This is a genomic window from Streptomyces sp. NPDC056734, assembly GCF_042790455.1.
Taxonomy (GTDB): domain Bacteria; phylum Actinomycetota; class Actinomycetes; order Streptomycetales; family Streptomycetaceae; genus Streptomyces.
Window position 1 is genome coordinate 140613 of record NZ_JBHTZD010000008.1, and the last position, 114938, is coordinate 255550.

Consider the following 114938-nt stretch of genomic DNA (forward strand, 5'->3'; position numbering starts at 1 on the left):
GCCCAAGGCCGGTCGGCCCAAGGCCGGTCGGCCCAAGGCCGGTCGGCCCAAGGCCGGTCGGCCCAAGGCCGGGTAACCGAAAGCCGGTCGCCCGAGGCCGGCCACCGGTCTCCGGACACCGGACGCCGGTGGCCGGGTGGCCGCAGGCCGGGTGGCCCAAGACCGGTGACCGGGTAGCCAGGTGACCGGAAGCCAGTCGCCGGTCTCCGGACACCGAAGGCCGGTGGCCGCCCGGCCAGGTGACCGGAAGCCGAATGACCGGAAGCCGGGCCACCGAAGGCCAGATGGCCCAAGACCGGTCTCCAATCTCCGATCGCCGGTCGCCCGACACCGAAGACCGGTGACCGCCCGGCCAGCTGACCGGAAGCCGAATGACCCGAGGCCGGGCCGCCGAAGGCCGCATGGCCCAAGACCGGTCTCCAATCTCCGATCGCCGGTCGCCCGACACCGAAGTCCAGTGACCGCCCGGCCGGATGGCCGGAAGCCGGATGACCCGAGGCCGGGCCACCAAGGGCCGCATAGCCCAAGGCCAGTCTCCAATCTCCGATCGCCGGTCGCCAAAGACCGGTGACCGCCCGGCCAGGTGACCGGAAGCCGGATGACCGAAGGCCGTGAGGCCCAAGGCCGGATGACCCAAGACCGGTGGCCGGGTGACCAGGTGACCGAAAGCCGGTCGCCGGATGACCCAAGGCCGGTCTCCGGACACCGAAGGCCGGTCGCCGGTCTCCAGACACCGAAGGCCGGTGGCCAGCGGGCCGGAAGCCGGTGCCGGGTGCCCGCGGTATGGCCGGAGGCCGGTCGCCGCGAGGCCAGGTAGCCGGAAGCCGGACCCGGTGCCCACGGTGTGGCCGGAGGCCGGTGGCGGCTACTCGACGCGGCGCAAGGCGTCCGCCGGGCGCAGTCGGGACGCCCGCCAGCCGCCGAAGGCGCCCGCGATCAGGCCGCCGGCCACCGCGAGGCCCACGGCCATGACGATGGTCGTCATGGACACCGGGGCCGTCAGGGCCACATCGACGGTCTGGGACGCCGTCTGACTGCTCATCATCCGGCCGCCTCCGCCGCCCTGCCCGCCGGAGTTGGCGGCGGCACTGCCCATCTCCGCCTGGAGCGTCGGGCTGATCGCGGTCACCACATAGGCACCGGCCAGCCCGATCGCGATCCCGAGCACACCGCCGACCAGACCGTTGACCATGGCCTCGCCGACGACCTGCCCGGTCACCCGTCCCGACTTCCAGCCCAGCGCCTTGAGCGTGCCGAACTCACGGACCCGGCGCGACACCGCGGACGAGGTCAGCAGCCCGGCCACCAGGAAGGCGGCGATCAGCACCGCGATGGACAGCCACTTGCCGACGCTGGTCGCCAGGTCGGCCGCCGTGGACAGCGACCCGGACACCGTGTCCGCCAGATCCGCGGAGGTCGTCACCGTGGTGTCCGGGATGTTGTTCTGGATCTCGGACTTCACCGTGGAGATCTGCTGGGAGTCGGTCGCCTTGACATAGATCGTGGTGATCTTGTCCGCGGAGTCGCTCAGCGTCTGCGCCTGCTTCAGCGGGACGTAGAGGTCGGCGGTGGCGTCCCCGCTGTCGGCGGTGGCGATGCCGACCACCTCGTACTTGACGCTCTTGATGGTGACGTCCGAGCCGACCTTGAGGTCGTTCTCCTGGGCGTACGCGGAGTCGGCGACCAGCACCTTGGCGTCGGTCTCGGTGGCCTCGAAGGTACGGCCGCTGGTGATCTTCGAGGTGGTCAGCGGGCCCAGGTCGAGCTGGGCGACATCGGTGCCGTAGACGGAGTAGCTGTTGACGTCGAACTCGGCGCCGCCGCCCTGGACCCGGCCGCCACCGCCCCCGCCGCCCCCGCCACCGCCGGGAGCGGTCGGCGCGGTCTCCTCCTCGACCTGGCCCTGGGTGAACTCCCCGTTGACCTTCATGACCTGAAGGCTGAGCCCGCCGACCGCGTCGGCGACCCCGTTCTGCTTACCGACCTCGGCCACGGTCGAGCTGGCCAGGGTCTCGAAGCCCTGCACCATCACGCGGTCGCTGCTCTGCTCCTCGCCGGAGCCGTCCTCCTGTGCGTCGAACTGGAAACGCTGACCACCGCCACCGCCGCCGGCGGCGTCATCGGTGGGCGGTTCTGCGGCCTTGGTGACCGTCATGTCGGTGCCGATCCCGAAGAGGGACGCGAGCACCTTGTCCTGGGCCTGCCCCATGCCGGAAGACACGGAGTTGACCACGATGACCAGCGCAATACCCAGCGCCAGTCCGGAGGCGACGACAAGGGCCGCCTTCCTGCGGCGGCGCAGCTCGCGCCTCAGATAGGTGAAGAACATGCGCCGAAAGGTAGGGAGGGGACGTGATGGCGGAATAAGGCTGGGATAAGAGGAACATGAGAAGCCCGTACTGCGCGCGCAAAGCCTGGTCGCAAAGCGGACCGAACACGCGTATGCCGCCCCCCGGTGGGGAGCGGCATACGCGGAGCGGTCGGGCTGGTCCGGCGTCAGATGGCCGAACCCTCCTGCCACTGCGCCCAGTCCATGTTCCAGCCGTTCAGACCGTTGTCCGGGGCGATGGTCGTGTCCCCGGTGTTCTGGACGATCACCACATCACCGATGATCGAGTTGTCGTAGAACCAGGCACCGGCCGTGCCCGGGTCGTCGGCGCCCTTGGTGTCCGACAGACCGATGCAGCCATGGCTGGTGTTGACGCTGCCGAAGATCGACTTGTCGCCCCAGTAGTTGCCGTGGATGAAGGTGCCGGAGGTCGACAGGCGCATGGCGTGCGGGACGTCCTTGATGTCGTACTCGCCCTTGCCGTCGTCGTCGGTGAAACCGACCGTCGCGCCGTTCATCCGGGTCTCCACGAACTTCTCGGAGATCACCATCTGGCCTTCGTAGGTCTTGGTCTCGGGGGCGCCGGCGGAGATCGGGATGGTCTTGATCGTCTTGCCGTCCTGCGTGACCTTCATCTGCTTGGTCTCGGCGTCGACGGTGGTCACCTGATTGCGGCCGATGGTGAAGGTCACCGTCTTCTGCTGGACGCCGAAGACCCCGGAGGCACCCTCGACACCGTCGAGCGCCAGATCCAGCGTGACGGTGGAGCCCTCCTGCCAGTACTGGTCGGGCCGGCAGTCCATGCGGTTGGCGTTGAACCAGTGGCAGACGACCTCCTGGCCGCTGCTGCTGGAGACGGTGACGCCCTGCTGGACCTCGGCCTTGTTGGTGATCGCCTTGTCGAAGTTGATCGAGACCGGCATCCCGACCCCGACCGTGGAGCCGTCCTCCGGCGTGAACGTGCCGATGAAGCTGTTGTCCGGGGAGACCGTGGTGAAGGACGCGTTCTCATGGGCCGCGCGGCCCTCGGAGTCCGCGGCGGTGACCTGGACCTTGTAGGAGGTGGACCGCTCCAGCTGGGCGGTGGGCGCCCAGCTCGTCTTGTCGGCGGATATCTCGCCCGCGACCGCCGTGCCCTCGGTGGTCGTCATCGTCACCGCGGTGAGCGTGCCCTTGCTGACCGTGACCGCCGCGGAATTGTTGATGGAGGCGTTCGCCGAGCCGTCCTCGGGTGTGATCTTGATCTGGGCCTCGGAGGTCTTCTGCGCCGCCGCCTCGTCGACCTTGGCCTGTGAGCTGTCGCCGCCCCCCTCACTGGCGGCGGCGCTGTCATCGCCACCACCCGAACACGCAGAGAGCACCAGCACACCGCCGAGCAGAGCGGACGCGACCGTCAGGCCCCTGCGCCGCTTGCTGTTCGTCATCACACGCATCTCCATCGTCGCCGATTCCCCAGAACCCCGAGAGTCCCCGTCAAGACCTTCCAACGCTACGACCGGTTCGTCCCGTTCCACATGCCTCGGATGTGTGGGGCACACCACGTCCACAGGACGCGGGTGGCGCAGACCGGCCCGTGCGCTCGCTGAGACGACGAAACCCCGGGCGGCGGTTCCGCCCGGGGCCATGAAGTCCGCGGGATTTCCCGCGGGGTTCGTGTGAAGTGCGTTTCAGCCGTGGGCCCCCGCCCGGACCGGCGCCGCGTAGTCGTCCTCGCCTACTCCGTACTCGGCATCGTCCTCGTCCCCCTCCCAGTCCGGGGAGTCCGGGTCGTAGTCGATCTGCTCGCTGCTCCAGGACGCCTGGTGCAGTTCGACCCCGGGCACCTCGCCCACCAGGTCGAACGGGTCCACGAGATAGGCGAGGGCCTCGGCTGTGTCCTCGCTCACAGTGGCCTCGGCGTGCGCCCGCTCCGCCTCGGGCAGCTCCCGGTCGCCCGCGACCCGGGCCAGCGCGGCGCCGGTCACCGCACCCGGGTCCTCGACCTCCAGCACGAGGTCCACCCGAAGCCGTACAAAACGTGATGTCTCTGGTGTGCTCATGGTCGGAGCGTAAGGCCAGGCGCTCCCGTGACTTTCCCGTGACCCGCACCTTTCACTAACATCGCCCCACACGGCCAATTCGCCAGCGCTACAAGGGGATCGATATTCCGTGTCATCCGCCCGCCGTCCGCTGCTGACCGCCACCGCCGCGGGAGCCCTGCTGGGGGCCCTGTGGTTCGTCCCCTCCGCGAACGCGACGGGCGACGATCCAGCCAGAGACCCCACGCCCTCGGCGTCCCCCACGACCCAGGCCAGGATCGCCACGATCACCTCCGACGCCGCCGCTACGGGCACCGGTCCATCGAGCGGCACCCTCGAACTGGCCAGCACCGGAAGCTTCGACAGCATGCCGTACGTCGCCGGCGGCACGCTGTTCCTGACGCTCGGCGCCGGATTCGTCGTGTACTCGGTACGGCGGGAGCGGCTGGGGCCCTGAAACTCCCGAATGGTCAGACCGTCAAACAATCCGATTTGACGGTCCCTTGACCAATTGTTCATAGTCCGCTCATGAAGAGATCATCGAGGGCGCGGCTGAGCGCCACGGCCGCCGTGGGCGCACTGTCGCTGGCCCTCATCACAGGCTGTTCGGACGAGGGCTCCGCGGACTCCGAGGGAGCCGCGGGATCAGGGGACTCCGGTTCCTCCGCCGCCGCCCCGGCCAAGGCGCTGAGCGCGACGGAGCTGGAGAAGCTGCTGCTCGCGGAGGGCGAGCTGAAGGGCTTCCGGGTCGATCCGGGCGACGACTCCATTCCGGACTCCAAGACCGAGGTGTCGGCCGACCAGGCCGAGTGCGACCCGCTCGTGTGGTCGACCTCGGCCCTTCCGCCCGGCGAGACGGACGCGGGCGCCAACAACCTGGTGGGCGAGGACCCCACGGGCGGCGCCTCCCCGACCGGGCCGCTCACCGAGGAGGGCGTGGACATGCTCATGGAGATGAACATGACCTTCGTGGGCCTGTCCTCCTACGAGGGTGACGGCGCCGAGCAGGCCATGAAGGCAGTGAACGACGGTGTGCGGGCGTGCTCCGGCGGCTTCGCCATGACGGGCGAGGGCGAAACGTCGCAGATCACCGAGGTCAGCGCCTACGAGGGCGCCGACCAGGGCGACGAGTCGGCGGCGTTCACCATGAAGATCGACATGGACGGCCAGGGCACGGCCGCCTTCAACACCGAGGTCGTCCGCACGGGCAGCACGATCGCCACGTTCTACACGGTCGACTTCGGCTCGATCGGCACGGGCGAGGCCACGGACATCCCGGCCGCCCTCGTCGAGGCGCAGATCGCCAAGCTGAAGTAGTCCCGCACGTAGTCTCCTGCGCTGGTCCCGCACATAGGTCCCGCGCCGGTCCCGCACGTAGGTCCCGCGCCGGTCCCGCACGCGCCGAAGGGGCGCTACCGGAGCGGTCCGGTGACCGTCTCCGCCGCCGCGACCAGCCGTCCGTCCCGCACGAAGGCGTCGGCCGCCGCGAGGTCGGGGGCGAGGAAACGGTCCGGGCCGGGCCCCTGGACCCCGGCGGCGCGTACGGCGGTGAGGATCGCCCGGGTCGCCGGGGCGGGCGTCAGGCCCGCGCGCAGCTCGACGGCCCGGGTGGCGGCGTACAGCTCGACGGCGAGGACGCGGGTGAGGTTGTCGATGGCCGTGCGCAGCTTGCGGGCGGCCGACCAGCCCATGGAGACATGGTCCTCCTGCATCGCGGAGGACGGGATGGAGTCCGCCGACGCCGGTACGGCCAGCCGCTTCAGCTCGCTGACCAGCGCGGCCTGTGTGTACTGGGCGATCATCAGCCCGGAGTCCACGCCCGGGTCGTCGGCGAGGAAGGGCGGCAGCCCGTGGCTGCGGTTCTTGTCCAGCAGCCGGTCGGTGCGGCGCTCGGCGATGGAGGCGAGGTCGGCGACGGCGATGGCGAGGAAGTCGAGGACATAGCCGACCGGGGCGCCGTGGAAGTTCCCGTTGGACTCCACCCGGCCATCGGGCAGCACGACGGGATTGTCGACGGCGGAGGCCAGTTCGCGGTCGGCGACCAGCCGGGCGTGCGCGATCGTGTCCCGTCCGGCGCCGGCGACCTGTGGGGCGCAGCGCACCGAGTAGGCGTCCTGGACGCGGGGCGCGTCGTCCTGGTGATGCCCGGTCAGCCCCGACCCCTTGAGCACGGCCAGCATGTTGGCGGCGCTGGCGCCCTGGCCGGGGTGCGGGCGGATCGCGTGCAGCTCGGGGGCGAGCACCTTGTCGGTGCCGAGCAGCGCCTCCAGGGACAGGGCGGCGGTGATGTCGGCGGACAGGTAGAGGCGGTCGAGGTCGGCGAGGGCCATCAGCAGCATGCCGAGCATGCCGTCGGTGCCGTTGAGCAGGGCGAGGCCCTCCTTCTCGCGCAGTTCGACGGGGGCGAGGGCGTGCGCGGCGAGGAGTTCGGCGGCCGGTGCCACGGTCCCGTCCGGGCCTTCGGCGTCCCCCTCCCCCATCAGGGTCAGGGCGCAGTGCGAGAGCGGGGCGAGGTCGCCGGAGCAGCCGAGCGAGCCGTACTCGTGGACGACCGGGGTGATCCCGGCGTTGAGCAGGTCCGCCATGGCCTGCGCGACCTCGGGGCGCACGCCGGTGTGTCCCGAGCAGAGGGTCTTGAGCCGCAGGAACATCAGCGCCCGTACGACGTCCCGCTCCACCCTCGGTCCCATGCCCGCGGCGTGCGAGCGGACGATGTTGCGCTGTAGCCGGGTGCGCAGGTCCTGGCCGATGTGCCGGGTGGCCAGGGCGCCGAACCCGGTGGAGACCCCGTAGACGGGATCGGGCTTGGCCGTCAGCGTGTCCACGATCTCGCGGGCCGCCCGCAGAGCGGCGACGGCCTCGTCGGAGAGCGTGATCCGGGCGCCGCCGCGCGCCACGGCGAGCACGTCGGACGCGGTCGTACCCGTCGTCCCCACCACCACAGTGTGCATATCCATATTCAGGAGCGTACGCAGTGAATTCGAAGATGTCACCAGTGGGGCCCGGGTTCACCCCTTACCGCTTGTGCCTCCTCACCGCCGCGGCTCGTGCCGGCCCCGGAAGCGGCGGCGTTCGGCGGTGGGCCGCATCGAGGGCTCGTCGGCGAGGCGTACGACGGGGTCGTCCGGGCCCTCGCGCCCCGCGACCACCGGTTTCGCCGCCCGTACGGCCTTGGCCCGGTACTGGGCGGCGTCCGCGAGCCGGAACAGGCGCCGGGCGGAGCGGACCGGGCCGATGGCGTCCTGCGTGGAGGCGACCCCGCAGGCCACGCCCTCGCCCAGGTCCAGCTCGGCGGCCCGGCGGCACAGCTCTCCGGCGACCTTCACCACGTCGTCGGCCGGGGGGCCGACCGCCAGCAGACAGAACTCGTCCCCGCCGAGGCGCGCGACGAGGGCGCCGGGGAGCATCGCGCCGCACAGCGAGAGGACGGTGCCGAAGCGTTCCAGGAGCCGGTCGCCGACGGCGTGCCCGTGGGTGTCGTTGACGCGCTTGAGCCCGTTGAGGTCGCAGACCACGAGGCTGACGACCGCGCCGTCCCGGCGGTGCCGGTCCACGGCCTCGTCCAGCCTGCTGTCGACCAGGCGGCGGTTGGCGAGGCCGGTGAGGGCGTCGGTGAAGGCCAGGCGGCGGGCCTCCTCCAGCCGCTCGGTCTGGGCGAGGCCGGCGGCCACGACGGAGGCGAGGACGGTGGCGAACTCGGCGTCCGCCCGCGCGAACACCGGGGCGCCGGTGGGGCGGGCGACGTACAGCTCGCCCCAGGCCCGGCCGTGCAGCACGACCGGCGCGACGACGCAGCAGCCCCGGCCGCGGCGCCTGAGCGCGGCGACGCGCTGATGGAGGTAGCCGGGGCGGCCGGTCCAGGGGCCGTCGGCGGTCTCCACCCAGGCGTTGGGGCCACCGCCGCCGGCCCAGCGCTCGTGCAGGAACTCGGTGATCTCCGGGAACTGATGCACGGGGTACGCCTCGTCGTCCGGGAACTCGTCCTCGTCGGCGGCGAGGTCTCCGACGTTGACCAGGACCCGGAGGCGGCCGCGCTCCCGCTCCCAGGTCGACAGCGCGGCGAAACTCCCGTCCAGCGCGCGGCACGCCCCCAGGGCGGCGGCCCGCCACGACTCCCCTGGCGTCCCCGCCGCGGCCATTCCCTGAGCCAGGGCTACGACTGCGGCCAGCCGTGTGTCCTCTGCCATTCATCCAGGTTAGGGAGGAAAGGGGGGAATGGGGAGGTTGAGTGTGTACGGAGGGTTATGGGGTTGGGTGGGGGGGGTGGGGGGTGGCAAGGGTGAGTGGGCGAGTGCGGGTCGTGTGTGGCTGATCGCGCAGTTCCCCGCGCCCCTTAGGGCAGGGCGGTTGGCGCCCGTTTCCCCCATAGCCGCGGGCAGTCGTGCCGCAGGGCGGCACGGGTGGGCTGGGGGTCCCCCCTCTGGGGGAGGCACCCGCCAACGCGGTAAGTGTCACGCCCCGACGCCAGCCCAGACGCGGCGCACCCTCACTCCCCCGGCCACACCGGCGCCCGCTTCTCCGCGAACGCCGCCACCCCCTCCGCCCGGTCCCCGGAGAACGCCACCGACCGCCACGCCGCGTCCTCCACCTCCAGCCCTGCCCGCAGATCCAGCCCCTGCCCCACCCGAAGCGCCCGCTTCGCCGCCCGCAGCCCCACGGGCGAGTTCGCGGCGATCCGGGACGCCAGCCCCAGCGCCTCCTCCCGGTCCCGCCCGTCCTCCACGAGCACATCCACCAGCCCCAGCTCCCGAGCCGCCGCCCCCTCCACCCGCCGCCCCGTGAAGATCAGCTCGGCGGCCCGCGCCGCCCCCACCCGCCGGGGCAGCAACTGCGTCCCGCCACCCCCCGGAATCACCCCGACCGACACCTCCGGCAGCCCCACCACCGCCGTACCGTCCGCCACGATCACGTCGCACGACAGCGCCAGCTCATAGCCGCCCCCGAGGGCGAACCCGTGCACCGCCGCCACCGTCGGCATCGGCAGCTCCAGCACCCCGGTGTACGCCGCGCGCGCCACCGGCCGCTGCCGCACCAGCTCGGCGTCACTGAAGGAGTTCCGTTCCTTCAGGTCCGCGCCGACACAGAACGCCCGCTCATGGGTCGAGGTCAGCACCACGGCCCGTACGTCCCGGTCCGCCGCCAGCGCCGCGCACGCCCCGGCGATGGACCGGGCCAGCTGCGTCGACACGGCGTTCATCGCCTTCGGCCGGTCCAGCACCAGCTCCGCGACCCGCCCCTCCTCGTGCCGCCGCACCAGCACGAACTCCCCGAACCGCTCCTCGCCGCCCATGACACCCTCCCGGTTAACGTGGGTTAACAACAGTCACCCGATCATCGCAGCCCGGCCGCACGGACAAAAGACCCGTTCGGTTCCCGCCCGACGCTCCGGCACCCCGTTCGAGTGACATCGCGCCCAACCCCGGCCCCTTCACCCACATGAGCGCATAACGTGCGCACGGCCACGGCGGACCGGGGGGTCGCGCGGCACACACCGGGGAGGGGACCCATGACCGACAGGACGACGGACGACCACGCGCACCCGAGTGGGAACGCGCGTGCGCGCGCGAGCGCCGGTTCCGGCGCGAGCATCAGCACCGGCCCGCCCCGCCGCCGCCTGCCCCTGCTGGCCAGCGGGCGGCACCGCAGGCCCCGCCCCCGCAAGGTCCTGCTCGCCGTCGCCGGGCTCGCTCTCGCGTTCGGCGCGCTGAGCCTCGTACCGCCCGGCACGGATTCGGTGACCGCCGGGCCCCGGACGGCCCAGGCGGAGCCGGGCACCGGGCCCGAGCACCCCCCGGCCGACCCCGACCGCTCCACGCACGCCGCGTCGACCCTCCCCACCAGCGCCACCCCCGAGCCCGGCCCGTCGGCGACCTCCGCCATGGAAGGACTCGCCGGTACGCCACTCCCGGACGACGCCGACACCGACGCACCCCCCACCGGCACAAAGACCCCACCGCCGGCCACCAGTAGCGCCCCCGTCCCCCCACAGTCCCCCGCCGAGACGAACCAGCCACCGACGCCCGCACACCCTCAGCCGACGCCCCCCACCACCCCGCCCCCCACCCAAACGACGCCCCCGCCACCACAGCCATCACCGAAACCACCCGCACAGAAGGACCCGGGCCTGTGCATCCCGCTCCTCGGCCTCTGCCTGGGCGCGGTCCTCGGCGACTGAGACACACCACCACACCGGACCGCCCATCCCACCGGGTCACCACCACGAACGAGCCACCGATGCACCGGCGTGGTCAGCCGACGAACCCCACTACCCCGCCCCCAACGAACCGACCACACCACCACAACAGCCGCCCGCACAGGAAGCCCCAGGCCCGTGCATCCCGCACCCCGGCCTGGGCGCAATCTTCGGCGACCGAGACACACGGCCAGACCTGACCGCCATCCCACCGGGTCACCACCACGAAGCCGCCACCGATGCCCCCGCACCCTCAGCCGACGACCCCCACCACCCCGCCCCCGACCGGACGCCTGGGAGGTCCCTCGGACGCGGACTACGCCCGGTCGCCCTCCCGGCGGGTCAGCAGCCAGGGTTCCACGACGCCCATGCCGCGGACCGGGCGCTGCCACATCGGCTGGAGGGCGAAGCGGTACGCGGGCGGCTCCTCGCCCTCCTTCTCCGCCGTGACCGCCCGTTCGGCGGCCTCGGCCTCGGAGACGGGGGCCTCACCGGTGCGGACCAGTTCCTCGGCGAAGGCGCTGTCGACGAGGACGGCGTCACGGGGAGCTATGGACGTCAGCCGGGAGGCGAGGTTCACGGTCGTGCCGAAGACATCGCCCATCCGGGTCGTCACCGTGCCGAAGGCGATGCCGACCCGCAGCTCCGGCATGGTGTCGTCGCCGGACATGGTCTCGATCAGGCGCAGCGCGATCTCGGCGGCCACCCCCGCGTCGTCGGCCGCGTACAGCACCTCGTCGCCCAGGGTCTTGATGAGCCGGCCGCCGCGCGCGGCCACCAGGTCGGCGGCGGTGGTCTCGAACGCCTCCACGAGTTCGCCGAGTTCCTCCTCCTCCAGACGGCGGGTGAGGCGGGTGAAGCCGACCAGGTCGGCGAAGCCGACGGCGAGCCTGCGGTCGACCATCTCCTGGTCGTCCGCCGCCTGCACCACCCGGCCCGTCGCCGCGGCGAGCTGGCGCCGCCAGACATAGACCAGGAACTCCTCCAGCTCCGGCAGCAGCAGTTCCATCAGGGGGTACGTGACCTCGGTGCGGGTCATGCCGGGCTCGGGCGGCTCGGTCAGCCCCTCCAGGAAGGAGTCGATCTGCCACTCGGCCAGCCGGGCGCTGGTCTGCCCCGTGGACCGGGCCACCTGCACCGCCATCGCCTCGCTGAGCAGGCCCGCTTCCACCAGACCGGCGAGCCGGCGCAGCGCGAGGACGTCGGCCTCGGTCAGCGCCCTGGCCTGGCCGATGTCGGCGAAGCCCATGGCCCGCCAGAAGCGGGACGCCAGCTCCATGGAGACACCGGCGCTGCGGGCCGCCTGAAAGGGGGTGTAGCGCCGCTCGGCGCCCAGGATGAGCTGCTCCAGCCGGAGCGCCAGGGGGTCGTCGCCCGGGTCGGTGCCGTCGGGCGCTCGGTCACCCCTGCCGGAGCCCGTGTCGTCGACGGTCACGCCTGCTGCCCTTCCGATCTGCCGCGGTCAGGATCGACCGGCCTCAACTTTACGGTAGCTGTGGGCCAGGTCACTCCGTTGCGAGACGTACTGAGACGTACTGAGAGGTACTGAGACGTAGGGGGCCGTACCGAGAAGCGCTGAGACCTGCTGCCATGGTGCGGGTCCCGCTCCGCCACCGGACGCCGGCGCCGGCCTCTCTGTCCGGACCACCACGGAAAATGCCCCATTCACACCATCACAAGGGTCACACCACCTCGCGGCGACCACGCGTCCACCAGGCGGCCGACAGCCATCACACCCGCCACGACCGCCACAGCCGTCACGCCTCCCTCGACCGTCGCACGGCCCGCTCCCGTCACGCCTTCCGCAGCCCCCGCGCGGCCCACACCCCTCACCGCACCCCCACCCCTCACACCGCCCGCAGATGCACGATGTCCCCCGCCCCGACCGGTTCCCGCACCCCGTCCGCCGTCGCGATCACCAGCCGTCCGTCGCCGTCGACGGCGATCGCCTCGCCGGTGATCGAGCGGTCCCCGGGCAGTTCGGCCCGTACCTCGCGGCCCAGCGTGGCGCAGCCCGCCGCGTAGGTCTCCTGGAGACCGCTGGCGAGCGGGTCGCCGTCGGCGGCGCTCCAGCGGCCGTACCAGTCCGCGAGGGCCCGCAGTACGGCCCTGAGCAGCGGGTCCCGGTCGGTGGTGACCGCCCCGGCCAGGGCCAGGGAACCGGCGGTGGGGACGGGAAGCTCGGTCTCCCGCAGGGTGACGTTGATGCCGACGCCGATGACGACGGCGCTCTCCCCGGCGCGTTCCAGGAGGATGCCGCCGGCCTTGCGCTCCTCGCCGCCGACCGTGAGCAGCAGGTCGTTGGGCCACTTGAGTGCCGTGTCGACGCCGGCCGTGCGGGCCAGGCCGGTCGCCACCGCGACCCCGGTCAGCAGCGGGAGCCAGCCCCAGCGGGCGACCGGGACGGCGGGCTCCAGCAGGACCGAGAAGAACAGGCCCGAGCGGGGCGGGGCGCTCCACTGCCGGTCGAGGCGCCCCCGCGCGGCGGTCTGCTCCTCGGCGACCAGGACGGTGCCGCTCCGCGCGCTGCCACCGGCATAGCGGGCGACCAGGTCGGAGTTGGTGGACCCGGTGCGCTGCACGACCTCCAGCTCCGACCAGAGCCCGCCCTCGCGCAGCAGGGCCCGGCGCAGGGCCGTGGCGTCGAGGGGCGGCCGGTCCAGGTCGGACCAGCGGCCGGCGGGCGGTTCGGAGGCGTCTCGGGGAGTCATATCAGCCACCCTAGGCCCGGTCCCGGGCGCCGCGACGGGGACGCCGGGACGCACACCCTCGGTGCCCGGGGGCCCACCCTCGGTGGCAGGGAGGCGCACGGCACCCGGTGTGATCCGCAAGGCACTCCGGGTGTGGGAAACGCCGCACTGCCGATCGGAAAGCCCCGCACTACTCTACGGATGAGTAACCGTCCCCCCTTTTGAGCAGGCAGGGAGCCGCATCCCGATGTCCGAGCCGGAAGAGCCACAAGGGCCGAAAGAGCCGCACGAGCCGCACGAGATCGACACGCACACCACCGCCGGGAAGATCGCGGATCTCCGGCGCCGCGTCCAGGAGGCGACGCACGCCGGTTCGGAGCGCGCGGTCGAGAAGCAGCACGCCAAGGGAAAACTGACGGCCCGTGAGCGGATCGGGCTGCTGCTGGACGAGGACTCGTTCGTCGAGCTGGACGAGTTCGCCCGCCACCGTTCGACCAATTTCGGCCTGGCGGGCAACCGCCCGTACGGGGACGGCGTGGTGACCGGCTACGGCACGGTCGACGGGCGGCCGGTGGCCGTCTTCTCCCAGGACTTCACCGTCTTCGGCGGCGCCCTCGGCGAGGTCTACGGCCAGAAGATCGTCAAGGTGATGGACTTCGCGCTGAAGACCGGCTGCCCGGTCATCGGCATCAACGACTCCGGTGGCGCCCGTATCCAGGAGGGTGTGGCCTCGCTCGGCGCGTACGGCGAGATCTTCCGCCGCAACACCCACGCCTCCGGGGTGATCCCGCAGATCAGCCTGGTCGTGGGCCCGTGCGCGGGCGGCGCGGTGTACTCGCCCGCGATCACCGACTTCACCGTCATGGTCGACCAGACCTCGCACATGTTCATCACCGGCCCGGACGTCATCAAGACCGTCACCGGCGAGGACGTCGGCTTCGAGGAGCTGGGCGGCGCCCGCACCCACAACACCGCCTCCGGCGTCGCCCACCACATGGCGGGTGACGAGAAGGACGCCATCGAGTACGTCAAGCAGCTGCTGTCGTACCTGCCGTCCAACAACCTCAGCGAGCCGCCCGCGTTCCCGGAGGAGGCGGACCTCGTCCGCACCGACGAGGACCGCGAGCTGGACACGATCGTGCCGGACAGCGCGAACCAGCCGTACGACATGCACACGGTCATCGAGCATGTCCTGGACGACGCCGAGTTCTTCGAGACGCAGGCGCTGTTCGCGCCGAACATCCTCACCGGTTTCGGCCGGGTCGAGGGCCGCCCGGTGGGCATCGTCGCCAACCAGCCGATGCAGTACGCGGGCTGTCTGGACATCGCGGCGAGTGAGAAGGCGGCCCGTTTCGTCCGCACCTGCGACGCCTTCAACGTGCCCGTGATCACCTTCGTGGACGTCCCCGGCTTCCTGCCCGGGGTCGACCAGGAGCACTTCGGCATCATCCGGCGCGGCGCCAAGCTGATCTACGCGTACGCCGAGGCGACGGTCCCGCTGATCACGGTGATCACCCGCAAGGCGTTCGGCGGCGCCTACGACGTGATGGGCTCCAAGCACCTGGGCGCGGACCTGAACCTCGCCTGGCCGACCGCCCAGATCGCCGTGATGGGCGCCCAGGGCGCGGTCAACATCCTGCACCGGCGCACCATCGCCGAGGCGGCGGACCCGGAGGAGGCCCGGGCCCGTCTGATGCGGGAGTACGAGGACGCCCTCCTCAACCCGTACATCGCGGCCGAGCGCGGCTACATCGACGCGGTCGTCATGCCGTCCGACACCCGCGCCCATATCGTCCGCGGTCTGCGTCAGCTGCGCACCAAGCGGGAATCCCTGCCTCCGAAGAAGCACGGCAACATTCCCCTCTAGCCCCAGGAGCCCGCCATGATGTCGATCAAGGTCATACGGGGCAACCCCACCCCGGAGGAACTGGCCGCCGCCCTGGCGGTGGTCAGAGCGAGGGCGATAGCGGCCCAGTCCCAGCAACCCCGTCTCCCGGCCCCCCGGGACACCTGGTCCGACCCCTCCCGGGTAGCCACCCGCCAGGTCCCCCACCCGGGCCCCACCTCCTGGCCCCGCACCTACTGGCCAACCTGACCCCCGCCCTTCAAGAGGCGCGAACGGCATCGGGCCTGCTTTTTTGGGGGCGCGGGGAACTGCGCGAGCAACCACAACACACCCGCACCCGCCAAACCACAGCACCCCCACCCCCTCGGGCGAGGCACACAAACAGCCCCGCACCCATCTGAGTACGCATACTCAGGCGCCCCAACCCACCCCAGCCCCACGCTAGTGGCATGCTGTGGTCCGACCCCGAGAACAAGCCGCCGAAGGAACTCCGCGAAACCCAGGAGATGCTCCGGCGGCTCAGCCTTCTCATCGCCCTCGGCATGGTCCTGGCGATGATCGTGATCGGCCTCGGCTGAGCGCGGGGACCCGCGGGCGGACGACGTAATCTGACCGCATGACCGACCACCCCCGCCGCCGCCTGATCCTCGCCTCCCAGTCCCCCGCCCGGCTCGGCCTGCTGCGGCAAGCCGGGCTCGCGCCGCAGGTGATCGTCAGCGGCGTCGACGAGGACGCCGTCACCGCCCCCACCCCCGCCGAACTGGCGCTCGCCCTCGCCGAGGCCAAGGCGTCCGTGGTGGCCGCCCGCCCGGACGCCAAGGGCGCGCTGGTGATCGGCTGCGACTCGGTGCTGGACCTGGACGGCGAGGCACTCGGCAAGCCCGCCGACGCCGAGGAGGCCACCGCCCGCTGGAAGGCGATGCGCGGCCGGGCCGGCACGCTCCAGACCGGCCACTGCGTCTACGACACCGTCAGCGGCCGGTACGCCTCCGGCACCGCCGCCACGGTGGTCCGCTTCGGCGAGCCCACGGACGCCGAGATCGCGGCGTACGTGGCCTCCGGCGAGCCCCTCCATGTCGCCGGGGCGTTCACGCTGGACGGCCGCTCGGCGCCCTTCATCGACGGCATCGACGGCGACCACGGCAATGTGATCGGCATCAGCCTGCCCCTGGTCCGCCGGCTGCTGGCCGAACTGGGCGTCGGGATCACGGAGCTGTGGGCACCGCCGCAGAGCTGACCGGGACACCGCCCCGCCGCCCGTCGTACGTCGTACACCGCCCCCGGACGTTCGATTCGGGGCGCGGAGACCACCTACGGGTAAACCGAGGGACAAGGCTTCTACGGAGCGCAAAGAATCATTGGGCCATTAGTAGGGATTCCACAAAGAAACCGAGTGGCCCGCAGCACGTGATGACAGAGACCTTGACCACAGAGGGGGGCTAGGGTTTTACGGAGGGTCCCTGCGTACCACGGTGCGACAAGGGCTTTCGCGGGTGGAGCGAGCCTCGTATCACGCTCCGTGTGGGCAAGCTCACCATTGGGGACGGGTCGAACTGTCGTGTCGGCTGTCCCTAAACTCGGCTTGTTTCAAGGAGGGAGCCTCAATCGTGCGCAAGGTGCTCATCGCCAATCGTGGCGAAATCGCTGTCCGCGTGGCCCGGGCCTGCCGGGACGCAGGGATCGCGAGCGTGGCCGTCTACGCGGACCCGGACCGGGACGCGCTCCATGTCCGCGCCGCCGACGAGGCGTTCGCCCTGGGTGGTGACACCCCCGCCACCAGCTACCTCGACATCGACAAGGTCCTGGCCGCCGCCCGCGAATCCGGCGCCGACGCCATCCACCCGGGCTACGGCTTCCTGTCGGAGAACGCGGAGTTCGCCCAGGCCGTCCTCGACGCCGGCCTCACCTGGATCGGCCCCCCGCCCCAGGCCATCCGCGACCTCGGCGACAAGGTCGCCGCCCGGCACATCGCCCAGCGGGCCGGGGCGCCCCTGGTCGCCGGCACCCCGGACCCGGTGAGCGGCGCGGACGAGGTCGTCGCGTTCGCCCGGGAGCACGGTCTGCCCATCGCCATCAAGGCCGCTTTCGGCGGCGGCGGACGCGGCCTGAAGGTCGCGCGCACCCTCGAAGAGGTCCCCGAGCTGTACGACTCGGCCGTCCGCGAGGCCGTCGCCGCCTTCGGGCGCGGTGAGTGCTTCGTCGAGCGCTACCTCGACAAGCCCCGCCACGTCGAGACCCAGTGCCTGGCCGACACGCACGGCAATGTCGTGGTGGTCTCCACCCGTGACTGCTCCCTCCAGCGCCGCCATCAGAAGCTGGTCGAGGAAGCCCCGGCGCCGTTCCTGTCCGACGCCCAGACCGCCGACCTGTACGCGGCGTCGAAGGCGATCCTGAAGGAGGCCGGTTACGTCGGCGCGGGCACCGTCGAGTTCCTCGTCGGCACCGACGGCACCATCTCCTTCCTGGAGGTCAACACCCGCCTCCAGGTCGAGCACCCCGTGACCGAGGAGGTCGCCGGGATCGACCTGGTCCGCGAGATGTTCCGGATCGCCGACGGCGAGGCCCTCGGCTACGACGACCCGGCGCTGCGCGGCCATTCCTTCGAGTTCCGCATCAACGGCGAGGACCCCGGCCGCGGCTTCCTGCCCGCGCCGGGCACGGTCACCCGCTTCGACGCCCCCACCGGCCCCGGCGTCCGCCTGGACGCGGGCGTGGAGTCCGGCAGCGTCATCGGCCCCGCCTGGGACTCCCTGCTCGCCAAGCTGGTCGTCACGGGCGCCACCCGCGCCCAGGCCCTCCAGCGGGCCGCCCGCGCGCTCGCCGAGTTCCAGGTCGAGGGCATGGCCACGGCCATCCCCTTCCACCGCGCGGTCGTCACCGACCCGGCCTTCGCCCCCGAGCTGACCGGCTCCGAGGAGCCCTTCACGGTCCACACCCGCTGGATCGAGACCGAGTTCGTCAACGAGATCAAGCCCTTCAGCGCCCCCGCGGACGCCGAGGGCGACGAGGACACCGGCCGCGAGACCGTCGTCGTGGAGGTCGGCGGCAAGCGCCTGGAGGTGTCCCTCCCGGCGTCCCTGGGCATGTCCCTGGCCCGTACGGGACTGGCGGCCGGGGCCAAGCCGAAGCGGCGGGCGGCCCGTAAGTCCGGGCCCGTCGCCTCCGGCGACACCCTCGCCTCCCCGATGCAGGGCACCATCGTGAAGGTGGCCGTCGAGGAGGGCCAGGAAGTCAAGGAGGGCGACCTCGTGGTCGTCCTCGAAGCGATGAAGATGGAACAGCCCCTCAACGCCCACCGGTCGGGCACCATCAAGGGCCTGTCCGCCGAGGTCGGCGCCTCTCTCACCTCCGGCGCCACCATCTGCGAGATCAAGGACTGACGCCGGGAGTCATCCGGTGCGGGTGCGCGGAGGGGTCGGCCGGGTGGCCGACCCCTTCAGCGTCGCCGCAGGTCCGCGACGCGGGCCCGCTCCGTCCCCGGGGACTGTTCCCCCAGGACCGTGGCGGCGCCGCGCAGCGCGGTGCTGCCGGGGACACCCCGGCGGGGGCCGGGCAGGGGGACGTCCCGCACCTCCCGGCGGGCCGGGCGGGCCGGGGCGGAGTCACCCCCCGCGTTTCCCGACGGGCTGCCCGAGGTGCCGGCGACGGCGATCTGGACGCCCTGGTCGGCCAGAGCCTGCAATTCGGTGGCCGCACGGTCGTCGTGGGCCGGGGGCTCGTCGGTGACCAGCCGGGTGATGATGTCCGTGGGGACGGTCTGGAACATGGTGTCGGTGCCGAGCTTGGTGTGGTCGGCGAGGACCACGACCTCGGAGGCGGCCTGCACCAGGGCCCGGTCGACGGAGGCGGAGAGCATGTTGGACGTGGACAGCCCGCGTTCGGCGGTCAGCCCGCTGCCGGAGAGGAAGGCGCGGGACACCCGCAGGCCCTGGAGGGACTGTTCGGCCCCGGAGCCGACGAGGGCGTAGTTGGAGCCGCGGAGGGTTCCGCCGGTCATCACGACCTCGACCCGGTTGGCGTGGGCGAGGGCCTGGGCGACCAGCAGGGAGTTGGTGACGACGGTCAGTCCGGGCACCCGGGCGAGCCGGCGGGCCAGCTCCTGGGTGGTGGTGCCGGCCCCGACCACGATGGCCTCGCCCTCCTGGACGAAACTGGCGGCGAGATCGGCGATGGCCGTCTTCTCGGCGGTCGCGAGATGTGACTTCTGCGGAAAGCCGGATTCCCGCGTGAATCCGCCCGGCAGTACCGCACCGCCGTGCCGGCGGTCGAGGAGTCCTTCTGCCTCCAGTGCGCGCACGTCCCGCCGTACGGTCACTTCTGAGGTCTGGACGACGCGGGCCAGCTCCCGGAGCGACACGGCTCCGTTTGCTCGCACCATTTCGAGGATCAATTGGCGACGTTCTGCAGCGAACACGAAACTGACAGTAACCCCAACGACCATCTGCTTTCAGCAGTTTGCGCCGAATAACAGAAGTTGTTCGTACGCGAGTACTGGAAGTGGTATAGGAGCCTACGCCTGATGCCTATGCCGTGTGCACGGGCATCGCGGGCGGCAACTCGCTGTGACCAGCGGGGAGTCGGGAGCGGGTCTCAGCCCTCGCCGGTCGCTTTGCGTGTGTGCAATTGCCGGGCCACCTCGGCGATGGATCCCGAGAGGGAGGGATACACGGTGAACGCGTTCGCGATCTGTTCGACCGTCAGGTTGTTGTCGACGGCGATCGAGATGGGGTGGATCAATTCCGAGGCGCGCGGTGCGACGACCACACCGCCGACCACGATCTCGGTGCCGGGGCGGCAGAAGATCTTGACGAAGCCGTCCCGGATGCCCTGCATCTTGGCGCGCGGGTTGCGCAGCAGCGGCAGTTTGACCGCGCGGGCCTCGATGACCCCGGAGTCCACGTCGGCCTGGGTGTAGCCGACGGTGGCGATCTCCGGGTCGGTGAAGACGTTGGAGGAGACGGCCTTGAGGTTGAGCGGGGTCACCGCGTCGCCGAGGAAGTGGTACATGGCGATCCGGCCCTGCATGGCGGCGACGGAGGCGAGGGCGAAGATGCCGGTGACGTCCCCGGCGGCGTACACGCCCGGCGCGGTGGTGCGGGAGACCCTGTCGGTCCAGATGTGACCGGACTCGGTGAGCTTGACGCCCGCCTCCTCCAGGCCCATGCCCGCGGAGTTCGGGATGGCGCCGACGGCCATCAGGCAGTGGCTGCCGCTGATCACCCGGCCGTCGGCGAGGGCGACCTCGACCCGGTCGCCGACCCGCTTGGCGGAGGCGGCGCGGGAGCGGGCCATGACGTTCATGCCGCGGCGGCGGAAGACGTCCTCCAGGACGGCGGCGGCGTCCGGGTCCTCGCCGGGCAGCACCCGGTCGCGGGAGGAGACGAGGGTGACGTCGGAGCCCAGCGCCTGGTAGGCGCCCGCGAACTCGGCGCCGGTGACGCCGGAGCCGACCACGATCAGCTCTTCGGGCAGCTCGGTCAGGTCGTAGACCTGGGTCCAGTTCAGGATGCGCTCGCCGTCGGGCTGGGCGTCGGGCAGCTCGCGCGGGTGGCCGCCGGTGGCGATGAGCACGGCGTCGGCGTCGAGGCTCTCCTCGCTGCCGTCGGCCGCGCGGACCACGACCTTGCGGGAGCCGTCGAGGGCCTGCATGCCCTCCAGGCGGCCCCGGCCGCGCAGCACCCGGGCGCCCGCGCGGGTGACGGAGGCGGTGATGTCGTGCGACTGCGCGAGCGCGAGCCGCTTGACGCGCCGGTTGACCTTGCCGAGGTCCACGCCCACGACCCGGGCGGCCTGCTCGATGTGCGGGGTGTCGTCCGCGACGATGATCCCCAGCTCCTCGTAGGAGGAGTCGAAGGTGGTCATCACCTCGGCCGTGGCGATGAGCGTCTTGGACGGGACGCAGTCGGTGAGCACCGACGCCCCGCCCAGGCCGTCGCAGTCGACCACGGTCACCTCCGCGCCGAGCTGCGCGGCGGTCAGTGCCGCTTCGTATCCGCCGGGTCCGCCGCCGATAATCACGATCCGAGTCACGTACGCATTGTCCCGCACACCTCAGGGTGGTATCGCCCCGGGTGGCCCCGGACACACGGTGACGGCCGCAGTGCCGCAACGGTGACGGCCGCAGTGCCACACGGTGACGGCCGCAGTGCCGCCAAGGTGACGCCACGGCGGCGGCCGCTGTGACGGGAGGGACGGCCGATCCGGCTGTCGTACCCTCGTCGCATGTCGCTCTATGCCGCGTACGCCAGCAACCTCGAAGCGCGGCTGATGTCCCGCCGCGCCCCCCATTCGCCGCTGCGCGCCACCGGCTGGCTGAACGGCTGGCGGCTCACCTTCGGCGGCGAGCACCTCGGCTGGGAGGGCGCCATCGCGACGATCGTCGAGGACCCCCTCGCCCAGGTGTTCGTGGCGCTGTACGACGTGGCGCCGATGGACGAGGACGCCCTGGACCGCTGGGAGGGCGCGGGCCTCGACATCTACCGCCGCACCCGGGTGCGCGCCCACACCCTTGAGGGTGAGGAGTCCGCCTGGACGTACGTCCTCAACGCGTACGAGGGCGGCCTCCCCTCCGCCCGCTACCTGGGCGAACTGGCCGACGCGGCGGAATCGGCGGGAGCCCCCCACGACTATGTGATGGAACTGCGCAAGCGGCCGTGCTGAGCAGCACAGGGCACCTGAGAGCATCGCTCACCACCTCCGGCCCAGGGGCGCGGGGAACTGCGCGACCGGCCCCCACCCACCCGCGCCCGTCCACGGCCGGTCCCCCCACACACACAGCGACTTCCCAAGAAACGACAAGGCAACGATCGGCGTCCCGTGCGCTCCGTCATCTACGCGCGTAGGCCATGACCGGCTACCCTCATGCGCGTGAACGCATCTCTTCTTCCGGACGACCTCCAGGGCGACCCGTACGCCGCCGCCGACGCCGCCGCCGCGCGGCTGCGCGAACTGACCGGCGGCGAGTCCCACGACGTCGCTCTCGTGATGGGCTCCGGCTGGGCGCCGGCCGTGGACGCCCTGGGCGCCGCCGACGCCGAGTTCCCGGTCACCGAGCTGCCCGGGTTCCCGCCGCCCGCGGTCGCCGGGCACGGCGGCACGGTCCGCTCGTACGCGGTCGGTGACAAGCGCGCCCTGGTCTTCCTCGGCCGCACCCACTACTACGAGGGCCGCGGGGTGGCCTCCGTCGCGCACGGCGTACGGACCGCGGTGGCCGCCGGCTGCAAGACCGTCGTCCTGACCAACGGCTGCGGCGGACTGCGTGAGGGTATGCGTCCCGGTCAGCCGGTGCTGATCAGCGACCACATCAACCTCACCGCCACCTCCCCCATCGTCGGCGCCAACTTCGTCGACCTCACCGACCTCTACTCGCCGCGGCTGCGCGCCCTGTGCAAGGAGATCGACCCGACCCTTGAGGAGGGCGTGTACGCGCAGTTCCCCGGCCCGCACTACGAGACCCCGGCCGAGATCCGGATGGCCCGGGTGATCGGCGCGGACCTGGTCGGCATGTCGACCGTCCTGGAGGCGATCGCCGCCCGCGAGGCCGGCGCCGAGGTGCTCGGCATCTCCCTGGTGACCAATCTCGCCGCCGGGATGACCGGCGAGCCGCTGAACCACGAGGAGGTCCTCCAGGCCGGCCGGGACTCGGCGGCGCGGATGGGCTCGCTGCTGACGCAGGTCCTCGGCAGGATCTGAGCGGCGGAACGACAGCGCGACTTCGCGGGACCGTCCGTCGAAGACGAGCCGAAGACGAGCCGAAGCAGAGCAGAAGCAGAGCCGAAGAACAGCCGTAGAACAGCCGTAGAACCGCCGTAGAACAGCCGAAGAGAGGTTGACCGATCGTGCACGACGATCTCCTCGCACGTGCCGAGGCATGGCTGGCCGAGGACCCCGACCCCGAGACCCGCGCGGAACTGGCCCGGCTCATCGGGACCGGGGACCGCGCCGAGCTGGCCGACCGGTTCGCCGGCACCCTCCAGTTCGGCACCGCCGGTCTCCGCGGTGAGCTGGGCGCGGGCCCGATGCGGATGAACCGCGCGGTGGTGATCCGGGCCGCCGCCGGACTCGCCGCCCACCTGAAGCGGCAGGGGCACGCGGGCGGGCTCGTCGTCGTCGGGTACGACGCCAGATACCGGTCGGCCGACTTCGCGCGGGACACCGCCGCCGTGATGACCGGCGCGGGCCTCCGGGCCGCCGTGCTGCCCCGCCCGCTGCCCACCCCGGTGCTCGCCTTCGCCGTCCGGCACCTGGGCGCGGTCGCGGGCGTGGAGGTCACCGCCAGCCACAACCCGCCCCGCGACAACGGCTACAAGGTGTACCTGGGCGACGGCTCGCAGATCGTGCCCCCGGCGGACGCGGACATCGCCGCCGAGATCGACGCGGTCGCCGCGCTGGCCGACGTACCCCGCCCGCGGGACGGGTGGGAGGTGCTCGGGGACGCGGTGCCGGCGGCGTATCTCGCCCGTACGGACGCGGTGCTGGCGGCCGGGTCCCCGCGTACCGCCCGGACGGTCTACACGGCGATGCACGGGGTCGGTACGGAAACCCTGCTCGCGGCGTTCGCGCGGGCCGGGTTCCCCGCGCCGGTGCTGGTCGCCGAGCAGGCCGAGCCCGACCCGGCGTTCCCGACCGTGGCGTTCCCCAACCCGGAGGAGCCCGGGGCGATGGATCTGGCCTTCGCCACGGCCCGGAAGGCCGCGCCGGACCTGGTGATCGCCAACGACCCGGACGCCGACCGCTGCGCGGTGGCCGTGCCCGACGGCGACGCCGACGGCGGCTGGCGGATGCTGCGCGGCGACGAGGTGGGCGCACTGCTCGCCGCGCACCTGGTGCGGCGCGGGGCGCGCGGCACGTTCGCCGAGTCGATCGTCTCCTCCTCCCTGCTGGGCCGGATCGCCGAGAAGGCGGGACTGCCGTACGAGGAGACCCTCACCGGGTTCAAGTGGATCGCCCGCGTCGACGGTCTGCGCTACGGGTACGAGGAGGCCCTCGGCTACTGCGTGGACCCCGACGGTGTCCGCGACAAGGACGGCATCACGGCCGCGCTGCTCATCGCCGAACTGGCGTCGGAGCTGAAGGAGCGGGGGCGCGGGCTGCCCGACCTGCTGGACGACCTCGCCGTGACGCACGGGCTGCACGCCACCGATCAGCTGTCGGTGCGGGTGCGGGATCTGACGGTGATCGCCGACGCGATGCGCCGCCTGCGCGAGCGGCCGCCGACCCGGCTGGCGGGCCTGGCGATCGTCGCGGCGGAGGATCTGGCCGAGGGCACGGACCGGCTGCCGCCGACGGACGGGCTGCGCTACACCCTGGACGGCGCCCGGGTGATCGTCCGCCCGAGCGGCACCGAGCCCAAGCTGAAGTGCTACCTGGAGGTCGTGGAGCCGGTCGGCTCGCCCGCCGAACTGCCCAAGGCGCGGGCGCGGGCGGCGGAGCGGCTGGCGGAGATCAAGCGGGATCTGGCGGCGGCGGCCGGTATCTGACGGGCCGGGTCCCGGTTCCCGCGAGCGTCAGCCGGTCGTCGTCGGCTCCGGCTCCGGCTCCGGTTCCGGCTCCTCGGTGGGGGTCGGGGTCGGGGTTTCCGTGGGTGTGGGTGTGGGCTCCGGGGTCTCGGTCGGGGTGGGGGTCGGTGTCGGGGCCGGGGTTTCGACCGGCTCGACCGGATCGGCCGGATCGGCCGGGTCCTCGGTGGGCGGCTCGGGGTCCGGGGTGATCGACGGGGTGGGCTCGGGCGCCGGGGACGTCCCGGTGGGCGTCGGGCTCGGGGTCGGGGTCGGTTCGGCGGTCGTCGCGGTGGGGCTGGGCGTCGGGGCGGGGGTGCTGGGCGGCCGGGTGGGGTCGACGGGCGAGGGGGTCACCGGGCGGGGCGGCGCGGGTACGCCGTCGTCGCCTGCGTCTTCGTCGCCGCCGTCGTCGGTGTCCGCGTCGCCGCCCGTGCCTCCGCCGGGGACCGGCCGGGTGGCCGGGGTGTCGCTGCCCGCGCCGGGGCTGGCCGGGACGACGGCGGTGCCGTCGGGCACGGTGTGCACGCCGCTCAGATAGAAGTCCCGCCAGCCGAGCACGAGGTTGAGGTAATCGCGGGAGTAGTTGTAGCTGAGGATGGCCCGCTCCAGGCCGTCCGCCGTGCCCAGGTCCCGGTCACCGGCGCACAGGTAGTGACCGGCGGCGAGGGCGGCGTCGTAGATGTTGTTCGGGTCGGACGTGCCGTCGCCGTTGCCGTCGGCGCCCCAGGTCTTCCAGGTGGTCGGCAGGAACTGCATCGGCCCGACGGCCCGGTCGTACACCGCGTCCCCGTCCCACGCCCCGCCCTCGCTGTCCAGGATCAGCGCGAAGCCGTTGCCGTCGAGGGCGGGGCCGGTGATCCGGGTGAGGGTGTCGCCGTCGGCGTCCACCGCGCCGCCGCTCGCGTGTCCGGACTCGACCTTGCCGATGGCGGCGAGCAGTTCCCAGTCCAGGCCGCAGGACGGGTCCGTACGGCCGACGGAGGTCTCCGCGCGCAGGTAGGCGTCGAACACGGTGGCGGGCAAACCGGCCTCGGCGGCGGTGCGTTCCCCGGAGAGGGCGGTGAGCGTGGTTGGCGTGGTGGGCCCGGGGGGGCCGGGGGACTCGGTGGCGGCGGGTTCGTCCCCCGCCCGCTCCAGCGCCGCCACGTCCTTCAGGGGCGGGAGTTCGATGTGGTACGAGTCATCGCCCTGGGACGGTACGAGGGGCAGCTCGGCGTCCGGCGGTAAGAATCCGCCGGGCACGCTCGCGCCCTCGTCCCGCGCGGCCGGGACGGCACCGGCGTCCCCCGGCGCCTGGGAACCGGCGGTGAGCAGGGCCGCGGTGGCGGTGGCGACCGTGGCGGCACAGGCCGCGCGCAGGCCACGCCGGGTGCGCAGCCGCGCGCTCACCCGGCGCAGGGGTCCGGACAGCGGACGGGGCATGGGGTCACTCCTGACATCCGGGCGTACGTGGTGGCCACGGGGTCCGGCTCACCAGCCCCGCTCTCCCCACCCGACGCTAGGCGCCACCCCCCGGCACGGGGGCGCCTGGCCGACTCCGAGGGGAGAAGAGGAGGTGAACACCTAGGGTGCGCCCTCCTGGTGAGGCTAGGTCGGGTGGTGCGACGCGTTGGTGCGGCGCGCTGGTCCGGTGTCCTGGGCTCAGCCGAAGCGGCCGTTGACGTAGTCCGTCGTTCTGGGGTCCTGCGGGCTGTGGAACATCGCGTCGGTACCGCCGTGCTCCACGATCACGCCGGGGGTGCCCTGTTCGGCGAGGAAGAACGCGCACTGGTCGGAGACGCGGGCGGCCTGCTGCATGTTGTGGGTGACGATGACGATGGTCACCTCGGACTTCAGCTCGTGGATGGTCTCCTCGATGCGGCGCGTCGAGGTGGGGTCGAGCGCCGAGCAGGGCTCGTCCATCAGCAGCACCCGGGGCCGTACCGCCAGGGACCGGGCGATGCACAGCCGCTGCTGCTGGCCGCCGGAGAGCGCGCCGCCGGGCTGCCTGAGCCGGTCGCGGACCTCTTTCCACAGACCGGCCTTGGTCAGGCACTCCTCGACCAGCCAGTCCCGGTCCGCCCGGCCCGCCTTGACGCCGCTGAGCTTGAGACCGGCGGTGACGTTGTCGTAGATCGTCATGGCGGGGAACGGGTTGGGCTTCTGGAAGACCATGCCGATGTTCCGGCGGGCGTGGGTGATGCGGCGGCCCCGGTCGTAGATGTCGTCGCCGTCCAGCAGGACGCGGCCGGAGAGGGCCGCCGAGCCGACGAGTTCGTGCATGCGGTTGAGGATCCGCAGGAAGGTGGACTTGCCGCAGCCGGACGGGCCGATCAGCGCCGTCACCTCACGGGCGGGCATGGTCAGCGACACCTGCTCCAGGACCTTGTGGTTGCCGAACCACGCCGAGATCGCGTCGGCCTCCAGCGTGGCGGGGTCGCTCCGGGCCGTCGCCGCGCCCGCCTCGCGGGGCCGTACGGCCGCCAGTCTCCGCGTCGGGTCGAGGATCTCGTCGACGAGGGTGGTCTCGGCCGTCGCGCCGGTCCCCGTCGGGGCGGATGTGGCGCTCGTCGTGGCCGGGCCCGGCGTGGCACTCGTGCCGGTCGTGCCGGTGGTGCCAGTCGTGGCACTCGTGCCGGTCGTGCCAGTCGTGCCAGTCGTGCCAGTCGTGCCGGTCGTGTCGGACATGGGCTGGACTCCTCGTGGTTCAGAGCAGGTTGGGCAGCAGGCGGGTGGCGGCGCCGGAGACGGCGAGGCCGAACGCGGCCAGGACGGGCACCCCGGCGACCCAGGTCTGCCAGCGGCCCCAGGCGCGATGGGCGGCCATGGTGAGCAGGGCGGCGATCAGCAGCCCCTGCGACCACAGGAAGACCGGCAGCCAGGCGGCGTTCTCGGTGCCCATGGCCTGCTCGGCGTCGTCGATCCAGCCGGACGCCAGCGGGCGCGGCGGCGCGGGCTGGACGTCGCTGGTCAGTTCGGCGTCGACGCGGAGGGTGCCGGAGGGGGTGTAGGGGCCGCCCTCGGCGGTGATGAGGGTGAGCCGTCCCTCGCCCTCCTTGAGCGCGGGCGGCAGCGGGTCGCCCTCCCGGCGCAGGGCCGTCACCTCGTAGGTCGCCGTGCCCTGTCCCGTCGTCACCCGGATCTCGGTGCCGGGCGGCAGCCGGTGCAGATCGTTGAACGGGCTGCCGTATCCCCACTGGCGGCCCATGAGCACGCTGGTCCCGGGCTGTCCCGGCAGCGGGGTGTCCCGGCGGTGGCCGGGGCCCGACATCAGTACGCCGGAGGTGGTGCCCTCCGCGACGATCTCCTCCAGGCCGAGCACGGGAATGCGCAGCAGGGCCACCGGGGCGCCGGGTGCCAGCAGGTCGCCTTCGTACGTCTGCTGCCCCACGGGGGCGATGCCGAGGGCGAGCTGGCGGCGGAACTCGTCGTACGCCGTCTGCTGGTCGCGGGTGTGCTGGAGGTGGCCGACGAGCGTGAGGTTGGCGGCGAAGCCGAGCAGCAGGGCGGCGAGCAGGCACAGGGCGGCTCCGGCGAACGCGAACCCGGCGCGTTCAGCGGGCGGCGGCCCGGTGTCGGGCGCGGGCTCGGGCGGGGGCACCGGGGCCGGCGGCGCCACGGCCGGCGGGGGCGGGGACAGCACGGTCACGGGGAGCGCTCCTGTGAGGTGGTGGCGATGGGTACGGGGTCGTATGAGGCGGAGATGTACGCGGCGATACGAGCGGAGATACGGGTGCACGGGCGGCGGGGTGGGGGCCCGCCGCCCGTGCACCGGGTGCCGTCGGGCGCGATGCCCTCGGGCGCGGGGCCGTCAGGCGCGGGGCCGTCAGGCGCGCGGCCCGCCGAAGTTCAGCAGTCCGTTGCGGCGGCCGAAGCGCACCGCGAAGATGCCGGCCGCGACCAGGACGATGGCGCCGATCCCGGAGAGCAGTGCGAACTGGGAGCCGGTGGAGGCGAGTCCGCCGCCCGTGGAGCCGGTGGTGCCGCCCGTGGTGGTGTCGCCGCCGGTGGAGCCGGTCGTCGTACCGGAGGTGTCGCCGGACGGGTCGTCGGTCGGGTCACCCGACGGGTCGTCGGTCGGATCGCCTGACGGGTCGTCGGAGGGATCGTCCGACGGGTCGTCGGTGGGGTCACCGGACGGGTCGTCGGTGGGGGTAGGGGTGCCGGAGGGCTCGTCGAGGGTGAAGGGGAGCTGTCCGTTGCCGTCGCCGCACGCCGGGCTCCAGATCAGGGCGTTGTTCCCGGCGACCGCGTCCTCGGGGACCGTGAGCGTCGCCCAGGTCGCGGTGCCGTCGGCGTCGGCGGTGGCGTCGGGGAACTCCGCGTCGTTGCGGTCCAGGGTCAGGGAGAGGGTCGCGCCCGGCTCGCAGCGGCGGACGACCAGCTTGACCTCCTGGCCGCGCTCCAGCCGCGGGTTGCCCGGCAGCCGCTCGCCCTGGGCGTTCTGGAGTTCCGCCCCGACCGGCTGGACGGTCAGCCGGACCGGCTCGGACTCGGAGGCGCCCCACTCGGCGGTGCTCGTCGGGACGAAGCGGGCGGTGAGGTCGTGCTCCCCCGCCGCCAGCGCGGGCGTGGTGAACTCGGCCTTTCCGTCCATCACGGCTGCCTGGCCGAGCGAGGTCCCGCCGTCCAGGAAGGTCACACTGCCGACGGCCTCGGCCGGGGTGACGCTCGCGGTCAGCCTCACCGTCTGGCCGGGCTCGACATTGCCGGTGTCCACGGCCAGCCCGGTGGTGGTGGCCTCCGCGCCCTCGCCCTGCACCCAGGTGTCACCGGTGACGGTGATCTGCTGGGACCAGTACGGGCTGCCCGGCACGATCTCCTCGGGCGGCTTGGCCAGGTCGTAGTTGTCGACGCAGTAGACCCGCAGCTCGTAGGTGCCGTCGCCGGAGATGATGTCGGCGAGGCTCCTGGCCTCCAGGCCGGGATTGTCCGCGGCGGTGAGGGAGATCGCCGGCGTCGCGCCGGTGTACGGCCCGCCGTTGCCGACGGCCTTGAGGACCGTCTCCTCGACGCCGTCCGCCTTGACGACGTAGACGTTGAGGTAGCTGTTCCAGTTGATGTCCTCGATGGTGACCTCGGGGCAGGCGGCCGGAATCCCGAGGGTCGTGCCGATCGGCTCGGGGTCGTCCAGGTTGCCGCCGGACGCCAGGGTGAACTCGCCGATCGACGCCGCCCGGGCGGGCTGGGACTGGGACGCGACCAGGGCCACCACGCCCGCGGCGAGCACGACGCAGGCGGCCAGGATCGCGGCTGCTCTTCGGAAGGGTTGGAGCACTGACATGTGTGGAGCCCCCCGGGGGACGTTGTAGTGGCAGGGACGGGAACGGGCACAGCGCGTGGGGCCGGGCACCTGGTGGGTGCCCGGCCGTCACGCGAGGGGTCGGATGACGCGCACCGCCTACCGGTTGCCGGTGGTGGTGGTGTCACCGCAGTTGGACGGGGCGGAGTCGGCGCTCAGGTCGCCGAAGCCGTAGTTCTTGGTGGTGGCGAGGTTCAGGCAGACCTGGGAGGACGCGCCGACGAACGCGCGCACGATGGACGGGTCGGTGAGCTTCGCGGTCGGGACGACGTTGTACACGTCACGGGCGAAGGTGAAGTTCGGGTTCAGCGCGATCGCCGTACCGGTGCCCGTGGTCGGGGCCACGCCCGCGATGGAGCGCAGCCGGGACTCGCCGCGGCGGTTCGGGACGTCCGAGAAGCCCTTGCCCTGGGCGAGCCACTGGGCGACCGAGTACGGCATGATCTGCGTGCCGTTGGCGATGGCGATGCCGTCGTGCTCCTGCACGCTGTCGTCCACGCAGCCGGCCGCCTTGGCGGTGGTGATCTCCGCCTCGGTGACGCCGATGGAGGAGAGCCAGTAGGTACGGGTGCCCGAACCGGCCTGCGGCAGCAGCGCCTTCGACACAGTCTTGGTGACACCCGCGTCCACGAAGGTGCAGTTGCGGTAGATGGACTGGAGCTGCGCGGCGGTCAGGTTGGTCGGCAGGGTGCTGCCGAGGTCCGTCGCGTAGGTCACCGCGTCCTTGCCGAACGGGATGAAGGTCAGGTTCGTGCCCGCGGTGGAGGGGCCGCGCGAGGAGCGGGCGAAGTCCACACAGTCGGCCTGGGCCGTGTTGTTGACATCGAGGATGAGTCTGTCGATGCCGGCCGAGGAACCATTGGGACGGTTGATGCCCGCGCAGTGGGCGGTGGCGGCGACGGTGCCGTCCTTCGGCGTGATCGTGGTGGTGCCGGTGGCGTTCCAGGAGCCGATGAGCTTGTTGCCGCTGGTGTCGAGCACGACGTCGCCAAGGCCGTTGAGCGCGTACTGCGTGGTGTCGGAGCCGACCCCGGCCAGCGGACGGAAGGGCGGGGTGGGGTAGTCCGCGGACGCCGGGGTGGACAGGACACCGACACCGATGGCGGCGGCGCCGAGCACCGCGGCACCGACCTTGGCGCGAGACTTGACGTTCACTTCTGATCTCCCTGTTTCGGATTTCGAAGACCGGACGTTCAAGAAGGAAGACTGGACGTTCAAGAAGACTGGACGTTCAAGCTGAATCCGGATTTTCCTGCTGCCGACCCGTCGACCGGCCACCGCATACATTTCCAAGATTCCGCTGCGGCGGCCACCAATTCCCAGCGAGGGAAAGGTTACGGGGAGGCTTCCTAGGTGTCTCCTATGGACTCCGGCGATGGGCGAGACGCAGCATTACCGGACCCGAAAGCGCGGCGGATCCGCCGAGAATGAGAACGACGAGAAGAACCCAGCGGATAATCCCCAGAATCTCGCCGGGAGTGAATCCGCCCTGCGCGTCGGCCACATTCTGCTGCGGCCCCGGGGAGGGCGAGGCCGATGCACCGGCCGCGGCCGAAGCGGCGGCCGACGGGTCGTCCGTGGCGCCACCACCGGCCGCGCCGCCCGCCGCCGCGGCCGCTCCGTCGCCGCTGGCACCGGCGGAGTCCGCTCCCGTGCCACCGGCGAGGCCCGCACCCGGGTCAGCGGGGTCGTCCGGGTCCGCGGTGCCCGAGGGGTCGTCGGAGACGGCTCCGCGCTCCAGGTCGTCGGCGGCGGTCGCCGCCCGGGTGCGCAGGTCCGCGGGCAGCGGGGCATAGCCGACCGGCAGTTCCCCCGCGGACGGTCCGGGCGTCTGGCCCGGCCCCGCGGCGTACCTGATGAACTCGGCGTACGCCGCGCGGGCCGCGGCGTCCTGGTCCACGGAGGCCGCGGCGTAGGCCACCGCCGTGAGCGGGTACGCCTGGCCCTCGGCACGTGCCGGGTCCGGCGCGAGCACACCCGGGTCGGCGGCCGACGGCCGCATGGTGTCGACCGCCGCCAGCAGGGTGCTCTCGGACGGGTCGACGAAGGTGCCGTCGGCGTTGCGCAGGCTCGCCACGGGCAGCCCGTAGCGGTCCGCGGAAGCCACGTCGACGATCGCCATCACCGCGCGGTTGCCGGGCCACGGCGGGTCGTTGACCAGCCGGGCGGGACTGATCCCGTCGGCCTGCGCGTACTGGATGGTCCGGTTGTTGTTGCCGCGCCGCGCGCGTACGGCACCGTCGTGCAGATCGGCCGAGTAGGGCGCGATGTCCAGGATGGTGTACGGCAGCTCACCGCCGAATCCCTGCGCGATCCCGGTCGTCGGATCCACCTTGGGGTATTCGTTCAGGGTGGTGTTCCGGTCCAGTTCCAGCTCCTGGAAATAGGGGTTCACCTTCATTCCGCTGGGGTCCGGCTCGCCCGCGAGGAATTCACGGGCCTCCTGGTCCGCCTGGAGCCAGTTCCACACCACCCGGCTGGTGTCCGAGTTCCCGATCGGCACCACAAGACTCATCGGTGAACCGGCGACGTCCGGGAAATCCGGATTGAGTTCCATGAATTCCGGGTCGGCCGTGTAGTCGAGCGGATTGTCTTCGATGTGTTCCGGCGTGGGCATCATCGCGACGTCGTTGCGGTACGAGTGGGTGAGCATCTTGGCGACGAGCCGCGGGGTCAGTTTCATTTCCGTGGCCGCGCCGTTCGGTCCCTCGACGAAGAAGGCGAAGGCCAGAGCTGACACCGCGACGGGCGCGTGCACCACGGCCGGGCCGCCCTCCGCCGGCTGCACGGGATCGACGGTGAAGCCCAGCGTCGGCAGTTCGGCCGTCGTGTTCAGCACCTGGTTCCTGGCCTGCTCCTCACCGGCCAGGGTGAAGCCGAACGTACTGTCCGTGGACGTGCACAGCTTGGGCTGCCACGAGGTGACCGCTTCCGTCACCAGCTCGGATCCGATCGTCGGCCGCTCGGCCTGCCCCGCCGGGCAGAACTGGTCGACCTGGAGGAAGTCCAGGGGGAAGACGATCCGCTGGGCCCAGTTGGTGGCGGACAGCGGCGAGGTGACGAGCGTGCCCTGACCGGTGATCTCGGCGCCGTCCGGATGGTGGTTCCCGCGCGGCACGACCACCAGCCAGCACTTGCGCGGTGTGGGCGTGCTGCCCTCCGGCGCCGTGTTCACGCCGCAGCCCAGATAGTCGGCCTGGACGCCGTCCTGCACCTCGAACACCGCTTCGCCGGTGCCGCCCGCGAAGGTCCGGTTGGCCGGCTGCTCGTTGGTGTCCAGCGGCCCGTAGTACGTGTAGTCGTCCGCCTTCGTCGTCGGCTCCTCGCCGTTGGCCGGGCGGAACGGCACGAAGTTCGAGGCGCCGGTGTACTGGGTCTCGGCGGGGTCACCGCTCGGGCCGGTGCTGGCGACCGACCGGGTGCTGGTCCAGCCGCCGAGCGGCGCGGCCCCGCTCCCGTACACACACTGCTCCCGCGACGGCCCGTCCGCCTCGTCGCCCCAGCACTGCATGATCTGGAGGTAGTTGAACCCGAAGGAGCTGATCGACTGGGTCGGCGCCCCGCCCTCCCAGCTGACCCGCACGCCCTGCGAGCGCAGCCCCTGCGTCTGGTCCACCGTCACCTTCAGCTCGGAGAAGTCGTCGTACTCCCCCTTCGCCCCCGACTTCGTCACCGCCGAGGACGTCTCCGCCGCCACCGCCGCCGATCCCGCCGGAGGCAGCGGCAGCAACGCGACGACCACCGCCGCGATCAGCAGCCCCACCGCGACCGGCAGCCGCGGCCGGCGCCACGCCGAAAGGCCAGGCATGCCCGCCGCGCCTGCGGCGCCTGCCGAACCCGCCGTGCCTGCGGCGCCTGCCATACCGACGGTGCCTGCCGCACCCGCCACGCCCGCCACGCCCGCGGTGCCTGCCGAATCCGCCGTGCCAGCCGTGCCAGCCGTGCCAGCCATACCCGCCACGCCCGCCATGCCCGCCATGCCCGCTGCGCCCGCCGAACCCGCCATGCCTGCGGTACCTGCCATGCCGACGCTGCCCGCGGTGCCCGCCGCACCCGCCCCGCCCGCAGTGTCCATCCGTTCCGTCCCGCCCCTCATCACGACCGCCCCTTGCGCCGGGCCCGGCCCGCCATCGCACGGGCCACCGCGGGCGGTCCGACGACCACGCCGACCAGCAGTACGGCGGACAGCGCCATCAGCGCCGTACGCAGCCCCGGGGAGTCCCCCGTGCCCAGCGACACCGGCGACGCCACCACCGAACTGTCCCCGGCCGCCTGCTCGCCGCTGACCACCTCGCCGGTGTCTGGGTCGACGACCGTGCCGTCGGTGCTCCCGTCCGTGCCGCCGCTCGCGCCCGCCGTACCGCCGTCGGCGTCTCCCGTCGTACCGCCCGAGTCACCGGTGCCGGAGTCCCCGCCGGTCGCGGACGTACCGCCCGTCGCGGCGGAGCCGCCGGTCGAGGTGGCCGCACCGCCGGTGCTGGAGCCGCCGCCGGTCGTCGTGCCGCCGGACGACGTGTTCGTCGGCTCCGTGGCCCCGCCCGTCCCGGTCGCGCACTGCTCGCTGCCCTGCTTGTCACAGGCGGGCGGGTAGGGCGCGTCCTCGATCAGCGTGTTCCTGCCGCCGGCGAACGTCGGGTTGTTGCACTCGTCGATGTCGACGGCCGCGGTCTCGGCGCCCGGGATCTTGCGGGTCTGTTCCATCCCGGCTTCCACCAGGTTCTTCGGCAGCGGCGAATAGCCGAGCTGGTCCGCCTGTTGCTGGCCCTCGCACAGGAAGTAGTGGGTGAAGGCGCTCAGCGTGCGGCCCTTGGCCTCGGTGAAGCCCATCTCCTCCTCGGTCGGGATGATCATGTAGCTGTAGCTGGAGAGCGGGTAGGTCCGCCGGTCGCCGAAGGTGTAGACGCTGTCGAGGTCCTGGGTCAGATAGTCCGCCGAGCGCGGATCGTTGTTGATCTCGGCCTTGGTGAGCGCCACCGCCACACTGGACGCGGTCGGCTCGACGTAGTACCCGGACTCGTTGAGCAGCTTGGCCACCGGGAAACCGGCGTTACGCGCGTAGGAGTACTCGACGTAGGTGATCGCGCCCTCGGCCTGCGGCTGGCGGGTGTAGCCCGCGACGCCGAGCGAGGTGGACTGGGAGACGAAGCCGGAGCCGGGGATGTTCGGGAAGTACGAGGTCAGTCCGCACGGCGTGGCCTTCCCGGCCCGCCCGCAGTAGTCGTTCCACAGCGAACCGTGCTGCTTGGACATCCACTGCGTGAACTGGGCGGTCGTACCCGAGCCGTCGGAGCGGACGACCGGGACGACCTTGCGGGCCGGGAGGGTCAGGCCGGGATTGTCGGCCTTGATCTCCGGGGAGTTCCACATGGTGATCTTGCCGGTGAAGATCTTGGTGAGGACCTCGCCGGACAGCCGCAGGTTGGTGACGGTCTTCCCGCCGATCTTCAGGTTGTACATGAACGCCGTACCACCGGCCACGATCGGCATGTACGCGAACTCGCGGGACGGCGCCGGGTCGGTGTTGCCGAGGTCGGTGAGGCCGTAGGGGATCTCGGAGACCCCGAAGTCGGAGGTGCCGTCCCGGAACTGGTTGCGGCCGATGGTCGAGCCGACCGCCGAGTAGTTCACCGTCATGCCCTGCTGGCCGACGTTGCGCCGCCACTGCTCGATGGCGTTGGCGCTCCAGGTCGATCCCGAGCCGCTGATCTTGGTGTACGTCGCGGCGTGGGCGTCGGGCGGGTTCAGCGCCGGCAGCGCGCACAGCAGGGCGGTGAACAGCGCCAGCGCCTGGTACACACGCAACGCGCGTGGATGTCGGACGGTCGGGGACATCACGGGGTGCTCCTCATCGGTGCGGTGCCGCCGGGCAACGGCGGTACGGAGGGTGCCTTGGCGTGGGCGGTGGCGTGGGCGGTGGCGCGGTCGCGGGCCTGCCGGTCGAAGCGCTGGGCGTCGCGCCGGGAGGCCCGCACCCGGCGGTGCTCCTGACGGCGGGTCAGCCGGCCGGGGCCGCGCCCGCCGAAGAAGCGGGCGAGCACGAACAGGATCAGGACCAGCAGCAGCAGCACGGCCGCCGTGCCGAACCCGCGGGCGATATAGCTCGCCTCGGGCGACTTGACCAGCTCGAACGCGGCGAGCGGCAGCGACACCATCGGGTCCTTGAGCGGATTGGTGTTCAGCTCGGCGGTGTACCCGGCGGTCAGCAGCACCGGCGAGGTCTCGCCCACCCCGCGCGCGGTGCCGAGGATGACGGCCGTGGTCAGCCCGGAGCGCGAGGTGGGCAGCACCACGTGCCAGACCGTGCGCCAGCGCGAGGTGCCCAGCGCGTACGACGCCTCCCGCAGGGTGCCGGGCACCAGCCGGATCACCACGTCCGCCGCGCGGATGATGATCGGCAGCATCATCACGGAGATGGCGAGCGCGGCGGCGAGCCCGGAGCGGTCGAAGCCGAGCGCCAGGATGAAGGTCGCGTAGACGAACAGCCCGGCCACGATGGACGGCAGCGCGGTCATCGCCTCGACGATGGTCCGCACGAACCGGCTGAACCGGCCCGGGATCTCGTTCAGGAACACCGCGCACACCAGCCCGGCCGGGATGCAGATCACCAGCGCAATGCCGATCTGCCACAGCGTGCCGACGATCGCGTGCAGGATGCCGCCGACCCCGAGCGGCTCCAGCGGACCCGCGGCGGCCATCGATTCGGTGTAGAAGTTCAGATGCGGCAGCGCCTCACGGCCCTCGTAGAGCGTGTAGACGACCACGAAGGCGAGCGCGGCCAGCATCAGGACGCCCAGACTCTGTACGACGGCGGCGGCCACCCGGTCACGTACCGCGGGCCCGTCCTCGTCGAAGGAGACCAGCAGCGCGTACAGGCCGATGAAGAGCACATACGCGACGGCGATGAAGCCCAGCGCCCCGTTGAAGGGCAGCAGCCGGTCGAACAGCAGCCAGGTGACGCACAGCGCGGCGGCGCCCGCGCCGAGCAGCGCGTAGATGTCGGTGGCGCGCAGGACGGCCAGATCGCGGCGCGACTCCGCGCGCACGGGCCCGCCCCCGGCGCGGCGGGCGGGCAGCACGGTGGCGGCGGCCGGGGCCCGGCCGGCCGGCTCCTGCGGGGAACCGCCGCCCGGTGGGCTCTGTGGCGTGGTGAGGGTCATCTGGCTCGGTCTCCTCAGGAGTCGCTCGACGCGCCGGAGCGGCTGCGGGCGACGATCGACGACGCGGCGAAGTTGACGACGAGGGTCATCAGGAAGAGCGCGAGGCCGGCCGCCATCAGCGCGGACATGCCGAACTCGGTGGCCTCGCCGTAGCGCAGGGCGATCAGCGCGGACACCGAGTTGGTGCCGTTCTGGAGGATGTGCGGCTGGATCTCGAAGACCGGCGAGATGATCAGATAGACGGCGATGGTCTCGCCGAGCGCCCGGCCCAGGCCCAGCATGGTGCCGCCGATCATGCCGCCCTTGCCGAACGGCAGGACGACGCTGCGGATCATCCCCCAGCGGTGGGCGCCGAGCGCGTAGGCGCCCTCGCGCTCACCGACCGGCGCCTGCGAGAACACCTCCCGCATCACCGAGCAGATGATCGGCGCGACCATCAGGGAGACGACCATGCCCGCGATGAAGGTGGACGAGGTGTACACGGTCGCGGTGGCCAGCGGATCGTCCGGGTCGGTCCCGTCGACCTTGAAGACCGGGATCCAGCCCAGATACGTCGAGATCCACCGCGACACGGTGACCACATGCCCCTGGAAGAAGAACAGCCCCCACAGCCCGTAGACCACGGACGGCACGGCCGCCATCAGATCCACGACACTGATCAGGGTCTGCTTGATCCGGGCGGGCGCGTACTCGGAGATGTACAGCGCCGTGCCGAGCGCCAGCGGTACCGCGAAGGCGATGGCGACGAGCGCGATCAGAATGGTGCCGACCATCACGGCGGCGATACCGAAGTGGTGGCCCTCCGGCTCCCACGCCTCGGTGGTGACGAAGTCCCAGCGGGCCACCTCCAGCGCCTGCCAGGCCCGGTAGGTCAGAAACCCGCCGACGAGCAGCATGATCGCGAGCACCGTGGTGCCCGCGCCGCGCAGCACCCCCCGGAACACCCGGTCGGGCACACCGGGGTCGACGTACAGACGTCTGGGCGGTTCGTCCGCCCGCGCCACCGGTCGCTCATCCATTCGCGTCGTCACATGTGCCGACGCTCCTGAGGCGGGATGGACACCTGCGCACCTAAAAGTGAACTGGACCACTCCGAGGGGCAACTTCGGGTGTTGACGTGAACGCGGCGCATGCGGACGGCGTGCGGGGCAGCCGCGGAGCGGGCGAGGACCCGCCCCCGAAACACACGAGGGGCCGAAGCCCGCCCCCGGTGGGCGACCCCCGACCCCTCACTCCCCCGCTACTGTCTCCCGCTCCAACCCACCACCTATCTACCTACTACCTACTACCTACCTACCCGACGTCGTCCCAGGGAATGGGCCCGCTCGCGCCCAGTTCGCCGAGCAGCGCCCGGAAGCGCTCGTAGGCGGCCTGACAGGTCGAGTGCCGTTCGTAGGCGCGGGAGGACACGGCCAGCGCACCGCCCACCGGATCACGCAGCCGCCAGACCCAGCCGCTGCCCTCCGAGGTGTGATGCACCGCCCCGGGTAAATCCGCGACGTCCAGACACAGCCGCTCGAACGCCGCACGGCACTCGGCGTAGTCGCGGTAGGTCCTCGCCGTGACGGCGATCACCCGCCCGTTCGTCGCCGTGAGCCGCCAGGCATACGTTCCGTCCGCCCCGATGTCTATGTGACAGCGCGTGCCGGGCACAGCAGCGCCGCCCTTTCTTCCCGCCATCCATCCCCACCCCTGAGTTCCCCTGTTTCCCGGCTGTTCCTGACTGTTCCCGACGTCAGGAAGCTGCACGAGTAAGTGCCGGGCCGACGGTCGTGCGGCACACGCAGGCTAGTGAGGCGAGAGTGATATGCGATCGCCCTCGGTAACCGCATCCGGCATGCTTCACGCGAAAGTTGCCCCTTGTTCATGCGGGCGCCGCACAAGGCCCGTTGCCCCCGGGCCGAGCGGCGGCAGTACGCGTAGGTGGGCGCCTGGTCCGCTGAAATTCGGACCGAATTTCCCCTTAGGTTTTCCACCGATTCAATCCACCAGATATTCGACACGAATTCCACCACCAAGAAATCCACAACCCACCCCCAGCCCACCCCCAGCCCACCCCCTCACCACCCCCTCACCACCCACACGAAAACATTCCGGAATCTCCACGGAATGAGTACGCTGCCCACGTCAATTCGGCCCGCCGGGGGATTGGTGCCGGGCCGTTGTGCATTCACATTGGGGAATTCGCATGCGCATCAGCTCCACTGTCGCCGCCGTCTGCGGCGTCGTCGCCCTGTCCGCCCTCGCCGTTCCGGCCGCGCACGCGGACGAGCAGTTCGGCGACACCGAGATCACCGGCGTGACCGTCAACGGTGGTCAGCCCGTCGTCGTGGGTACGAGCGCGAGAACCGTCTCCGTCGAGGTCACCGCGACCGACCCATCCGGCCTGGAGCAGATCAACGCCACCCTGTACCGCGGCTCGGCCGAGTCCCCCGTCGCCACCGTGGCCTCGGACGCCGCCTGCGGTCCGACGGCCGCCACGACGACCACCTGCACACTGACCTTCACCCTGACCCCGGGCACCGCCCCGGCCGACGCCTCGCAGGCCGGCACCTGGCAGGTGAGCGCCTTCGCGATCGCCCCCGACAGCGACGCCGTGTTCCGGGACACCGCCGCCGCCTTCTCGGTGCTGCGTGCCAGTGAGGCGACGGTGGACGCCACGCCGGAGCCGGTCCGGTGGGGCCGCACGCTGACGGTCACGGGCGCCGTGCACCACGCCGACTGGGCGACCGGCACGCAGGCGGGCGCGGCGGCCGGGGAGCCGGTGAAGCTCCAGTTCCGCAAGGCGGGCCGCGGGGACTTCAAGACCGTGCAGACCGTCCAGACCGGGGCCGACGGCACCCTGTCCACCACGGTCCGCGCTGTCCAGGACGGCACCTACCGCTGGTCGTACGCAGGAACGGACACAGCGGCGGGGACGGTGTCGGAGGGAGACTACGTAGACGTCCGCTGACGAACCCCGAGAAACGACCACGGCACCGAGTCGCCTCGCCGGGGGACGGGCGGTTCGGTGCCATGAGCACCCTCCGGCCGGCCACAGCCAACCAGCCCACACCCCCGGTCACCACCACCCACATCACCCCACCCACATCACCCCACGGCCAGCACCACAGCGAGCAGCACCACACCCACCACCACCGGCCCGGCGATCTCATAGGCCCACCGCACGCCGACCTCACCCTGCGCGGACGCGGCCTTCTCCCGGGACTCCAGGATCTGCCGCAGCTCGGCCATGATCCGGTCACCCTCGGCCAGCCCGGAACCGTCGTCCGCGTCGGCCCCGCCATAGCCACCGAGCCCGGCACCGAACAGCCCGCCGCGCACCTTCCTGCCGCTGGCCGCCGCCTCCCGCTCGGCCCGGCGCCGGTCCTCACGCCGGGCGGCCCGCTTGCGCCCGCGCAACGACACCGGGATCGCCCACAGCTGGAACTTCGTGCCGGAGTTGGCGATGACCTCATTGGTGTACCCGGACCGCAGCGAGGCGACCTCGCCCCAGGGCAGCACGATCACGCGGAGCGGATTGCGCACCCGCAGCCGGTCCTCGCCCGCGTACACCGCGGGGCGCAGGGTGAACGCGGTGACGACCGGCACCAGGATCAGCAGCACGGCAAGAGCCAGCCACCGGGTCCGCCCCTCACCATTGACGATCGCATCGACACCGAGCCACACCGAGAGCCCGAGCACCAGAGTCCCGCCCACCAGGGCCATGGGGGAACGGTAGATACGGTCGTTGCCTGAGGTCATACGACAGATTCTGCCCCACTGCCCAACACCGCCCCCACCCACGCCCAAAAGGGGCGCGGGGAACTGCGCGCTCAACCACACACAACCCGCACCCACAGCCCCACAGCCCCACCCACCCCCTCAGGGGCGCGGGGAACTGCGCAACAAGCCACACACGACCCGCACCCACAAACCCACCCCACCCCACCCACCCCACAAGAGCCCCACACCGGGGTGTACAGCCGCTACGCGCGTAGATATGCTCGTCTGGTGACCATGCCCACCTCGGTACCCACACTCACGGACGTGGCGGCCTCGAACAGCGCACTGCGCCGCTTCCTGCACGGCCTCCCCGGCGTCGACGCGGTCGGCCTGGAGGCGCGTGCCGCCTCGCTCGGGACCCGCTCGATCAAGACGACCGCCAAGGCGTACGCCATCGACCTCGCGATCTCGATGGTCGACCTGACGACACTGGAAGGCGCCGACACTCCCGGCAAGGTCCGGTCCCTCGGCGCCAAGGCGGTCCACCCCGACCCCACCGACCGTACGGCCCCGGCCACGGCCGCCGTCTGCGTCTACCCCGACATGGCAGCCATCGCCAAGGAGGCCGTCGCCGGCTCCGGCGTCAAGGTCGCCTCCGTGGCCACCGCCTTCCCGGCCGGACGCGCCGCGCTCTCCGTGAAGCTCGCGGACGTGCGCGAGGCGGTCGCGGCCGGTGCCGACGAGATCGACATGGTCATCGACCGCGGCGCCTTCCTCGCGGGCCACTATCTGAAGGTGTACGAGGAGATCACCGCCGTGAAGGAGGCGTCCGGCGCGGCCCGCCTCAAGGTCATCTTCGAGACCGGCGAGCTGTCGACGTACGACAACATCCGCCGCGCGAGCTGGCTCGGCATGCTGGCCGGAGCGGACTTCATCAAGACCTCCACCGGCAAGGTCGCGGTCAACGCCACCCCCGCCAACACCCTGCTCATGCTGGAGGCGGTCCGCGACTTCCGCGAGCAGACCGGCGTGCAGGTGGGCGTGAAACCGGCCGGAGGCATCCGTACCACCAAGGACGCGATCAAGTTCCTGGTGCTGGTCAATGAGACGGCGGGCCCGGACTGGCTGGACAGCCACTGGTTCCGCTTCGGCGCCTCCTCGCTCCTCAACGACCTGCTGATGCAGCGCCAGAAGCTGGCCACCGGCCGCTACTCCGGCCCCGACTACGTGACGGTGGACTGATCATCATGGCTTCCGTATTCGAGTACGCACCGGCACCCGAGTCCCGGACGATCGCCGACATCGCCCCTTCCTACGGCCTGTTCATCGACGGCGAGTTCACGGACGCGGCGGACGGCAAGGTCTTCAAGACGGTCAGTCCCAGCACGGAGGAAGTGCTCTCCGAGATCGCCCAGGCCGGTCCCGAGGACGTGGACCGCGCGGTGCGGGCGGCCCGCAAGGCGTTCGAGAAGTGGTCGGCGCTGCCCGGCGCGGAGCGCGGGAAGTACCTGTTCCGGATCGCCCGGATCATCCAGGAGCGCAGCCGTGAGCTGGCGGTCCTGGAGACCCTGGACAACGGCAAGCCCATCAGGGAGACCAGGGACGCGGACCTCCCCCTGGTGGCCGCGCACTTCTTCTACTACGCGGGCTGGGCGGACAAACTGGACCACGCGGGCTTCGGCCCCAGCCCCCTCCCCCTGGGCGTGGCGGGCCAGGTCATCCCCTGGAACTTCCCCCTCCTGATGCTGGCGTGGAAGATCGCCCCGGCGCTCGCGACCGGCAACACGGTCGTGCTGAAGCCCGCCGAGACGACCCCCCTGTCGGCCCTCTTCTTCGCGGACATCTGCCGCCAGGCGGGCCTCCCGAAGGGCGTCGTCAACATCCTGCCCGGGTACGGCGACGCGGGCGCCGCCCTGGTGGCCCACCCGGACGTGAACAAGGTGGCCTTCACCGGCTCCACGGCCGTCGGCAAGGAGATCGCCCGCACGCTCGCGGGCACGGACAAGAAACTCACCCTCGAACTGGGCGGCAAGGGCGCCAACATCGTCTTCGACGACGCCCCGATCGACCAGGCCGTCGAGGGCATCGTCACCGGCATCTTCTTCAACCAGGGCCAGGTCTGCTGCGCGGGCAGCCGCCTCCTGGTCCAGGAGTCGATCCAGGAGGAACTCCTCGACTCCCTCAAGCGCCGCCTGTCCACCCTGCGCCTGGGCGACCCCCTGGACAAGAACACGGACATCGGCGCGATCAACTCCGCCGAGCAGCTGGCCCGTATCACCGCCCTCGCGAAGACCGGCGAGACGGAGGGCGCGACCCGCTGGACGGCCCCCTGCGACCTCCCCTCCTCCGGCTACTGGTTCGCCCCAACCCTCTTCACGAACGTCACGCAGGCCCACACCATCGCCCGCGACGAGATCTTCGGCCCGGTGCTGTCGGTCCTCTCCTTCCGCACCCCGGACGAGGCCGTGGCCAAGGCGAACAACACGCAGTACGGCCTGTCCGCGGGCATCTGGACGGAGAAGGGCTCACGCATCCTCGCGGTCGCGAGCAAGCTCCGCGCGGGCGTGATCTGGTCCAACACCTTCAACAAGTTCGACCCGACGTCGCCGTTCGGCGGCTACAAGGAGTCGGGCTTCGGCCGCGAGGGCGGCCGGCACGGCCTGGAGGCATACCTCACCCCGTCGAACCCGAAGGGTGAGCGCTGAAATGAGCACTGTTGATCGCCTGTCCGTCTTCAAGACCTACAAGCTGTACGTCGGCGGGAAGTTCCCGCGTTCCGAGAGCGGCCGGGTGTACGAGGTGACCGACTCGAAGGGCAAGTGGCTGGCGAACGCGCCCCTGGCCTCCCGCAAGGACGCCCGGGACGCGGTCGTGGCCGCCCGCAAGGCGTTCGGCGCCTGGTCCGGCGCCACCGCCTACAACCGCGGCCAGATCCTCTACCGCGTGGCGGAGATGCTGGAGGGCCGCAGGGACCAGTTCGTCCGCGAGGTCGCCGAGGCCGAGGGCATCTCGAAGTCCAAGGCGGCTACGGCGGTGGACGCGGCCATCGACCGCTGGATCTGGTACGCGGGCTGGACCGACAAGATCGCCCAGGTGACCGGCGGCACCAACCCGGTGGCGGGCCCGTACTTCAACCTGTCCTCCCCCGAGCCCACGGGCGTGGTAGCCGTACTGGCCCCCCAGGACTCATCCTTCCTGGGCCTGGTCTCGGTGCTGGCCCCGGTGATCGCCACCGGCAACACGGCGGTGGTGGTGACCAGCGAGAAGTTCCCGCTCCCGGCGCTGTCCCTGGCCGAGGTCCTGGCCACCTCCGACGTCCCCGGCGGAGTGGTCAACATCCTCTCCGGCCGTACGCCGGAGATCGCCACGCCCCTGGCCTCCCACCAGGACGTCAACGCGATCGACCTGGCGGGCGCGGACGCGTCCCTGGCGAAGGACCTGGAGATCGCGGCGGCCGACAACCTGAAGCGAGTCCTGCGCCCACAGCCTGTGGACGACTGGACCCAGACCCCGGGCACCGACCGCATGACGGCGTTCCTGGAGACGAAGACGGTATGGCACCCGACGGGGGCGCTGGGCGCGGCGGGTTCGTCGTACTAGACGCCGTACCGGACCTCGTACGGGACCTCGTACGGGACAAGGACCGCACCCCTGGCCGCATGGCGCCAAAGGCAGCCATGCGGCCGGCCCCCGCCAACCCGCACTAGCCGCCCAGCAACTGCCCCACCAAAGGCAGACTCCCCACGGACGGAGCCTGAGCGACCGGCCCCGTCAGCATCTTCGAAGTGACCGGCTGGAAGTCGGCGAGCTGCGTTCCCACCCCGTTGTCGAGAGGATCGACCCCCGTCCCCGCCAGCGGATTCGGCTTGAGCCCGGCCACCGGCCCGGTCACATACGGCAGGACGCCGATGGCCGCGGCGAGCCCGGCCTGAGGATCGATGTTTCCCAGCGAGGTCGGACGCGTACGCATCACATCGACCACCGGCTCACCGTCGGCCGCGGCGGCGGCACCCGAGGCCGCGCCCACGGCCGCTCCCGCCAAAGCCAGCACAGCGAGCGAATTCTGGCGTAGGGACACCAGTGCCACCTTTCATCACACGTCAGACATCACACGAGGTAACCATTTCAGCACAAAGGGTAGTTGAGATGTGACGCGCGCTTCAAAGCCGACCCGCGGTCTCGTGGGGCGGCCACCCATGCCGCACACTGAGGTCCCGTGAGTTCCCATCCGCCCATACCCACCCGGGTCGTGCTGCTCTGCGGCCCGTCCGGCTCCGGCAAGTCCCTTCTCGCCCAGCGCTCCGGCCTCCCGGTGCTGCGCCTGGACGACTTCTACAAGGAGGGTGACGACCCGACGCTGCCGCTGGTGGCGGGAAGCTCCGACATCGACTGGGACCACCCCGGCTCCTGGGACGCCGACGCGGCCGTCAGCGCGATCACCGCCCTGTGCCGCACGGGCCGTACCTCCGTCCCGGTCTACGACATCGCGCGCAGCGCCCGCACGGGCGAGGACAGCGTGGACATCGGCCGCACCCCGCTGTTCGTCGCGGAGGGCATCTTCGCCGCCGAGATAGTGCGGCGCTGCCGGGACCTCGGGGTCCTCGCCGACGCGCTCTGCCTGAACCGCGGCCCGGTCCGGACGTTCCGCCGCCGCTTCCTGCGCGATCTCAAGGAGGGCCGCAAGTCGGCGGCGTTCCTGCTGCGCCGCGGCTGGCGGCTGATGCGCGCCGAGCGCTCGATCATCGCCCACCAGACCGGCCTCGGCGCCCACCCCTGCGACCGCGACGAGGCGATGGGCCGCCTGGCGGCAGCGGCGGCGGGCCGCTGCACCAGGGCTGGCAGTACACCGTAGAAACCGGACAACAGAGAGCGGGACTGGATGGACCCCCCGGCCCTCCAGTCCCGCTCCCTGTGGTGCTCCCCCGTGTTCCCCCGTGTTTCCCTTCTCTCTTTTCTTGCTACCCCCGTAGCTCCCCCGTACTTTCCCCCGTACTTCCCCCCCCAGGGCCCATGCAGTGCCAGGTGCTTCCCCCGGACCCGTAGACAAGACCCCCGTACCGTCCCCCTGATACACCCCCCGAGGAACTTTTTTCTTTCTTCCCCCGAACCTTCGGGTGACCGGTCAGGCGACCAGTTCGCCGAAGGCGTCCTCCTGGTCACGGCCGAAGCTCAGGACCTCGTCGTCGCGCAGCCGGCGCAGCGAGCGCCAGATGCTGGACTTGACCGTGCCCACACTGATGTCGAGGATCTCCGCGATCTCCGGGTCCGTGCGGCCCTCGTAGTAGCGCAGGACCAGCATGGTGCGCTGGAGTTCCGGCAGCCGGGTGAGCGCCTGCCACAGGACCGCGCGCAGTTCGGTGCCGCGCATCGCGTCCGTGTCGCCGGGCGTCTCCGGCAGTTCCTCGGTCGGGTACTCGTTGAGCTTGCGGCGGCGCCACGCGCTGATGTGCAGGTTGGTCATGGTCCGGCGGAGATATCCGCCGACCGCCGCCTTGTCACTGATCCGGTCCCAGGCCCGGTACGTCGAGAACAGCGCGCTCTGCAACAGATCCTCGGCCTCGAACCGGTCACCGGTGAGGTGGTACGCGGTGGCGTACAGGGAGGCGCGGCGCTCCTGGACGTAGGCGGTGAACTCCACCTCCGACACCGAGCGCCGCTCCCCCGATCCCTCCCTGTACGCGTCCCCCCCGTGCGCCTCCCCCGTGAAGGCGTCAACCACCGTCATATGGACGGTGTGCTGACGCCCGGCGCCACGAGCGCACCCCCGCCCACCCGTGACGCCGGACTTCTCGGAACCCCGGCCCCCGTTCAGGTCGTGCAGACGCGTGACCACTGCGCTGGTGCTGGTGCCGTGCAGCGTGTTCATCTCGCGCCCCCCGTCGTGGACTTCCGGTGTTCGGCCCTCGGTGTCCGGCCCGGCCGGGCCGTACTCCTGTGCTCGTGCCGAGAAGCTTGCCCCGGCACTTTCATCGCTGTGTCCGCCGACTGTCACAGACCTGCAACAGGGGTCTGTGACCGTAACTTCCAAGATCACGCACAGGGTTCATATATGCGTCCCCCACGCCCTCTCCACGGTTGATCCCCACCCACAGGTCGAACACCGCACCCTCCATGGGCCAGAATGAGCCCTGTGCCTTCCCTGTTGCTGATCGAGGACGACGACGCCATCCGGACGGCCCTGGAGCTCTCACTGACGCGCCAGGGACACCGGGTGGCGACCGCTGCCAGCGGTGAGGACGGTCTGAAACTGCTCCGTGAGCAGCGGCCGGACCTGATCGTGCTGGATGTGATGCTGCCCGGGATCGACGGCTTCGAGGTGTGCCGGCGGATCCGGCGCACCGACCAGCTGCCGATCATCCTGCTGACCGCGCGCAGCGACGACATCGACGTGGTGGTCGGTCTGGAGTCCGGTGCCGACGACTACGTGGTCAAACCCGTGCAGGGCCGGGTGCTGGACGCCCGGATCCGCGCGGTGCTGCGCCGCGGCGAGCGGGAGGCGAACGACGCGGCGACCTTCGGCGGCCTGGTCATCGACCGGGCCGCGATGACCGTCACCAAGAACGGCGAGGATCTCCAGCTCACCCCGACCGAGCTGCGGCTGCTCCTGGAGCTGAGCCGGCGGCCCGGTCAGGCGCTCTCCCGCCAGCAGCTGCTGCGCCTGGTGTGGGAGCACGACTATCTGGGCGACTCGCGGCTGGTGGACGCCTGTGTGCAGCGGCTGCGCGCCAAGGTCGAGGACGTGCCGTCCTCCCCGTCGCTGATCCGTACCGTACGAGGTGTCGGCTACCGGCTGGATCCGCCTCAGTGACCCAGCCGGAACGGGGGGTCCGCGGCTGGGCCGCGGCGCGCAGGACGGTGCTGTCCGGGCTGCGCTTCACCACTCTGAGGCTGCGCCTGGTGGTGGTCTTCGGGCTGGTCGCGCTGACCGCGGCGGTGTCGGCGTCGGCGATCGCCTACTGGCTGAACCGCGAGGCGGTGCTCACCCGCACCCAGGACGCGGTGCTGCGCGACTTCCAGCAGGAGATGCAGAACCGGGCGGGTTCGCTGCCCGAGCAACCGGGACAGGCCGAGTTGCAGCTCACTGCGAGCCAGATGGCCGGCAACAGCAGCCAGCGCTTCACCGTGCTGCTGGTCGCGGAGAACGCCCAGGACCGGACCGTGTCCGGCAGCTCCGGCGGGCTGAGCGGCTTCAGCCTCCAGGACGTGCCCGAGTCGCTGCGTACGGCGGTGGACAAGCGCCAGCCGGTCAGCGACGGCAATACGGCCCCGTACCACCTGTACTGGCAGCGGATCGTGGACGACGGCACGCCCTATCTGGTGGCCGGGACGCGGGTGATCGGCGGTGGGGCGACCGGGTACATGCTCAAGTCGCTGGAGCCGGAGGCGAAGGATCTCAACTCGCTGGCCTGGTCGCTGGGGATCGCCACCGGGCTGGCCCTGATCGGCTCGGCGCTGCTGGCGCAGGCCGCGGCCACGACCGTGCTCAAGCCGGTGCAGCGGCTGGGGGTGGCCGCGCGGCGGCTCGGCGAGGGCCGGCTGGACACCAGGCTGCGGGTGTCCGGGACCGATGAACTGGCGGATCTGTCGCGGACCTTCAACAAGGCGGCCGAGGCACTGGAGAAGCGGGTGGACGACATGGCCGCCCGTGACGAGGCGTCCCGCCGGTTCGTCGCCGACATGAGCCATGAGCTGCGTACGCCGCTGACCGCGATCACCGCCGTCACCGAGGTGCTGGAGGAGGAGCTGGACTCCGAGAGCGGCGGCCTCGACCCGATGATCGAACCGGCGGTACGGCTGGTGGTGAGCGAGACACGCCGGCTGAACGACCTGGTGGAGAACCTGATGGAGGTCACCCGCTTCGACGCGGGCACCGCCCGGCTGGTGCTGGACGACGTGGACGTCGCCGACCAGATCACCGCCTGTATCGACGCCCGCGCCTGGCTGGACGCGGTGGACCTGGACGCCGAGCGCGGCATCCACGCCCGGCTCGACCCGCGCCGCCTGGACGTGATCCTCGCCAACCTGGTCGGCAACGCCCTCAAGCACGGCGGCTCCCCGGTACGGGTGTCGGTGCGCGTGGAGCAGACCGACGGCGAGGAGGTGGTGATCCGGGTGCGCGACCACGGCCCCGGCATCCCCGAGGACGTCCTCCCCCATGTCTTCGACCGCTTCTACAAGGCGAGCGCCTCCCGCCCGCGCTCCGAGGGCAGCGGCCTGGGCCTGTCCATCGCCCTGGAGAACGCCCACATCCACGGCGGTGAGATCACCGCCGAGAACTCCCCTGAGGGCGGCGCCGTGTTCACCCTGCGGCTGCCGCAGGACAGCACCGAGGTGGCGCTGGCGGACGAGGAAGAGCGCCCGCGCGAGAACGGGACCGAGAAATGACCGCACGACGCCCCCAGCGGCCTCCGCTGTCCCGCCTGCCCCGCCCGTCCCTCCGGTCCCTCCTGTCCCTTCCGGTGCTCGCCGCGCTGCTCACGGGCTGCGGGATCCGGGCGACGGAGGTGCCGACCGACTTCGGGGCGGCCCCCTCGCGGGCGCACTGCTCGCTCACCGGGGAGGAGGTCACCTCCCGGACCGCCCTGGGCTTCCCTGCGCAGCTGTTCCTGCTGTGCGGGTCCTCGCTGGTGCCGCTGGACCGGCTGGTGGAGATCTCGCCGGACGCGGTGGCGGCCCCCCGGCGGGTCCAGGTCGCGCAGGGCCTCCTGGACCAGCTCGCCCAGCCGCCGACGGCCGCCGAGAAGGAGGCCGGCTACACGACGGACGTCCGCTACGGCCTGGTGGTGACCGGCCCGCAGGGTGACGACCCCGACGACACCCTGCGCCTCGACGTGCCCCCCACCGACCTCACCACCTACGCCCTCGCCCAGATCGTCTGCACCTTCTCCGACTCCGAGGCCGCCGAGGGCGACGGCTCGGTCATCCTGGGCGGCCCCCACGGCACCCCGCTACGCCGCTACGAATGCACCGACGAGGTCCGCAACAGCCCCGCCGCCCAGGACCCCCCGTCGGAAGAAGTGACGGCAGGCTGAGACAGGCGGGCGTGCCGGGAGACTGTGCGATGGGCGCGAGCACCAACGCCCCAAGGGGCGCGGGGAACTGCGCGACCAGCCCCCACCCACCCGCACCCACACCACAACCGAACGCCCCCACACCGATGTGTCGTACACCTCACCCCCCGCTCCCCCACCCCCACGGAACCGATCCCACCGCCCCCCGCGTCTAGGGGATCGTGCAGCGTCAAGGCTCGATGGGCGGCGGCAGCAGCTCCCGCATCCGGGCGACAGGAGCCGTCCTCCTCGTCGCACACCTCGCGTTCGTCGGATGGCTGACGCTGCGTCCACTGGACGTCCCCTGGGTCGCGCCCGCCAATCTCCACCCGCTCGCCGGCATCCGTGCCGACCTCGCACTGGGCTGGCCGCAGGCCGCATGGCGCATCGGCGCGAGCACGGCACTGCTGGCCCCGCTGGGCGTCCTGCTCCCGGCGGTCGGCGGACGCCTGTACGTCTCCCCGCTCGCGTCGATGCTGCGCACCATCGCCGCCGGGACCCTGATCTCGCTCGGCATCGAACTGCTCCAGACCGGGGTCCCCGGCCAGGTGACGGACGTCGACTCGCTGCTGCTGAACACCGCCGGGGTGCTGCTGGCGCACGTCGCGATCGTCCCGGCCGCCCGCGCGTCGCTGCGCCGCCGCGCCGCCCGCCCGCCGCTCCGACCGGGGGTCGAGGGCGGTGCCCTCCCCCAGGACGAGGCCGCTCAGGGTCGTACCCCGACGATTCCCAGGGTCGGGATCGCCCCGTAGAGCGACGCTCGGGCGGGTTCGTCTTCGTACGGTGGATACCAGATGAGGCCCCGGATCGAGGGCCCGTAGCGACGCTCACGAAGGAGCAGCCATGTCCCGCCTCGCCCGCCCCACCAACGGCCGCGTCATCGGCGGTGTGTGCGCCGCGCTGGCCCGGCGCTTCGGCACGTCCGCGACGACCATGCGTGTGATCTTCCTGGTGTCCTGTCTGCTGCCGGGCCCGCAGTTCCTGCTGTACCTCGCCCTGTGGATATTCCTCCCGTCGGAGGAGAAGGCGGCCCGTACGGCCTGGTGAGGGCGGCGCGCTCCCGGTGGGCTCCCGGTGGGAGCGTGCGGAAACGGCGCCGGGGCGCACTCCACATGATGTGGGGTGCGCCCCGGCGGTCGGGGATCGGCGGGCGGCCGGGTCAGCCCAGCGGAATCCCGTTCAGCGGCAGGCCGTGCGTGGGCAGGCCCTTGACCGGCAGACCGCCGAGCAGACCGGCGGCGGGCTGGGTCGGGCCCTTGGCGAGGACGCTCTGGGCGGCCGGCTGGGCGGCGGCGAGGCCGGTGCCGAGCGCGTTCTGGCCCTGGTGCAGGGCCTCGCCGGCGCCGGGCAGCACCTGGGCGATGTTCTCGGCGGGGAGGGTGCGGGTGACGGTGTCCAGCGCCTGCGTGGCGTCGGGAAGGGCTGCCGGGGCGGCGTTGGCGGCACCGGCGCCGGTGGCGGCGAAGGCGGCACCGAGAGCGGCGACACCGAGGGTCTTGGCAGCAGACTGCTTCATCGTGAATGCGTCCTTGAAATGAACGGAACAGGGATCGAGAACGGGCCCCGAACGTAAACACGCGAACGCCCCGGCCGCAAACATCGAAATGCGGACGAGTGGTGAACACCCGCCCGCATTCGGGGACCCGCGGGGTCGCCCGTTCAGCCCTGACCGTCGACAGAACCGCTGGTGGAGGCGGTCTGCCGGAACAGCCATTCGGATTTCAGCTCGGCGTAACCGGGCTTGATCACGTCATTGATCATCGCCAGTCGTTCATCGAAAGGAATGAATGCTGACTTCATAGCATTGACGGAGAACCATTGCATGTCATCGAGCGTGTATCCGAATGCGTCGACGAGGTGCTCGAATTCCCGGCTCATGCTGGTGCCGGACATCAGACGATTGTCGGTGTTGACGGTGGCGCGGAAGTGCAGTCGCCGCAGCAGGCCGATGGGGTGCTCGGCGTAGGAGGCGGCGGCGCCGGTCTGGAGGTTGGAGCTGGGGCACAGCTCCAGCGGGATGCGCTTGTCGCGGACGTAGGCGGCGAGCCGGCCGAGCGTCACCCCGCCGTCCTCGGCGACCTCGATGTCGTCGATGATCCGGACGCCGTGGCCGAGCCGGTCGGCGCCGCACCACTGGAGGGCCTGCCAGATGGAGGGCAGTCCGAAGGCTTCTCCGGCGTGGATGGTGAAGTGGTTGTTCTCGCGCTTGAGGTACTCGAAGGCGTCGAGATGACGGGTGGGCGGGTAGCCGGCCTCGGCGCCCGCGATGTCGAAGCCGACGACGCCCAGGTCGCGGTAGCGGTTGGCGAGTTCGGCGATCTCCAGGGCGCGGGCGGCGTGCCGCATGGCGGTGAGCAGGGCGCCGACCCGGATCCGGTTCCCGTCGGCGCGGGCCCGCCGCTCGCCCTCGCGGAACCCTTCGGTGACGGCCTCGACGACCTCTTCGAGGGTCAGGCCCTGCGCGAGGTGCTGCTCGGGGGCGTAGCGCACCTCGGCGTAGACGACTCCGTCGGCGGCGAGGTCCTCGGCGCACTCGGCGGCGACCCGGACCAGCGCGGCACGGGTCTGCATGACGCCGACGGTGTGCGAGAAGGTCTCCAGATAGCGCTCCAGCGACCCGGAGTCGGCGGCCTCGCGGAACCAGATGCCGAGTTTGTCGGCGTCGGTCTCGGGGAGGGCGCTGTAGCCCGTGTCACGGGCGAGGTCGACGATCGTGCCGGGGCGAAGGCCGCCGTCGAGGTGGTCGTGCAGCAGAACCTTGGGTGCCCGGCGGATCTGGTCCGGGCTCGGGATGGTCCGCATCCGGTCAGTCTGGCTCGTCATTGACGCACTCTAACTCCTACGCGCGTAGATCACCGCTCCGCAGTGCCGTCGATACGTAACAGTGACCCCGACGACGGGTCGGGTACACCGTCTCTTCTGACACTGTTCTGTCATGGCACAGCAAGCGACGCCGGTGCGCCGCGCCCGGCTGGGGCGGGCCCTCGGCCCGGAGCCGACGGCGGTCAGCGCGGTGGTCCTGCTCCTTCCCGGCGGTGACGCGGTCTCACACCGCAAGCCCTCCCCCATGTTGGCGACGGCATCCATGCGCGGTCTGGGCCGCCGGCTGCTGCGCGCCGGACGGGACGAGGGTCTGACCGCGCATGTCGTCCACTACCGCTACCGCGGCTGGAACGGCACCGATGCCGTCCTCGCGCACGACGCGCTGTGGGCCGCCGACGAGGTGGTGCGGCGCTACGGCGATGTGCCGATCTGTCTCGCCGGGCTCGACATGGGCGGGCGGGCCGCGCTGCACGCGGCCGGGCACGAGGCCGTCAACTCCGTACTGGCGATTGCCCCCTGGCTGCCCGAGGAGGATGTCGCGGCGTCGCCCGAACCGGTGAAACAGCTGGTGGGGCGGCGGGTGCTGATCGTGCACGGCACGAATGACGAGCGGACGGATCCGGAGCTGTCCTTCCGGCTGGCGGCGCGGGCGAAGAAGTCGAACCGGGATGTGTGCCGGTTCGAAGTGCACGCGGATCGGCACGGGTTGCATCAGTACCGGGATGAGGTGCTGGCGTTGTCGTCGGATTTTGTGATGGGGGCGTTGTTCGGGAAGGCGTTCGCGCGGCCCGTGCGGGATGCGCTGGCCGCGCCGCCGCCGTTGGGGTTGCGTATGCCGCTGGCCTCTGGGTTTGGGCGGGCGTATCGGTAGGCCGTTGCGGGGCGGTTGTATTTCGGGTGCGGGTTTGTTGTGGCTGGTCGCGCAGTTCCCCGCGCCCCTGTGTGTGTGTGGGGGCGGTCGTTCTTTCGGTGCGGGTTCGCTGTGGTTGTTTGCGCAGTTCCCCGCGCCCCCAATAGGGGGCGTTGCCGCTCACGTGGGGAGCAGGTTGCCTCTTCTTGACAACAGGAACTTCTTGAAAGCTGCCACCGGTGGGGTGTCGGGGCGGTCCGCCAGCCAGGCGACGCCGATCTCTCGGGCTGCTCTGGGGGCGGTGACCGTGAGTTCCGCTACTTCGGGGCGGGGGACCGTCGGTGGGGGGAGCAGGGCCACGCCCAGGCCCGCGGCGACCAGGCCGCGCAGGGTTTCCGTCTCCTCGCCCTCGAAGGCGACGCGGGGGCGGAAACCCGCCTCGCGGCACAGGTCGTCGGTGATGCGGCGCATGCCGTAGCCGGGTTCCAGGGTGACGAAGGTTTCCTCGGCGGCCTCGGCCAGGCGGATGCGCCGGCGGGTGGCGAGACGGTGGTCGCGGGGGACGACCAGGCGGAGTTTCTGTTCGTCCAGGCGGCGGGCGACCAGGTCGGGGGCGTCGGGGACCGGCGAGGTCAGACAGAGGTCGAGTGCACCGGCGCGCAGGGTTTCGAGCATGGCCTCGCCGTGGTTCTGGACCAGGGAGAAGCGCACGCGGGGATGGTCCGCGCGGAAGGCGTGCAGCAGGCCGGGGACGGTCTCGGCGCCCATGGTGTGCAGAAACCCGAAGGCGACCTTGCCGGTGGCCGGGTCGGCGTCCGCGCGGACCTCCTCGGCGGCGCGCTCGATCTCCGCGAGGGCGCGTTCGACGGAGGCCAGGAAGGTGTGACCGGCGGTGGTCAGGGCGACCGTACGGCCGCGGCGGGCGAACAGGTCGACGCCGAGGTCCTGTTCGAGGCGGACCAGGGAACGGGAAAGGGTGGACTGGGGGACGTTCATCTCCTGGGCGGCCCGGGTGACGTGCTCGGTGCGGGCGACTCCGGCGAAGTGGACCAGGCGGGGGGCGAGCAGGGCGACGATGTCTTCTGTGTCACTGCTCGGTGACAGTCGCCCCTGTGACCTCTGCTGATGCTTCATGGGAACGATTATGACGATTCCATGCATTGGACGGATGAGCGGGGCGGGGAGCACGCTTCTTGGCATGACTCCCGCCAGTACCGGGGCGTCCAGCACCCTGGGCGCCGCCCCCTCCGTCCCCTCAGTCCCCTCCGTTTCCGATGTCCCCCCTCCCGCCGATGCGCGGCTGTCCCCCGGCGGGCCCGGCTACCGCCGGATGAGTTTCGCCCTCTTCCTGGCCGGGGTCGCCACCTTCGCGCTGCTGTACTCGACGCAGGCGCTGCTGCCGCTGATCTCCGCGGACTTCGGGGTGAGCGCGGGCGAGGCGAGCTGGACGGTGGCCGCGTCGACCGGCGGGCTGGCGCTGTTCGTGATCCCGATGAGCGCCCTGTCGGAACGGTTCGGCAGGCGTACGGTCATGACCGCGTCGCTGGTGGTGGCGGTGGCCGTCGCGGTGGTGATCCCGTTCGCGCCGTCGCTGACCGCGCTGGTCGCGCTGCGCGCGGTGCAGGGCGCGGCGCTGGCGGGGGTGCCGGCGTCGGCGACGGCGTATCTGGCGGAGGAGGTCCGGCCGAGGGCGCTGATCACGGCGATCGGGCTGTTCGTCGCGGGCAACAGTGTGGGCGGCATGAGCGGCCGGGTGCTGACCGGCTGGGTCGCGCAGGAGTGGGGCTGGCGGGTGGCGCTGGGCGCGCTGGGGCTGATGGCGGTGGGGTGCGCGGTCGCGTTCCGGCTGCTGCTGCCCGCGCCGCGGAACTTCACGCCGGGATCGCTGCGGCCGGGGGTGCTGGTGGCGACCGTACGGGGGCATCTGGCCGATCCGCTGCTGCGGCGGCTGTACGCGATCGGCGCGCTGTTCATGACCGTGTTCGGCGGGGTGTACACGGTGATCGGGTACCGGCTGACCGAGGCGCCGTTCTCGCTGCCGCAGGGGGTCGTCGGGTCGATCTTCCTGGTGTATCTGGTGGGTACGGTGTCGGCGTCCACCGCCGGGCGGCTGGTCGGCCGGCTGGGGCGGCGCGGGGCGCTGTATCTGGCCGGGGGGACCACGGCGGCGGGGCTGACGCTGTCGTTGTCGGACTCGCTGGGGCTGGTGCTGGTGGGGCTGGTGCTGATCACCGCCGGGTTCTTCGCGGGGCACGCGGTGGCGTCGTCGGCGGTCAGCAAGACGGCGACGGTGGGGCGGGCGCAGGCCGCGGCGCTGTATCAGTCGGCGTACTACGTCGGCGCCAGCGCCGGGAGCACGGTGGGGGCGGTCGCGTTCCACGCCGGGGGGTGGGGCGGGACCGTGGGGGTCGGGTTGCTGGCGGTGGTGGGGGTTGTGGGGATCACGGGGGTGGGGTCTCGGGCCGCGCGGGTCGCTGCGCGGGCTTAGCGGGGGGGCTGGGGGCGTCCGGTTCGGTGTTCGGGTGCGGGTTTGTTGTGGCTGGTCGCGCCCACGCGGCGGAGCCGCACATGGATACAGCCCCGCGCCCCTAGGGCGTTGCCGTCGCGGCCGTTGCCAGGTCTGGGCCGGTCGCCGTTGCCAGGTCTGGGCCGGTCGGGGGTGCGCGCCGCGGGAGGGTGAGATGTACCCCCTCTGAGCTGGGCGTTTGGTTGCTGCGGGGGCCATTGTCAGTGGGCTGGGGTAGCTTCCAAGGTGCTGGGCGCAATGAGGCGTGTGGCGGAACGGAACGGCCGCAGGGGTGGGTGGACGATGACCAAGGGCACGGCGACGACCACGACGGACATCGACTCGACGCTGGAGAAGCACCGGGTCGAGCTGACGGGCTACTGCTACCGGATGCTCGGGTCCTCCTTCGAGGCGGAGGACGCGGTGCAGGACACTCTGGTGCGCGCGTGGCGGAGTTATGACAAGTTCGAGGGCCGGTCCAGCGTCCGCTCCTGGCTCTACCGCATCGCGACGAATGTGTGTCTGGACATGCTGAACGCGGGGAACAAACGGGCCCGGCCCATGGATCTCACCGCGGCGACGCCGCTGGCCCAGGCCGCGCTGGCGCCGCGCCCGGACCACACCTGGCTGGAGCCCGTACCGGACTCCCGGGTGCTGCCCTCGACCGCCGACCCGGCGGAGGCGGCGGTCGCCAAGGAGTCCGTGCGGCTCGCCTTCATGGCGGCGCTCCAGCAGCTGCCGCCCAAGCAGCGCGCGGTGCTGATCCTGCGCGAGGTGCTGGCGTGGAAGGCCAGCGAGGTCGCCGAGCTGCTCGGTACCTCCGTCGCGAGCGTCAACAGTGCCCTTCAGCGCGCCCGCGCGACCCTCGCCGAGCGCGAGGACAAGGGCGCCGACGCGGCCGTGTCGGACCCGCTGGACGAGGAGCAGCAGAAGCTGCTGGAGCGCTATGTCGCCGCCTTCGAGGGGTACGACATGGCGGCCCTGACGGCGCTGCTGCACGAAGACGCGATCATGACCATGCCGCCGTTCGACCTGTGGCTCACCGGCCCGGTGGACATCACCGGCTTCATGACCACCCTCGGCGCGGGCTGCGCGGGCTCCAAGCTGCGCTCGGTGCAGGTCAACGGCCTGCCCGGGTTCGCGCACTACAAGCCGGACCCGGAGGCGGGCGGTTACTCCCCGTGGGCGGTGCAGGTGCTGGAGGTCTCAGACGGGCGGATCACTGGATTCCACTGCTTCCTCGACACTCAGCGCTGGTTCCCGCTGTTCGGGCTGCCCCTCCATCTCGAAGCGGAGGCCGACGAGATCGAGGAGGGCGCGTAGGGCGAGGTCCGGGGCGCGGAGCCGGATCCGGCCGCCGGAGCGGCGGGCGGCGAGTTCCAGCCGCGCCAGCAGGTCGACGGCCGCCAGCCCCGGTGGCCCGAGCCCCGCGACATCGCACACCACCGCCGGGGCGCCCGTGGCCGCCAGCAGCGTCCGTACGTCGTCGCACAGCCCGGTCACCTCGTCCCGGGTGACAGGGCCGGCGAGCACGATCTCGGCAGGGGGCATGGCGTCCACGTGCGGTAGACCGGCGCGGCGGGCGTAATTCATCGCGGGTGACGGCAGGGGTTGGCCCGGTGTGCCGTGAGACGGCCTTGACCTGGGCGGCTCCCTCCCCCGAGGGTTGGCTGTATGCCCCAAGGATCACCCCCGCCCGCGATATCCGGAGCCCGACCTTCCGTCATGGGGGTGTCGTGCAGGGGGTGTTGAGCGGGTTCGCGGTGATCGCGGTGGTGATCGTCGTCGGGTATCTCATCGACGTACAGGGGCATCTCGGTGAGCAGGGCCGCGAGGTGCTCACCAAGCTGGCCTTCCATGTGGCGTCGCCCGCGCTGCTGTTCACCACGCTCGCGGCGGCCGACCTCTCGGTGATCTTCTCCAGCCGGTTGCTGGTGACGGCGCTGAGCACGGTGGCGGTGGCGGCGGTGTTCGTGGCGGTGGCCGTCGTACGCCGCTGGGGTGTGGGCCGCACCACGATCGGTGCGCTGTGCGCCAGTTATGTGAATGCCGGGAATCTGGGCATCCCGATCGCGGTGTATGTGCTGGGGGACGCGTCACTGGTGGCGCCGGTGCTGCTGTTCCAGCTGATCGGGGTCACGCCGATCGCCATGACGATCCTGGACCTGACGCAGGGCGGCGGCGCGAAACGGCCGCTGTGGCAGGTGCTGCTGACGCCGCTCCGCAATCCGATAGCGGTCGGTTCCCTGGCCGGGGTGGCGGTGTCGGCGACGGGTGTGCGGGTGCCGGGTCCGGTCCTGGACCCCCTGGTCCTGATCGGGAACATGTCCGTGCCCGCCGTGCTGCTGGCCTTCGGCATCTCCCTGCACGGCAGCACCCTGCCCCTGCGGGGCGCGGACCGGGCTCCGGTGCTGCTCGCCGTCTCCCTGAAATCCCTGGCCCAGCCCCTCCTCGCCTGGGCCCTGGCGGCGGCCGTCTTCGGCCTCAAGGGCGCGGCCCTGCTCGACGTGGTGGTGACCTCGGCCCTCCCCGCCGCCCAGAACCTCTTCACCTACGCGAGCCGCTACCGGGTGGGGGAGGTGCTGGCCCGGGAGTCGATCCTGCTGTCGACGGTGCTGTCGGTGCCGGTGCTGGTGGTGGTGGCGGCGTTGCTCGGGTGAGCCGGGGCTCCACCGTTCCCGTTCACCCGTACGAGTCCCGCCCGCCCCGCCCGGCTCAGGCGATCCGCTCCAGCACCACCGGCGACGCGGTGAACGTCGTCCCCGGGGGCGCGATGTCGTACGCGTCCGTCAAAGACTCCAGGGCGTATTCGAAGCGGTCCGCGGTGTCGGTGTGGAGGGTGAGGAGGGGGTGGCCCTCCGTGATCAAGTCGCCGGGCTTGGCGTGGAGTTCTACTCCGGCGCCCGGCTGTACCGGGTCCTCCTTGCGGGCGCGGCCCGCGCCCAGGCGCCAGGCGGCGACGCCGATGTCGTAGGCGTCCAGGCGGGTCAGGACGCCGGTGGCGGGGGCCCGTACGGTGTGGTGTTCGCGGGACACCGGGAGCTGGGCGTCGGGGTCGCCGCCCTGGGCGGTGATCATCCGGCGCCAGACGTCCATCGCCGAGCCGTCGGCCAGGGCCTTCGCCGGGTCGGCGTCGGGCAGGCCGGCCGCGGTGAGCATCTCGCGGGCCAGGGCGAGGGTCAGTTCGACCACGTCGGAGGGGCCGCCGCCGGCCAGGACCTCGACCGACTCGCGGACCTCCAGGGCGTTTCCGGCGGTGCGGCCCAGCGGGGTGGCCATGTCCGTGAGGAGGGCGACCGTGCGGACGCCGTGGTCGGTGCCGAGGCCGACCATCGTGGCGGCCAGTTCACGGGCGTCGGCGAGGGTCTTCATGAAGGCGCCGCTGCCCACCTTGACGTCCAGGACCAGGGAGCCCGTACCCTCCGCGATCTTCTTGGACATGATGGAGGAGGCGATCAGCGGGATGGCCTCCACCGTGCCGGTCACGTCCCGCAGGGCGTACAGCTTCTTGTCGGCCGGGGCCAGGCCGTCGCCCGCCGCGCAGATCACCGCTCCGGCGCCGTTCAGGACCGACAGCATCTCGTCGTTCGACAGGGATGCCCGCCAGCCGGGGATGGACTCCAGTTTGTCCAGGGTGCCGCCGGTGTGGCCCAGACCCCGGCCGGAGAGCTGGGGGACGGCCGCGCCGCACGCGGCCACGAGGGGGGCCAGCGGGAGGGTGATCTTGTCGCCGACGCCGCCCGTGGAGTGCTTGTCGGCGGTCGGGCGGGACAGCGCCGAGAAGTCCATGCGCTCGCCGGACGCGATCATCGCCGCCGTCCAGCGGGCGATCTCGCGCCGGTTCATGCCGTTGAGCAGGATGGCCATCGCGAGCGCCGACATCTGTTCGTCGGCGACCTCGCCGCGCGTGTACGCGTCGATGACCCAGTCGATCTGCGCGTCGCTCAGCTCCCCGCGGTCCCGCTTGGCGCGGATGACGGAGATGGCGTCCATGGCCATGGGTGAGGTTCCTTCCAGGACTTTCAGAACTTCCAGGACATCTAGGGCATCCAGGATTTTCCAGGACTGAGGGGGCGGCCCCTCCGGGTGGGGGGCTCGGAGGGGCCGCGGGGAGCGGGCTATCCGGCGAGGTGGCCGGGCCCGAAAGCCTGCGGGAGCATGTCCGACAGGGGCAGGATTCCCGCCGGGGTGTCCACCAGCAGGCCCGGGCCGCCGAACTCGTACAGCAGCTGGCGGCAGCGGCCGCACGGGACGAGGAGGTCGCCGTTGCCGTCGACGCAGGTGAAGTGGGTCAGCCGGCCGCCGCCGGTGCGTTGCAGCTCGGAGACCAGCCCGCACTCGGCGCACAGGCTGAGGCCGTAGCTCGCGTTCTCCACATTGCAGCCGGAGACCGTGCGGCCGTCGTCGACCAGGGCCGCGACCCCTACCGGATAGCCGGAGTAGGGCGCGTAGGCGTGGGTCATGGCCTCGCGGGCGCGTCCGCGCAGCGCCGCCCAGTCGGGCCCGGCGGCGGCGGTGCTCGCCGGCCCGCTCACTTGCCCTGTCCCTTGCGGTACGGCATCCCGTCCGCCTTCGGCATCCGCAGCCGTTGCGCGGAGAGCGCGAGGACGACCAGCGTGATGACGTACGGCGTGGCCGAGACGACCTGGTTGGGGACCTCGTTGGTGCCCGCGTACCAGGCGAAGACCAGGGCGCCGATGACGAGGGTGATGGCGGCCTTGACGTATTTCTTGCGTACGGCCATCCAGATCGCGCCGATGATCAGCAGCAGGGCGGCGAGCAGCAGGAGGGCGTGGACGTTCTCCGAGCCGCCGCGCAGATTCAGGCTGTCGGTGTAGCCGAACAGGCCCGCGCCGATGGCGAGGCCGCCCGGCATCCAGTTGCCGAAGATCATCGCGGCGAGGCCGATGTAACCGCGCCCGCTGACCTGGCCCTCCAGATAGAAGGGGTTGGCGACGATGGACAGGAAGACACCGCCGAGGCCCGCCAGGCCGCCGGAGATGATGACCGCCAGGTACTTGTACTTGTAGACGTTGACGCCGAGCGACTCGGCGGCGACCGGGTTCTCGCCGCAGGAGCGCAGCCGCAGGCCGAACGCGGTGCGCCACAGGATCCACCAGGTGGCGGGGATCAGCGCGACGGCGATCAGGGTCAGCCAGGAGACATTGGTGACCAGACCGCCGAGCAGTCCGGCGATGTCGGAGACGAAGAACCAGCCCTGTTCGTTGAGATCCCGGAGCCAGTCGGACAGTCCTGGCACGGTGAAGTGGCCGAGCGACTCGACCGGCGGGGACTGCTTGGCGGAGCCGCCCTGGTGGCCCTCGAAGGCGAGCGGCGCGAGATAGCGGGTGGCGCCCAGGGCGAGGATGTTGATGGCCACACCGGAGACGATGTGGTTGACGTTGAAGGTGACGGTGACGATGGCGTGCAGCAGTCCGCCGAGGCAGCCGCCGATGATGCCGACGAGGACACCGGTCCACGGGCCCCACTGGAATCCGGCCCAGGCGCCGAACCAGGTGCCGAGGATCAGCATGCCTTCGAGGCCGATGTTGACCACGCCCGCGCGCTCGGCCCACAGTCCGCCGAGACCGGCGAGGCCGATGGGCACGGCGAGCTGGAGGGCGGTGGACATCTGGCTGACGTTGGTGATGCCGTCGGCGCCGGTGATGATCCGGACGAGCGAGGTCAGCGCCAGTCCCCCGGCGATGATCAGCAGCAGGACGGGCAGGGTCAAGCGGCGGCCGGTCGGCGCCGCGGGCTGCCGCGTGGGCTGGTTGAGGTCGGTCACGGTCGTCATCGGCCAGCCACCTCCTTCGTGGTGTTGTCGGTGCCGGTGGCGCCGAGGACATGACCGGCGGCGAGTTCGGCGCCGACCCGGCGCTGCTGGCGGCGCAGGCCCCACTCGCGGACGGCCTCGTAGGAGACGACGACCGAGAGCACGATCAGGCCCTGCATGATGACGGCGATCTCCTTGTCGTACCCGTGGAAGTCCAGCTCGGGCGACGACTTGTCGAGCCAGGCCCACAGCAGCGCGGCGAAGGCGATGCCGACCGGGTTGTTCCGGCCGAGCAGGGCGATGCCGATGCCGAGGAAGCCGATGCCGGTCGGGAAGTTCAGGCTGTAGGTGTGGGTGTCGCCGAGCAGGATCGGCAGGCCCGCGAGTCCGGCGATGGCACCGGAGATCAGCATGGCGGTGAGCACCATCCGCTTGGGCTCGACGCCGCTGGCCGCCGCGGCGGTCTCGGAGGCGCCGGAGGCGCGCAGGTCGAAGCCGAAGCGGGTCCGGTTGAGGGTGACCCAGTAGCCGATGCCGAGGAGGACGGCGAGGACCACCAGGCCGTAGATCTCACCGGCCGCGCCCATGTCGATGCCGGGCACCCAGCCGGACTCGTACATCTCGCCGGTGGTGTTGTTGTTGCCGACCTTGACGCCGAAGACGTCCGGCAGCCACATGTAGGCGATGACGGCGGTGGCGATGGCGTTGAGCATGATCGTCGCCACCACCTCGCTGACCCCCCGGGTGACCTTGAGGACACCGGCGATGCCGGACCAGAAGGCGCCGGTGCACATGGCGGTGAGCAGCAGCAGCGGGATCTGGATGACGGCCGGGAGGTTGGCGTGGGCGCCCACGACGGCGGCGGTCATGGCGGCGAGCTGGTACTGGCCGTCGACGCCGATGTTGAACAGGTTCATCCGGAAGCCGATGGCCACCGCGAGGGCGGCGATGTAGTACATCGACGCCTGGTTGATGATCAGTACCTGGATGTCGGAGAAACCGGCCTGCTCGAACATCAGGGCGAACGGCTCGACCGGGTTCTTGCCCGAGGCGATCAGCACGATCGCGCTGAGCACGAAGGCCACGGCGAGCGCGATGACCGGTCCGGCCACCGCGAGGAGCATCCGCTCCTTGTCGAACTTCTTCATCAGCGGGCCTCGTCTTCCGGAGACGCGGGGGACGGTCCGGTCTTGCCGGTCGCGGTGTCGGTGCCCGTCGCGGTGTGGGTGGCGGTCACGGTGTCGGTGGCGGTGTCGGTGTCGTTCGCGGTCACGGTCACGGTCGCGGTCGCGGTACCGGAATCGGTCACGGTCGCGGTGTCGGTCGTGGTGTCGGTCTGCGGGGCACCCAGGGCCTCGGGTGTCCCGGGTGCCTCGGGTGTCCCGGGCGTCCCGGGGGCCTCCGGGTCGCCCAGCGTCTCCGGGCTGTCCTCGTCCAGGTGGCCGGTGGAGGCGCCGGTCATCGCGGAGCCGAGTTGCTCGGGGGTGATGTCGGCCGGGTTCGCGTCGGCGACGAGGCGGCCGTTGTAGATGACCCGCAGGGTGTCGGAGAGGCCGATCAGCTCGTCCAGGTCGGCGGAGATCAGCAGCACGGCCAGGCCCTCGCGGCGGGCGTCGCGGATGTGGTCCCAGATCGCGGCCTGGGCGCCGACGTCCACGCCCCTCGTGGGGTGGGCGGCGATCAGGAAGCGCGGCTGGTGGCTCATCTCGCGGCCGACGATCAGCTTCTGCTGGTTGCCGCCGGACAGCGAGGCGGCGGTGACGTCGATGCCGGGGGTGCGGACGTCGTACTCCTCGACGATCCGGCGGGTGTCGGCCTGCGCGGCCTTGAGGTCCAGCCAGACGCCCTTGGAGTTGGGCTTCTCGGTGACATGGCCGAGGATACGGTTCTCCCACAGGGGCGCTTCGAGGAGCAGTCCGTGCCGGTGGCGGTCCTCGGGGATGTAGCCGATGCCCTGCTCACGGCGCTTGCGGGTGGCCCAGGAGGTGATCTCCTGTTCGGCCAGGACGATGGTCCCGGAGTCGGCGGAGCGCAGACCGATGAGGGCGTCCACCAGTTCGGTCTGGCCGTTGCCCTCGACGCCCGCGATGCCGAGCACCTCGCCCGCGTGGATGGTGAAGGTGATGTCGTCCAGCAGGGCCTTGCCGCCGGGGGCGACCAGGCGCAGCTTGTCGACGGCGATGACCGGCCGGTCGGTGACCGTGGAGTCCCCGGTGTGGGGGGTGGGCAGCTCGCTGCCGACCATCATCTCGGCGAGCTGCTTGGTGGTGGTCTCGGCGGGGACGGCCGTACCGACCGTGGTACCCCGGCGTATGACGGTGATCTCGTCGGCGACGGAGAGCACCTCGCCCAGCTTGTGCGAGATGAAGATGACCGACAGGCCCTCGGCGGTCAGCTCGCGCAGGTTCACGAAGAGGGCGTCGACCTCCTGCGGGACGAGGACGGCGGTCGGCTCGTCCAGGATCAGGGTGGTGGCGCCCCGGTAGAGGACCTTGAGGATCTCCACACGCTGACGGGCGGCGACGCCCAGCTCCTCGACCAGCAGATCGGGCCGGACGTCCAGGCCGTAGCGCTCGGACAGCTCCTTGATCCGGCGGCGGGCGCGGGCGCCGATGCCGTACAGCTTCTCGCTGCCGAGGACCACGTTCTCCAGGACCGTGAGGTTGTCGGCGAGCATGAAGTGCTGGTGGACCATGCCGATGCCGCGGGCGATGGCGTCGGCGGGCGAGGAGAAGGTGACTTTCTCGCCATCGACGGCGATGACGCCCTCGTCCGGTTTCTGCATGCCGTACAGGATCTTCATCAGCGTCGACTTGCCGGCGCCGTTCTCGCCGACGAGGGCGTGGACGGTGCCCTTGCGGACGGTGAGGTGGATGTCGTGGTTGGCCACGACGCCGGGGAATCGTTTGGTGATCCCGGCGAGTTCGACGGCGGTCGCCTGACCGCCCGCCGCCGCAGAGGCCGGAGGGCTGCTGGACGCGTTGATGGCGCACTCTCCCATGCAAACGGGGTCGAGGGGGGTCATCTACACGCGTAGCGCCCCTACGGCATATCTACGAGGGGGGCCACGCACCGAGACAACGGGGTACCGGGAGACAGCCTCCCCGTACCCCGTTGAGCGGACGTGACCCCGTGGTTACACGCTGCTCAGAATGCTCGTACCGCTGATGCCGGTACCTCCGGTATCAGAGGTACCGCTGATGCCGCTCGGTGGTGCTCAGCTGCTCTTCACCGTGATCTCGCCGCTGATGATCTTCTCCTTGGCCGTGTCGATGGCGGTCTGCAGCTCGGCGTCGTCCGCGAACTGCGGGTTGGAATCCGCCAGTCCGACCTCGCCGGTCTTCAGATCGCCCTTGACGATACCGGTCTCGGGCTTGCCGTCCTCGACGGACTTCGCGAGGTTGAAGACCGCCTTGGCGACGTCCTTCGTGGCGGAGGTGAGGATGGAGTCCTTGTACTGCGCGAGCGCTTCCTGCTGGTACTGGTCGGAGTCGACACCGATCGCCCACACCTTGCTGGCGGAGGCGGCCTCGATGACGCCCTGACCGGACAGACCGGCCGCGGCGTACACCACGTCGGCCTTCTTCTCGATCTGGCCCTCGGCGGCGGTCTTGCCCTTGTCCGGGCTGGAGAAGCCGCCCTCCTCGGCCGTCTGCGTCAGATACTGGGTGAGCACCTCGACCTTGGGGTCGGTGTCCTTGACGCCCTGCTCGAAGCCGGCCTGGAACTTGTGGATCAGCGGGATGTCCACGCCGCCGACGAAGCCGACGACATCGCTCTCGGTGCTCTTGGCGGCGGCGACACCGGCGAGATACGACGCCTGCTCCTCGGAGAAGACCAGGTCGGCGACGTTCGTCGCCTCGATCGTGGAGTCGTCCACGATGCCGAAGGTGGTGTCCGGGTACTTCTCCGCCGCGGCCTTCAGGGCCGTCGCGTAGGCGTAGCCGACCCCGACGACCGGGTTGTAGCCCTGGCGGGCCAGGGACTCCAGACGCTGCTGCTTGTCCGCGTCGGTCTCGCCCTCGGTGGGCTCGACGTCCTCGGTCTGGTAGCCGAATTCCTGCTGCGCCTGCTCCAGACCGGCGTACGCGGCGTCGTTGAAGGACTGGTCGCCCTTGCCGCCGACGTCGTAGGCGATGGCGAGGCCCTTGTCCGCGCCGTCCGACTCGGAGGACGAGCTGGACGAGGACGAGGTGCCGCCGCAGGCCGCGAGGGCGAGGGCCAGCGAGGCGGTCGCCGCGCCTGCGACCGTGATCCGGGAAATCCGGCGCATGAGTGGTGCTCCTGTCGTACAAGCGCCGGGGGGGTCCAGCCAGGATCGGCTTCGGCGCTGGTTTCGCCGCAGATTAACGCGCGTAGACCAGCCTGAAAACCCCTTCTGTCCACCTTGTTATCCGGCCGTGGCCAATGCCCTGCGGGCGGCGGGTGGGTATTGCCGGCCGGCTGGCTGCCGGTTTCCTGCTGGCTGGCTGTCGGCTGGCTGCTCGTTGGCTGTCGCGAAGGGGCGGCGGGCCGGGCGGGAACGCCGAAGCGGGCGTGGGGGCGGGTCGGCCAGGAAACGCCGAAGCGGGCAGGACGACCGGCCCCACCCGCTTCGTACGGCTTACTGCCGCTTTGCCAGACTTTTACGTCTTCAGGACAGCTGTACGGCCGACTACTCGGTGTCGACCTTGATGGTGCCGTCGATGATGCCCGCCTTGGCCGCGGCCACCGCGTCGGTCAGGCCCGCGACCTCGGCCATCTTCGGGTTGCTGTCGGCCAGGCCCACGCCGTCGACCTTGAGGTCGAAGGTCTGGGTGCCGGTCAGCGGCGTGCCGTCCTCGACGGACTTGCTCAGCGCGTACACCGCGCCGCCGACGTCCTTGAGGGCAGAGGTGAGGATGTAGTCCTTGTACCCGGCGAGGGCTTCCTGCTGGTACTGGTCGGAGTCGACGCCGATCGCCCAGACCTTGGCGGTGGCGGCGGCCTCGATGACCCCCTGCCCCGACAGCCCGGCCGCCTGGTAGACGACGTCGGCGTCCTTCTCGATCTGGCCCTCGGCGGCGGCCTTGCCCTTGTCCGGGCTGGAGAAGCCGCCCTCCTCGGCCGTCTGCGTCAGATACTGCGACTCGACGGTGACCTTGCCGCCGGAGGTGTCCGCGACGCCCTGCTTGTAACCGGCCTCGAACTTGTTGATCAGGGGAATGTCCACGCCGCCGACGAAGCCGACGATGTTGGTCTTGGTGGCCTTGGCGGCGGCGACACCGGCGAGGTAGGACGCCTGCTCCTCGGCGAAGACCAGGGAGGCGACGTTCGGGCCCTCGACCACGGAGTCCACGATGCCGAAGGTGGTGTCGGGGTAGTCCTTGGCCACGGCCTCCATCGCGGGGCCGTAGGCGAAACCGACGCCGATCACGGGGTTGTAGCCCTGCCGGGCCAGCGAGGCGAGCCGCTGCTCCTTGTCGGCGTCCGTCTCGCCCTCGGTGGGCTCGACGTCGGCCGTCTCGTAGCCGTACTCCTGCTGCGCCTGCTCCAGACCGGCGAACGCGGCGTCGTTGAAGGACTGGTCGCCCTTGCCGCCGATGTCGTAGGCGATGGCGAGACCGAGTTCCTCGCCGCTGGAGCTGCTGTCCGAGGCGGTGTTCTCGTCACTGGTTCCACCGCAGGCGGTGGCGGCGATTGCGAGCGACGCGACCCCCACCGCGACGCGGGTCAGTTTGGAAATCCGACGCATCTGAAGTTCCCCATTCTCCAAAGCCCCGCAGTGGGTGCTGAGTTCGGCGCACATTAACGCGCGTAGACCATCCTGGGAACGGGGTATCGCCGTGCTGTTATCCATTCGTGCCGATGGCCGGTTACGTCCTTGTGTCCGACCGGGTCGAAAGGGATGGCGGGGGGCTTATCGCGCGGGGGGTGGGGGTGGGGGGTGGTTGGGGGCGCGGGCGGGTGCGGGTCCGATGTGGCTGGTCGCGCCCACGCGGCGGAGCCGCACATCGATACAGCCCCGCGCCCCTTAGGTGGGCTGGTCCTCAGCCTGTGATCAGTGCTGCGGCGGTGAACAGCTCGACGCCCACCGTGATCGCGTGCTCGTCGACGTCGAAGTCGCCTTGGTGCAGATCGCGTACCGCGCGCTCGCCCGGGGTGCGGACGCCGAGGCGGGCCATGGCGCCCGGGACGTGTTCCAGGTACCAGGAGAAGTCCTCGCCGCCGAGGCTCTGCTCGGTGCTCTCGACGGAGTCGGCGCCCCGGCGGACGGTCATGGCGTCGCGCAGCAGTTCGGTGACGGCGGGGTCGTTGACGACGGGCGGGACGCCGCGCACGTAGGTGATCTCGGACTTGGCGCGGTGGAGGGTGGCGACCTCGTCGATCGCGGCGTGCACGATGTCGGGCGCCTGGCGCCAGGCGTGGATGTCCAGGCAGCGCACGGTTCCGGACAGCTCCGCGTGCTGCGGGATGACGTTCGGGGCGTGGCCGGATTCGATGCGTCCCCAGGTGACGGCGAGCCCGGCGCGGGTGTCGACGCGGCGGGCGACGAGCGCGGGGACGTCGGTGACGACCCGGGCGACGGCCGTGACCAGGTCGGTGGTGAGGTGCGGGCGGGCGGTGTGGCCGCCGGGCCCGTCCAGGGAGATCTCCAGCCGGTCGCAGGCGGAGGTGATGGCGCCGGTACGCAGTCCGATCCGGCCGGCGTCGACGCGGGGGTCGCAGTGCACGGCGATGATCCGGCCGACGCCGTCCAGCACCCCGCAGTCGATGGCGTCGGCGGCGCCGCCCGGGAGCACCTCCTCGGCGGGCTGGAACAGCAGCCGCACGGGACGCGGCAGCCGCCCTTGCCGGTGCAGGTCGGCGAGGACGAGCCCGGCGCCCAGCACGGCGGTCGTGTGCACGTCGTGGCCGCAGGCGTGGGCGCGGTCGGGCACGGTGGAGCGGTAGGCGCAGTCGGTCTTGGCGTCCGGGATGGGCAGCGCGTCGATGTCGGCGCGGAGCGCGAGCATGCCACCGGGATCTCCGGGGATGTCGTCCGGTACGCCGATGTCACACACGAGTCCGGTGCCCATGGCGAGTACGCGGGGCTCAAGGCCCGCCTTCTCCAGCCGGGCCTTGATCGCGGCGGTCGTACGGAACTCCTGATTGCCCAGTTCTGGGTGCATGTGCAGGTCGCGACGGAAGGCGACGAGTTCTGCGCGCAGGGCCTCCGGCAAGGTGCCGGGCAGGGCGTCTCCGGGAAGATCGACCTCGGACTCTGGGGACATCAATTGCTTCACCCTCTGAAGGGTAGGCCGCCCGCACGGTCAACTGACCCACGATCAACAAAACTTCAGCCGGTTAGGGCAAAAAATCTGGCCGTACGGGGCTTAGGGGTGGACTTGGATGGGTAAGCTTGCCGCCTTTTCCTGCGGCGCTCCCTACGAGGACAGTACGCGTCCCCACCAGGACAGCACCCGGAAAAAACGTCCCACCCTCCACCTTTACCACGCCCGCCTCCAGACTCGCCGAACTGTTCATCTGACGGGACAGGGCGATGGGAGGGCGCCGTCCGGGTGACTTCGGTAGCGTGCGGCGACGTGACGAACACCAGCGAGGGGCTGCCCGCCCAGGATTTCGTGCCCAGCACGCGTGACGCGTACGACGCGATCGCGGTGGAGTACGCCGATGAGCACGCCGACTGGCTGGCGGACCGCCCGCTGGACCAGGCACTGGTCTCGTCATTCGCCGACCTCACCCGCGAACACGCGCCGGCGCCGGTGGCGGACCTGGGGTCCGGACCGGGCTTCGTAACGGCCCGGCTGCGTGATCTCGGCGTCCCGGTCTTCGGCGTGGACCTCTCCCCCCGGATGGTGGAAATGGCCCGCCGCGCCCACCCTGACCTGCGGTTCCATGTCGGTTCGATGACCTCGCTCGACCTGCCGGACGGGACGCTGGGCGGGGTGGTGGCGCTGTTCTCGATCATCCACGTCCCGGATCACCACCTGGTCGGGCTTTTCGAGGAGATACGGCGGGTGCTGGTCCCGGGGGCACCGGTCCTGCTGAGCTTCCAGTCCGGGGACCAGGACGAACACGTACACCTGACCGAGCGCTACGGCCACGAGATCGCGCTCGACTACTACATGCGGGCCACCGGGACGGTGACGGAGGCGCTGGCCAAGGCGGGCCTGACGGTGCGGTCACAGACCGTACGGGAGCCGCAGGGCGAGGAGAAATGGGCGAAGACGTTCGTGGTGGCGTCGAGGCCGTAGCCCGTCAGGCTCCCTTCAGCTCGCACCAGACGTACTTCCCCCGGTCCCTGACCTGCCAGCCCCAGTGATCCGAGCACGCCCGTACGAGTTCCAGCCCGCGTCCGTCCTCCAGATCGAGGGCCCGCCCCAGGAGGCAGGGCGGGTCCGGCGGCGCGGGGTCGGTGTCCCAGGCCCCGATCCACACGGTGCCCTCCGGGTTGCGGCGGACCCTGAGCGCGGCGGGCCCCTTCGTATGCCGCACGGCATTGGACACCAACTCTGCGGCGAGCAGCTCCGCTGTGTCCACGAGGGTGATGAGTCCATGCAGGGTGAGGATCAGACGGAGGGTGCGGCGGCAGACGGTGACGGCTCTTAGGTCGTTGGGGATGAAGAGGGTGTAGTCCCAGGTTTCGACGCCGTTTTCGGGCATGGGGGATCAACTCCGGTGGGGGGTGGTGGTGTTGGTGTGCGGTGGCAGTGCCGCGGCCGTCCGGGCAGGGCGGGGCGGTGCGCTTCCGCTGCGCGTTTGGTACGTCACTGACGGTAGGGCATACTTTTCATTCACGGCAAGCGGGTCGCCCTATCTGACCCCGAACGCGTGGCCTTGCCAATCCCGTTGAGGAAAGAGGAACACCGTGCCTGCACGACGGCACCCCACTGCACGTCAGATGCGTCTGGGCATAGAGCTGCGACGGCTGCGAGAGGCCGCCGGACTCAAGGCCACGGAGGCCGCGAACCTGCTCGGGACGACGTCTGTGCAGATAAGCCAGATCGAGTCCGGGATCGCGGGGGTGAGTGAGCAACGCGTACGGCGCCTGGCGGCCAACTACGCCTGCGAAGAGGCGGAGTTGATCGACGCACTATCAGCGATGGCGACCGACCGCACGCGGGGTTGGTGGGAGGAGTACCGGGGGCAGTTGCCCACGCCCTTCCTCGACCTTGCCGAGCTGGAACATCACTCGACCTACCGAAGCGACGCGGAGTTCATGATCATCCCCGGTCTGCTTCAGACGGAGGACTACGCCCGCGCGGTGTTCTCCTCCAGGGTGCCGGGCCTCCCGGAAGAGGAATTGGACCTGCGCGTCAGACACCGGATGCAGCGCAAAATCATCCTCTTGGGCTCCGCCCCCACTGCCTACCAGGTGGTCATCCATGAAGCTGCTTTGCGCATCCGGGTCGGCGATCGCGCCACCTCGCGGGCCCAGCTCGCCTGGCTGCTGGAGCTGTCCGAGGCGGACCACATCACCGTCCGAGTCATTCCCTTCGAGCTGGACGGCTTCGGCGGGAACTGGAACGCGATGATGCTCGCGGGTGGTGCCCTACCCAGGCTGGACACCGGAACGCGCGACGCACCCGATGGCGTTGGCTTCATCGATTCCGAGGCTCAACTACACGTCTTGCGAACGCTCTTTCGTAAGCTGGAAGGTATGTCGATCGACGCAACCCACTCGCGTGATCTCATCCACGCACTGTCCAGGGAACTGTGAGGCCACTGTGACTGCCCCCGACAATTGGCGGAAGTCGTCCTTCTCTCAGGCCGGCGACGGCAACAACTGCGTGGAGATCGCCACCCGCCCCACCCACATATCCATCCGCGACTCCAAGACCCCTGGCCGAGCGACCCTCAGCTTCCCCCCGGTTGCCTTCACTCCGTTCGTCAGAGCCCTGAAGAACGCCCAGCTCCCCTGATGTTCTGGTCCCCGGAGTCGGAACTGATCATCACCGGCTGGCTGCTGGCGTTCTTCGCCGTGGACGTCGCCCTACGGGTGGCCAGGTGGCGCGGCGCCCGTACCGACCGTGCGGTCATCCGCCAGGCCATGGCAGAGGGCGTCTCCCCCGTACAGGCGGCATATCAGCGTGCCCGGTGGATACCGGACGCGGCGGAGGTCGCCGTCTGCGGTCTCCTCACGGACGGGGTCGCCCAGGTCTCGGACGACGGAATACTCACCGTGGCGGCGTCGGCGCCGATACCGACTGATCCGGCACTCAGGGCACTCGTTCAGGCACTCAAGGCGCGGAGCGAGACCGGCACCCGGTTCTACGAGGTGCTGAGCGAGGACGACTTCGCGGCGTTCCGGGCCCGGGTGACCGAGGGGGCGTTGCCCCTGAAGCAGTACAACGGGTCGGAGCGCATGGGGCTGATCTGCTACGCCTTCCCCGTGGTCTTCGGGATGGCGATGCACGGGGGCTTCTCCGACGCCCCGGCACCCGGTGGGATCGAGGTGGCCGAGTTCTGGGCCTCGCTGCCGGTGATCGCCTGGCCGGTGCTGTGTCTGTGGGCGGTCGTGACCTGGCCGGACTCGTCCACGCCACGCTGGCCCCGGTTCAACCGCCACTGCTGGCAGATCGCTGACACCGAGGTGGCGCGGACGCCCGTACGGGATCTCACCGCACTGCGGCTCCACCGGTTCCGGCCGAGAGGGCCGCGAACGTCCGGGGCTGGCGCCGGTGGACGGACACGGGGTGGCGAGGACGGCGACGTAGGGGACTGGGGCGGGGACTCGGACGGCGGGGGCTTCGACGGCGACTGATGCCGGATGTACGGATCGTAGGATCTGGAGATGGCGACAACCTCAGGGACCAGATTCGGTGGCGTGATCTTCGACTTCTTCGGGGTTCTGACCTTCAACATGGTCGAAGTGATCTCCTACTTCGAGGATCGGGAGCGGCTCGCCCGGGGAAGTTTCCTCCGTGCCTGGGCCGACCCGACGGGGCAGGAGCTGTTCCGGAAACTCGAACTCGGTGAGATCACCCAGACGGACTGGAACGACGGGTTCGCCGCGCTGATCGGCGTCGTCCCCGACAACCTGATGGCCCGCTACCTCCACGACGCATTTCCGGCCCACCCGGTGCTGAAAGCCGCCCGGCAGGCACGAGCCACCGGAATCAGAACCGCGGTGCTGTCCAACAGCCTCGGGCGGGAACCGTTCGACCCCTACGCCGGATTCGACCTGCACCACACCTTTGACGAAGTCGTCCTCTCAGCAGAGCACGGCTTGCGCAAGCCCGACCCCGCCATCTTCCGCCTGGTGCTCGACAAACTCGGCGTACCGGCAGAACAGTGCCTGTTCGTCGATGACAGCGAGGAGAACCTCGCCGCTGCCCACAAGCTCGGCATCACCCCGCTTCTGGCACTGGACGAGGAAGTGGTGGCCAGGCGTCTGCGTGAGACGCTCGGGCTATCCGGCCTGTAGGAACTCGCGTACGGCGGCGTACGAGACGTGCGGGGACAGTTTCTCGCGGAGTGACTTCAGCTCGGTCGCGGAGCGCGCGGAGTCCACAGAGCCGAGGCACCTCACCGCATGACGTGCGCCGGCCACCGCGGCATCCAAGTCGTGCAGGGCAATGTGCGCTTCGGCGGCGCGGGCCAGGTAGATCGCGTGGCTGCGTGGGTACTCGTCGTCGCCGGGATACGACGCCTGCACGGCGGCCTCAAAACGGCGTACCGCTTCGGCCGGGTCCCCAAGATCCAGGGCGGCCGAGCCGGCGATCATTTCGATCTCGCCGTGGTCCACCCAGTACAGGGTCCTGGGGTCGTCGTCGTGTGTTCCCTTGTCCAGCGCTGCACGGGCTAGGTCGAGTTGGCGGGCACACTCCCTTTTCGCGCCGGTCTTGGACAGCGCGCGGGCGGTCCTGGCCGCCAGCATGGCCTGCATACGCGGGGTCGCCCTCCGTTTCACCCGCTCCTGCGCTGTCTCCAGCAGCGATACCGCCCGGCCTGCCTGACCGGGGGTGGAATAGCACTGGATGGCAGCGAACGACAGGCCGTAGGCGCCGCTGATCGGATCACCGGCCTCGGCCGAGGCACGAAGAGAACCGTCGAAGAAGCGCTGGGCAATACCGGGGCGTCCCTGATCGAAGGCCGCCCAGGCGGTCTGTCGGGCGGCTTCGGACGCCATCGAATGCAAGTAGGCCATGGTGGGACCGTCGTAGCGACACGACCTGATCAGTCTGACGATCAAGGACAGTTCGCTGCGGGCCAGTTGATACACCACGCCGCTGCCGAGTTCGTCGTCGAGATGCCTGAGATGGTCGAGCCGGTCCTCCACGTGGGTCAGCAGCGCCGGTCCGTCGGCCACCGATGCCGTCGTCGCGTGGATCGGCTCCCACGCCATGGACCAGTTGCCTGCCGAGACCGCCAGTGCCGCACCGGCCGAGAGGATGCCTCGGCGATCCACGCTGTTCCCCTCCAGCAGGCCGGTGAGAACCGCCAGGCTTCCGGGCCGGTCCCACGGCAGGTCCGTGACCGAACCGGTCTCGTGCAACGCCGCCATGAAGACGTCGCCGGTGTGCAACACCCTGTCGTAGGCGGCGGCGACCGCGGCGGTCACCGACCGGTTCCCGTTCTCCACGTTGCGCAAGTACGCCTCGCCGAACCCCGCCTCACGGGCGAACCGCGCCCACACCATGCCGGACGCCCTGCGCGCCTCCCGCATGTCGTCGCGAAGCTGATCGGACATCGGAACGCCCTTCCCCCTTGGGATCGGTGCTGGATCGGACCACTCCATTGTCCGCCGCCCGATGACGGTGTGTGCTCGTATCGGCACCTAAAGCGAGAGCGATGATCGGAGCCGTGGCGGCATTACTGTGCCGGACACCTTTTGCCGCCGGACCATCCGCCCGGGGCAGCCCACGAGCCAGGAAAGCCAGGAGGAACGCCGTGTACGAGATGCGTCCGGCCGTCGCCGAGGACCAGGAAGCGATTGCCACGATGGTGCGGGCGCGCATGGCCTGGATGCGCGAGCGGAGCGTTCCCGACTGGCCCCGGACCGATGACGACGTGAACACCATCGCCTCGCAGGCCGCCGACCCGCACTTCCCCGTCTGGGCACTCGTCGACGACGGCCGGATCATCGGCTGCACCACCGTGTTCACCACAACGCCGCAATGGGGCTGGACCCCCGAGGAACTGGCCCAGAGCGCGTACTTCCTGGCAACGTCGTTCACTCACCCCGCCCGCCGATCAGACCAGCCCGGCCGCCTGATGGCGTGGTGGGCCCTGGACCGTGCCGCACGCGAGGGCGTCGAGTGGGTGCGCCGCGGCACCTTCGCAGAACGGCTCATGACCTACTACCGCGATGTGCAGGGCTGGGAGTTGGTCCATACCCCCCGGCGCAGGAACCGCACCGCCTACCTCATGGCCCGCCGGGCAGAGCTTCTGCCCGCGATCACCTCAGTGATCAAGGACACCGGCACTCCGACGGAGTGACGGCTGCACCACACATCCCATTCCGACGAGAAAGGCGATCGACATGCAGCAGACGACTCCCTTCGAGGGGCTGTTCGCCGACCAGGAGATCCGCGAGATCCCGGGCCTGGACCTGCTCTACACCAAGAAGGAGGGCAGCTCGGACACGCAGACCGAGACCGACGACATCTGACAGTCCTCGGTGGTGGGCCGGGCAGCATGCGCCCGGCCCATCCACAGGCCAGGAGGCACGCGATGATCAAGATGCAACTGACGGGGCCTCCCGACGCGGGCGGCTGGCAGTGGACCGGACACCGGTGGGTCTCCGGCCGATCCTGGATCGAGCCCTTCGCGCACCCCGCGATCGAGCACGTTATGGTCACCGCGCCCGCATCCGGCCGGTCGTGCCTGATCGCGCGCGAGACCGCCCGCGACCGGCAGCCGGTCACGATGCTGCGGTGTGTGACGCGCGATCCGTACTACCGGCGGCAGGTAGAAGAGGCCGCCGACTGGCCCCTCCAAGCGGTGCGAGTGGAGCTGACCGCGGGGCAGGGCGTGCGGATCACGTGCGGGGAGCGAGGTGTCGCACCCCTCTACCTCCGCCCCGCCGACGGAGAGTTGAGAGTCTCCTGGGACCTTCTCGACCTGGCCTCCGGCGCCGATGAGTTGGACGCCCGCGAAGCGGCCGCGATGCTTGCCTACCGCAGCCGTTACAGCACCGCAACGGTCTTCCGGAGCATTCACCGGCTCACCGAACGCGCGACCGCCGCCTGGGATCCCACGGCCGGGCTGAACATCGCCTACCCCACCCCGGCCCTGCATTCCCTGCCACGCACCCTGCACGCCGACGCGGACCCTGTGGACGCGTTCAGAGATCTACTGCGACGGGAGGTCACCGCCCGTCCGCTGGCCACCGACGCCTGCGCGGTCGAGCTCTCCGGCGGCATGGACAGCGCCATGACCGCCCTCGCCCTCGCCGAGACCGCCGGACCGGTCCGTACCGCGGCGCTGCTGCTCGGCGGCGAGGTCGGCGAGCAGCAGCGTCGGCGGCGCCGCGAGATCTCCGCACGTGCCTGCCTCGGCCGCGACCTGACCGTGCCCGTCGGGGAGTTCGCGCCCTTCCACCCCACCGGGCCCCGCGCCCGTGGCCTGCCCACGAGTCCCACGGACGGCACCTACGTCGAAGCCATGAGCGAGTTGTACGGCCGTCTGAGCGCCGCCGGTGTCCGGTGGGTGTTCACCGGGATCGGCGGCGACGAGCTGTGCTTCCAGCGGCCGGAGGAACGCGCCCTCACCGGCGACCCGTGGAACCTGCACCCCCTGCCCGGTCATCTCGGCCCCCGCGCCCGGGATTCGCTGCCGTACCTTGAGGACGACCTGGCGCCCGCGTCGGTCCTCCACGCCTCCACCCTCCTCGCTCTCGCCGTCCACAGCGCGACCGCCATGCGTCATGGCCTGTGGCCCATCAGCCCGCTGGCCACCCCGCTCGTCCTGCGATTCGGTGAGTCCCTGCCGCCTGCCTGGCGGCGGGGAAAAAGGCTGATGCGTCTCCGCCTGCGACAAGCCGGGTACTCACCCGAGGTCGTCGACCCACCGCTCCGGGAGAACTTTGCGGCCACATGCGAGACGGCCATGCGTCAGGACGGCTTGCCACTCCTCCGCCGGTGGCTGCCCGATTCGGTCCTTGCCCTTCACGGCCTGCTGGATCCCGTCGCGCTGGAGGCGGAATGCACCACCTCGGCCACCACTGGTCAAGGTGCCAGCGCGATGTATCGGCCCCTGGCCTTGGAGGCCGCCCTACGATCCCTGGCCACACCTGCGGCGGCGCCGACACTATGAGGAGAGCATGCCGTCTCCGGCTTGCGGGATACGCTCGACGCGATTCGAATGGCGACTCCAAGTAGGCCGGATCACCGGCCCCGGCCTCTACGAGTGCCTCGTCGATGCCCCTCGCGGGCCTGCGGGATGCCAGGCGATGTGCGCCGCTGCGGCAGGCGTGGGGGTGGCCGGCCTGTCCGGTGACCAACTCGCGGCCGAGGCCGTCGCCGCCGCGTTCGCCCTCAACGCCGAGATCGAGGCGGCCAACCCCCACCACACCACGGCCCACCTGAGCACCGAGCGCATCGCCTCGCATCTCGTCCAGCGCTGGGGGCTTCCCCAGGGATGCGGCGAGGCCGTGCTGGACGCGGCGGCCCGGGACCGGGCGTTCCGCGACTTCGCCGGTGCCGTCGAGGTGGCCCGCGCGTTCTACCTCTCCGCCCGTGCCGGGCTCACGGCCTCATCGGCGTCCTCCGTCGCCTCAGGCGCGAAGCAGAGCCCCCGGACCTGAGCGATGGCCAGCGGTACGACGGCGGCGGCCGTGATGATCAGGGCGCCCGTCGCCAGGGTGGGGCGGAGCCCGAACAGGTGGGCGGCGGGACCGGCGAGGAGATAGCCGAAGGGCACGGGCAGGATCTGCCCGAGTGTCGAGTAGGACAGGGTCCGGCCCAGCCGGTCCGCCGGAATCCGCTCCTGCACCAGCGAGGCCCATACCGTCATGCTGACCGCCAGTCCCGTGCCCGCCACACCCATGGCGACCGCGAGCACGGGCAGCGGCACCGCCGCCGCCATCGCCGCCAGCGGCACCGCCATCGATCCGGTGCCCGCGCAGACGACGACTCCGACCCGGCGCGGCTTCCACATCAGGGCGACCGCCGCCCCGGCCACCAGCCCCGCGGTGAAGCCGGACACCACCACACCCCACGCGGCGGCACCGCCGAGAAGCCGCTGTCCGTACACCGGGCCGAGGAGCTGGTAGCCGACCAGCCACACAGGAACGATCACGGCGGCCTGGCAGACCATCACCCACAGCCAGCGGCGGGAGCGGAAGTCGTCCCAGCCCTCGCGGAGATCGGCGGCGAACCCGGCCCGGACCTTCACGTTCTTGGCCTTGAGGCTGATCCGGGAAAAGAGGAGGGCCGAGGCAGCGAACGTCAGAGCGTCCCATCCGAGGGCCCAGCCAGGCCCGGCCACGGCGACCAGGACGCCGCCCAGGGCGGGCCCCGCGACCTTCACCGTGTTCTGGCCGATCTTCAGCAGAGCATTGGCCGCGTGCCGAAGTTCGGCCGGGACCACCTCCACGACGATGCCCCCGGCCGCCGGGGTGAAGAAGGCTCCCGCCGCCCCGCAGACGGCCGACATCGCCACCAGGTGCCAGACCCGGGCCGTGCCCGAGAGCAGCAACACCACCGCAGCCGCCTCCGCGACCGCGCAGACCATGTTGGACCACACCATGACCCGATCCCTGGGCAGCCGGTCGGCGACGACCCCGCCGACGAGCAGCAGCAGAATCTGCGGTACGACACTCGCCGCGAGAACCGCGCCCAGCGCACCGGGTCCACCGCCGATCTGGAGCACCGCGAAGGCCAGCCCGATGGGGGCTACGGCCGATCCGGTCCAGGAGAGCAGGCGAGCGGTGAAGTGCAGCCGGTACGGCCTGACGGCCAGTGGAGCGCCTGCCTCCCGGCACCGGGCCGCCCAGCTGATACGAGGGACGGGCCCTGCGGCGTTCCGGTCGTGCAGCCGCGCCTTACGCAAGATCCAACTCCGCCCGGAGAACACGAAATCCCGGCAGCCAAGCGCCACCGGGAAGGTCGTCCCGACTCTAGAGCAACCCCGCAGATCGCATGACGCAGGCGCACCAACACACTTCGGATCTCACGCAGGACCCAGCTCAACGAGCGGGACCTCAACGACCTGGAACTACCGGCGTCGGGTTCCGGCAGTTCACCACTCCTCCGACCACCACGCGATGGATGCCAGATCCCTCGGGTCGATCCGTGGGGGGCGGGTCATGTCCGGGTGGTCGGTCGTGGGGTGGGCCGTGTAGTGGCGAGGACGGCGACGTAGAGGACTGGGGCGGGGACTCGGACTGCGGGGGCTTCGACGGCGACTGATCACCGATGTACGTCGGGCAGGCCGGAGTGAAGATCACTCCCCTTCAATCCACCATCAGCCCAGTCCGCTGAGTGAAGTTGCGCTGCCTTTCGCTGTGGGGGGCGGGCCTCACATGAGGGCTGCGGCTCGGGTCCTGAGTTCTTGGGCTTCGGCCATGTCCGGGAAGCGGCGTAGGCGAACTCGCATGTCCTGGACAGCGGTGCGGATCTTGACGGATCGGACGCCCTCGGCGCAGTCGACGAAGTCGGACCAGGTCGACACGGCGCCGTCGACATCGCCTTGGCGCAGGCGGACGGCGCCGAGGTCGGCCAAGACGATGGCGCGGGTGCGGCGGCGGTCGAGGCCGTGGATGTCGAGGGCGAGGTGGAGGTGTTCCTCGGCGGCGGTGAGGTCGCCGAGACGGCTGTAGATCATGCCGGTCTCATGAGCCCAGCGGCCCGGGGAGTAGTGGGCTGCCCACGAGTCGCCGGGCCCGGTGGTGGGCTTGCCGATCGCGGTCTCGGCGAGGGCGAGATGCCATTTGGCAAGGGGGTGATCATCGTCCTGGGCAGCGGCGTTGGCGAGGGTGGCGTTGTAGTAGGACACGGCGCGTGGGTTGGGCAGGTTGCGGCCGTAGTGGACGCAGGCTTCGCCGAGCTGGACGGCTTCGGCGCGGTAGCCGAGAACGATGCACTGGACGGCCAGCCCGCGCAGTGCAGTGCCGGCGAGTTCGGGGTCGCCGGCCTCGTCGGCGAGCCGGTAGGCGTGGGCGTAGTAGCCCTGGGCGATGCCCTGGAGCTCGGGTGTGTCGCCTTCGTCCTGGGCCATCCAGCCGGCGAGGTGGGCGAGTTGGGAGGTGGCGGCGAACAGCTCCCTGCCGGTGGCCTCGGTGTATCTGCCGTTCAGCCAGGGCGCGACGTCCTCAGTGAGGTAACGCACGGCGAGGTGGCGGGCGTGGCCGCCACCCAGTTCAGAGGCGGAGTCACCGAGAGTCTTGATCATCACCCTGATGGCGTCGACCTCGCCGCGACCGACACGCAGGGCGCCGGGCGGGGTGGTGTTGACGCGGCGGGTGATGCTGTCCGGGTCAGGCAGGCCGAGGGTGGCGAGGGCGTAGGCGCTGGACGCGGTGAGGAAAAAACTCCGGCGGTCCACGTCGAGGTCGTTCCTTCCCAACTCGATGACTGAGGCCACGGTATCGGCGTGGACCAGCGCGAGGGCGGGAGATTGACGGATGGAGTGTGCCCCGGGATCGAGCTCAAGGACGCGGGCGATGTAGGGCCACCAGTAGTCGGGCGTACGTTCGCCGGTCATCCATTTGCGGGCGTACTGGCGCTGCAGGCGGCCCGGCCCGCTGCCCTCGGCCTGACCAACGGCGCGGGCCAGGTCACTGGGCGCATACTTCCGTCGGCCAGCACGGCTCATCACTGGGCAGATGCGGCCCGACTCATCCGCGTGACCCGAAGCAGCCCCTTCCACAGCACCGACATCACGAGGATCTTGGATGCCTTCCGCTCCTGACCCGACCACAGCCCAGCGAATGCGCAAGGCGTTCGAGTACGCCGCCTCCGTCTTCGGCCTCCGCCCGGCCGGGGATGCAGAGACCTGGGGATGGGACGGCAAGACGCTCAGCGGCCCCGTGACGAGCGGTCGGTGGCTCCGCGTCGCGGCGACACTGACGGAGAAGGCTGCTCGGGCCGCGTGGGACAGGGCGGAAACCGCGCAGGAGGCAATGCCCGACAGCGTTCCCCGGCCCCGTCTGGAAAGCGTCCGTCACTGGTCGGAGGCCACATACACCTACCGGGCGGAGATCCACGAACGCATCGAGGGCTGCCTCATCAGCTCGACCGTCATGCCCCCTCGGGGCTCGACCTCCCCGATGCCTGGTGGGGCTCACTCCGCAATGCCCTCGGCGCGGTCTCCGAGGTCCCCACGGGCAGGGTGACCATCCGCCAGGAGCGGCTTCACTGGGCTATGCCGGAGTTCCTGGGCATCCAGGTGGATACCGGGATCCCGGAGTGGGCGACGCTGCACGCTGACATTCAGTGGTCGAATCTGGTCGGGCCCGAGCTGTGCATCCTCGGCTGGGAGCGATGGGGCTTGGGCCCGGCGGGATACGACGAGGCCAATCTCTACATTTCCAGCCTGCCCGAGCCCTCTGTCGCCGATCGCGTCCAGCGCGAGTTCGCCCCTGCACTCGCATCCCCCTCGGGGCGCTTCTCCCAGTTGGCTGTAGCCAGCGAGTACCTCCGAGGCATCGGGCGCGGCAACAACCTGGAGCTGGAAGCGCCCGTGCGGGAACTCGTCGCCCGTCTGCTCGGCTGACCCTTTTCCCCGCGAGAAACGCCGACCGGACCTCTACTCGGGCACCCGCACCACGGCCACCGTGGTCATTCCGTTGTACTCAAGGGCGATCGGGTCCAGTTCGACGCTCTGAACCAGGACTCCGGGAAAGTCCTTGAACCGGTCGAGGGCTTCAGCGATGGCCTGAGTCAGCGTCTCGGCCGCGAATGAGCAGGTGAACCACGACCGCTCGGGAGATTCGACCAGCGAGATCCGACCATCATGGAAGCCGGCCACCTGCGCCAGGGCATCAGACTGCTCCTCCGTGATGATGTCCCGCAGAACCAGGTTGAAATACCAGTTACGCGCAGGCGCGGTGCTGCCTGACGAATCCATCGATATGCCTCGCTTCTTCGCTCGGGTTCTGTGGCGTGGAGGAAACAGTGCGCCGCTGGCTGCACGGACAGCACAGCACGTATCCCCATCTGTGGCCGCCTCCCGTGCGAGTCACCTTGAGCCCGGCCGCCTCCGCCCTCTTGAGCGCGGCTTCCACGTCCTTCTTCTGATGCCGGTCGCCGATTCCCATGGCCGTACGTACTACTCGCCGACCGGGAGGAGGATACGGAACCTGAGGCGAAACCGCCCGATCGCGCCAACCCAGCCCGCCCGCAGCCATGAAGCCGGGAGGCGTTCAGCCCTCCCATCCGCGCTCGCGCCGGGCAGCGCGCACGGTTACGGGACCGACGCACCCACCCGCCTCACCCCCACCACCCCGGCTCACCACCCCTCCGACCACCACGCGATGGACGCCAGACCCCTCGGATCGATCCGTGCCGGGCGCGTCATGTCGGGGTAGTCGGTGACGGGGTGGGCCGAGTAGCGCGGGACCAGGTCGGACCAGTCCAGGACGCCCCGGATCAGGCCGCCCAGGGCGGTCAGGTAGGTGCGGGTGGGCGGGCTCAGCGTGGGGGACACCTCCGCCCTCAGGCGGCAGAACTGGTCGATGATGCGGTTGCACAGGTGGACGGCCTCGGTCGTCGCCTCCGCGCGGGTGCACGCCAGCTCGTGGGCGATGACATTGACGATGTTGTAGTCGAGAGGGCCCTCCTTGGAGGCCGAGCCCAGGTCGCCGAAGAGGGACATCACGATGGACGCGGCGTCGGTCAGGGCGTGGACGGACGGGGTCTCCAGCTCGGTGGCGTCCGGGCCCGGGCCCGCGCACAGGTCGACCAGTGCCGCGCCCGCCGCCCCGGCCGCGGTGTACATCCGCAGGTAGAGGAAGTCGTCGAGGGTGGGCAGCACGCCCCGTTCCGCGTCCAGCAGTTCGCGGGCCACGCCCGTCATGTACCGGGCGTGCGAGTCCACCCAGCGGCGGATCTGCGGCGCCGAGACGCGGCCCTCCAGGTACAGCCGCATGTCCCGGAGCAGCAGGATCACCGGGTGCAGGCCCTCGGGGCGGCGCCAGGGGTCGTTCAGGGTGCGGACCAGTTGGGGGGCCAGCAGGGCGTAGTTCCGCTTGCGGTCGGCCAGTTCGCCGTGGTCCAGGAGCGTGTCGAACAGCAGGCCCCAGACGATGTACGCCGAGGAGAAGCGGAGCAGGTCCTCGGGGGCGTCCGGGGTGAGCATGCAGGCGCAGTGGGCGGGGGCGCAGGCCACCAGCATCTCGCGTTCGGCGGCGCTCGCCCCGAACCCGAAGCGCGCGAACCAGTCCAGGGTGTGTTTCTCGATGCTCCCGGCCCGGGTCGGCGGGGCGTACGGAATGGGGCACTTGATGTGCGAGAGGGATGGGTGAGGGGAGGTCAGGGGGGTGGGGGGCAGGGGGTTGCGGTGTGCCGTGTTCATGGGGTGCTCCTCACGCCCTGTCTCATCTCGGGTCCGGTGGCGGCACACCCCGTACGCTCAAGCGGCGGGCCGCGTGCAGCAGTACGGCCGTGTAGGCGTGGTCGTCGGAGCGGAGACGGGCCAGGGCGGCGCAGGCCAGGTCGGCCTCTTCGTGGACCATGGCCCGTGCCGTGTCGAGCGCGCCCAGCCGGTGCAGCAGCGCCCGCATCGTCGTGAGCGCCGATGCCGGGTCGTCGCCGTCCAGCAGCGCCCGGCGCATCGTGTCCCGGTCGGCCGGGCCCGCCCCTCGGTAGGCGAGCAGGACCGGCAGCGTGGGGCGCCGGTTGCGCAGATCGCTGACCGGGGGCTTCCCCTCCGTATCGGGCGCGTCGTACGGCAAGAGGTCGTCCCGTAGCTGGAACGCGACCCCGAGATGGTGGCCGAACCGGCCGACCGCGTCGATCACGGGCTTCTCCGCCCCGGCGAGCACGGCCCCCACCCGGCACGCCGCCTCGAACAGCACGGCGGTCTTGGCCTCCGCCATCCGCAAGTACTCCTCCACGGTGCTGTCGATCGCCCCGGCCATGGTGATCTCGTCGTACGCGCCCCCGCAGACCCGGCTACCGGCCGCCGACTGCACCTGCATCGCCAGCGCCACCCGGTCCACCGGGATGCCCCGCCGCGCGCACTCGGCGAGCGCCGAGAACCACTCGAAGTACAGGGCGTTCCCCGCGACGATCGCCTTCCCCGGGCCGAACACCGTGTGCGCCGCCGGACGGCCACGGCGTTCCCCGTCCTGGTCGATGATGTCGTCGTGGAGCAGGCTGCCGACATGGGCCGCCTCGAAACCGACCGCGGCCGGAACGGTGGCGTACAGCGTGCCGCCGGTGGCGAGGGCCGAGCAGAGCAGCAGTACGGGGCGCAGGAGTTTGCCCGGGGGGAGCATCGCGTGCCGGTGCAGGGTGGCCATCCCGGCCCCTGCCCCGCCCGTCGTACCGGCCGCTGCCCCGCCGGTCGTACCCGCCCCTGCCCCGCCGGTCGTACCCTCTGCCGTCCCGCCCGTCACCCCGCCCGTCACCTCGTCCGCCTCGCGCGGCCAGCGCCAGCCGATCTCGTCCGCGACGGCGCTGCGCAGGGTCCGGAAGGTGGACAGCGCGCCGGGGTCGTCGTAGTGGGCGACCATGACGACCTCCTCTCACCTCGCGGACCCGGCCGTGGGCACGTGGTCCGGCACCGGGCCCCGCCGGGTCAGGTCGAAGTGCAGTCGGCGCGGGATGTTGAGGGCCATCAGCGGGGTCAGCCGCAGATCGGCGCCCGGTACGGGGGTGGTGTCCCAGCGGCCGACGATGGTCGCCAGGCCGATGACGGACTCCGTCATGCCGTAGACATCGCCGATGCATTTACGGGCCCCGGCGCTGAACGCCTGGAACGAGCCCTTCGGCATCGCCGACCGGGCCTCGGGCAGCCAGCGGTCCGGGTCGAAGTGCTCCGGGTCCGCGAAGACATCGGCGTTGAGATGGACGGCCGGAGGGCAGATGAGGATCGGGGCTCCCTCGGGCAGGCGCACGCCGCCGAGATCCACCGGCACGGTCGTCGCCCGGGTGAACAGCCAGGCCGGGGTCCGCACCCGCAGGGTCTCCCTGATGACCCGTTCGGTGACCACCAGCGCGGGCAGATCGTCCCAGCCCGCGGCCCGGCCCTTGAGTACGTCGTCGGCCTCCGCCTGCACCGCGCGGGCGATGTCGGGATGCTCGGAGAGCAGATACAGGGCCCAGGTGAGGGTGGTGGCCACGGTCTCCGAACCGCCGGCCAGCATGGTCAGGATCTGCGCCTCGATCTCCTCGTCGCTGAGGCCCGGCACGCCGTCCGTCCCCTGGGCGCCGTCCGCGCCGGGGTCGCCCGCCGCGATCAGCATGGAGAGGAGGTCCCCGTGGTCCGTACCGTCACGCCGGTAGTCCTCGACAATGCGCTTCACCGTGCCCCGCAGATAGGTCATGGAACGGCGGTGGCGCCGATAGGCCGGAAGCGGCAGTCGGTGCAGGGCGTCCGGGAAGAACATCCACTGGAAGAATCCCGCGCTCAGTGTCTCGAAGGCATGCCGGACCCCCTCGACGGTTTCTTCGTCGGCATGGGCTGAGAAGAGGGTGCGGATGACCGTGCGCAGGGTGAGCCGGTTCATCGTCGCGTAGGCGTCGATCCGTTCCCCGCCGGACCAGGAACGCGTCAGTTCTTCGATCTCCTCCTGCATGACGGAGGCGTAGTACGCGATGCGGTGCCGCTGGAAGGCGGGCTGGAGCAGTCGGCGCTGCCTTCGGTGCTCGGATTGCGGGCAGGTGCCGATACTGTTCCCGAACAGATCTCGCGCCTTGCGGTAGAAAGGGCCGCCTTTGTCGAAGGTACGGTCGTCCGCCAGAATGCGCCGGACTAATTCCGGATGGCAGGGTACGTAGGCGCGGGTGGGGCCCAGCCTGACTTCGACGAGATCGCCGTACTCCCGTAGCGAGGCCAGGAATTCGACCGGGCGGCGGATCAGTGGCAGGGCGTGTCCGGCGATCGGCAGGGCGCCGGGGGCGCGTCCGCCGATGAAGGTGGGTGTCATAGGGATTCCCTTCCATTCTCTTCTTTGGATCGTAGGATTTTCTTACACATTCCCTTCCTGGTGCCGCCTCCGCGCTCCTGGTCTTCTCTGCCGCCGAAAGGGCGGTGATCACCCCTCCGGCCGAAGGGATTCACTATTCCCCTGGAGAACCTTCACCGATGAATACCCCCGGTGAATTCCCCCACGAATGCACCCTTGTCCGGGCAGTCCGCCACGGATACGCTTGACAGCCGTGCATAAATCACATTTACGCGTGGGAGTTTTCACGCCACCCTGGCTGCTCCCGCTGACCTCCGATCCGACCCTCGCCATCCGCCGCGAGATCGACCTCATCGAGTTTCTGGACCGTCTCGGATATGACGAGGCATGGATCGGGGAACACCATTCCGGCGGAATGGAGATTATCGGATCTCCCGAATTGATCGTGGCGGCGGCAGCGGAGCGGACCCGGCGCATCCGGCTGGGTACGGGCGTCATCTCGCTGCCGTTCCACCACCCCCTCACCGTCGCCGACCGGATCGTCCAGCTCGACCACCAGACCCGGGGGCGCGCGATGTTCGGGTTCGGCCCGGGGCTGCTGCCCGGCGACGCCCATATGTTCGGGGTGCCCGCCCAGCAACAGCGCGCCAGAATGGCCGAATCGCTGGACATCGTCATCCGGCTGCTGGACGGCGCGACGGTGACCCGGCAGGCCGGACCGCACACCCTGCGCGACGCCCGGCTCCAGCTCGGGCCGTACACCAGGCCACGACCCGAACTCGCCGTCGCCAGTGCCGTCACCCCCTCCGGCGGCAGACTCGCCGGGCGGTACGGCATCGGCATGCTCTGCCTCGCCGCGGCGACCGGCCCCGGCTACAGCGTCCTCGACGTGAACTGGGCGAACGCCCTGGCCGCCGCCGAGGAACACGGCCAGGTCATGGACCGCTCGGCGCTGCGCCTGGTCGCCCCCTTCCATCTCGCCCCGACCCGCGACCAGGCGATCCGCGAGGTCGAAGCCGGCTTCCGGCGCTGGGCCCGGCACGCCGACCGGGTGATCGAGGGCGGCCCGGCGACGGTCGGATACGCCGACTTCGAAACGTTTCTGGCCAGCGACGGGGTCACGGTCGGCACCCCCGCCGACGCGGTCGCCGCGCTCGCCCGGTACTGGGACAAGTCGGGCGGCTTCGGCGCGATCCTCAACCAGATCACCCACTTCGCCGACGACGAGGCGAGCAGACGTTCCCATCTGCTCCTCATCGACCAGGTGATGCCCGCCTTCACCGCCCGCTGCGGCCCCCGCCTCGCCTCCCACGACTGGTCCGGCGCCCATCGCACCACCTGGTTCGGCGACACCTTCCGGGCGGCGGAGGCGGAGATCCGCAAGCATCTCGACGGGGGCCGCGCATCCGGAGATCCGCCCGAATCGGGGATCGGTCCGGGCGGCAATCCAGGTGTCGGTCCGGGTATCGGCACCAGCTGACCCGAAAAGCTGTGCAACCCTCCAGGTGAGTCATCGGTCCAACGTGGGCGAATTCCCGTCGCCCAGCACTAGGAACCGAATTGAAGACATCACCCTGCGAGGGTCGCGCATCGTTACCCTCCATATCCCCGACACCCCCCTCAAGTCCACCAGAAATTCATCCACTCCAGCACCTTCGGCCCGATATCCAAGGGCTCCGCGCGGTGGCCGTCTCGCTGGTCGTTCTCTCGCATGCCGCCGTTCCTCCCTTCAGCGGTGGATATGTCGGCGTCGATGTCTTCTTCGTCATCTCGGGCTTTCTCATCACCTCCTCGCTCCTGCGCGAGTTGTCGACCACGGGCCGGATATCGATCCGGACGTTCTACGCCCGCCGCGCGCTGCGGCTGCTCCCCGCCTCGACGCTCGTGGTCGTCGCCACGCTGGCCGGCTCCTGGCTGTTCCTGTCGAAGGCCCGCTTCACCGAGTACGCGGGGGACGCGCTGAGCAGCGCCCTGTACGCGGTGAACTTCCGGTATGCGCTGAGCGGCACCGACTATCTCGCCGAGGGAAGCCCTCCGTCGCCGTTCCAGCATTTCTGGTCGCTGGCCGTGGAGGAGCAGTTCTATCTGCTCTGGCCGCTGCTGCTGATGCTCAGTTGGCAGGCCATGGGCCGACGCCGGTTCCTGGCCGTACCGCTCATCGTGCTCTGCCTGGTCTCGCTCGGGCTGAGCGTCCTGACGACGAGCGGTTCGCCGTCATGGGCGTACTTCGGTACACATACGCGTTTCTGGGAACTGGGCATCGGCGCGCTGCTCGCCCTGTTCGCCACGCGGCTCGGCAGGCTGCCCGCAGGGATCGCCGCGCCGATGGCCTGGGGCGGCGTCCTGTGCATCCTGCTGTCGGCCGTCCTGTACGACGACGGCACCCCGTTCCCCGGCCCCTACGCGCTCCTGCCGGTGCTCGGAGCCGTCCTCGTCCTGGCGGGCGGCGGCCACCCGGCTCCGTACGGCGCCCGGTGGCTGCTCGCCCGGCGGCCCGCGGTGTGGATCGGCGGGCTGTCGTACAGCTGGTATCTGTGGCACTGGCCGTTGCTGGTCATCGGCCCGCTGGCCCTGGACCGGCCCGCGGACCTCCCGCTGGCCCTGGGGCTCAGTCTGCTCGCCCTGCTCCTGGCGTGGGCGACCCTGCATCTGGTGGAGAACCCCGTACGGTTCCACGCGGCCTTGCGCGGCCGACCCGGCCGCGGGCTGGCGCTCGGCGCGGTGCTGTCCGCGGCAGCCGCGGTGACGGCCCTGACGGCGTCCTTCTTCCCGCCGCCGATCGACTCCGGCAAGGTGGGGCCCGCACTCCGGCAGGAGACGGCGACCGCCCCGGATCCGCTGCCGCGGTTGCAACAGCTTCTGGAGACCTCGGGTACAAGCCTGCCCAGCAATCTCACCCCTGCCCTGACCGAGGTCAAGGAAGTGAAGTCCGCGGTCTACCGGGACGGCTGCCATGTGGGGTACGAGAGCACGCAGACGCCGTCGTGTGTCTACGGCGACGTCCGGTCCGAGAACGTCATCGTGCTCTTCGGTGACTCCCACGCCGCCCAGTGGTTTCCGGGGCTCAACGAACTCGCGCTGACGCACCATTGGAAACTGGTGTCCTTGACGAAGGCATCGTGCAAGGCGGCCATGGTGACCACTGTTTATCAGGGGCAGCCCTATTCGGCCTGCGACGAATGGCGCACCGAGGCGATGGCACAGATTAAGGCCCTTCAGCCCTCGCTGGTGATCGTTTCATCCTCGGAGGCGAGTGATCTGGCGTACCCCGACGGTGATCCCGTTCAGCAGTGGACCGATGGATTCCGCGAAACCTTCGACGCTCTTGGGGAATCGGGGGCACGGGTCGCCGCGCTGCTCGACACCCCCTGGCCGAAATCGGACGCGGTCGACTGCGCGGCGACCTATCCACTGGAACTGGACCGCTGCGCGAACCAGTTGCCCGAGGCGGTGCACGACCCCTCCCGCAGGAAGGCGGTCCAGGACGCGGCGGAGGCGGCCGGTGCCCTGGTGATCGATCCCCTGCCCTGGCTGTGCACCAGCGCCGGCACCTGCCCGGTACTCGCGGGCAACACCCTGGTCTATCGCGACGACAGCCACATGTCCGACGCTTACGCCGAGGCCCTCGCCCCCGTTCTCGGCAAGGACCTGATCAACCACTTCGGGGAGGATCTCAGTCGCTGAACGGTGAGCGACGACGGGTTCGGCAAGTTCCGGCCAGAGATTCAGCTTCAGGTCATCTCCACATTGATTCCCCTGTGAAACAAAAATATGGTGCCAAACTCCTGGCGGCGTTTCCGGCTCCTTGGGTGAAGGAGCCCGCTGCTCTCCTAGGACGTTCTTCCGTGAATACCATCCGGCGTACCAGGCCGTCCGAAAAGGCCGCGCCAATCCAGCCACCGCCGCCCGACCTGTTCATCGCCGTCGGGGTCCCCGCTCTCCCGGCGGCGGTGATGCTGGCCCTGAGTGTGTGGGGACTCGATCGCGGAATGTGGTGGGACGAGATCACCACGTACGAGGCCGCCACCCGCGAATTCGGCGAGTTATGGAAGCTGCTCCACACGGTCGACGCCGTGCACGGCCTCTACTACCTGCTCATGCACGCCGTCCTGCCTCCGGGTGAGGGCGACGCGGTCCTGCTGAGGCTGCCCTCGGTCCTCGGAATGACGCTCGCCGTCGCGGGCACCGCGGCGATCGGGCGCAGGCTCGCCGGGGCACGGACGGGTGTGCTGGCGGGACTGGTTCTCGCTCTTTCCCCGCTCGCCTCGCACTACGCCCAGGAAGGGCGGTCGTACGCCCTGGTGACGGCCGCCGTGGTGCTCGCGTCGCTGCTCTTCCTGCGCGCCGTGGAGAAGCCGTCGGCCGCGCGGTGGGCCGGCTACGCCGCCGCGGTGATCCTGGCGACCGGGCTGCATCTGTTCGCGGTACTGATCCTGCTCCCGCACGGGGTCTGTCTGGCGGCGGCCCGCGCACCGTGGCGGACCGCACGTCGCTGGCTGATGGCCGCCCTGGCCGTCGCCCTGTGTGTACTGCCTTTCGGGCTGCTCGCCCGGCGGCAGGCGGGCCAGGTCGGCAGGCTCGATCCGACCAGTGTGAAGAGCGTCGGCTTCCTCGTCCACGAGTTCATCGGGCCGGGTATCGCCGCGGGCGCTCTCATATCGGCACTGGTGATCGTCGGCATACGGGGCCCGGCCGGGATACGTGTGCTCGCGCTGCCGTGGCTTGTCGTTCCTTCGGCCGTGCTGCTGACGTACTCGTTCTTCCAGCCGGCTTTCCACCCGCGCTATGTGCTGCACTCACTGCCCGCCCTGGCGCTCCTCGCCGCGGCCGGGATCGATACCGTCGCCCGAGCCGCGGCACGGCGGCTGCCCCGGCGCCTGAACGTCCGCCGCGGTGGACGGCCGGTCGTCGGCTTCGGGCTCGTCCTGATTGCCGCGCTGCTGGTGCTGCATCTGCCAGGCCAGCTGACGGAGCGCACCGCCACCTCCCGTAACGACGACCAGACCGCCGCGGCCGAGCTGATCGGCGCATTCGCCCGGAGCGGCGACGCGGTGGTGTTCAGGCCGGCGACCAAGCGCGGCCTCACCTCTGTCTACCGACGTGAATTCTCCCTGGTCAGTGATGTACTGCAAGTGACTACGCCAGCGGATGCCGGAAACCTTTCCGGACAGGAGGCCCCTGCCCACGACATACGGCGGCTGCTGCTCGGCCATGACCGGATCTGGGTCCTCGACCGATCCGGAGTGACTGCGGACACCAGCGCCGCGTGGCAGGTCAAGGAACAGGTGCTGCGGGACGAGTACCGCCGGACGTGGATGCGTGAGGTGACCGGTCTGCGGGTCTCCCTGTACGTCCGCAAGAACACGAACTCTCCCTGAGGTGAGTACCGGGCGGGGATTGCGGTGCCTATTGTTCAAGGCATCCGAGATCGTCGTCGGCCCATCCCGCAGTGTAATCCGTGATTCGAGCTGGGCCGGCTTGAGGCGAGAGGAAAGACACACATGGCAAGAATTCAGGTCCGGGCACTGCGCTCGGCCTTTGTGGCCATCGCTGTCGGCGGAGTCATCGCCGCGGGCGGCGGTACCGCCAGCGCTTACACCAACTACTACGATTCCCTCAACTTCGGGAGGGACGACGGCAATTACGGCGTCCTGCGCGAGGACGGCGTCGACTGCAACTGGGCGAACGACTACTTCTCCAACTCGGAGGTGGTGAACAACGACATCACCTCCATCGACAGCTGGGACAGCCGTGGTGACTACCTCTTCAACGGTACTCAGGAGAGCGGTTGCACCAGCGCGTCGTACAGCGGCTGGGACCTCTACGTTGCTCCTTACGCCACCATCACCAACCTGAATAACTACGGGTTCAACAACCTGGCTGGTGGCCACATCTACAGCTGACGGCGGCACCGCCGAGGGCAATTGACCGATCAGCTTCTGGCGGCGGTACGCCGGAGAATGTGCGTACCGCCGCCAGGAGTTGCGGATCGAGGGGTTTCATCGAAGGTGCTGAGAAAAGCCGCAGCAATCCTTGTTCTCGCGGGCGCCGTCTCCGGCTGTGGTCTGATGCCGGGTGGCGGAGATGACGACAGGCCCGCGGCACCGCTCACCACGCCGGCCGCGGAGCAAGACGTCGAGCTTCCGCTGGAGTCCTACTATCCCACCCCTGAACAGGACGCTCTGCTCACCAGGGCACGCGGCCAGCTCATCCTGGAATGCATGCAGAGCTTCGGGCTGACATTCGACACCGGGACTCAGACAGCGAGTGCCGGGGACCCGTATCGGACAGATCGCTTTCTGCTGAGCGATGCGAAACTCGCGGCGGACCACGGCTATCACTCAGCGCCGGAGGTGTACGCCGCACAGGAACAGGCCGAGGCGGCTGCCGAGGAAAGCGGCTGGAAACCCACAGCGGATGAGAAAATGGTGTACGGCGGCGCAGGGTCGAACACCTACCAGGGCAAGCAGATTCCGGACGGCGGCTGCCGCGAGAAGGCATTCGAGACCCTCTCCACCCTGCCCGTCGGCGAAGGACAGGAGGCTGATTCCTCGTCCGGCTCGGTCCCACCGGACATCTATTTCGTGCAGGGGCTGCGATACCAGGCGAACGAGAAGACCGCGCAGGATTCACGGGTGCTCGCCATGGAGGGTTCCTGGAGTTCGTGCATGCAGCAGGCAGGGCATCGATACGACACACCCGCACAGGCCGCGAACGACCCGCGCTGGCAGGAGGGAACGGTGCCCCAACCGGGCGAAGTCCACGTGGCGACGGCCGATGTGAAGTGCAAGGAGCAGGCCAACTACCTCGGCGTCATGACACAGGCCACCACGGAATACCAGATGGCGCTCATCGAGGAGAACGCCGAAGCGCTGGACCAGTTCCAGAAGGACTACGACGAGCAGCTGAGACGAGCCACCGCGACTATCGCCGGTGAGCCCGTTGCATAGCTGAAGGCCACCCAGGGACGTGTTGTGTCTGATCTTGAGCGATCCGAACCGGTCACGTTGGAGGGAAACGGGGCGCCGGTGCCACTGCGGCGGCGCCGGTGGCTGCTGCTGGTGGCCGTGACCGGCGCTGTCGGCCTGTCCGTGGGCGGGCTGGGCGCGTCGACCTTGGTGAAGTCACCGGCACAGGCGGCGGCCGAGGCGGCGGCGCCCACCCCGTCGGTGGTGACGGCGGAGGTCGAGCGGCGGGTGCTGTCGCAGACCGTTGTGCTGCGCGGCACGGTGGCGCCGGACCGGACGGTCGAGGTGATGCCCCCGGCCGCGGAGGACGCCAAGGCCGTCGTGACGCGGCTACCGGTGAAGCAGGGACAGTCCGTACGAGCGGGAACGGTGGTGGCGGAGATCTCCGGACGGCCGGTGATCGCGCTTCCGGGACCGATTCCGCTGTACCGGGACATTCAGCCGGGGATGGCGGGGCCGGATGTCGAGCAACTCCAGTCCGCGCTGCGTGAACTGGGCTACTCGGTGACGGACGAGGAGGGGACCTACGGGCCGTCCACGGAGATGGCCGTCAAGGAGTTGTACGAGGACCGCGGGTACGCACCGCCGACGCGGACCGAGACCGTCGAACAGCCGTCGGCACCGGAGCAGGAGCCGGAGCCGGAGCCGACGGCAGCCCCGGACCCGGCAGGTGGCCTGCCGGCCACCGAGGAGCCCGTCCCCCAGGAGCCGGTGGAGCGCACCAGGTACTGGCTCAGGGCCGGTGAGGTGGCGTTCGTCCCGTCGCTCCCCGCACTCGTCGCGACGTCCGGAGCGGGTCTTGGCACGGAGGTCACCGGCAGCGTGCTCACGCTGTCGGTGGGAGACCTCGTGGTGCGGGGGACGCTGCCCGCGGCGGACCGGAAGCTGGTGAAGGAAGAGATGGACGTGCAGATCCTCTCGGAGGAGACGGAACTACAGGCGACCGGCCGACTCACCTCGATCGGCGCGTACTCGGCCGGCGGCGCGAGTGAGGAGGACGACTCCGCCGCGGACACGGGGGACACCGCCGAGGCGCAGCCGGGTCATCCGGTCGTCGTGAGGGGGGTGAAGCCGTTGTCCGCGCAATTCTCCGGCCAGGACGTCCGGTTGACGATCGAGGCGGCGTCGACGGACGGAGAGGTTCTGGTCGTGCCCGCGTCGGCGGTCTACGCCACGGCGGACGGTTCGACGCAGGTGATCGAGTTGCTGTCCGACGGCAGCCGTCGTCCCGTTCCGGTGACCGCGGGCGCGTCGGCGGCCGGGTACGTCGAGGTCCGGGGCGACGGCCTCGCCGAGGGCGACCGGGTGGTGGTCGGCAAGTGACCGGCGTGGATGACATGGGCCCCGCGGTGAGCGTCGGGACCGGGCCGGGGAGCGCGGCGCCGGCGGTGATCGAGTTCGCCGGAGTGGGCCGGACGTTTCCGGGGCCGCCTCCGGTGCGGGCGCTGCGGTCCGCCGACCTCACCATCGGCAGGGGCGAGTTCGTCACGGTCGTAGGCCCGTCCGGCTCCGGAAAGTCGACGTTCCTGAACGTGGCGGGGCTGCTGGACCGGCCGTCCGAGGGCGTGTACCGGCTGGACGGCATCGACACGGTGGGGTTGAGCGAGCGGGACCGTACCGCGTTGCGCGGGCGGCGGATCGGGTTCGTCTTCCAGTCGTTCCACCTGCTGTCGCATCGGTCCGCGATCGACAATGTCGTCCTGTCGCTGCTCTACACGGGCGTCTCGCGCAGGAAGCGACGTGGGCTCGCGGCCGAGACACTTGAGCGAGTCGGGCTGGCCCATCGTATGGACGCGCTGACCGGACGGCTGTCGGGCGGTGAGCGGCAGCGGGTCGCCATAGCCCGGGCTCTCGTCAACCGGCCGAGCCTGCTGCTGTGCGACGAACCGACCGGCAATCTCGACACCGCCACCGCGCGCACCGTGCTCCGGTTGCTGCACGAACTGCACGCGAGCGGTTTCACGGTGCTGGTGGTGACACACGATCCGGGGGTGGCGGCGCTCGGCCAACGGGCGATCGTGATCCGCGACGGCACGGTACGGGAGGCGGACCCGGCGAGCCTCACGGCGTCGGCCGTGCAGACCGTCGGGAGCGGGAGCGAAGGCCCGGCCCGGCCGGCGGACGGCGGTACGGCGTTCGAGGCGGCCGGGGTGGGGCGATGAGGGCGGCCCGTGTCCCGCGGCCGTGGCGGCGGGCGTCCCGCGTGGTGGAACCGACCCGGCTGAGCGTGTCCGACGCGGTGCACGAGGCATTGGGGGCCTTGCTGAACCGCCCCGCCCGAGCAGCGCTGACGGTACTGGGGACGCTGCTGGGGGTGGCCGCGTTCGTGGCGGTGCTCGGGCTGACCTCGACCACCTCGGGGCAGATATCCCAGCGCTTCACCGCACTGGCGGCGACCGAGGTGACGGTGGAGGACGCTCCCGCCGACCCGTCGACGGCCGATGCCCCGTTCCCGGCCGACACCGAGCGGCGGCTGACCGCGCTGAACGGCGTGCAGTCGGCCGGGGTGTACTGGACGGTGACCGGTGCCGGCGGGGCGGACGGTCAGGGGGCGATGGTGTCGGCGCGGCCACCTTCCATGGACGCCGAGGGCGGGCAGCCCCTGACCGTGCTGGCGGCCTCGCCCGGCTACCTGGAGGCGGTGCACGCCTCCGTGTCGTCCGGACGGCTGTACGACAGCTTCCATCAGAGCCGGGCCTTGCGGGTGTGCGTGCTCGGGAAGGCGGCTGCCACCCGGCTCGGGATCACCCGGCTGGACACCCCGCAGGCGATCTTCGTGGGAGATGTGGCACTGACCGTCGTCGGAATCATCGACGATGTGCAACGGCAGCCCGAGAACATGCTGTCGGTCATCGTTCCCGACAGCACTGCGGAACTGCTCTGGGGAGAGCCGGGCGGCGGTGACGGCAGCACTGCCAAAGTACTGATCGAAACCAGGCTGGGGGCGGCCAAGCTGATCGGTGGGCAGGCGGCGTTGGCACTGCGGCCGGATCAGCCGGAGCGGTTCAAGGTGACGGTGCCGCCGGACCCCAAGCAGTTGAGGGAGCAGGTCGATACCGATCTGGGCAGCCTCTTCCTCGCGCTGGCGGCCATCTGTCTCGTCATCGGCGCCGTGGGAATCGCCAACACCACCCTCGTCGCCGTTCTGGAGCGCACACCCGAGATCGGGCTCCGGCGCAGCCTGGGTGCCCGCGGCCGGCACATCGCCGCGCAGTTCCTGTCGGAATCCGCCGCTCTCGGAATGCTGGGCGGGCTGATGGGAACGGGCATCGGCGTGGCCGTCGTGGTCGCGGTGGCGGCTGCCGAGCAATGGACGCCGATCCTTGAGCCCATGACAGTGCTGCCCGCTCCGCTGGTCGGTGCGGTCACCGGCCTGATCGCGGGCCTGTACCCCGCGTGGCGCGCGTCCCGTATCGAACCCGTCGAAGCGCTCCGCCGCTGATCGGACGCGGCGGAGCGCTCCCATGTCACTTCAGCACAGGCTGGGTCCGCAGCACATTCCTTCCTTGATGATGCGTGCCTGGAGTTCTCGAATGTTCGCGCATCCCAGTCGCTGAAGTCCGCGGCGGACGTGATAGGCGGCCGTGGATTCCTGGATGAACAACGTCTCCGCCGCCTCGGCACGTGTCATTCCCGTGACCATGAGGACGATGACCTGCCGCTGTGCGTCGGTCAGATGCTCGACGCCGGTGAAGTCGAGTGCGGCACCGAACGACTTGCCGGTTTCCAGGAATAGGGTTGCCACCTTGGGAGATATCCAGTTGCTCCCACCAGCGACTTCCCGCACCGCGGTACGCCAGATCCCGACGGCGTCCTCCCGGCTGACCAAGGCCGCGGCGCCTCGTGACAGCACATCGGGAATCATGGGGTCCTTCGCGTCCGCGCAGACGAAGACGAGTGCTGATCGACCGAGGTCCGGGCCGTCCGCCGCCGGCAGACCGATTCCATCCGCGACAATGACCGAGCGGCCGCCGGGCCCACCTGCTATTGAGTTTCCATTTCTCCACTCACCGTCATTTAATTCCACGATCATTCGACGTCTGTTCACGGGATCGCCGAGAAGCAGCCGCACATCCATGCCTACCCCCTCGTCAAGTCACAGGCTCGACACTGCCGTCCGGGAGGAACGTGTGGAAGTCGCAACCGGAGTTGAAGGTGGCTAGGCCGACCGCTGGATACCTCGAAACAGGCCCAGCTCCTGCGCCCTGGCGCCGAGCGCAACGCGCCCGGTGACCTGAAGGCGAGACATTATATCCCCGACGCGACGCTGCACAGTTCGATGACTGACACCGAGATGCCTGGCAATTGTCGCGTCACTCAGTCCCTGATAGAGAAGACTTAAAATCGTGCGTTCCGCGTCGTCGATCGATGGCGCCGAGAACGGCATGCGTCAACCCCCGTTGATAGCCGGTCGTAACGACTCCTAAGAATCCTAAGAATGTCTCGTGTGCGGCAACAGCCCCACAAGACTCACGAATCAAGACATATGCACGCAAGGCGCCTGTCGTATTTACGACGCGCAGAAACTTTCTTCAAGCCAAGGGAATGGATAATTCCACATGGGGGGATTATCTCCCCGCAGATGAATTGACGGCGCTGAATGAACCGCACCGCCCACACATTCCTAGACCGCCCGCACCGCCGACAACCGATGCACATCCCGCGCCGTCCCCGTCACCCCCGACAAGAACCCCTGCGCCCGGGGGGACGCGTTGCGGGTGAGCCATTCCGGGTCGATGTCGCACACCGCGACCTTGACCTCCGTACCGGCGAGGGCCAGGGGGAGGGTGTGGACGACCGTGGAGGGGAAGCTGAGGATGGTGCGGCCCACCGGGCCGCGGCGGGCGATGAGTTCGAGGGGGAGTTCGGGGCGGACGATCTCCAGGCCCGTTTCCGCGTGCAGCCGGTGGAGTTTCTCGGTGCTCTCGCGGCGGTGGGCGAAGTAGCGGGTCGCGCCATGGGTCTTGGCGAGGGTGCGGACCGCGTCCAGATAGCGCTCGCCGTCCACGACCCCCGTCTCGACCAGGGAGGTGCCCACCATGTCGGCGCCCTTGGTGATGCGCGGGGGGCCGAAGCGGGCGCGGGTCCAGGAGAAGTCGTTGGAGGAGACGGTGACGCCCTCGGGGGTCTCCTCCATGGGCATGGAGGAGAAGATCTCGACCTGGCGGCCGGGTCGGGGGGTCAGCCGGCGTCTCGCCGCCGAGGACACCGGGGCGAAGAGCAGATCGCGCGGGCTCTGCCGGCTGCCCTTGCGGTGCCAGCGCACCAGGCGCTCACCGCGGGCCAGTTGGGTGACGAACTCCATCGTGGCCGTGCCGTCGTCCACGACGACGAGGTCCCGGGCGGAGGTGATGGTGAGCAGCAGTTGTACGTAGCGGGAGAACGGGTCGCCCATGACGATCCGGTCGGCGCGGCGCAGGATGCCCAGCAGGCCGCCGACCGTCTGGAAGGGGGCCATGCTGCCGCCGCGCGCCTCCTCCCAGCGCACCTCGTAACCCTCCTCGCGGGCCAGCTCCGACATCCGGCGCAGCTGGCCGCGGGTCATCGGGTCGAGGGGCGAGAGGACCACGAGGGTGAGGCCCGCGCCGGGGGTGTGCGTGTGCGCCCACTCCAGGACGTTCAGGAGCTGCACCGGGCTCTCGACGAACGCGAGGGTGCGGTGCGGCTGCTCTGCGGAGCGGGGGCCGGGCACTTCGGCGCGGGGGCTCATCCTCGTACGACCGTCCCGTTCAGGAGGGAGAGACAACAGGAGGGGAAGGGGGAGGGCTTCAGACCTGGACGGGCTCGCCGGCCGCCGCCGCGATCTCCGCCTCGGCCACCACGCCCTGGACGCGGCGCAGCTTCTTCATCGGGCCCAGCTCCGAGTCGTAGACCTGCTTGATGCCGTTGCCCAGCGACGCCTCGATGGTGCGGATGTCGCGGACCAGGCGGGTCAGGCCCTGCGGTTCGACGGAGGCGGCCTGGTCGGAGCCCCACATCGCGCGGTCCAGGGTGATGTGGCGCTCGACGAACGTGGCGCCGAGGGCGACGGCGGCGAGGGTGGTCTGGAGGCCGGTCTCGTGGCCGGAGTAGCCGATCGGGACGTTCGGGTACTCCTTCTCCAGGGTGTTGATCACCCGGAGGTTCAGCTCCTCCGCCTTCGCGGGGTAGGTGGAGGTGGCGTGGCACAGCAGGATGTTGTCCGAGCCCAGGACCTCCACCGCGTGGCGGATCTGGCGGGGGGTGGACATGCCGGTGGAGAGGATCACCGCGCGGCCGGTGGCGCGCAGGGCGCGCAGCAGCTCGTCGTCGGTGAGGGAGGCGGAGGCCACCTTGTGGGCGGGGACGTCGAACTTCTCCAGGAAGGCGACGGCCTCCGTGTCCCACGGGGAGGCGAACCAGGCGATCCCCTTCTCCTTGCAGTGCTCGTCGATCCGGCGGTACTCGGCCTCGCCGAACTCCACGCGGTGGCGGTAGTCGATGTAGGTCATCCGGCCCCAGGGGGTGTCGCGCTCGATGTCCCACTGGTCGCGCGGGGTGCAGATCTCCGGGGTGCGCTTCTGGAACTTGACCGCGTCACAGCCGGCCTCGGCGGCCGCGTCGATCAGCTTGAAGGCGTTCTCCAGGTCACCGTTGTGGTTGATGCCGATCTCGCCGCAGACGTAGACGGGCTTGCCGGGGCCGACCTCGCGGGCGCCGAAGGAGCGGACGCGGGAGTGCGAGTGGGGGTGGGGGAAGGAGTTGCTCATGACTCGGGGGTGTCCTTAACTGTCACGTTGTCACTTGTCGAGGGTGTCGAGAGAGGGGCCGAGGAGCCATCCGGCGATCTCCCGGATCGCGCCGTCACCGCCGGGCAGGGAGGTGACCGCGCGGGCGGCGCCGCGGACGACGTCGTGGGCGCTCGCGACCGCCACCGGCCAGCCGACGAGGGCGAAGCACGGCAGGTCGTTGACGTCGTTGCCGACGTAGAGCACGCGCTCCGGTGCGATGGCCTGTTCCTCGCACCACTGCTTGAGGGCGAGGTCCTTGCGGTCGATGCCGTGCAGCACGGGAACCTTCAGCTTCCGGGCGCGGGCGGCGACGACGGGGTTCTGTTCCGTGGACAGGACCAGCAGCTTCAGGCCGCTTTTGCGCAGGGCGGCGACGCCGAGGCCGTCGCCGCGGTGCACGGCGACGAACTCCCGGCCCTCGGAGTCGATCAGCACCCGGTCGTCGGTCTGGGTGCCGTCGAAGTCGAGGACGACCGCGTCGATGTCGTCGGCGGTCGGCAGGGTGCCGGGCCGGTCGGCGTCGAAGATCGTGGCGAGCGCGCGGGCGCGGGCCAGCTCGTGCGGGTCGTCGATCTCCAGCACCCGGGCGGGGTCGGTGCGCACCAGTTCGGTGCGGCCGAAGAAGCGGTGCTGGTGGGTGCGGAAGCCGGGTGCGGCCATGGCGTAGGCGGCGCCGGTCTCCAGGAAGTCCTGGGGGCGGTCCTGCCGGCGCGGCCGGAAGGACTTGTCGTGGTTGACGCCGTAGCCGCCGGTGGGTTCGGCGCCCAGGTCGGACGCCTCGTCGTCGGCGTTGCGCCACAGGAAGCCGTGGTAGGGGGCGACGGTGACGGCGGTGTCGGCGCCGTTGTCCACGATCGCGCCGGCCACCCCGTCGATGTCCTCGCGGAGGAGGAAGGGGCTGGTGCACTGGACGAGCAGGACGACGTCGACGGGGGCGCCGTGCAGCGCCTCGTGGGCGTTCATGGCGTGCAGCACGGCCGCCTCGGAGGTGGCGGTGTCCCCGGCGATGGCGGCGGGGCGCAGCACCACCTCGGCGCCGGCCTGGCGGGCGGCGGCGGCGATGGCCTGGTCGTCGGTGGAGACCACGACGTCGGTGACCAGCCGGGCGCCGACGCATTCGCGGACCGCGCGGGCGACCAGCGGGACGCCGCCGACGGAGGCGAGGTTCTTCGCGGGCACGCCCTTGGAGCCGCCGCGGGCGGGGATCACCGCGAGCACCCGGCGCAGCGTCGCGCCGTTGCCCGTCTGGGGGTGGGACATGATGGGTGTCACTCCTTGTTCGGTGCGGCTCACGGCTCCCCTTCGGTGCGGCTCACGGCTCCCCTTCGGTGCGGCTCACAGCTCCCCCATCCGCCGGATGACGGGAGCGACCCGCTGGACGCCGTGCCGGTAGGCGCCGCGTGCGGCGCGGCGCACTATCTGCCGGACCGGTCCGGGGTCCTTGTCGTGCGCGGGGGCGCCGGGCAGCGGGGTGCCGTCGGGGCCGAGGTGGTGGCGGGCGAGGATGCCGGGCAGATAGCCGGGCGCGGTCGCCGGGGTGTAGTACGGCGTGAGCGGGGCGAGCCCGCCGGGCCGGGCGAGCAGCTTGCCGATCCGCTCGCGGGCGGCGTCGAACGCGGTCGCGTAGGAGCCGTCGGCCGCCACGCCCTGCCGGGCCACCCAGTCCGGTTCCGGGGCGGGCCGGTGCCCGGCGTCGAGCTGGTCCCAGGAGGCGAGGCAGCCGGAGCCGACGAAGTGGTGGTTGCCGAGCGGCTCGCGGACGCCGAGGTCGGTGAGGACGACGGTGGGGATGCGGCGGTGCAGCGACTCCAGCGCGGCGGTCGAGCTGACCGTGACCAGCAGGTCGCTGCGGTCCAGGACCTCGCCCATGTTGCCGTACACCAGCCGGAAGTTGGCGGGCAGCTCCCCGAGCCGCTGGGCCAGCTTCTGGTACGGGTGTTCCTCGATGTGGGTGGTGTGCTCGCCGGGCTTGGAGCGCAGCTTGAGCAGCACCTCACGGTCCGGGTGCAGCCGCGCGTGCCCGGCCAGCCGCTCCAGCAGATACGCGCGGTCCCGGCGGCTCTCCGGTACGGAGGGCTGGGCGGCGAAGACGACGGTGTACGGGTGGTCGTGGTCGCAGGTGTAGGGGGCGCCGCCCAGGAACGGCAGGGCCACCTCGGTCACCGCGGAGGCATCGGCGCCCACCCCCTCGTACACCGCCCGGAAGCGCTCGGCGTCCTGGCGGGAGTTGGCGAGGACCAGGTCGGCGCCGTGCCGCAGCAGCAGGCCGTCGGTGAGCTTCTCGTAGACGACGCCGACATAGCCGGTGACGACGACGGGCCGCTGGCGGTGGTCCTCCCAGATCCGCTTCAGGCCGTGCAGCATCGCCTGGACGCCGCCGCCGACCAGGGAGAGGACCAGGACGTCGTATCTCTCCCGGGCCATGATTCTCAGGAATTCCACAGCCGTGACCTCGCGCAGCGAGTCGGCGGGCACGCCGACCTCGGCGAGCTGGCGCGGGGTGGGGGTGGCCCGGCCGCGCAGCAGATAGCCGTCGAGGGCGGGGGAGACTTGCGAGCCGTCACCGGCTGCGGTTTCCATGGACGGGCCGGGGGCGATACGGCGCGCGGTCAGGGCACCCCATTTCCATCGGGTGTCCGAGTCCGCGAGTACGGCGATCCGGGGGGCCTTCGTTGTACTTGGTGGCACGCCCAAGACCGTAGGAAGCAATTCCTAGTTGCGGCCCAACCACGACTCAACAAAAAGTTAACAGCAGCCCACCGAAAGACGAACTGGCTCGTCAGAGTCGAGAAAGTACACGGGATGCACTGTTCCGACACATTGAGTTCACCCTCTGTACCCCAACCGGAAAGTTCACCAGCGGGGCCGCCTTCTAGGATTTCGCGGGTGCCAAAGCTTTCCGTGATCGTGCCGTTCTACAACGTGCAGCAATATGCCCCGGACACCCTCCGAAGTCTTCATATGAACGCCAGGAGTGACTTCGAATTCATTCTTGTCGATGACTGCTCCCGGGACGAGACTCCGGCGATTCTCGAACGCGCGGCCGATGACCTCTCGGCCGTCGCCCAGGTGAGATTCATCCGCCACCAGGAGAACGGCGGGCTCGCCACCGCCCGCAACACCGGCCTCGACGCCGCGACCGGCGAGTATCTGACCTTCCTGGACGGTGACGACTGGCTGGCCCCCGGCTATCTGGGCGAGCTGGTCGGCGCCCTGGAAGGGCTGGGCTGCGACTTCATCCGGACCGATCATGTGCAGGCCAAGGCGCGTGCCCGTTCCGTGCACCGGGTGCCGGTGGGCCTGCGGGGCGAGGTGCTGGACCCCCGCGAGGCGATCCTCCCGGCCGACCGCACCACGTCCGTCGACTACGCCTACGCCTGGGCCGGCGCCTACCACCGCCGGCTGCTGGACAAGGGCCTGCTGCACTTCACCCACGGGCTGCGCACCGCCGAGGACCGGCCGTGGATCTGGCAGCTGCACCGGGAGGCGCAGTCCTTCGCCGTGGTCAATCTGCTGGGCGTCTTCTACCGCCGCGGGGTGGCCAGCTCGCTCACCCAGATCGGTGACGTCCGCCAGCTCGACTTCATCCGGGCCTTCGACGAGGTCATCGAGGAGACGTCCGCCGACCGCGACGCCGCCAAGCTGCTGCCCAAGGCGGTGCGCACCTATCTGGCGATCATCGCCCACCATCTCTCGGAGATCGAGAAGTTCGAGCCGCCGGTGGCCAAGCAGCTGCGGGTGCTGAGCGCGGCGGCGATAAAGCGGATGCCGCAGGAGATGCTGGGGGACGTCCTCGACACCATGGACCTGAACCGCTCGACCAAGCTGCGCCGACTGCGGCGCCGGGTCACCTCAGCTAAGGCGGCGGCGTGATGTCCCGTACGACGCAGGCTTCCGGTACGCCCGAGAACTCCCGTACCACGCAGATCTTCTGTGTCTCCACGCTCTACGGCGCCGCCACCCTCGCCGCCGCCATCGAGTCGGACTGCTTCAGCGAGCCCGACCGCCGGGTGCTGCTGGTCTTCAACAACGCCGCGACCCCGGAGACCACGCCGAGCGTGGACGAGATGCCGGGCTTCGAGTCGCTGCGCCCGCACTTCGACGAGGTGCTGTCCTTCAACGACGCGATCCGGCCCTTCCACCCCGGGGCGTGGGCGCCGCGGCTGGACGACATGCCGTTGCTGGAGCGGTACTTCCGGTTGCTGTGGGGGATGGAGAGCGACCGGGTCTCCCTGGTCATGGAGTCGATCCAGGTCAACCCCGCGCTGTCGCTGGCCCAGATCTTCACCGGCGCCCCCATCCATGTCTACGCCGACGGGCTGATGAGCTACGGGCCCACCCGCAACAAGATCGACCCGCTGGTCGGCACCCGGGTGCGGCGGCTGCTGCATCTGGATCTGGTGCCGGGGCTGAAGCCGATACTGCTGACCGAGTTCGGGGTGCCTGCCGAGACGGTGCCGACCGCGGCCTTCGTGAAGGTGCTGAGCGAGCTGACCGCCGGTGAGCTGCCCGCCGTACCGGACAACACGGCGCTGCTGCTCGGCCAGTATCTGTCCGCGCTGAACATCCTCTCCCCCGCCGAGGAGGAGAACCTCCATGTGCGGATGATGCGCGGGGCCGTGGAACGCGGCCACCGCTCCATCGTCTTCAAGCCCCACCCGACCGCCCCCGCGAGCTACGGCCACGCGCTGGAGAGCGAGGCGGAGAGGCTCGGCGTCCAGCTCACCGTGGTCGACACCCCGGTGCTCGCCGAGGTGCTCTACGAGAAGGCCCGGCCCGCCCTGGTCGTCGGCTGCTTCTCGACGGCACTGTTCACCGCGTCCGCCCTCTACGACCTGCCCGTCGCCCGGATCGGCACGGAACTGCTGCTGGAGCGGCTGGCCCCGTTCCAGAACAGCAACCGGGTGCCGGTGGCGCTGGCGCACGCGTTGGTGCCGGGGCTGGCGGACGGGAAGGACGCCGGGACGCTGCCGGCCGAGCTGCTGCAAGGGCTGATCAGCACCATAAGCTTCACGATGCAGCCGCAGATCTACCCGGAGTTGCGGGCACCGGCCGAACGATTCCTTGAGCAGCACTACGGGCCGCGCACCCTGGTCTACTTCAGACGGCGCCGGCTGACCGCGCTGGGCCTGCCGGGCGGTATCCCGGAACGGCTGTCCTTCCTGCCCCGCTCCTCGACCGCACGGCGGGTGGTGCGCAAGGCACGGCAGCTGAAGAAGAGGATGCACAGCTGAACCCCGGTGTACTGGACGGGCACCTGGGTGGGTGGATCTGACGGCCGGGGATCCACCCACCTCGGCATTCCCGCCGCCGCCCGCCGCGTTCATCAGGGCCTGGCCAGCCATCACAGCCGGGAGCGGCCCGGACCTCCCGGACGCCCCCGCCGCCCCTGCGGCACGGTGGCTGCGGGGGCTGCGGGGGTGAGTACGGTCACCGGTCAGCTGCCGAGAATCGCGCGCAGGTCGGCGGCGTTGGCCTGGGTCACCTTCCACAGTTCCTGCTGGCGGCCGTGCACGTCGGCGACGGTCTTGGCGTGGTCGGCGAGCAGCTCGCGGGAGCGCTCCACGAGCAGCGCGGCGAGGTCGCGGTCGTGCACGGAGACGCCCCATTCGGGCCGGTCGATGTCGCGCAGGAAGTACGCCATCTTCGGGTGCGAGATCAGGCTGATGATGGGGGTGCCGCAGCCGAACGGGATCATGCCCGCGTGGCCGCGCATGCCGATGACCAGCCGGGTGCGGGCGTACAGATCGCGGATCTCGTCGTTGTCGAAGTCGTACATCGGGATGACCGGCAGCGAGATGCCGTGCTCGCGGCGCAGGTCGAAGGCGAGCTTCTCGTCGTCTAGAGAATGGGCGACGCAACTCACCTCGGCGAGCGCGCCGAGGTCCTTGACGGCGCGGGCCATCTGGGCGAGGAAGTAGCCGTAGTCGTGGCCGAAGCGCAGGCCCGCGCGGTCGTAGGCGGCGTTGAGCAGAATGGTGTCGTCGCGGACCAGCGGGTCCTGCCAGTCGTCGACGAGCTGCCGGGTGACCGTGGTGGGGCAGGGCTGGAAGCGGACCTTGTCGTGCAGGTGCGCGGGGAGCATGCCGCGCACCTTCTCTATGGAGCCGTGGTTGCGCAGCCCGAAGAAGGCGGAGCGCTCGACCAGCTTGCGCAGCGACTCGCGGAACCGCTGGGCGCGGTAGGACTGCCCGTCGAAGGCGTTGAAGCCGACCGCGTACACCGCGATGGGGACGTCGATGCGCTCCAGGAGGTCGTCCGGGACGTTCCACTGCCAGGCGCTGTTCCCGTTGGGCATGGTGTCCGGGATGAACAGGCCGCCGCCGCCGATGACCAGTCCGCGCCGGGCGTTGACCCGCTCCAGGGCGGCCTCGTCGAACAGCCGGTGGGCGTGCACGGAGTGCCAGCGCCGGGTGGTGGTGTCGGGGTCGAAGGCGAGCCGGACGCTCTCCGGGAGCAGCTTGTCACCGGCGTTGCCCTGCCGGTCCATGTAGAAGGCGACGTGCGCGAGCTGCTGGTCGGCGCTGCCCTGCTGCTGGGTGGGCACCTGGGTGGTGCGCTGGTGCCAGAGGCGGCTGGCGCGGTGCGTGGGGTCGACGGTGAGGCCGGCCAGCGCGTAGGTACGGGCGGTGGCGTCCTCGCCGTGCACCCAGGAGATCTGGGCGAGCCGGGCGAAGGCGGTGGCGGCGCGGTTGGGCGCGGCGGTGGCCAGCAGCAGCTGGGCGTCGGCCTCGTCGTAGCGGGAGACGCTCATCAGGGCGTGGCCGTAGACCTCGTGCGGCCACGCCTCGTCGATGGGGATGTGCACCTGCTCCAGGACGTCCACGGCCGACTGGTAGTCGCCGGCGCCGATGTGGGCGAGGGCGAGGCGGCGGGCGATGTCGACATCGCCGGTGCGCCGGACGTGCGGGGTGGCGAAGTGCACCAGCAGGTCGTGGTGGTGGACGCCGGGCCGGGAGACGTAGGCGGCGTGCAGTTCGGCGTCGCTGATGTCGAACTCGCGCCAGCGCTCCTGGGCCTGGCCGTAGCCGGCCTCGCCGCCCTGCCAGGGCTTGTGGCGGCCGGTGAAGTGCAGGATCGCGGTGTCGTCGGGGACCGGCAGGTCGCCGGAAAGGCGCCGCTTGACGAAGTTGTACTTGGGGTCGAGGTCCACGAAGTCGCCGTCGAGCAGGGCGTTGAGGATGCCCTGGTCGTGCTTGTCGAGTTCGTAGGCGCCGCTGCGGCCGATCTCGTCCAGGCGGGCGCAGAACGCGTCGGTGAGGTATTCCTTCTGGATGACGAGCAGTCCGCTGTTGAGCATGCGGGACTTGTCGCCGTAGAAGAACTGCGGGACGGCCGCGAGGCCCCGGCGCAGTGCGAGGAGTTCCTTGAGCGGGCCCAGGACCACCATGTCGGTGTCCAGGGTGACGACGGTGTCGTAGTCGCGGATCCTGAAGACGTCGAGGATGAAGTACGCCTTGCGGACCAGGTAGTTGTCCTGGTCGCCCTTCTGGTACGAGTCGTAGTGGTCGGCGGCGACCCGGCGGAAGATCACGCGCGGGTGCAGGGCGCGGATGCGGGCCACGGAGGACGGCTTGAGGTCGTCGTGCAGGACGATGAAGTCCTCGCACACCTCCGGGTTGGACAGCGCGAGCGAGCGCAGCAGGACGAGGAAACCGGGCAGGTAGTTCTCGTCCACGAAGCTCGCGAAGGCGATCCGCCGCTTGCCGGTGAGGGCGGCGGCGGACCCGGCGGCGGAGCCCGCGGTGGCGGAGCCGGCGGACGGGGCCATGGCGGTGCGGGCCGCCGGCTGGGTGGGTGCGGCGGCTATCGGGGGGGTGGTCATCGCAGGGAAGTCCTCATGCCGGAGACGCGCTGGGCCCGTTCCATGACCCATGCCTTCTCGCTGCCGTATTCGTGGACATTGGTGATCGGCAGCTTCATCGCCTCCGGGACGCGGTAGGCGCCGCTCTCGTAGAAGTCGAAGCCGATCAGGTCGAGGGTGGGGCTGACGTCGAGGAAGTCGAGCAGCCAGAGCATATTGAAGCCGGAGGTCGGGATGCCGGAGAGCTGCTCGGAGGTCCAGCCGCCGATGCTGCGGACCGGCCAGCGCAGCGATTCGTCGCAGATGTACTTCTGCGCGCCGGCCACCAGCTTGTTGCGCATCGAGTACTTCCAGTCGGACGAGGAGCCGCCGGTGATCAGGCGGATGTCGACCGGCTTGTCCCAGTTGAAGGCGTGCTTGTGGATGGAGACATGGATGTTCGTCTTCTTGCCGGTGTGCACCGGGTCGATGCGGTACGAGTTGAAGCGCAGCACCAGGTCGTAGGAGTCGATCTCGGCGCCCATGCCGCTGTCGCCGACCTTCGCGGAGTTGGCGATCAGGCAGATGGACTTCCCGGCGACCAGATTGCGGAACTCGCCGAGGCTGATCCACTGCACGCCCTCGAAGAGCGGGTCGACGACCGGGCCGCGCATCCGGACCCGGCGGGCCTCGGCGTACAGGCCGATGGCCTCGGTGTGTTCGGGCGTCGGCCGGGTGTGGCTGCGGGTGCACAGGTCCAGGTAGTGGCTGAGCGCCTCCTGGAAGTCCGGCTCGGCGGCCTCGGTGCGGTCCATGGCGAGGAGGGCGCCGACAAGGCGGGGCTGCGCGGAGTCCCAGTCCCCGGCGGCGTGGGCCGCGAGCCCTTCCGCCCATACGTCGGTGGCGGGGCGGTCGGAGAAGCGGCCGGCCTCGGGGGCGGTGCGCTGGAGCAGGGCGAGCAGCTTGGCGCGGCGGTCGAGGGCCGTGCGGATGCCGGAGACGCGGGCGGCGACGCCGTAGCCGTCGTCCTGGGTCAGACCGAGGTAGCGGTCGAAGGCGTCGGCCGCCTCGGCGGGACGGCCCATGGCCTCCAGCAGCCGGCCGCGCAGCCGCCAGCCGGCGCGGGAGTTCTTGCGCTGGGTCAGGACGGTGTCGCTGATGAGCAGGGCCAGGTTCAGCTCGTCGTCGTAACCGGCGTCCACCGCCTTGTTGCCGACGTTGAGCAGGGCGTCGAGCAGTTCGTTGGAGATCGAGCCGGGGCCGGAGCCGGAGGCTGCCTTCACCCCGCGCCGGAGCAGTCCGCCGGCGCCCGGCGCGGCGGGTGCGGCCTGGGACTGCGAGGCCCAGGCGGCCAGCAGTTCGCGCAGCTTCTCGGCCAGGGCGATACGACGGGAGTCGAGGCTGCCGACGAGCTTGCCGCTGTGCACCGCGCAGGCGCGCAGGCAGTCGTCCAGCTCGGCCGGGGTGATCTGGGCACTCGGCGGTTCGGCGTCGGCGGGCGCGGACGCCAGGCCCCCGATCCTGGGGCGTGCCCATCTGCTGCGAACCCTCGTCATGGTGCTCCTGCTCTGGATATGCGAACTCTGGATGGGGCGGACTCTGGATGGGGCGGATTCTGGAAAATCACGAACTCTGGATACGGCGAACTGTGGATATGACGAACTGTGGACAGGCGAATGACGGCGGATGGATGTCCGCCCACGCGAAGAGGAAGGTCGGGGCACGGTAAGAAACCAAGGCAACGCTGCGGTGAACTACGCGAAACCGGATAGCAAATCGTATGATCAGCCCGCCGAGAAGGGTTACGCCCTCTCCATGAGCATGGCGACCCCGTGACCAGCGGACACTCTGGCCCGCACCCCTCATGCTTCCCTTCCCGCCATGGTGCGTTCGGCAGAAGTTATCTGAACGGCCACTGCGCTGGGCCGTACGTTCGAACGGCACGGGCCTAGCCTTTCCTGCCCCGCTCCCGTCAGCTCTCGTCTCCCCTCCCGCGATGCGATCGAGGTCATCGGTTCCATGAAAAGCCGTTCCCTGCTCCGCAGTTCGGTCTCCCGGCGGGTGCTGCGCCCCGTCGCCGATCTGATCGACCAGCGCATCGAGCGGCGGGTCCGCTCGGCCGTCGCCGGCGCCGCCGCCGAGCACAGCCGTACGGACGTCGCCCGGCTGCGGCGCGAACTGGACGAGCTGAAGCAGCTTCAGCTCACTCTCGACCTGCTGCTGGGCAAGCGGGCGCGGGGCATCAGCCGCATCGTCGTGCACACCCATCTCAACCGGCTGTACGCCGAGGTCGCCGAGCTGGGCGGCGACCGTGCCGCCGCCGAGCGCAATGTCGCCGCCGCCTACCGGCTGCTGATCGCCCTGGAGTCGCTGGGCGTGGGCCGGGTCGCGGGCGGCACCATGAACATCTGCGGCAAGCTCGGCACCATTCCGCTGCTCGACCCGCCGAACGACGAGGTCCTGGAGATCGGCACGCTGTACGGCATGTTCTCCGCCGGTCTGATCCGGATGCTGGAGCGCGACGGCCGCAGCCCGAGCGTGACGATCGTGGACCCGTTCGCCGGGGTGCAGCTCCAGCCGGGCACCACCCGCAGCGACGACCCCACGGGCACGCCGGTCGACGAGCACGCGGCGCGCGCCAATCTCGCCCTCGCGGGTCCGGCGGGCGTGAACGCCCGGATCCAGCGCGGCTTCTCGGAGGACCCGCAGACCCGGGCCGCGGTGTCCGACCGCCGGTACGGGGTGATCGTCGTGGACGGCGACCACTCGACCGAGGGGGTGCTGGCCGATCTCCAGTGGGCCGAGGAGATAGCGGCCCCGGGCGGGGTCGTCGTCCTCGACGACTACGGCGACCCCCGCTGGCCCGGCATCAAGGACGCCCTGGACAGACACCTGACCGGCGAGACCCGGTTCACGTACCTGGGGAAGGCGGCCCGGTCGGCGTTCTTGCGGGCGGGGTGATCGGGGCGGCTTGAGGGGTGATTGGGGCGGCTTGGGGGGCGATCTTGTGATGTACGCGCTCTCCTGCCGCGGTGAACCCGGCCTCGCTCCGGCATCGAGGTGAACTACTGAAAACAAACAGGCAAACCCCGCCACTATCGAACGGATTGACGTCAACACGCGTCCTAAGGTGACTCGCGGCGTCACATGATATGGACGGATCCGAGGTAGCCGAGGTATGCGAGCGTGACCGAGACGGTCGTCAGCACAGCCAAGACCCCAACCGCCCCAGCCACCCCAGCCACCCCACCCGCCCCAACCGCCCCAGCCGCCCCGCCCCCGCCCGCGCCGTCGCGCGTCTCCGGTGGCCCGCCGCGCCCCGCGGGCAAGGGCGGCGGCCGGCTGCGCGCCCTGGACGGGCTGCGGCTGCTGGCCGCGCTGATGGTGGCGCTCTATCACTACGGCGGTCGCGGCGGTGAGGTGACCCGTGCCTGGGGGTCGTCGGCCCAGGAGCAGTTCCCCACGCTCCACTCATGGTTCGCCTACGGCCCGCTCGGCGTGCAGATCTTCTTCGTGATCAGCGGGTTCGTGATCTGCATGAGCGGCTGGGGACGGCCGCTGAAGTCGTTCTTCGCCTCGCGCGCCTCCCGGCTGCTGCCCGCGTACTGGGTGGCCGTCGTCCTGGTGACGGCGGTGTTCGCGCTGCCCGCCGTGATGTACGAGGCGGTGACGCCGAGCGAGGCGCTGGTCAATCTGACGCTCCTCCAGGAGCCGGTGGGCGCACACCGGGTGCTCGGCGTCGACTGGACGCTGTGGGTGGAGATCCGTTTCTACGCGCTGTTCGCCCTGTGCCTGGTACTGCCGGGCGTCACCCGGCGCCGGGTGGTGCTGTTCTGCGCGGTGTGGACCCTGGCGGCGGTCCTCGCGCAGGCCGCCGACGAACCCTTCCTCACGCTGCTGCTGATGCCCGAGTACGCGCCCTTCTTCATCGGCGGCATGGGCATCTATCTGCTGTACCGCGACCGCCGGGACGCCCTCGCCTGGGGCATCGTCGCGGTGAGCTGGCTGACCGGCCAGCACTACGCCGTCGCCAACCTGTGGCGCGCACACCGCGTCGACGAGTTCTCCTACCGCTCGGCCTCCGTCATCGTCCTCATCGTCACCCTCGGCTTCCTCGCGGTCCTCGCCATCGCGCTCGGCTGGCTGAACTGGGCTGGCCGGCCCTGGCTGACGGTCGCGGGCGCGCTGACGTACCCCTTCTACCTCGTCCACGAGCATCTGGGCTGGGTGGTCATCAAGGTTCTGCACCAGGATCTCGGCCTGCCGTCCTGGCTGACGCTGGCGGCCACGCTGGGGTCGATGCTGCTGCTCGCCTGGCTGATGTACCGGTATGTCGAGCAGCGGATGACCCCGTGGCTGCGGGGAGTGCTCACCCGGGCGCGCTGAGCGGGCGGCCGATGACCGCCGGGAAGTGTGACGGATGAGGCCGGCTCATGGGCCACCCGACCATGGAGTTTCCCTGGGCGAGTGGAGACATTGCAGCACTGTTCACCCATCGGTCGGTTTTCTGTGAGCTGCCTGGGCAGAGGCTGAGAAATCCATCAGCACGCCCACGCTCAAGGAAGTACTCCCCCCGATGACCGCTGTACAAGGCGCGACCCGACCGCACCCGACCACCCCCGGCACCACCGCCCCCACCCCCGGCACCCCAGGCACCCTTGCCTCTCCCCCGCCACCCCACCGCCTCGACGACGTCAAGGGCTGGTTCCCGCCCCTGGACCAGCTGCTCTTCGACTGGTTCCTGCACCGCCAGGAGGCCGGTGGCCTGCGCGGGGACCTCCTGGAGGTCGGGGTGTTCATGGGCAAGAGCGCGATCTTCCTGGGCCGGCACCGGCAGGAGGGCGAGCGGTACACGGTGTGCGACCTGTTCGGGGGTGACGCCCCCGACGGCGCCAACCGGGCCGAGTCGGTGAAGTCGTACAGCTCCCTCAGCCGCCGGGCCTTCGAGTCGAACTACCTCGCCTTCCACGACGAACTGCCCCGCGTCCTCCAGGGCCCCAGCTCACTCGTCCCCGGCGAGGTCGCCCCCGCCAGCTGCCGCTTCGTGCACATCGACGGCTCTCATCTGTACGAGCACGTGCACGGCGACATCGGCGCCGCCCGGGACGTACTGCTCCCCGACGGGATCGTCGTCCTCGACGACTTCCGCTCCGAGCACACCCCCGGCGTCTCCGTCGCCGCCTGGGAGGCGGTGCTCAGCCGCGGCCTGCACCCGATCTGCCTGACCACCCAGAAGCTGTACGGCACCTGGGGCGACCCCGAGCCCGCGCAGGACGCGCTGCTGGAGATGGTGCGGGCCCGCGAGGACTGCGACCTGAGCATCCAGCAGGCGGCCGGCCACCGCTTGATCCGCCTCAAGTCCCGCCCCGCCCTGACCGCCCCCTCATTCCCCCCGTCCCGCCACCCCGAGCCGGAGCCCGCACCCCCGGCGGAGACGCTCCCCCGGCAACGCAACCCGGCCCCCACCCCCCACCACCGCGCCCGCCGCCTCGCCCACGACCTGCTGCCCCCACTGGTCACCCGGGCGATCCGCAGGGCCCGAACACCGCGCGCACCCCGCCGGGAACCGCTCACCCCACCTCAGAACACCTCGCGCGGCACATAGCTCCCCCAAACCTCCCGCAGCGCCCCGCACACCTCCCCCACCGTCGCCCGCGCCCGCAGGGCGGTCTTCATCGGGGGCAGGACGTTGCCGGTGCCCTCGGCGGTGCGGCGCAGGGTGGTGAGGGCCGAGGTCACCGCGTGGGAGTCGCGGTCGGCGCGGAGGCGGGCGAGGCGTTCGGTCTGGTGGGTCTCGATGGCGGGGTCGACGCGGAGCGGGGCGTACGGCTCCTCCTCGTCCAGGGCGAACCGGTTGACGCCCACCACCACCCGCTCACCGGCGTCCGTCTCCTGGGCGATGCGATAGGCGCTGCGCTCGATCTCGGACTTCTGGAAGCCGTGCTCGATGGCGGACACCGCACCGCCCAGGTCCTCGACCCTCGCCATCAGCTCCAGCGCGGCGGCCTCCACGGCGTCCGTCAGGCTCTCGACGGCGTAGGACCCGGCGAACGGGTCCACGGTCGCCGTCACATCCGTCTCGTACGCCAGCACCTGCTGGGTCCGCAGCGCCAGCCGGGCCGCCTTGTCCGTCGGCAGCGCGATCGCCTCGTCGAAGGAGTTGGTGTGCAGCGACTGGGTGCCGCCGAGCACCGCCCCGAGCGCCTGTACGGCGACCCGGACCAGGTTCACCTCCGGCTGCTGGGCCGTCAGCTGCACCCCGGCCGTCTGGGTGTGGAAGCGCAGCATCATCGACCTCGGGTCGCGCGCCCCGAACTCCGCCCGCATCACCCGCGCCCAGATCCGCCGCGCCGCGCGGAACTTGGCGACCTCCTCCAGCAGCGTCGTACGCGCCACGAAGAAGAAGGACAGGCGCGGCGCGAAGTCGTCGACGCCCATCCCGGCCGCGACCGCCGTCCGCACGTACTCGATGCCGTCGGCCAGCGTGAACGCGATCTCCTGCGCGGGTGACGCGCCCGCCTCGGCCATGTGGTAGCCGGAGATCGAGATGGTGTTCCACCTCGGCAGCTCGGTCCCGCAGTACCGGAAGATGTCGGCGGTCAGCCGCAGCGACGGCTTCGGCGGGAAGATGTACGTCCCCCGCGCGATGTACTCCTTCAGTACGTCGTTCTGGACCGTGCCGGTCAGCCGGTGCGCGGGGACGCCCTGCTCCTCGGCGACCAGCTGGTACAGCAGGAGGAGCAGCGCCGCCGGGGCGTTGATCGTCATGGAGGTGGAGACCTCGCCGAGCGGGATACCGGCGAACAGGACCCGCATGTCCTCGATCGAGTCGATCGCCACGCCCACCTTGCCGACCTCGCCACGGGCGAGCGGGGCGTCGCTGTCGTATCCCATCTGGGTGGGCAGGTCGAACGCCACCGACAGTCCGCTGCTGCCATGGGCGATCAGCCGCCGGTAGCGGGCGTTCGACTCCGCCGCCGTACCGAAGCCCGCGTACTGACGCATGGTCCAGGGGCGGCGCGTGTACATCGTGGGGTACACCCCGCGCGTGAAGGGGTACGCGCCGGGCTCCCCCAGCCGTACCGCCGGGTCCCAGCCGGTCAGGACGTCCGGGCCGTACACCGGTTCGATGGGCAGTCCGGACTCCGACTCACGTACCGTCTCTCCGTCCACCTCAGGTGCCGTCGCCCGGTCCACCTCGCGTGCCGGCTCCCGTTCCGCCTCGCGTGCCATGGTGTGCCTCCGCCGTGCTCGTGTTCCCACCGCCAGAAGCGTGGTCCTCTGCCCTCCCCACGATGCCGTGCCGTTCGCAACCTGTCGTGTGCGGGGAACATCTCAGGTGACACGGAAGGCACCCAACCGGGTCCACGGCTGACGCACGCGAACGAAAGGGCCGCACATGCGGAGGTACGGCAGGGGGCGGGCACTCGCCGCGGTGGTGGTGCTGACGTCGGTCGGGGCGTGCACCGTCCAGACGCAGGGCGCGGACGGCAAACCGGTGTCCCCGGAACGCGTCGATGTCACCCGCACCAGCCCCGGCCCCGGGGCCGCCTCACCGCCCGCCCCTTCACCGCCCACCCCTTCGGCATCCCCCGAGCGAACCCCTGCCGCCGCCCCCGCCCCCGCCCTGTGGACCCGCGGGGACACCGGCCGTGACGTGCGCGAACTCCAGGCCCGGCTGCGCCAGGTCGCCTGGCTCTTCGACGGGCCGACGGGGACGTACGACGATCTGAC

The 114938-nt window shown here is 70.8% G+C and carries 100 protein-coding genes and 1 pseudogene (1 of these 101 only partly in view); 49 read left to right on the top strand and 52 right to left on the bottom strand.

Features of this window, described 5'->3' with window-relative positions; translation table 11 throughout:
* Positions 1 to 865: 865 nt before the first annotated feature.
* The 3 genes from ACFRFC_RS14410 to ACFRFC_RS14420 all read right to left on the bottom strand — a co-directional run bounded on the left by ACFRFC_RS14410 (position 866) and on the right by ACFRFC_RS14420 (position 4368).
* The gene (locus ACFRFC_RS14410) at positions 866 to 2329 is read right to left on the bottom strand and encodes an ABC transporter permease (RefSeq protein WP_382680600.1); all 1464 of its coding nucleotides are present in this window, start codon (positions 2327 to 2329) and stop codon (positions 866 to 868) included.
* A gap of 167 nt (positions 2330 to 2496) precedes the next feature.
* Positions 2497 to 3753: an Ig-like domain-containing protein gene (locus tag ACFRFC_RS14415; protein ID WP_382680599.1), complete on the bottom strand. Its 1257-nt coding sequence runs from the start codon at positions 3751 to 3753 to the stop codon at positions 2497 to 2499.
* Between the two features lie 243 nt (positions 3754 to 3996).
* Positions 3997 to 4368, bottom strand: a complete 372-nt coding sequence (locus ACFRFC_RS14420) for a hypothetical protein (RefSeq protein WP_382680598.1) — start codon at positions 4366 to 4368, stop codon at positions 3997 to 3999.
* Positions 4369 to 4477: 109 nt separating this feature from the next.
* On the opposite strand from ACFRFC_RS14420, the gene ACFRFC_RS14425 reads away from it, so the two are divergent.
* A complete protein-coding gene (locus ACFRFC_RS14425) occupies positions 4478 to 4804 on the top strand; it encodes a hypothetical protein (RefSeq protein ID WP_382680597.1) in 327 nt (108 codons plus the stop codon).
* Between the two features lie 71 nt (positions 4805 to 4875).
* The gene (locus ACFRFC_RS14430; protein ID WP_382680596.1) at positions 4876 to 5664 is read left to right on the top strand and encodes a hypothetical protein; all 789 of its coding nucleotides are present in this window, start codon (positions 4876 to 4878) and stop codon (positions 5662 to 5664) included.
* Between the two features lie 95 nt (positions 5665 to 5759).
* On the opposite strand, the gene hutH is transcribed toward ACFRFC_RS14430, so the two are convergent.
* The 3 genes from hutH to ACFRFC_RS14445 form a co-directional block, all read right to left on the bottom strand.
* Positions 5760 to 7298 (bottom strand): histidine ammonia-lyase, encoded by a 1539-nt coding sequence (gene hutH / locus ACFRFC_RS14435; RefSeq protein WP_382680632.1) that lies wholly within the window; start codon positions 7296 to 7298, stop codon positions 5760 to 5762.
* 81 nt (positions 7299 to 7379) lie between these two features.
* Positions 7380 to 8534, bottom strand: coding sequence for a diguanylate cyclase domain-containing protein (locus ACFRFC_RS14440; RefSeq protein ID WP_382680595.1), 1155 nt, complete (start codon positions 8532 to 8534; stop codon positions 7380 to 7382).
* A 299-nt stretch (positions 8535 to 8833) separates the two neighbouring features.
* A complete protein-coding gene (locus ACFRFC_RS14445; RefSeq protein ID WP_382680594.1) occupies positions 8834 to 9637 on the bottom strand; it encodes an enoyl-CoA hydratase/isomerase family protein in 804 nt (267 codons plus the stop codon).
* A 216-nt stretch (positions 9638 to 9853) separates the two neighbouring features.
* Between ACFRFC_RS14445 and ACFRFC_RS14450 the strand changes: the two genes are divergently transcribed.
* Positions 9854 to 10522, top strand: coding sequence for a hypothetical protein (locus tag ACFRFC_RS14450; RefSeq protein ID WP_382680593.1), 669 nt, complete (start codon positions 9854 to 9856; stop codon positions 10520 to 10522).
* Between the two features lie 334 nt (positions 10523 to 10856).
* Here the strand turns inward: ACFRFC_RS14450 and ACFRFC_RS14455 are convergent, their stop codons facing one another.
* Positions 10857 to 11975: an adenylate/guanylate cyclase domain-containing protein gene (locus ACFRFC_RS14455; protein ID WP_382680592.1), complete on the bottom strand. Its 1119-nt coding sequence runs from the start codon at positions 11973 to 11975 to the stop codon at positions 10857 to 10859.
* Positions 11976 to 12387: 412 nt separating this feature from the next.
* Positions 12388 to 13251: a biotin--[acetyl-CoA-carboxylase] ligase gene (locus ACFRFC_RS14460; protein ID WP_382680591.1), complete on the bottom strand. Its 864-nt coding sequence runs from the start codon at positions 13249 to 13251 to the stop codon at positions 12388 to 12390.
* A 226-nt stretch (positions 13252 to 13477) separates the two neighbouring features.
* On the opposite strand from ACFRFC_RS14460, the gene ACFRFC_RS14465 reads away from it, so the two are divergent.
* From ACFRFC_RS14465 to ACFRFC_RS14485, 5 genes are all read left to right on the top strand, one after another.
* Complete coding sequence (locus tag ACFRFC_RS14465) at positions 13478 to 15097, top strand: acyl-CoA carboxylase subunit beta (RefSeq protein ID WP_382680590.1); 1620 nt, start codon at positions 13478 to 13480, stop codon at positions 15095 to 15097.
* 18 nt (positions 15098 to 15115) lie between these two features.
* Complete coding sequence (locus ACFRFC_RS14470) at positions 15116 to 15325, top strand: acyl-CoA carboxylase subunit epsilon (RefSeq protein WP_382680631.1); 210 nt, start codon at positions 15116 to 15118, stop codon at positions 15323 to 15325.
* Between the two features lie 200 nt (positions 15326 to 15525).
* Positions 15526 to 15654, top strand: a complete 129-nt coding sequence (gene mmpB, locus ACFRFC_RS14475; RefSeq protein WP_382680589.1) for a morphogenic membrane protein MmpB — start codon at positions 15526 to 15528, stop codon at positions 15652 to 15654.
* Positions 15655 to 15692: 38 nt separating this feature from the next.
* Positions 15693 to 16313: a Maf family protein gene (locus tag ACFRFC_RS14480; protein WP_382680588.1), complete on the top strand. Its 621-nt coding sequence runs from the start codon at positions 15693 to 15695 to the stop codon at positions 16311 to 16313.
* Positions 16314 to 16683: 370 nt separating this feature from the next.
* Entirely contained in the window at positions 16684 to 18456 is a 1773-nt protein-coding gene (locus ACFRFC_RS14485) for an acetyl/propionyl/methylcrotonyl-CoA carboxylase subunit alpha (RefSeq protein WP_382680587.1), read from the top strand.
* Positions 18457 to 18512: 56 nt separating this feature from the next.
* On the opposite strand, the gene ACFRFC_RS14490 is transcribed toward ACFRFC_RS14485, so the two are convergent.
* Complete coding sequence (locus ACFRFC_RS14490; protein ID WP_382680586.1) at positions 18513 to 19517, bottom strand: DeoR/GlpR family DNA-binding transcription regulator; 1005 nt, start codon at positions 19515 to 19517, stop codon at positions 18513 to 18515.
* A gap of 149 nt (positions 19518 to 19666) precedes the next feature.
* Positions 19667 to 21106 carry an NAD(P)H-quinone dehydrogenase gene (locus ACFRFC_RS14495; protein WP_382680585.1) on the bottom strand — a complete coding sequence of 480 codons (1440 nt, stop codon included), beginning with the start codon at positions 21104 to 21106 and terminating at the stop codon, positions 19667 to 19669.
* A 192-nt stretch (positions 21107 to 21298) separates the two neighbouring features.
* On the opposite strand from ACFRFC_RS14495, the gene ACFRFC_RS14500 reads away from it, so the two are divergent.
* From ACFRFC_RS14500 to ACFRFC_RS14510, 3 genes are all read left to right on the top strand, one after another.
* Positions 21299 to 21736 (top strand): gamma-glutamylcyclotransferase, encoded by a 438-nt coding sequence (locus ACFRFC_RS14500; RefSeq protein ID WP_382680584.1) that lies wholly within the window; start codon positions 21299 to 21301, stop codon positions 21734 to 21736.
* Positions 21737 to 21943: 207 nt separating this feature from the next.
* Positions 21944 to 22768 (top strand): purine-nucleoside phosphorylase, encoded by an 825-nt coding sequence (locus tag ACFRFC_RS14505; protein ID WP_382680583.1) that lies wholly within the window; start codon positions 21944 to 21946, stop codon positions 22766 to 22768.
* A gap of 146 nt (positions 22769 to 22914) precedes the next feature.
* A complete protein-coding gene (locus ACFRFC_RS14510) occupies positions 22915 to 24555 on the top strand; it encodes a phospho-sugar mutase (protein ID WP_382680582.1) in 1641 nt (546 codons plus the stop codon).
* 27 nt (positions 24556 to 24582) lie between these two features.
* Here the strand turns inward: ACFRFC_RS14510 and ACFRFC_RS14515 are convergent, their stop codons facing one another.
* The 10 genes from ACFRFC_RS14515 to ACFRFC_RS14560 all read right to left on the bottom strand — a co-directional run bounded on the left by ACFRFC_RS14515 (position 24583) and on the right by ACFRFC_RS14560 (position 38694).
* Positions 24583 to 25998: a lytic transglycosylase domain-containing protein gene (locus ACFRFC_RS14515; protein WP_382680581.1), complete on the bottom strand. Its 1416-nt coding sequence runs from the start codon at positions 25996 to 25998 to the stop codon at positions 24583 to 24585.
* Positions 25999 to 26217: 219 nt separating this feature from the next.
* On the bottom strand, positions 26218 to 26982 hold the full coding sequence (locus ACFRFC_RS14520) for a phosphate ABC transporter ATP-binding protein (RefSeq protein ID WP_382680630.1): 765 nt from the start codon (positions 26980 to 26982) through the stop codon (positions 26218 to 26220).
* Between the two features lie 280 nt (positions 26983 to 27262).
* Positions 27263 to 28204, bottom strand: coding sequence for a sortase (locus ACFRFC_RS14525; RefSeq protein ID WP_382680580.1), 942 nt, complete (start codon positions 28202 to 28204; stop codon positions 27263 to 27265).
* Between the two features lie 177 nt (positions 28205 to 28381).
* Positions 28382 to 29839 carry an Ig-like domain-containing protein gene (locus tag ACFRFC_RS14530; RefSeq protein ID WP_382680579.1) on the bottom strand — a complete coding sequence of 486 codons (1458 nt, stop codon included), beginning with the start codon at positions 29837 to 29839 and terminating at the stop codon, positions 28382 to 28384.
* A 117-nt stretch (positions 29840 to 29956) separates the two neighbouring features.
* Complete coding sequence (locus ACFRFC_RS14535) at positions 29957 to 31012, bottom strand: hypothetical protein (protein WP_382680578.1); 1056 nt, start codon at positions 31010 to 31012, stop codon at positions 29957 to 29959.
* 205 nt (positions 31013 to 31217) lie between these two features.
* Positions 31218 to 33665, bottom strand: a complete 2448-nt coding sequence (locus tag ACFRFC_RS14540) for a hypothetical protein (RefSeq protein WP_382680577.1) — start codon at positions 33663 to 33665, stop codon at positions 31218 to 31220.
* Positions 33666 to 33952: 287 nt separating this feature from the next.
* Complete coding sequence (gene pstS, locus ACFRFC_RS14545) at positions 33953 to 35689, bottom strand: phosphate ABC transporter substrate-binding protein PstS (RefSeq protein WP_382680576.1); 1737 nt, start codon at positions 35687 to 35689, stop codon at positions 33953 to 33955.
* Positions 35689 to 37014 (bottom strand): phosphate ABC transporter permease PstA, encoded by a 1326-nt coding sequence (gene pstA, locus ACFRFC_RS14550; RefSeq protein WP_382680575.1) that lies wholly within the window; start codon positions 37012 to 37014, stop codon positions 35689 to 35691. Before pstA ends, pstS begins: the two co-directional genes overlap by 1 nt.
* 14 nt (positions 37015 to 37028) lie before the next feature.
* Positions 37029 to 38045: a phosphate ABC transporter permease subunit PstC gene (gene pstC / locus ACFRFC_RS14555; RefSeq protein ID WP_382680574.1), complete on the bottom strand. Its 1017-nt coding sequence runs from the start codon at positions 38043 to 38045 to the stop codon at positions 37029 to 37031.
* A 262-nt stretch (positions 38046 to 38307) separates the two neighbouring features.
* The gene (locus ACFRFC_RS14560; RefSeq protein ID WP_382680573.1) at positions 38308 to 38694 is read right to left on the bottom strand and encodes a hypothetical protein; all 387 of its coding nucleotides are present in this window, start codon (positions 38692 to 38694) and stop codon (positions 38308 to 38310) included.
* 508 nt (positions 38695 to 39202) lie between these two features.
* On the opposite strand from ACFRFC_RS14560, the gene ACFRFC_RS14565 reads away from it, so the two are divergent.
* Complete coding sequence (locus tag ACFRFC_RS14565; protein ID WP_382680572.1) at positions 39203 to 39967, top strand: DUF5707 domain-containing protein; 765 nt, start codon at positions 39203 to 39205, stop codon at positions 39965 to 39967.
* 137 nt (positions 39968 to 40104) lie between these two features.
* On the opposite strand, the gene ACFRFC_RS14570 is transcribed toward ACFRFC_RS14565, so the two are convergent.
* Complete coding sequence (locus ACFRFC_RS14570; protein ID WP_382680571.1) at positions 40105 to 40758, bottom strand: PH domain-containing protein; 654 nt, start codon at positions 40756 to 40758, stop codon at positions 40105 to 40107.
* Positions 40759 to 41007: 249 nt separating this feature from the next.
* Here ACFRFC_RS14570 and deoC point away from each other — a divergent pair, with 249 nt between their 5' ends.
* Genes deoC through ACFRFC_RS14585 form a run of 3 tightly spaced genes read left to right on the top strand, consistent with a single transcriptional unit; the run spans position 41008 to position 44319 of the window.
* A complete protein-coding gene (gene deoC / locus ACFRFC_RS14575; RefSeq protein WP_382680570.1) occupies positions 41008 to 41961 on the top strand; it encodes a deoxyribose-phosphate aldolase in 954 nt (317 codons plus the stop codon).
* A 5-nt stretch (positions 41962 to 41966) separates the two neighbouring features.
* On the top strand, positions 41967 to 43424 hold the full coding sequence (locus ACFRFC_RS14580; protein WP_382680569.1) for an aldehyde dehydrogenase family protein: 1458 nt from the start codon (positions 41967 to 41969) through the stop codon (positions 43422 to 43424).
* Position 43425: 1 nt separating this feature from the next.
* The gene (locus ACFRFC_RS14585) at positions 43426 to 44319 is read left to right on the top strand and encodes an aldehyde dehydrogenase family protein (protein ID WP_382680568.1); all 894 of its coding nucleotides are present in this window, start codon (positions 43426 to 43428) and stop codon (positions 44317 to 44319) included.
* 103 nt (positions 44320 to 44422) lie between these two features.
* Here the strand turns inward: ACFRFC_RS14585 and ACFRFC_RS14590 are convergent, their stop codons facing one another.
* Complete coding sequence (locus ACFRFC_RS14590; protein ID WP_382680567.1) at positions 44423 to 44797, bottom strand: hypothetical protein; 375 nt, start codon at positions 44795 to 44797, stop codon at positions 44423 to 44425.
* 138 nt (positions 44798 to 44935) lie between these two features.
* On the opposite strand from ACFRFC_RS14590, the gene ACFRFC_RS14595 reads away from it, so the two are divergent.
* Positions 44936 to 45571, top strand: a complete 636-nt coding sequence (locus ACFRFC_RS14595; protein WP_382680566.1) for a uridine kinase — start codon at positions 44936 to 44938, stop codon at positions 45569 to 45571.
* Between the two features lie 270 nt (positions 45572 to 45841).
* Here ACFRFC_RS14595 and ACFRFC_RS14600 read toward each other — a convergent pair whose 3' ends face one another.
* Entirely contained in the window at positions 45842 to 46585 is a 744-nt protein-coding gene (locus tag ACFRFC_RS14600) for a SigE family RNA polymerase sigma factor (RefSeq protein ID WP_382680565.1), read from the bottom strand.
* Positions 46586 to 46849: 264 nt separating this feature from the next.
* Here ACFRFC_RS14600 and afsQ1 point away from each other — a divergent pair, with 264 nt between their 5' ends.
* The 5 genes from afsQ1 to ACFRFC_RS14625 all read left to right on the top strand — a co-directional run bounded on the left by afsQ1 (position 46850) and on the right by ACFRFC_RS14625 (position 50816).
* Positions 46850 to 47527, top strand: coding sequence for a two-component system response regulator AfsQ1 (gene afsQ1 / locus ACFRFC_RS14605; RefSeq protein WP_382680564.1), 678 nt, complete (start codon positions 46850 to 46852; stop codon positions 47525 to 47527).
* On the top strand, positions 47524 to 49104 hold the full coding sequence (locus tag ACFRFC_RS14610) for an ATP-binding protein (protein ID WP_382680563.1): 1581 nt from the start codon (positions 47524 to 47526) through the stop codon (positions 49102 to 49104). The genes afsQ1 and ACFRFC_RS14610 overlap by 4 nt, the downstream gene beginning before the upstream one ends.
* Positions 49101 to 49751: a hypothetical protein gene (locus tag ACFRFC_RS14615; protein ID WP_382680562.1), complete on the top strand. Its 651-nt coding sequence runs from the start codon at positions 49101 to 49103 to the stop codon at positions 49749 to 49751. Before ACFRFC_RS14610 ends, ACFRFC_RS14615 begins: the two co-directional genes overlap by 4 nt.
* Before the next feature lie 200 nt (positions 49752 to 49951).
* The gene (locus ACFRFC_RS14620) at positions 49952 to 50521 is read left to right on the top strand and encodes a VanZ family protein (protein ID WP_382680561.1); all 570 of its coding nucleotides are present in this window, start codon (positions 49952 to 49954) and stop codon (positions 50519 to 50521) included.
* A 91-nt stretch (positions 50522 to 50612) separates the two neighbouring features.
* Positions 50613 to 50816 carry a PspC domain-containing protein gene (locus ACFRFC_RS14625; protein ID WP_382680560.1) on the top strand — a complete coding sequence of 68 codons (204 nt, stop codon included), beginning with the start codon at positions 50613 to 50615 and terminating at the stop codon, positions 50814 to 50816.
* A gap of 112 nt (positions 50817 to 50928) precedes the next feature.
* Here ACFRFC_RS14625 and ACFRFC_RS14630 read toward each other — a convergent pair whose 3' ends face one another.
* Together ACFRFC_RS14630 and ACFRFC_RS14635 are read right to left on the bottom strand one after the other, a co-directional pair.
* Complete coding sequence (locus tag ACFRFC_RS14630; protein WP_382680559.1) at positions 50929 to 51285, bottom strand: ATP-binding protein; 357 nt, start codon at positions 51283 to 51285, stop codon at positions 50929 to 50931.
* A gap of 143 nt (positions 51286 to 51428) precedes the next feature.
* A complete protein-coding gene (locus tag ACFRFC_RS14635; RefSeq protein WP_382680558.1) occupies positions 51429 to 52592 on the bottom strand; it encodes an adenosine deaminase in 1164 nt (387 codons plus the stop codon).
* 112 nt (positions 52593 to 52704) lie between these two features.
* On the opposite strand from ACFRFC_RS14635, the gene ACFRFC_RS14640 reads away from it, so the two are divergent.
* Complete coding sequence (locus ACFRFC_RS14640) at positions 52705 to 53463, top strand: alpha/beta hydrolase (RefSeq protein WP_382680557.1); 759 nt, start codon at positions 52705 to 52707, stop codon at positions 53461 to 53463.
* 159 nt (positions 53464 to 53622) lie between these two features.
* Here ACFRFC_RS14640 and ACFRFC_RS14645 read toward each other — a convergent pair whose 3' ends face one another.
* Positions 53623 to 54576 (bottom strand): LysR family transcriptional regulator, encoded by a 954-nt coding sequence (locus tag ACFRFC_RS14645; RefSeq protein WP_382680556.1) that lies wholly within the window; start codon positions 54574 to 54576, stop codon positions 53623 to 53625.
* A 64-nt stretch (positions 54577 to 54640) separates the two neighbouring features.
* On the opposite strand from ACFRFC_RS14645, the gene ACFRFC_RS14650 reads away from it, so the two are divergent.
* Together ACFRFC_RS14650 and ACFRFC_RS14655 are read left to right on the top strand one after the other, a co-directional pair.
* Entirely contained in the window at positions 54641 to 55930 is a 1290-nt protein-coding gene (locus ACFRFC_RS14650; RefSeq protein ID WP_382680555.1) for an MFS transporter, read from the top strand.
* Positions 55931 to 56251: 321 nt separating this feature from the next.
* Positions 56252 to 57271: a sigma-70 family RNA polymerase sigma factor gene (locus ACFRFC_RS14655; protein ID WP_382680554.1), complete on the top strand. Its 1020-nt coding sequence runs from the start codon at positions 56252 to 56254 to the stop codon at positions 57269 to 57271.
* On the opposite strand, the gene ACFRFC_RS14660 is transcribed toward ACFRFC_RS14655, so the two are convergent.
* Positions 57155 to 57541: an STAS domain-containing protein gene (locus ACFRFC_RS14660; RefSeq protein ID WP_382680553.1), complete on the bottom strand. Its 387-nt coding sequence runs from the start codon at positions 57539 to 57541 to the stop codon at positions 57155 to 57157. The two genes, ACFRFC_RS14655 and ACFRFC_RS14660, sit on opposite strands and share 117 nt — an antisense overlap.
* 143 nt (positions 57542 to 57684) lie before the next feature.
* Here ACFRFC_RS14660 and ACFRFC_RS14665 point away from each other — a divergent pair, with 143 nt between their 5' ends.
* A complete protein-coding gene (locus tag ACFRFC_RS14665; RefSeq protein ID WP_382680552.1) occupies positions 57685 to 58608 on the top strand; it encodes an AEC family transporter in 924 nt (307 codons plus the stop codon).
* A 55-nt stretch (positions 58609 to 58663) separates the two neighbouring features.
* Here the strand turns inward: ACFRFC_RS14665 and ACFRFC_RS14670 are convergent, their stop codons facing one another.
* The 8 genes and pseudogenes from ACFRFC_RS14670 to ACFRFC_RS14705 all read right to left on the bottom strand — a co-directional run bounded on the left by ACFRFC_RS14670 (position 58664) and on the right by ACFRFC_RS14705 (position 68956).
* A complete protein-coding gene (locus ACFRFC_RS14670) occupies positions 58664 to 59947 on the bottom strand; it encodes a thymidine phosphorylase (RefSeq protein ID WP_382680551.1) in 1284 nt (427 codons plus the stop codon).
* Positions 59948 to 60066: 119 nt separating this feature from the next.
* A complete protein-coding gene (locus ACFRFC_RS14675) occupies positions 60067 to 60483 on the bottom strand; it encodes a cytidine deaminase (RefSeq protein ID WP_382680550.1) in 417 nt (138 codons plus the stop codon).
* The gene (locus ACFRFC_RS14680) at positions 60480 to 61745 is read right to left on the bottom strand and encodes an ABC transporter permease (RefSeq protein ID WP_382680549.1); all 1266 of its coding nucleotides are present in this window, start codon (positions 61743 to 61745) and stop codon (positions 60480 to 60482) included. The genes ACFRFC_RS14675 and ACFRFC_RS14680 overlap by 4 nt, the downstream gene beginning before the upstream one ends.
* Positions 61742 to 62872 (bottom strand): ABC transporter permease, encoded by a 1131-nt coding sequence (locus ACFRFC_RS14685; RefSeq protein WP_382680548.1) that lies wholly within the window; start codon positions 62870 to 62872, stop codon positions 61742 to 61744. The genes ACFRFC_RS14680 and ACFRFC_RS14685 overlap by 4 nt, the downstream gene beginning before the upstream one ends.
* A gap of 224 nt (positions 62873 to 63096) precedes the next feature.
* Positions 63097 to 64725, bottom strand: a pseudogene (locus ACFRFC_RS14690) (ABC transporter ATP-binding protein); the annotation flags it as partial.
* Positions 64726 to 64941: 216 nt separating this feature from the next.
* Positions 64942 to 65997, bottom strand: coding sequence for a BMP family protein (locus ACFRFC_RS14695; RefSeq protein WP_382680547.1), 1056 nt, complete (start codon positions 65995 to 65997; stop codon positions 64942 to 64944).
* Positions 65998 to 66378: 381 nt separating this feature from the next.
* The gene (locus ACFRFC_RS14700) at positions 66379 to 67437 is read right to left on the bottom strand and encodes a BMP family protein (RefSeq protein WP_382680546.1); all 1059 of its coding nucleotides are present in this window, start codon (positions 67435 to 67437) and stop codon (positions 66379 to 66381) included.
* A gap of 295 nt (positions 67438 to 67732) precedes the next feature.
* Positions 67733 to 68956 carry an amidohydrolase gene (locus ACFRFC_RS14705; RefSeq protein WP_382680545.1) on the bottom strand — a complete coding sequence of 408 codons (1224 nt, stop codon included), beginning with the start codon at positions 68954 to 68956 and terminating at the stop codon, positions 67733 to 67735.
* Between the two features lie 312 nt (positions 68957 to 69268).
* Between ACFRFC_RS14705 and ACFRFC_RS14710 the strand changes: the two genes are divergently transcribed.
* Complete coding sequence (locus ACFRFC_RS14710) at positions 69269 to 69940, top strand: class I SAM-dependent DNA methyltransferase (protein ID WP_382680544.1); 672 nt, start codon at positions 69269 to 69271, stop codon at positions 69938 to 69940.
* Between the two features lie 4 nt (positions 69941 to 69944).
* On the opposite strand, the gene ACFRFC_RS14715 is transcribed toward ACFRFC_RS14710, so the two are convergent.
* Complete coding sequence (locus ACFRFC_RS14715; RefSeq protein WP_382680543.1) at positions 69945 to 70349, bottom strand: ATP-binding protein; 405 nt, start codon at positions 70347 to 70349, stop codon at positions 69945 to 69947.
* A gap of 205 nt (positions 70350 to 70554) precedes the next feature.
* Here ACFRFC_RS14715 and ACFRFC_RS14720 point away from each other — a divergent pair, with 205 nt between their 5' ends.
* From ACFRFC_RS14720 to ACFRFC_RS14735, 4 genes are all read left to right on the top strand, one after another.
* Positions 70555 to 71406 carry a helix-turn-helix domain-containing protein gene (locus ACFRFC_RS14720; protein ID WP_383112619.1) on the top strand — a complete coding sequence of 284 codons (852 nt, stop codon included), beginning with the start codon at positions 70555 to 70557 and terminating at the stop codon, positions 71404 to 71406.
* 7 nt (positions 71407 to 71413) lie between these two features.
* The gene (locus ACFRFC_RS14725) at positions 71414 to 71608 is read left to right on the top strand and encodes a DUF397 domain-containing protein (protein ID WP_382680541.1); all 195 of its coding nucleotides are present in this window, start codon (positions 71414 to 71416) and stop codon (positions 71606 to 71608) included.
* Positions 71608 to 72450, top strand: a complete 843-nt coding sequence (locus ACFRFC_RS14730; protein WP_382680540.1) for a hypothetical protein — start codon at positions 71608 to 71610, stop codon at positions 72448 to 72450. The genes ACFRFC_RS14725 and ACFRFC_RS14730 overlap by 1 nt, the downstream gene beginning before the upstream one ends.
* 63 nt (positions 72451 to 72513) lie before the next feature.
* Positions 72514 to 73113 carry an HAD-IA family hydrolase gene (locus tag ACFRFC_RS14735; protein WP_382680539.1) on the top strand — a complete coding sequence of 200 codons (600 nt, stop codon included), beginning with the start codon at positions 72514 to 72516 and terminating at the stop codon, positions 73111 to 73113.
* On the opposite strand, the gene ACFRFC_RS14740 is transcribed toward ACFRFC_RS14735, so the two are convergent.
* A complete protein-coding gene (locus ACFRFC_RS14740; RefSeq protein ID WP_382680538.1) occupies positions 73099 to 74355 on the bottom strand; it encodes a helix-turn-helix domain-containing protein in 1257 nt (418 codons plus the stop codon). The two genes, ACFRFC_RS14735 and ACFRFC_RS14740, sit on opposite strands and share 15 nt — an antisense overlap.
* Before the next feature lie 224 nt (positions 74356 to 74579).
* On the opposite strand from ACFRFC_RS14740, the gene ACFRFC_RS14745 reads away from it, so the two are divergent.
* The 4 genes from ACFRFC_RS14745 (at position 74580) to ACFRFC_RS14760 (ending at position 77436) form a co-directional block, all read left to right on the top strand.
* Positions 74580 to 75128, top strand: coding sequence for a GNAT family N-acetyltransferase (locus ACFRFC_RS14745; RefSeq protein WP_382680537.1), 549 nt, complete (start codon positions 74580 to 74582; stop codon positions 75126 to 75128).
* A 43-nt stretch (positions 75129 to 75171) separates the two neighbouring features.
* Positions 75172 to 75300 carry a hypothetical protein gene (locus ACFRFC_RS14750; protein ID WP_382680536.1) on the top strand — a complete coding sequence of 43 codons (129 nt, stop codon included), beginning with the start codon at positions 75172 to 75174 and terminating at the stop codon, positions 75298 to 75300.
* 62 nt (positions 75301 to 75362) lie between these two features.
* Positions 75363 to 76946, top strand: a complete 1584-nt coding sequence (locus tag ACFRFC_RS14755) for an asparagine synthase-related protein (protein WP_382680535.1) — start codon at positions 75363 to 75365, stop codon at positions 76944 to 76946.
* 136 nt (positions 76947 to 77082) lie between these two features.
* Positions 77083 to 77436, top strand: a complete 354-nt coding sequence (locus ACFRFC_RS14760; RefSeq protein WP_382680534.1) for a hypothetical protein — start codon at positions 77083 to 77085, stop codon at positions 77434 to 77436.
* On the opposite strand, the gene ACFRFC_RS14765 is transcribed toward ACFRFC_RS14760, so the two are convergent.
* Together ACFRFC_RS14765 and ACFRFC_RS14770 are read right to left on the bottom strand one after the other, a co-directional pair.
* Complete coding sequence (locus ACFRFC_RS14765) at positions 77355 to 78683, bottom strand: MFS transporter (protein ID WP_382680533.1); 1329 nt, start codon at positions 78681 to 78683, stop codon at positions 77355 to 77357. The genes ACFRFC_RS14760 and ACFRFC_RS14765 overlap by 82 nt on opposite strands.
* 468 nt (positions 78684 to 79151) lie before the next feature.
* Positions 79152 to 80336, bottom strand: coding sequence for a tetratricopeptide repeat protein (locus tag ACFRFC_RS14770; RefSeq protein ID WP_382680532.1), 1185 nt, complete (start codon positions 80334 to 80336; stop codon positions 79152 to 79154).
* A gap of 627 nt (positions 80337 to 80963) precedes the next feature.
* Between ACFRFC_RS14770 and ACFRFC_RS14775 the strand changes: the two genes are divergently transcribed.
* Positions 80964 to 81347, top strand: a complete 384-nt coding sequence (locus tag ACFRFC_RS14775; protein ID WP_382680531.1) for a hypothetical protein — start codon at positions 80964 to 80966, stop codon at positions 81345 to 81347.
* A 33-nt stretch (positions 81348 to 81380) separates the two neighbouring features.
* Here ACFRFC_RS14775 and ACFRFC_RS14780 read toward each other — a convergent pair whose 3' ends face one another.
* The 4 genes from ACFRFC_RS14780 to ACFRFC_RS14795 all read right to left on the bottom strand — a co-directional run bounded on the left by ACFRFC_RS14780 (position 81381) and on the right by ACFRFC_RS14795 (position 85725).
* Positions 81381 to 81701 carry a hypothetical protein gene (locus ACFRFC_RS14780; RefSeq protein ID WP_382680530.1) on the bottom strand — a complete coding sequence of 107 codons (321 nt, stop codon included), beginning with the start codon at positions 81699 to 81701 and terminating at the stop codon, positions 81381 to 81383.
* Between the two features lie 381 nt (positions 81702 to 82082).
* Complete coding sequence (locus ACFRFC_RS14785; RefSeq protein ID WP_382680529.1) at positions 82083 to 83147, bottom strand: hypothetical protein; 1065 nt, start codon at positions 83145 to 83147, stop codon at positions 82083 to 82085.
* A gap of 22 nt (positions 83148 to 83169) precedes the next feature.
* Positions 83170 to 84309, bottom strand: a complete 1140-nt coding sequence (locus tag ACFRFC_RS14790) for a polyprenyl synthetase family protein (protein WP_382680528.1) — start codon at positions 84307 to 84309, stop codon at positions 83170 to 83172.
* A 12-nt stretch (positions 84310 to 84321) separates the two neighbouring features.
* Positions 84322 to 85725 (bottom strand): cytochrome P450, encoded by a 1404-nt coding sequence (locus ACFRFC_RS14795; RefSeq protein ID WP_382680527.1) that lies wholly within the window; start codon positions 85723 to 85725, stop codon positions 84322 to 84324.
* Between the two features lie 253 nt (positions 85726 to 85978).
* Here ACFRFC_RS14795 and ACFRFC_RS14800 point away from each other — a divergent pair, with 253 nt between their 5' ends.
* The 8 genes from ACFRFC_RS14800 to ACFRFC_RS14835 all read left to right on the top strand — a co-directional run bounded on the left by ACFRFC_RS14800 (position 85979) and on the right by ACFRFC_RS14835 (position 96114).
* Complete coding sequence (locus ACFRFC_RS14800) at positions 85979 to 87184, top strand: LLM class flavin-dependent oxidoreductase (protein ID WP_382680526.1); 1206 nt, start codon at positions 85979 to 85981, stop codon at positions 87182 to 87184.
* Between the two features lie 80 nt (positions 87185 to 87264).
* Positions 87265 to 89388 (top strand): acyltransferase family protein, encoded by a 2124-nt coding sequence (locus ACFRFC_RS14805; RefSeq protein ID WP_382680525.1) that lies wholly within the window; start codon positions 87265 to 87267, stop codon positions 89386 to 89388.
* Between the two features lie 161 nt (positions 89389 to 89549).
* A complete protein-coding gene (locus tag ACFRFC_RS14810; RefSeq protein WP_382680524.1) occupies positions 89550 to 91082 on the top strand; it encodes a glycosyltransferase family 39 protein in 1533 nt (510 codons plus the stop codon).
* A gap of 123 nt (positions 91083 to 91205) precedes the next feature.
* Positions 91206 to 91607 carry a hypothetical protein gene (locus tag ACFRFC_RS14815; RefSeq protein WP_382680523.1) on the top strand — a complete coding sequence of 134 codons (402 nt, stop codon included), beginning with the start codon at positions 91206 to 91208 and terminating at the stop codon, positions 91605 to 91607.
* 105 nt (positions 91608 to 91712) lie between these two features.
* On the top strand, positions 91713 to 92654 hold the full coding sequence (locus ACFRFC_RS14820) for a hypothetical protein (RefSeq protein WP_382680522.1): 942 nt from the start codon (positions 91713 to 91715) through the stop codon (positions 92652 to 92654).
* A 78-nt stretch (positions 92655 to 92732) separates the two neighbouring features.
* Entirely contained in the window at positions 92733 to 93995 is a 1263-nt protein-coding gene (locus tag ACFRFC_RS14825) for a peptidoglycan-binding protein (protein ID WP_382680521.1), read from the top strand.
* Positions 93996 to 94009: 14 nt separating this feature from the next.
* Positions 94010 to 94834, top strand: coding sequence for an ABC transporter ATP-binding protein (locus ACFRFC_RS14830; RefSeq protein WP_382680629.1), 825 nt, complete (start codon positions 94010 to 94012; stop codon positions 94832 to 94834).
* Complete coding sequence (locus tag ACFRFC_RS14835) at positions 94831 to 96114, top strand: ABC transporter permease (protein WP_382680520.1); 1284 nt, start codon at positions 94831 to 94833, stop codon at positions 96112 to 96114. Before ACFRFC_RS14830 ends, ACFRFC_RS14835 begins: the two co-directional genes overlap by 4 nt.
* Positions 96115 to 96144: 30 nt before the next feature.
* Here ACFRFC_RS14835 and ACFRFC_RS14840 read toward each other — a convergent pair whose 3' ends face one another.
* The 6 genes from ACFRFC_RS14840 to ACFRFC_RS14865 form a co-directional block, all read right to left on the bottom strand.
* The gene (locus tag ACFRFC_RS14840) at positions 96145 to 96750 is read right to left on the bottom strand and encodes a response regulator transcription factor (RefSeq protein ID WP_382680519.1); all 606 of its coding nucleotides are present in this window, start codon (positions 96748 to 96750) and stop codon (positions 96145 to 96147) included.
* An 81-nt stretch (positions 96751 to 96831) separates the two neighbouring features.
* Positions 96832 to 97059, bottom strand: coding sequence for a response regulator transcription factor (locus tag ACFRFC_RS14845; RefSeq protein ID WP_382680518.1), 228 nt, complete (start codon positions 97057 to 97059; stop codon positions 96832 to 96834).
* Between the two features lie 237 nt (positions 97060 to 97296).
* Complete coding sequence (locus ACFRFC_RS14850) at positions 97297 to 98382, bottom strand: hypothetical protein (protein ID WP_382680517.1); 1086 nt, start codon at positions 98380 to 98382, stop codon at positions 97297 to 97299.
* Positions 98383 to 98440: 58 nt separating this feature from the next.
* Positions 98441 to 99400 (bottom strand): N-acetylneuraminate synthase family protein, encoded by a 960-nt coding sequence (locus tag ACFRFC_RS14855; protein WP_382680516.1) that lies wholly within the window; start codon positions 99398 to 99400, stop codon positions 98441 to 98443.
* Positions 99401 to 99430: 30 nt separating this feature from the next.
* Positions 99431 to 100681 carry a cytidylyltransferase domain-containing protein gene (locus ACFRFC_RS14860; RefSeq protein WP_382680515.1) on the bottom strand — a complete coding sequence of 417 codons (1251 nt, stop codon included), beginning with the start codon at positions 100679 to 100681 and terminating at the stop codon, positions 99431 to 99433.
* Between the two features lie 75 nt (positions 100682 to 100756).
* Positions 100757 to 102109 (bottom strand): DUF6716 putative glycosyltransferase, encoded by a 1353-nt coding sequence (locus ACFRFC_RS14865; protein WP_382680514.1) that lies wholly within the window; start codon positions 102107 to 102109, stop codon positions 100757 to 100759.
* A 198-nt stretch (positions 102110 to 102307) separates the two neighbouring features.
* On the opposite strand from ACFRFC_RS14865, the gene ACFRFC_RS14870 reads away from it, so the two are divergent.
* A complete protein-coding gene (locus tag ACFRFC_RS14870) occupies positions 102308 to 103294 on the top strand; it encodes a glycosyltransferase family 2 protein (protein ID WP_382680513.1) in 987 nt (328 codons plus the stop codon).
* Positions 103294 to 104655, top strand: a complete 1362-nt coding sequence (locus ACFRFC_RS14875; RefSeq protein WP_382680512.1) for an alpha-2,8-polysialyltransferase family protein — start codon at positions 103294 to 103296, stop codon at positions 104653 to 104655. Before ACFRFC_RS14870 ends, ACFRFC_RS14875 begins: the two co-directional genes overlap by 1 nt.
* 203 nt (positions 104656 to 104858) lie before the next feature.
* Here ACFRFC_RS14875 and ACFRFC_RS14880 read toward each other — a convergent pair whose 3' ends face one another.
* Together ACFRFC_RS14880 and ACFRFC_RS14885 are read right to left on the bottom strand one after the other, a co-directional pair.
* The gene (locus tag ACFRFC_RS14880; RefSeq protein WP_382680628.1) at positions 104859 to 107192 is read right to left on the bottom strand and encodes a glycosyltransferase; all 2334 of its coding nucleotides are present in this window, start codon (positions 107190 to 107192) and stop codon (positions 104859 to 104861) included.
* A 50-nt stretch (positions 107193 to 107242) separates the two neighbouring features.
* Positions 107243 to 108760, bottom strand: a complete 1518-nt coding sequence (locus tag ACFRFC_RS14885; RefSeq protein ID WP_382680511.1) for a hypothetical protein — start codon at positions 108758 to 108760, stop codon at positions 107243 to 107245.
* A gap of 463 nt (positions 108761 to 109223) precedes the next feature.
* Here ACFRFC_RS14885 and ACFRFC_RS14890 point away from each other — a divergent pair, with 463 nt between their 5' ends.
* The 3 genes from ACFRFC_RS14890 (at position 109224) to ACFRFC_RS14900 (ending at position 112809) form a co-directional block, all read left to right on the top strand.
* The gene (locus ACFRFC_RS14890) at positions 109224 to 110165 is read left to right on the top strand and encodes a class I SAM-dependent methyltransferase (protein WP_382680510.1); all 942 of its coding nucleotides are present in this window, start codon (positions 109224 to 109226) and stop codon (positions 110163 to 110165) included.
* A 225-nt stretch (positions 110166 to 110390) separates the two neighbouring features.
* A complete protein-coding gene (locus ACFRFC_RS14895) occupies positions 110391 to 111590 on the top strand; it encodes an acyltransferase family protein (RefSeq protein WP_382680509.1) in 1200 nt (399 codons plus the stop codon).
* Between the two features lie 190 nt (positions 111591 to 111780).
* On the top strand, positions 111781 to 112809 hold the full coding sequence (locus ACFRFC_RS14900; RefSeq protein ID WP_382680508.1) for a class I SAM-dependent methyltransferase: 1029 nt from the start codon (positions 111781 to 111783) through the stop codon (positions 112807 to 112809).
* Here ACFRFC_RS14900 and ACFRFC_RS14905 read toward each other — a convergent pair.
* On the bottom strand, positions 112785 to 114437 hold the full coding sequence (locus tag ACFRFC_RS14905) for a methylmalonyl-CoA mutase (RefSeq protein WP_382680507.1): 1653 nt from the start codon (positions 114435 to 114437) through the stop codon (positions 112785 to 112787). The genes ACFRFC_RS14900 and ACFRFC_RS14905 overlap by 25 nt on opposite strands.
* 166 nt (positions 114438 to 114603) lie before the next feature.
* Here ACFRFC_RS14905 and ACFRFC_RS14910 point away from each other — a divergent pair, with 166 nt between their 5' ends.
* Positions 114604 to 114938 carry the 5' end (the start) of a L,D-transpeptidase family protein gene (locus ACFRFC_RS14910; RefSeq protein ID WP_382680506.1) on the top strand. The gene runs 517 nt beyond the window's last position, so the window shows 335 of its 852 coding nt (coding positions 1-335); it begins with the start codon at positions 114604 to 114606; the stop codon falls past the right edge of the window.

Bases quoted from the DNA above. Each gene is read 5' to 3' on its own strand.
- pstA (WP_382680575.1), bottom strand. From the start codon at position 37,014: ATGACCCTCACCACGCCACAGAGCCCACCGGGCGGCGGTTCCCCGCAG.
- ACFRFC_RS14560 (WP_382680573.1), bottom strand. From the start codon at position 38,694: ATGGCGGGAAGAAAGGGCGGCGCTGCTGTGCCCGGCACGCGCTGTCAC.
- ACFRFC_RS14410 (WP_382680600.1), bottom strand. From the start codon at position 2,329: ATGTTCTTCACCTATCTGAGGCGCGAGCTGCGCCGCCGCAGGAAGGCG.
- ACFRFC_RS14415 (WP_382680599.1), bottom strand. From the start codon at position 3,753: ATGACGAACAGCAAGCGGCGCAGGGGCCTGACGGTCGCGTCCGCTCTG.
- ACFRFC_RS14635 (WP_382680558.1), bottom strand. From the start codon at position 52,592: ATGACGAGCCAGACTGACCGGATGCGGACCATCCCGAGCCCGGACCAG.
- ACFRFC_RS14530 (WP_382680579.1), bottom strand. From the start codon at position 29,839: ATGTCAGTGCTCCAACCCTTCCGAAGAGCAGCCGCGATCCTGGCCGCC.
- ACFRFC_RS14850 (WP_382680517.1), bottom strand. From the start codon at position 98,382: ATGAGCCCCCGCGCCGAAGTGCCCGGCCCCCGCTCCGCAGAGCAGCCG.
- ACFRFC_RS14695 (WP_382680547.1), bottom strand. From the start codon at position 65,997: ATGCGCCGGATTTCCCGGATCACGGTCGCAGGCGCGGCGACCGCCTCG.
- ACFRFC_RS14785 (WP_382680529.1), bottom strand. From the start codon at position 83,147: ATGAACACGGCACACCGCAACCCCCTGCCCCCCACCCCCCTGACCTCC.
- ACFRFC_RS14655 (WP_382680554.1), top strand. From the start codon at position 56,252: ATGACCAAGGGCACGGCGACGACCACGACGGACATCGACTCGACGCTG.
- ACFRFC_RS14700 (WP_382680546.1), bottom strand. From the start codon at position 67,437: ATGCGTCGGATTTCCAAACTGACCCGCGTCGCGGTGGGGGTCGCGTCG.
- ACFRFC_RS14685 (WP_382680548.1), bottom strand. From the start codon at position 62,872: ATGAAGAAGTTCGACAAGGAGCGGATGCTCCTCGCGGTGGCCGGACCG.
- ACFRFC_RS14430 (WP_382680596.1), top strand. From the start codon at position 4,876: ATGAAGAGATCATCGAGGGCGCGGCTGAGCGCCACGGCCGCCGTGGGC.
- ACFRFC_RS14440 (WP_382680595.1), bottom strand. From the start codon at position 8,534: ATGGCAGAGGACACACGGCTGGCCGCAGTCGTAGCCCTGGCTCAGGGA.
- ACFRFC_RS14625 (WP_382680560.1), top strand. From the start codon at position 50,613: ATGTCCCGCCTCGCCCGCCCCACCAACGGCCGCGTCATCGGCGGTGTG.
- pstS (WP_382680576.1), bottom strand. From the start codon at position 35,689: ATGTCCCCGACCGTCCGACATCCACGCGCGTTGCGTGTGTACCAGGCG.
- ACFRFC_RS14875 (WP_382680512.1), top strand. From the start codon at position 103,294: ATGTCCCGTACGACGCAGGCTTCCGGTACGCCCGAGAACTCCCGTACC.
- ACFRFC_RS14855 (WP_382680516.1), bottom strand. From the start codon at position 99,400: ATGAGCAACTCCTTCCCCCACCCCCACTCGCACTCCCGCGTCCGCTCC.
- ACFRFC_RS14465 (WP_382680590.1), top strand. From the start codon at position 13,478: ATGTCCGAGCCGGAAGAGCCACAAGGGCCGAAAGAGCCGCACGAGCCG.
- ACFRFC_RS14420 (WP_382680598.1), bottom strand. From the start codon at position 4,368: ATGAGCACACCAGAGACATCACGTTTTGTACGGCTTCGGGTGGACCTC.
- ACFRFC_RS14815 (WP_382680523.1), top strand. From the start codon at position 91,206: ATGGCAAGAATTCAGGTCCGGGCACTGCGCTCGGCCTTTGTGGCCATC.
- ACFRFC_RS14905 (WP_382680507.1), bottom strand. From the start codon at position 114,437: ATGGCACGCGAGGCGGAACGGGAGCCGGCACGCGAGGTGGACCGGGCG.
- ACFRFC_RS14830 (WP_382680629.1), top strand. From the start codon at position 94,010: ATGGGCCCCGCGGTGAGCGTCGGGACCGGGCCGGGGAGCGCGGCGCCG.
- ACFRFC_RS14650 (WP_382680555.1), top strand. From the start codon at position 54,641: ATGACTCCCGCCAGTACCGGGGCGTCCAGCACCCTGGGCGCCGCCCCC.
- ACFRFC_RS14540 (WP_382680577.1), bottom strand. From the start codon at position 33,665: ATGCCTGGCCTTTCGGCGTGGCGCCGGCCGCGGCTGCCGGTCGCGGTG.
- ACFRFC_RS14705 (WP_382680545.1), bottom strand. From the start codon at position 68,956: ATGTCCCCAGAGTCCGAGGTCGATCTTCCCGGAGACGCCCTGCCCGGC.
- hutH (WP_382680632.1), bottom strand. From the start codon at position 7,298: ATGCACACTGTGGTGGTGGGGACGACGGGTACGACCGCGTCCGACGTG.
- ACFRFC_RS14660 (WP_382680553.1), bottom strand. From the start codon at position 57,541: ATGAATTACGCCCGCCGCGCCGGTCTACCGCACGTGGACGCCATGCCC.
- ACFRFC_RS14790 (WP_382680528.1), bottom strand. From the start codon at position 84,309: ATGGTCGCCCACTACGACGACCCCGGCGCGCTGTCCACCTTCCGGACC.
- ACFRFC_RS14750 (WP_382680536.1), top strand. From the start codon at position 75,172: ATGCAGCAGACGACTCCCTTCGAGGGGCTGTTCGCCGACCAGGAGATC.
- ACFRFC_RS14470 (WP_382680631.1), top strand. From the start codon at position 15,116: ATGTCGATCAAGGTCATACGGGGCAACCCCACCCCGGAGGAACTGGCC.
- ACFRFC_RS14670 (WP_382680551.1), bottom strand. From the start codon at position 59,947: ATGGCCATGGACGCCATCTCCGTCATCCGCGCCAAGCGGGACCGCGGG.
- ACFRFC_RS14570 (WP_382680571.1), bottom strand. From the start codon at position 40,758: ATGACCTCAGGCAACGACCGTATCTACCGTTCCCCCATGGCCCTGGTG.
- ACFRFC_RS14890 (WP_382680510.1), top strand. From the start codon at position 109,224: ATGAAAAGCCGTTCCCTGCTCCGCAGTTCGGTCTCCCGGCGGGTGCTG.
- mmpB (WP_382680589.1), top strand. From the start codon at position 15,526: ATGCTGTGGTCCGACCCCGAGAACAAGCCGCCGAAGGAACTCCGCGAA.
- ACFRFC_RS14480 (WP_382680588.1), top strand. From the start codon at position 15,693: ATGACCGACCACCCCCGCCGCCGCCTGATCCTCGCCTCCCAGTCCCCC.
- ACFRFC_RS14840 (WP_382680519.1), bottom strand. From the start codon at position 96,750: ATGGATGTGCGGCTGCTTCTCGGCGATCCCGTGAACAGACGTCGAATG.
- ACFRFC_RS14450 (WP_382680593.1), top strand. From the start codon at position 9,854: ATGACCGACAGGACGACGGACGACCACGCGCACCCGAGTGGGAACGCG.
- ACFRFC_RS14845 (WP_382680518.1), bottom strand. From the start codon at position 97,059: ATGCCGTTCTCGGCGCCATCGATCGACGACGCGGAACGCACGATTTTA.
- ACFRFC_RS14780 (WP_382680530.1), bottom strand. From the start codon at position 81,701: ATGGATTCGTCAGGCAGCACCGCGCCTGCGCGTAACTGGTATTTCAAC.
- ACFRFC_RS14600 (WP_382680565.1), bottom strand. From the start codon at position 46,585: ATGAACACGCTGCACGGCACCAGCACCAGCGCAGTGGTCACGCGTCTG.
- ACFRFC_RS14740 (WP_382680538.1), bottom strand. From the start codon at position 74,355: ATGCGGGAGGCGCGCAGGGCGTCCGGCATGGTGTGGGCGCGGTTCGCC.
- ACFRFC_RS14460 (WP_382680591.1), bottom strand. From the start codon at position 13,251: ATGACTCCCCGAGACGCCTCCGAACCGCCCGCCGGCCGCTGGTCCGAC.
- ACFRFC_RS14500 (WP_382680584.1), top strand. From the start codon at position 21,299: ATGTCGCTCTATGCCGCGTACGCCAGCAACCTCGAAGCGCGGCTGATG.
- ACFRFC_RS14835 (WP_382680520.1), top strand. From the start codon at position 94,831: ATGAGGGCGGCCCGTGTCCCGCGGCCGTGGCGGCGGGCGTCCCGCGTG.
- ACFRFC_RS14615 (WP_382680562.1), top strand. From the start codon at position 49,101: ATGACCGCACGACGCCCCCAGCGGCCTCCGCTGTCCCGCCTGCCCCGC.
- ACFRFC_RS14795 (WP_382680527.1), bottom strand. From the start codon at position 85,725: ATGACACCCACCTTCATCGGCGGACGCGCCCCCGGCGCCCTGCCGATC.
- ACFRFC_RS14755 (WP_382680535.1), top strand. From the start codon at position 75,363: ATGATCAAGATGCAACTGACGGGGCCTCCCGACGCGGGCGGCTGGCAG.
- ACFRFC_RS14490 (WP_382680586.1), bottom strand. From the start codon at position 19,517: ATGGTCGTTGGGGTTACTGTCAGTTTCGTGTTCGCTGCAGAACGTCGC.
- ACFRFC_RS14770 (WP_382680532.1), bottom strand. From the start codon at position 80,336: ATGACCGGCGAACGTACGCCCGACTACTGGTGGCCCTACATCGCCCGC.
- ACFRFC_RS14860 (WP_382680515.1), bottom strand. From the start codon at position 100,681: ATGTCCCACCCCCAGACGGGCAACGGCGCGACGCTGCGCCGGGTGCTC.
- ACFRFC_RS14515 (WP_382680581.1), bottom strand. From the start codon at position 25,998: ATGCCCCGTCCGCTGTCCGGACCCCTGCGCCGGGTGAGCGCGCGGCTG.
- ACFRFC_RS14880 (WP_382680628.1), bottom strand. From the start codon at position 107,192: ATGGCCCCGTCCGCCGGCTCCGCCACCGCGGGCTCCGCCGCCGGGTCC.
- ACFRFC_RS14730 (WP_382680540.1), top strand. From the start codon at position 71,608: ATGTTCTGGTCCCCGGAGTCGGAACTGATCATCACCGGCTGGCTGCTG.
- ACFRFC_RS14630 (WP_382680559.1), bottom strand. From the start codon at position 51,285: ATGAAGCAGTCTGCTGCCAAGACCCTCGGTGTCGCCGCTCTCGGTGCC.
- ACFRFC_RS14715 (WP_382680543.1), bottom strand. From the start codon at position 70,349: ATGCCCGAAAACGGCGTCGAAACCTGGGACTACACCCTCTTCATCCCC.
- ACFRFC_RS14445 (WP_382680594.1), bottom strand. From the start codon at position 9,637: ATGGGCGGCGAGGAGCGGTTCGGGGAGTTCGTGCTGGTGCGGCGGCAC.
- ACFRFC_RS14585 (WP_382680568.1), top strand. From the start codon at position 43,426: ATGAGCACTGTTGATCGCCTGTCCGTCTTCAAGACCTACAAGCTGTAC.
- ACFRFC_RS14900 (WP_382680508.1), top strand. From the start codon at position 111,781: ATGACCGCTGTACAAGGCGCGACCCGACCGCACCCGACCACCCCCGGC.
- ACFRFC_RS14760 (WP_382680534.1), top strand. From the start codon at position 77,083: ATGTGCGCCGCTGCGGCAGGCGTGGGGGTGGCCGGCCTGTCCGGTGAC.
- ACFRFC_RS14645 (WP_382680556.1), bottom strand. From the start codon at position 54,576: ATGAAGCATCAGCAGAGGTCACAGGGGCGACTGTCACCGAGCAGTGAC.
- ACFRFC_RS14580 (WP_382680569.1), top strand. From the start codon at position 41,967: ATGGCTTCCGTATTCGAGTACGCACCGGCACCCGAGTCCCGGACGATC.
- ACFRFC_RS14565 (WP_382680572.1), top strand. From the start codon at position 39,203: ATGCGCATCAGCTCCACTGTCGCCGCCGTCTGCGGCGTCGTCGCCCTG.
- ACFRFC_RS14680 (WP_382680549.1), bottom strand. From the start codon at position 61,745: ATGACGACCGTGACCGACCTCAACCAGCCCACGCGGCAGCCCGCGGCG.
- ACFRFC_RS14885 (WP_382680511.1), bottom strand. From the start codon at position 108,760: ATGACGAGGGTTCGCAGCAGATGGGCACGCCCCAGGATCGGGGGCCTG.
- ACFRFC_RS14640 (WP_382680557.1), top strand. From the start codon at position 52,705: ATGGCACAGCAAGCGACGCCGGTGCGCCGCGCCCGGCTGGGGCGGGCC.